The organism is Vibrio kyushuensis, from assembly GCF_050337325.1.
GTDB classification, from domain to species: Bacteria; Pseudomonadota; Gammaproteobacteria; order Enterobacterales; family Vibrionaceae; genus Vibrio; species Vibrio kyushuensis.
The window spans coordinates 115,343-230,685 of the sequence record NZ_JAKJSV010000005.1 but is presented as its reverse complement, the minus strand read 5'-3'; the positions used below and the strand labels follow the sequence as shown (position 1 = coordinate 230,685).

The following is a 115,343-nucleotide window of genomic DNA, read 5'->3' as shown; positions in this document are numbered from 1 at the left end:
TTGCGACTATTTTCATCAGCATTTGGGCAACAAACAAACAAAAACTTACAGGGCAACAGACACCTATGGGCCGAATTATTCTGCTCCTTTGTGTTGTAATACCTGTCATCGTCTATTTCCTTATGGGTTCACCGATTAGTGCTCAATACCCTGAACTCAAAGGATTTAACTTTAAAGGTGGTATCAGTATTATCCCTGAGTTAGCCGCTCTTCTATTAGCCCTTTCCATCTATACCGCAGCATTTATTGCGGAGATAGTAAGATCAGGTATTAATGCGGTAAGTCACGGTCAATCAGAAGCGGCAATGAGCTTAGGGTTACCTCGCTCACGAACGCTTAAACTCGTTGTAATTCCACAAGCACTTAGAATTATCATCCCACCACTAACAAGCCAATATCTAAACTTAACCAAAAACTCATCTTTGGCTATGGCGATTGGTTACCCCGACCTTGTTTCAGTCTTTGCAGGTACTACCCTCAACCAGACAGGGCAAGCGATTGAAATCATTGCAATGACTATGGGTGTTTATCTAACGTTGAGTCTATTAACGTCCGCATTGATGAACGTGTATAACCGTAAAGTGGCGCTGGTGGAGAGATAATATGAGCATACATCAATTTCAACCTGATCTTCCGCCACCTGGTAACACCGTTGGCGTTGTAGGCTGGTTTAGAAAAAATCTATTTAATAGCCCAGTAAATTCAGTTGTAACCGTCATACTTGCCTACTTAGTCGGATCTATGCTTTTAGGTGTACTAGATTGGGCATTTATCAATGCTGATTGGATTGGTACGACACGTGATGACTGTAGCCGTGAAGGTGCATGTTGGGTCTTCATTAGTGTACGCTGGGATCAGTTCATGTTCGGGTTCTACCCGGAAGCTGAACTGTGGCGACCAAAGTTCTTTTACGCAACATTAGCAATTTTCACTGTTCTATTGGCCTATGAGAAAACGCCAAAGCGCATGTGGATATGGTTATTCTTTGTAAACATCTATCCATTTATTATTGCTGGGTTACTTTACGGTGGTGTTTTTGGGCTAGAGGTTGTGTCTACTCACCGTTGGGGCGGATTATTAGTTACTCTAATCATCGCTCTTGTCGGAATCGTAGTTTCTCTCCCTATAGGCGTTGCACTGGCGTTAGGTCGTCGTTCAGATATGCCGATTATACGCAGTATGTGTACTGTATATATTGAGATATGGCGTGGTGTCCCACTTATCACGGTTCTATTCATGGCGTCTGTAATGCTACCGCTGTTTTTATCTGAAGGGTCTGAAACAGACAAATTGATAAGAGCACTGATTGGTGTCGTTATGTTTAGTGCAGCCTATATGGCGGAAGTGGTCCGAGGCGGTTTACAAGCAATCCCTAAAGGCCAATATGAAGCAGCAGATGCGCTAGGTCTAAGTTATTGGAAAAAGACCGGGCTTATCATATTGCCTCAAGCGCTTAAAATTACAATTCCATCAATCGTAAATACCTTCATTGGTTTATTTAAAGATACCAGTCTAGTTCTAATAATTGGTATGTTTGATGTACTAGGGATAGGACAAGCTGCAAACACCGACCCAGAGTGGTTAGGTTTTTCATCGGAAAGTTATGTATTTGTCGCGTTAGTGTTCTGGGTGTTCTGTTTCAGCATGTCGAGATATTCGATTTGGCTCGAAAACAGATTAAACACTGGTCACAAACGATAATTTAAAGCTCAAGGACGTATTATGACGCAACAACAAGACACTACCCAACCAATGATTCAGATTAACGATATGAACAAGTGGTATGGCGAATTTCACGTATTAAAGAACATTAACCTTACTGTAAACAAAGGCGAAAAAATCGTTGTCTGTGGCCCTTCCGGCTCTGGTAAGTCAACAATGATTCGCTGCATTAACCGCTTAGAAGAGCACCAGAAAGGCGACATTTTTGTATCTGGTAACGAATTGACTGAAGATCTTAAAAACATAGAGGCTGTTCGAAAAGAAGTCGGGATGTGTTTCCAACACTTCAATTTGTTCCCTCACTTAACTGTTTTAGAAAACTGCACGCTAGCTCCTATTTGGGTTAAGAAAATGCCTAAGGAAGAAGCTGAAGCCATTGCAATGAAATACCTAGAACGCGTTAAGATTCCAGATCAAGCGGATAAGTTTCCAGGTCAACTATCTGGTGGTCAACAGCAACGTGTTGCGATCGCTCGCTCTCTATGTATGAATCCTCAAGTCATGCTGTTTGATGAACCAACATCTGCACTCGACCCTGAGATGGTTCGTGAGGTACTGGATGTAATGGTTGAGCTTGCTGAAGAAGGCATGACCATGATTTGTGTGACCCACGAAATGGGCTTTGCAAAAGAAGTGGCAGATCGAGTCATCTTCATGGATGCCGGTGAGATCATCGAAGAAAACAACCCTGTTGATTTCTTTGAAAATCCTCAATCGGATCGAACTCAAAACTTCCTATCTCAGATATTGCACCACTAAAGAAGGCATGTGTGAGTTTCTTCATCCAAATTTGCACTCCTTCGATAATTTGCAAATGTAAGTAAAAAGAGGCGATAATAGTCGCCTCTTTTTTTGTTTATATTGTGTTACATCTTTTGAAACACATAACACACTATTTCCATTATTATTTTAGTTAGCGTTTGTTACGTCATGGGTTGATTTTTTCTAACAATAGCCCCATAAATATACTTATAAGCTAAATTCTTCACGAGGAAGATTATGAACAGTCCTATGTTTACTCGCACTTCAACACAAGAAAGTGCTCTACAAACCAACAAAGTATTGCGTAACACATACGCCCTACTTTCAATGACTTTACTATGGTCTGCTGTTGTAGCAGGCGTATCAATGGCGATGAACCTACCTCGCCCTGGCCTAATCATTATGCTAGTAGGCTTCTACGGTCTTTTATTCTTAACGGAGAAAAACCGCGATAACAGCATGGGTCTTGTTTTTACATTCCTATTTACGGGTTTCTTAGGCTACACAACCGGCCCAATCCTTAACATGTACATCGGCGCGGGCATGGGCGATGTGATTGTTACGGCACTAGGCGGTACAGCATTAGCGTTCATGGGCGCATCTGCATACGCTCTAACAACTAAACGCGACCTATCATTCCTAAACGGTATGTTAATGGCTGGCTTTGTTGTTCTATTGGTCGGCATGGTAGCAAACATCTTCCTGCAAATGCCTATGCTTCAGCTAGCGATGAGCTCTATGTTTATCCTATTCTCTACTGGCGTTATTTTGTTAACTACACAAAACATCGTTCGTGGCGGTGAGACAAACTACATCTCAGCAACGATTAGCTTATACGTATCTATTTACAACATCTTTATCAGCTTGCTAAGCATTCTTGGCATCATGAATAGCGATGACTAATTAGCTTTGATATTCACACTAATGTGAATTTAAAGTGACTTAGATTGAAACCCAAGAACCTTGTTCTTGGGTTTTTTTATCCCCTTAGCTTTATTACCAAGAGTCTTTTTTCTCTGAGACGTACAAGTAACTTGAGTTCAACAGCTAAGCTAATGTACCCTAGCATCGCTTTAACCTTCACTATTAATAACTCACTGCTAAATAAGAACGCCCAATGTTTAAATACAACGACAAAGAAATTCAGACTGACGCTCAAGGCTACCTACTTAACCATGCTGACTGGGAAGAAGGGATGATTGAAGCTCTCGCTCAAGACGAAGGTATCGAACTTACTGATGCTCACATTGAAGTCGTCCACTTTGTTCGTGATTTTTACGTAGAGTTTAATACGTCTCCTGCAGTTCGTATGTTAGTCAAAGCGATGGAAAAAGCACACGGCGCTGAAAAAGGTAACAGTAAGTACCTTTTCAAACTGTTCAAGAAAGGTCCGGCTAAACAAGCAACTAAGCTTGCTGGGCTACCAAAGCCAGCCAAGTGCCTATAAATTTCTAATAGTGGCGTAGCCCTAGGTAATTTGAAAATCAGTACGGGAAGTGGCCATCGCCTCTTCCTTTAAAATTCGGTCCACCTTTGCCAATCTTGGTCCTTGTTCTAACCAACCTTCCAGCTCTTCCATTTCACTCGTTGCACCGCTGGCTAAAACTTCAACGTCTCCGTTGTTCAAATTTCTCACATATCCGTGCAAATTCAGTTCATTTGCTTTCATCGCTGTGAAGTACCTAAAACCGACTCCCTGTACAGTACCCGATACTGTGAACTTGCAGCATTTTTGAAACATTATCTGTAACCCCACGTTTTTATTAGTGATATATTTACCATCGTCTATTTGTGCCAATTATCAATAGTGGCAATTTGGTTTGTTTTATTTGGATACTAATTATTATGAAAGAAACAGCTTTTCGATGGATCGATAAATATCTCATCCACTTAAAAATTCAAGAAAAATTCTATTTACTTCTACTTCTTCCCCTTCTTGCGCTCGGCATGTTAACGGTCGTTTTGGATAACGCCTCAGACACAATGTTGGATCATCTTTATCAAGATGAGCTTCTTCTGATGAAGAACCTCATTGAGGCTGGTGACTTATCAAGACAACAAGTAAGTAGCATTCTCGCTAACTCCGAAAGTATTTCACTAGGCTCAGGTGAAGGATCCGTGTCGGTGTTGAACGGCACGTATTCAATCGTAGCTTCTCATGACATTGATATTTGGCACTCTCTAAGCACCACACAAATAGCTCTAATCTCCACAACACTCTTAGTCATTACACTTGGCGTTTATTACATAATGACCTTCATTGGCGGCGCTATGTTCACCATGAATAAAGCATTAGCAACGCTTGCCGACGGTGACCTCACTCAACGAATGAATTTCTTCCCCGTTAGAGATGAGTTTAGCACCATTGCCATCACCATCGATAAAGTTGCCGATCGCGAACAAAAAATGGTCGTTTCTATTCAAGAGTCCATCGCCCTTATGCAGCAAATCAGCTCTGATCTAAACCAATCGACCCAACAAAGCTCCAACATCTCTAACACTCAACAAGAGCATCTAAATTCACTAGCAAGTGCAACGGAAGAGATGGCCTCTACGATTCGTGAAGTAGCGAGTTTGGCTCATGATTCTAGTAACCAAACAGAAGATGCGAAAAGCGTCGCACAGCAAGGACAAGGTAAAGTTTCAAATACACTTAGCTCTATCTCAAACCTTTCAAACGAAGTACGTTCGGCGTCTGAAGCTGTTGAAGAGCTTGATTCAAATGCCGCGCAGATTGATGACGTTGTAACGACTATCAATGGCATATCTGAGCAAACTAATTTACTTGCTCTGAACGCTGCGATTGAAGCTGCACGCGCCGGAGAACAAGGTCGTGGATTTGCGGTAGTGGCTGATGAAGTTAGAGCTCTAGCAGGTCGAACACAACAAGCGACAGTAGAAATTCAATCGATGATTGAAGCATTGCAGCGTAACAGCCAATCTCTCACTAAGTTGATGGATGTAACGGTAAACAACGCCGATGAAGGACAAAGCCTAATGTCGGAAGTGAACCAAGAGATTGGTGAGCTGGCCGATAAGAACCAGTCTATCTCGGATGCAAGTATTCAGATTGCTACCGCCGCAGAGCAGCAAGGCGTCGTCGCAGACAGTATTGCATCAAGTGTCGAAGAAGTTCGCATTCAAGCGGATAGCGTATGCCAGTTAATCAGCGCAACGAATGGAAACATAGAACAGCTTAGGCAACAAAGTAACAATATGGAATCGTTGTTGACCGGTATCAAAGCGTAGCGCTTACCTGAAACTTAAGGCTAACTAGACTATAAAGGCGAACCCCGAGCTTTCATTGAAACTCACATTGGTTCGCCTTTCGTTTTTCTAATTCCTATATACATAAACCACTGGGTAATGTGCGAATGTACTTTATTCCATATCAAAAGTAACATTTGTAAATATTATTAAATAGGCTATTCATCAAGTCACGCAATTGTTAAGCTGAATGCAAATGAGAATACTTATCGAGATCAATCAATGAATAAACCTAACCCAACTGAATTGACCGTTATCCACTCAGAAAAAATTTCACCTAATATGAGACGCATAACTCTCCACGACAATGCTTTAGCGCACTTACCTGACGACTGCGAAGGAAGCTACATCAAATTATTATTCAATTCAGAGGGTCATACGGATTTAAGTAGTATATCTGATGGTGAGCGCCCTATTATGCGAACCTATACCATTCGACGCTACTCCCCTGCTCTGCGTACGATTGAAGTCGACTTTGTCACTCATATTACACAAGACCTTCAGTGCGGCTTTGCTGCACGCTGGGCAATGAACGCCACGGTTGGGCAAACAATCAATGTCGTTGGTCCCGGTAATATTCAAGATATGAATATCGATGTAGATTGGTTCTTCATGGTCGCCGATATGACCGCATTGCCTGCTCTCTCAGCGAAAATTAAAAAACTCCCACGTGATTCAAAGGGCTACGCGGTGATTAAAATAACCGAGAAAGGTGATATTCAACCTTTGAATGCCCCTGACAATTTTCAAGTCGTTTGGATAACTGGAGAGGAATCACTGGCATCTAATGTTAAGGCACTTCCTTGGTTAGAAGGTACTGCGTCTGTTTGGACAGCTTGTGAGTTTGACTCGATGCGCGAATTACGTCAGTACTTCCGTAATGAGAAAGAAGTGGAACGCGAAAATATTTATATCAGTAGTTATTGGAAGCAAGGTATTTCAGAAGATGGTCACAAAGCTATCAAGCGTAAAGATGCCGATGAACAACCAAATTAAAGAACAAACAATTATAGATTAACCTTTACTTTCTTTCTGTTAAGACCTGATGGCAAGGTAACTTTCACTTAAGTACTCTTGCCAATTTTGTTTTGACAGCTGATAGTCAACTAGAGCTTTGAACCAGTGTATCTTAGACAACGTTCAGGTCATAGGTCAAAAAACGACTGTGTGGATCAAGTTCATAATCTGAAAATGGTTCGCAGTACCGAAAGCCAAATTTTTCATACAGGCTACGTGCTGGCAAGAAGTAATCATCAGAACCCGTCTCTAAACTCATCTGTTTATAACCATGTTCAACAGACGACTTAATTGCATGACGCAACAATTGAGTCGCAACGCCCGAGTTTCTTGCATGAGCAGGGGTACGCATTGATTTTAACTCAACATGTTCATTGTCTAACGCCTTTATCGCAACACATCCCTTTAGCATTCCATCCTTCCAAGCACTAAAGAATGTGATATCTGATGATTTTAATGCTTCCACATCAAGGGCATGAACACTCTCTGGCGGCGATGTCGCATACATATCAGCGAGATGTTCCTCAAGAAGACGAATAACGCTTCCGTCTTCCAAATTATCGATTTTAATATCCATACTCAGCTTAATTCCTTAGTTTTTTTAATTTTTTGTACATTCAAATGAGTTTATACAGCATGAAAATAACTTCATCTAAACTGTCTAAAACTAACTTTGGGGGAGTACTTTTCCAATACAAATACGTCATTCCTGACCGTATGAGCCTTTTCTAGTAGCTAAGGGGGTAACAGCTAACCAAACTGAACAAAAAATGCGTGATTTAAAGAGATTTTACGTACGCAGATATTTTGTCGCTCTCCTCTTTGGGCATATTAGGAAAACTCGGCATCTTTGCTCCTGACACACTAAGCGATGTGATTTTATGCGATATTTGATCTTCTGTTAAAGCGGTTGCCCTATTGGCAGGAATCCCTTTTAGAAAGCGACCTTGTCCAGTTTTTTGATGACAGCTAGAACAATGATGTTCAAATAGCTGTTGACCCGTTGTTAACTCTGGATGGTCATGAAGGTCCCTATCACAGCCAGTTATCAGTACGATAAAAGAAATCGAAGTCATCAGCCGCAATGCGTATCTCCTTATTCGTTAACCAAGATGCCTACACAAAGCATCAGTTTCAATTGACGTGATGGACGTTCAGCTTATTAAACAGTTTCTTAATTTATTAAATGACCAAGCTAACAAACGTATTGGCAACACAACCTGTATTTCGATCAGTCATGCCTTAACTCAATCAACATCAGCCTGTTAACATATGATTAATTTAATATATCTCATTGCACCCTAGAAAAGTAACACATATTTCACATATCACACTAGTTACGTAATTTTCACTAGGCAATAATGTAATAGTTAGTCGGCTACCTAACAGTAAAAGTTAAGTGCGTTGAGGGCTCGGAACGAATATGATGAGTATTGTTAATGCTTATCCTCTACTTTAACCAATAAAGAAACGCTCGTTCCATATAGGTCAAGGAGATTACATGTCGATATCCAATCAGCTGCTACTTTTTTTGGATGTAGTCCAACAAGGTTCATTCACTAAAGCTGCAAGCCTGCATGGCATGGACAACTCTTCACTTTCAAAACAGATAAAGAAACTAGAGCAAAGCTTAGACGTACAGTTACTCAACCGCTCTACTCGCTCGTTTTCTTTAACCTCGGCTGGAGAAGAGATCTTAGAGCAAAGCCAAATGCTGCGAGATACACTCGGTCACATCCAGCTGATCGCGGATTCTTATCAAGCTAAGCCAAAGGGTGTTCTAAGAATCACTTCCCCTATTTACTTTGGTCAAGAGTACCTGCAACCCGTCATCACACAATTTATGACCACCTACCCTGATGTTAAGGTTCTTCATTCATTAGACGATAAAAAAGCCGACATCATTGCTGACCAATTTGATATAGCCTTCCGTCTTGGTAAGCTCACTGAATCAAACTTGATTGCGAAAAAGGTAGCGAATACCCATTTTGTACTGGTTGCTTCCAACAGTTTTATCGAAAAGCATGGTGAGCCTTCTACACCCAGTGACCTCATTCACCTTCCTGCCATTATTTACGGGAACTATGATCTTACTATTGAAGAATTAAGCATAAATGATGCACCAGAGAGTAAGGTCTACACTAATTTAAAAATGAAGGGTAACTACCAAGTAAGCGACGTTCGAACTATGGTCAATGCAGTTAGAGACGGTCTAGGCTATGCGCTCATTGATTTATCTAACCTTAATAAGCCTATTGAAGAACTCGGCTTGAAGGTATTACTGTCCGAACACCATATATCAACTAGAAACACCGCCATCTATGCGGTTTACCCTCATAGAAAGCACACAAAACTTGCCCAGGAATTTATCAAAGCGGTCGTAGAGTATATCGGGACCCCACCTCTCTGGCACAGTTACCTCAATAAGTAAGCGATATAGCTACTTTCATTTCGGTAATTGGAACTCGGGTTATTTTTATTTCCCTCTCAACAAAAAAGCCTAAATGGTAAACATTCAGGCTTGGTATAAAGTCTTGTATTTCTAGTTAGGCATTAAAGCACAGTAATTACATCGTCCATCGTTAAACGGGCTTTTGGTAAGCCGTGATTATAGTCTTCACCACCTTTGTGGTAGCCCATCGCTAAAGCAAAGTCACACGTATACCCTTCTAACTCATCTTTAAATATCTCACCAATGAGTTCCGAATCAACACCTTCCATAGGCGTAGAAGCAATCCCTAAACGAGCTAGAACATGGAGTGTATTGCCTAGTGCTATGTAGGTTTGAGCCTTAGTCCAGTTGCCATTAAATCCAGCATCGTCGGTATTTAACTCTGCAAATGAAAAGCCACCATTTAGTTGTGCCTCAAACATGTCCGCAGGCAAATGGCCAGACGTCACTTCTACATCAATGACTTTCTTGTATTGCTCTTTAGTAAAACGAGGGTTATTAGCAAACAAGATGGTATGTGATGCTTCTTTTGCATGCGGTTGGTTAAATTGATGAACGTTAGCAAACGTATCATGGAAACGCTGTTTTGCTGCATCGCTCTCGATTACGATGAATTTCCAAGGCTGAGAGTTAATCGAAGAAGCGGATAAGCGGATTGCTTCTTTAATCACTTCCATATCTTCTGATGAGATTTTTTTAGTCGCGTCATATTTTTTTGCAGTATAACGATTGTTGAGATCTTTAATGATTTGGTGTGACATGATGCTTTCCTATTGCGCTTTCTAATTAAGCTTTTCTGTTGGCGCTATATTAGACACATGACCAGAGATGAAAAAGAGCAATAATATCCAATCATTATGGAATTAAAAATCCACAATAGTTCTTCTAATGCTTCCTAAGTAACCAAAGTGAGACCTTTCATCTATTATTAGTTTACTAGGCTGAAAATAGCCCAATACATACGCTGCTGAATACAAGGAGTAACTATGCTAGGTGAAAGCCATTCGCTTCTAAAGGACTTCCCAGAATTAAAAGACACCATTTTAACCCGTTCAAAAAATGATGACGCTTTTAAAGCTGAAATGAATAAATACGATGACTTAGATAAAGAAATCAGAAAACTAGAGCTTAAAGACTCTCCCATCGGTGATGAGGAGATGCATCAACTAAAACATAACCGTGCGGAATTAAAAGACGACTTGTACCAACAGCTTATTTCAACCAGTTAAACTGCCCCTGACAATTTCACCCTAAAACAGACTCCCTATAAAAGCTCGTCTTTACGAGCTTTCTTCGTTTTATGCGCTCTGCACCTTTCAAAATCAGCCTTACTCTTTTCATCTTTCTATTCCCGTTAAAAATAAATAAAGAAAAAGCTTTACCTAAACTTAACTTGAGGTTTTAAGGTAACTCTATCGGTACGGATAAATACGATTTCAAATAAGCAATAATTTAAAGGACTAAAACTATGAAAAGTTATGTAGAACACGCGAATATCTCAGTCGTTGAACCTAAAAAAACCATCGCATTCCTAACCGCTGCAATTCCTAGCTGGGAGATTAGAGGTGGAGGTAAATATGAAGACGCAACTGGCAAGCAGATAGAATGGTGCCACGTTGGGGACGATCAATCCTATATAGCTTTAGGTTCGAATGGCAAAGGCGATGCTGAAGATTGGACTGCCCAATTCACTGGGGTTAAGCATATCGGTATTGTAGTACCAAACATCGCCGAACTTGAAGCAAGGCTTACAGAAGCTGGCTACGAATTAGATCATAGAGGAGCGCCTCACCCTCACCGCATCAATGCTTACTATATGGAAGACCACAATATCCAGTTTGAGTTTATTGAGTATCTGTCAGAGCTACCTGCAGAGAAGAATGATTACACGGCTTAGACTCCATAAGGGATTTTTCGACGCTCTCCTTAATCTAATAAGATAAATCGTCGACTATATAAGTAAGGTGAAAAACAGGCAGTCTGCAATTCTGCTCTCTAGATACTACGCCACTGTTGGAAAGCAGTGGTGTTTTTCTGTTTGGCCTATTCGTTTGTTCGTGAAAATTGCAAAACACTAACCCAATCAATAACGAATTGGTGATGAACATTCAGTCGAATCTCTTTAGACTGATCATTAAAACTTGAAGGCTTCAGCTCTGAAAACTGTGGCTTTTGCACAAAAAAAGCATCTCAAACTAGACAGGCACATTATGGACAATAGTATCATTGAGACAAACCACAGAAAGCCAGCGTCTAACGGCATAGTTGATCATCACTCATCAACGATAAGTAAATGGATAAAAAGTGTCATCGTAATATTGCTTTGTACCATTGGTACTTTTAAGTTTCTAGATGACTATACTCACGAGAAAGTTAACCAATCCATCATTCACGGCACTGTCGCTTATGCATCGGTTAAGACATTAAGTACCGGAATTTCCGCTGCAAAAGGCGTCGAGTTTTCCGTTGGCTTAGTCACGACAAGATTGGGAGAGCTATTAGAGCCTGTCAATGAAACTCTCGTTTATACCAGTCATATAATAATGACGGCCCTAGCCTCACTTGGCTTACAAAAAATGCTTCTTGTCATATTCTCTTCGTCGCTGGGTAATAGCATATTAATAACGTTCGGCTGCCTTTACCTGATCTCTTTTTGGTTCAGCCGTTTCTCTCGCTATGAATCCAGAGCAAAGTCACTGTTTATATTTACCGTTTTTGTCAGGTTTTCCTTAGCCTTGTCATTGGGCGCTAATGCACTTATTGATCAAGCGTTTATAGACCCGCAAATTAATGAATCAGTTCAAAGATCGAATGAGTTAACCAGTAGTATTGAAACTATCTCTTTGGAAGATGCCGCTAGCAATGGGGATATAGACTCTACAGAGAAAGAAGGGTTTTGGAGTAAAACAAAAGGGGCATTCGAAGGGTTGTCTCAGTCTCTCGTTAATAAACAAGACCAGATTTTAAACTTACCCGAACTATTCAATAATTACATCATGGATTTCATGAACTTAATCGCGCTTTTTTTATTAAAATCAATCATCTTACCGATTTCATTTCTATTGATTTTAAAGTCTGCATTCCACAAGGTCATTCTTTCATTCACCTAGGTAAGTGGCTAGTGCAAATATATTAAGTGCCTCAAACTCAATGGTAGAGGCACTCACACTAATAGTTTACCGCTCATATAGCCCGAGAAGTTTCTAACTATTTACTAGCTCATGATGCTTAGTTAATTGCACATATAGCGTGTCTTTGAGTTCCATACGCTGAAGTTTGAGATCATGCATACTTTCATCATTAATCGGACTGCCTGATATCTCGAGTTGTCGGATATCGTAGTCGAGCTCATGATACTTCTGAAGCTTCGCTTTGAATGTTGGATCGTCGTGGTTTAACTGGACAATGTCTAATTTAAGTTCAGGAAAATCTAGAATAAAAGCATGGTTTTCATTTAGCATCGGCATTTCCTTTTTTAGTGGATTGCCCTCAGTATAGGAGCAATCCACTATAAGAAATGCGCTTTAAAACACAAAGCGGTAAAGTCGGTAAACTACTTTGGTAAGTTGTCTAGCGCATCTGCCATTGTCATTAAGCGATCGAGTATTTTCTCACCATCAACACCAATTCCGTTATGCTCATATTCATTGGTAATCCATACCTTAGACATCGGAATATTCGCTAGCGTTTCTCGTGTATAGTCGAGCTCTACATACATATCATCCGCATAAGCAGCACATGCCAATGGCACACTGTTTTGACTTAACACTTCAGCATTGTATACATCTACCCAGTCTTCTTTCTCAGCTAAAATATTTGCCGCTTCACGCAACGATTTTAATGTTTCAAGTTGATCAAACATCCATGGGTAAACCATCTCGCCAGTAAACCAAAATTCACTTCCCGCTTGGTAATTAAATTGAGGATATTGCTCGCGCACTCGATGTGCTGACCAGTTTGATGCAAAGCCTTGGCAGTAAATAGGCTCGTGTAAAATGGCGTAAATAGGATTAGTTAGGTAACCCTGCTCTTGCTGCATTTGATTCAAGAAGCTGTAGCTTAATTGCTTGCGTCCACCAACCTCGATAAATGCACTTTCTAGCATGTAATACAGTGGTATGTTTGCCCCGCCACGCCCTAAGTTTATACCGATTAATTGAAACTGTTCGACAGTAAACAACTGTCCATTAGGCAAAGTTACGTTGTTATCTAATAGGTACTGGGCAATGTCGCTGCACATATCTTGAGCTTGAGGGAATTGTGCAAAGAAGGCGTTGTTCTTATCGATAACACGTTTATAAGTGGCTTGGTATACATCATCAGCATGGCGAGAAATCGAAGGGATTCCGCCTGTAACGTAGCAACGCAGTAGGCTTTGAGGAAATAACGATAAGTAAGACAATGTACAAAACCCACCAAAGCTCTGGCCCAATGTTGCCCACTTTTCAATACCGAACTGCTCACGAATCGCTTCTGCGTCACGTACAATATTATCCCCTCGAAAATGAGCTAGATATTCGGCTTGCTGTTTTGGCGTCAGGTGTGCCAACGACTCTTGGTTGATCACAGAGCTATTACCCGTTCCACGCTGATCTAACAAAAGAACTCGGTAATCTTGAAGTGCTCGCTTTAGCCAACCAGAGTCCCCACTTGCTCTCGGAGACGGAAACCCAGGCCCCCCCTGGAAATACACTAACCAAGGCAGTTCCAAATTGTCTTTCGCTAGGTCAACAACCTCACGGGCGAAAACTTGAATTTGTTCACCATCATCATCTTGGTAATTAAGTGGCAGTTGGAAGTTGTGCTGACGATACAACGTAGATCCATCAATAAAGCTCTTTTGCACGTGTTTATCCTTATTTTTATATTATTCGAACTAGTACATTATTAAACTATTACGTTAATAAACAGAATGCGTGAAGGACGAGTGCCTTCTCAGTCCAAGAAATACTACCATTGTTTTTCACTACAAACTGCATGATTGTCCTACCGTTCATTGGTTAAAACCTACATCTTTAATTTCACCAATCATTGAGTCGTTATCCATAACTACACGTTGTAGTTTTGTTGTTCGTAATTTCACGCAAAACAGTGCTTATCGTTAACTTACACAATATAATCAATAAACTACTCATCTATCACTATAGCGACGTATTCTTTTATGCCCTATCGCATTACATCAGTCTTAATCCGTATTATTCTGTTTCTCTCTCTCATTACCACAGCCCATGTTTTTGCTTCGCCGAATAACTTTAATCAAGCAAAAGTCATGGCTAAAAATGATGTCTATTTTGATAGAACACAGTTTGGCACTTTTTACTGTGGCTGCTCATTTACCTTCAAAGGCAGAAGTGGCGGAGTTGTTGATCTCGACTCTTGCGGTTACGAAGTTAGAAAGAATGAAACGCGAGCTCAGCGTATTGAATGGGAGCATATTGTCCCTGCTTCAAACTTTGGGCGGGCTCGTCAATGCTGGCAGGAAGGTGGACGTAAAAACTGCACTAAAAACGACCCTGTATTTTCACAAATGGAAGCGGATCTATTTAACCTAACGCCTTCCGTTGGAGAGGTAAATGGCGACCGTTCCAATTACAACTTTGGCATGGTCCAGGGGAAGAAACAGCACGGTCAATGCGATATTAAAGTCGACTTCAAAAATAGAACGGTAGAACCTAGAGATGAAGTAAAAGGCTTCATTGCTCGAACCTATTTCTACATGCACGACCGTTATCAATTTCCAATTTCAAAGCAACAAGAAAGATTACTAATGAGTTGGGATAGCCAATTCCCCGTCTCAACTTGGGAATTAGAACGCAATAACCGAATTGCTAAAGTAATGGGGCACGACAACCCGTTTGTGACGCGAGATAAATACTGGAGAGAAGGCTTTAGAGCCAATAGTGCTAATTTACCCAGTTTGAACGATTCCAGTAGCACTTCAGAGACAAGCTCGGGGGTAATACATGGAAATAAGCGCAGTAAGGTTTACCACCTTCCTAACGGTTGCCCGAGTTACAATAGCATGAGCGATAAAAACAAAGTCCTCTTTTCTACAGAGCAAGAAGCTCAGAACAAAGGCTTTCGAAAAGCAGGAAACTGCCGTTAGACGCGCTGAACGTCATTAAGTTTGAAACCGAAAATACGTCTTCAAAATTCAATCAAAGCCCGTGAACTACGGGCTTTACTTTTTTGTATAAACAACTGCGTTACTTACATTCCAAATCAAGTACGTTAAATAGTTAACTAATAGCATTACTATCATCTATATATAAAATCCCTTTTATTTCAATGCAATACCACCAATCACCTAGATTGATCGAACATCAATACAAATCAATATTTGCTTTAACTGGGTTTGGTGCATATTGTTTCACATAGAGAGAACTCAACTTGAGGTACTCTAACTAAGTGGGCGACACCGTTATGAATGCTTCGATATTCAAACGTACTACTCCAAAAGGCTTATTATTCGATCCTAGAGTAATCGAATTACTCGAAACAGCTTCCGTTTGTAATAAAATACACACCTTCGCCTCAATAGATCTCGCCTATTCCTGACGAATCATTTCATTTTTTGACGCCTATCAAGAGGCGTCATGTTTATCGATCGGGCGATAATTCGTGGTTCTACAGTCATCGTCAATCTCATTATTTACGTAACAAACATTATGGACAACAGATCACATGGATTTTGACAAAGTAGCAGTAAGTAAAAAACAAATAAGCGGTGAGATACCGATGGTAGCAACAGAGATTATTGATGGTTGCCTCTATTCTGGGCTTTTTGGCTCTCTCGATTCAGCAAGAATGGCGGCCATTATTGATAGATTAATGTCTACCTGTGAGACTCGTGGCGTTCAATCAGTCATCATCGACTTGGGCAATGTTGATGCGATTGATTCGGCCATCGCAGGTCAACTCATTCATCTATCACGAATATTAAAACTCGTTGGTGTTGATACCATCTTTTGCGGTATCAATACGATGCTGGCAAAAACTATGGTCACCACTGGTGTTTCCATTGGCGATGTTAATGTCGTTCGAGACCTAAAATCTGCCCTTGCTCTGTATTTTGAGAAAACAGGGTTAGAACTGGTTAAAGCATGCAAGTAATGTCGCCTCCCATTAAAGAAAATCAGGCGGTATATCATGGTGATATTCTGGGTGAAGATGATGTTTATCATATCGCTTCTATCAGTAAATTAATCTCAAATCAGATAGGATTCTCTTCTTTTGACAGCGGGCTAATGTCGATCGCTGTGTCAGAAGTTGCCATGAATGTCATTCGCCATGCAAAGTGCGGTGTTGTGAGTATCAGATTAACGGGCAACAAAAAAGGCGTTGAAGTAACAATAGAAGACAAAGGCCCTGGTATTGAAAATATAAAAGAAGCGATGAGCGACGGCTTCAGCAGCTATGGAAGTATGGGAATGGGTCTTGGAGCATCGCAGCGCTCCGTTGATGAACTAAAATTCAATAAACATGACTCAACAGGCACCTCGATCACACTCAAAAAGTATTTACCTGTTCCTGAGGATTATATCGATATTTCCGTAATATCCTCTCTCTCTTCGCCCTATACGGCTAATGGTGATAAGTACCACGTGTTCAAGTACAACGGCGACAAAGTGCTCCTAGCATTTTTTGAATATCGATTTAGTGATCTAGGCGAAGACCCGATACAAGTTCGTGAACGAAACAGCCTGATTAAATCTAACCTTCACCTTCCACTCGATAGGCTCATGGACTTAACGATAGAGTTCTTTTCGAATGCAACGAACTTACATGACTTAAAAATATCTCTGTTTAGACTCACACCCGATACGATTGAATATTCCACTCTCGGATTAATCGATATTTTTGGTTACCCTAATCAAGAGTCCAATACTTTAGAATCTTCTCACTTTAGCGAAGACACTGTATTCAAAAACAGAAATACTACGACGCTTAAGCGACCAAACTCCTTTTGCTTCGCTATACAATCGCAAAAAATCACCCATAAAGGTCTGTCTTCGCTAATTCAGCAGGCTTATTCATCCCAAACTATCGCAATGACACTGTTTGATGATTACCCATGTAATCAACAACCGTTAAGTGTGATAGTAATCCAAGGATAGAAGCATGACCGAATCCGTTCAGCAGACAATAGCACTTAGGCAATGCCTTACCGGAATTATTGGTAATGCACCATTTGGCGTTTTAACAATCTCTAACGAGATGGAGGTGAGCATCATCAATGCTGATGCGATTCGACTGTTGGGTTTACCACCATCAAAAATCACAGAAATGGTCGATATCCCCTACTCTGAAGCGTTTATTAACATTCCGGAATTAAAAGAGTGCTTTGAAGAATCAATCATCAAGAAAAAGCGTAGAACCCTTGATATATCAAAAGTTAAAGCGAACGCATTCACCCTCAATATCAAATGCAGAGCCATGCTGCACGGCACGCTAGTTATCATATCAAACGTAACGGAACAAACACTTCTTGAGGAACAGCTTATTCACCAAGCAACTCACGACGGCCTAACCAAACTAGTCAATCGACAACAGTTTGAGGAAAGACTCGACCGCTTTATCGAGAAGTCTAAAAAACATAATTTATCTGGCGTTGTTATTTTTGTTGATGTCGACCGCTTTAAACCCATTAACGACTCTGCTGGCCACGCCGCTGGTGATGAATTACTCAAACGCATCACCTCTATCATGAAAGAACACATTCGTGAGAGAGATACACTAGCGCGATTGGGGGGCGATGAATTTGCCATCCTTTTAGAAATTTGTTCGCTTGATAAAGCCGTTCAAATTGCTGAAAACTTAAGAAAAGAGATCGAATCCTACGTTTTCATGTATGGCGAAAAGTCATTCAAGATTGGTATTTCCGCGGGCGTCTCTTTAGTCAACCTACAGTGTGATACCGTTAGTTCGGTGATCAATGCTGCTGATAACGCCTGCCAAATTGCAAAAAACAGTGGCAGAAATAGAGTCCATGTTGTTGATTTTAATAAAGCCGAACTCGATGAGCATATCCGCGAGGTTGAATGGCTAGCGAAACTAAATGATGCCCTAGCCTCCAACAGTTTCGTTCTTTACGCTCAGAAAATACGTCCATTAAATGATAAAATTGAGCAAGACCATGTTGAGATTTTAATTAGGCTTCGTACGGATCAAGGTGAGATTATCTCACCCGGTGTGTTTATCCCTCCTGCAGAGCGATATGACCTGATGCCTAGCATTGATCGATGGGTTCTTAAAGAAGCCTTCAGTCAAATGCTTCCGCATCGAAACTATTCAATCAACCTTTCAGGGCAAACCCTTTCAGATAGTAGTCTCATCTACTATATCGACACGTTATTAACCCATTACCCAGTAGACCCTGAGCAAGTTTGTTTTGAGATTACTGAAACAGCAGCAATTCAAGATATAAATAGGTCTGTTAAGCTCATCAATGAACTAAAAACAAAGGGGTTTCGATTTTCTCTAGATGACTTTGGTTCTGGCCTTTCTTCGTTCCTTTACCTTAAAAAACTGCCTGTTAATTACTTAAAAATAGACGGTGATTTTGTAAAGGATATCGCTACCGATCCTGTTTCGTATGCCATGGTGAAATCAATCAATGAAGTGGGACACACCATGGGATTAAAAACAATCGCTGAATTTGTTGAAAATGAAGAGATATTGACGAAGTTAGCCCAGATTGGCATCGATTATGTTCAAGGTTACCATATCCATAAACCACAACCACTCGAAGAGATCTACAGCCCTGCGTATCTAGCTGTGATCTAAGAAAAGACGTCCATTATGTAGAGGTGAAGCGTTACTCTACAGCGAATCAACTTCAAATCAGTGTTATGACTGACGTATCGTTATCTTTTCTATGTTGAACTGCTCGCATTGATTAAATTTCGAAAATGCATTTAGCTCTTCTTCCAGCGCAGATAGAAACATCTCTTGATTTCTCACTGATGGCTCAACGGCCAAGTGAATGACATTGAGTGTTGACGTTTTTTTATCAACCTTGCAATCCGCCCTTGCAACTAATTCACCTCCCCAAAGAATAGGTAGGCAAAAATAGCCAAATATCCGCTTCTGCTCTGGGACATAACATTCAATGAGATAATCAAAGTCAAAAATCGAGCTAGCGCGTTTACGTTGAATCAGTAAGTTATCAAACGGTGATAGTATCTTAGCCTTCGTCTTACTTAAGCGTTTATTCAGAAGAGAAAATACATCACAACAAGCAAAGTACTCATTCCCGCTTATCACGACCTTCTCAATCTCCCCGCTTTCACACAATTCATTAATCGTTTGACTGACCTGAGTCTTGAGTCCTTTCAGTAAGTAGGTGATCTCGGACAGTTTGCCAAAACCATGCGCCCTTAAATAGCGAAGAACCAAAAACTTACCGTGTTCCTGCTCTGATGGAAGAGAAACGTCCAACCCATTGGGTAGCACTCTTTCGGTCAGGTCATACACTTTGTGGAAGTTTTTACGCTCAGGAATCATCAGCTCACCCTGCATATACAGCGTTTCTAATGCTCGCTTAGTTGGCTTACTACCCCAACCATTGGTTTTCGTGATCTTTGAATCAAAATCCTTTGCCATTAATGGCCCATCATCTTTGATTCGCTTAAGAACCTCCTTCATCAGTTTGTGATCTTTGGTATACCAATGACTCTGTTCATTCGAACGAATGGCTTCTTTGCGTGGCAAACTGAATCGATAATCACTCATTGGTAGATAAGCGGCGGCGTGTGACCAATACTCAAACACCTTCTTCTCCGCCACCAACCGATCAAGGTGTTCCGGTTGATAGCTAGGGTTGCGGTTCCAAAGTGTATGGTGATGCGCCCGTTGAACAACGGAAATCGTATCAATCTGCACGTAACCTAATCGTTCAAATACCCCAAGACTCTTAGAGTATCCTTTGCCTGATAAAGATTTAGCCGGCAAGCCTTGCGAAAGAAGCGCTAGTTTTCTTGCTTGAGTAATCGAAAGTGAGGTCATGATCATCCATCTAGATAAGAAGCTCGAAATGCCAATTCGGTGGCGTCACACGACATTATCACAACCTATATATTGTTCATAATATCATCATCAAGCACAAAACGATGAACCGCTAAAGGCAGTTGACTTATATACATTTTTTTACTTTATCCACTGGAGCCCCTATGCTCATGACAGGTCATAAGAAACGGAAGGTATGAAATGAATTTTCCACCCGCTCTCAAACATGGTCTCATTGAGCCCGTAATCGATAATGTTTATTGGGTTCGAGGTAGTGTTCATCTAAAGGCCCCACACCCTAGATTTGGCCCTATGACACTGAAATTTAGTCGAAATATGGTCATCATCAAGCAAGATAATGAGCTGACCTTAATCAATTCAGTACGATTAAATGACCAAGCACTCTCTGAATTAGATCGATTAGGCAAAGTAAAGCATGTGGTAAGACTTGCCGCCTTTCACGGCATGGATGACCCATTTTATAAAAACCGATACAACGCAACAATGTGGTCTGTAAACGCGCCTTATTTTCATGGTGTTGACCCTAGCAAAACAGACGCTCACTATTTTACGGCCGACAAAATCCTTTCACCAAAGAGTCTTCCTCCTATTCCTGATTTGAAATACTTCGAGATCAGTTCAGGGTTGCTCAATGAAGGACTTTTACACCTAAATCGTGAAGACGGAGTTGCCATCTCTGGCGACAGTCTACAAAACTGGCATCAAGCTGATAAGAACTTTAACCTGACCGCTAAATTTATGATGAAGAAGATGGGATTCATAAAAAGAGCGGCAATCGGCCCGGGGTGGCTACAAGCAAATAAACCCGATCTTTCAGATTTATATGAGTTTTTAGATTGGCAATTTGAACGCATAGTCCCTGCACATGGTGAACCCATTCACTCCGGTGCGAGCAACGCCTATAGAGAGACAGTAGAAAAACTATTGGCTAAGCATAGATTGGATAATTCTTAATCCTTTATGAAGGCCGAGTCTGGCTCGGCCTTCATAGCAATATATACACCTAGGAATTCACAATTAAGACATCACAGCTTGGATATTAGCCTAACTATCAATGCGCCAGGTTCACGCATAGAGTCAATGTTGTGGCTCAGCACGGTTCCGTTATTTGGCGCAACGTAACGCTCTGTTTCTTCACCAAAAGCATTGTAACTAATAGCAAGTAACTCACCTTCCACAACCGATTGCAGCAATTCAACTTGCGGTAATACAAAGCCGCCTTCGTTTGCTCGAATGGAAACAATATTATTACCTTCAAAAGCCGATCTATATTCGGGCTTCACTTCGCCTTCAATAACCGACTGATGACGTAAGATCTCTTCAATGCCTTCTACCGTACGATCAATCAAAGGTTGTTGAATAATTTTCGCAGTCCCTACTTCAATAGTAATGCTAGGAATATTGGCTTGATTCCAAACAGTCTCAAGTACACCTGTATCCCCAGGGTCATTTAGAATCACATCAGGTTGAGCTTGGCGCGCCATGTTTAAAGACGCTTCAATTCTAAAATCGGCGAAGATGTATAGAGGATACGTTGCACCCGAGGTTTGAGTATGAAGATCAATGGCCAAATCTGCATTTGATTTCAATAAGTTCTGCCACAATGAATCTACATAACGATTCGCTGCATCACCTTGTGGGTTACCCGGAAAAAAGCGATTGAGGTTACACGGTGATGCGTCAGGGTCAGAAGAGGAATAGTCACGGCTATGATTTAGCATTCCTGGTAAATTGATTGTCGGAACAATAGTGACTGTACCTGAAACAACCTTTCCCTTTAATTGACGTCCAAGTTTTTGAGCCGCTAACACGCCATTAAGTTCATCACCATGCACACCAGCGGTTACCATTACTCGTGGCCCTTCCTGCTCACCTTTCAACACGATAACAGGAAGATATTGATACTGGCCAATCGCCGTACTTGCTACTTGAAACCAAAATTGATGCTCACCAGCGGTCAAGCTAGCCACATCTAGTGAAGAAATAATTGAACGACCTTGTATAACATCGCCCTGAAAACTTGAATTAGACAAAACCAAACTCCCAATGAAAAAGGCGAGTCACCTCGCCTTAGATTTAAAGTTTATTGGTAATACTTATGAAAACGACAGTATTACGAAAAGCCCATTACATGAGCACCGACAACCACGAAACTTGAAAGCACAAATAGCATCAAAATGAAGCGCCAACAGAATCGAGCCCAGTCTCCCCAATCAATGCGACAAACACCAAGCGTCGCCATTAACGAAGCTGATGTTGGAACAATAATATTGGTAAAGCCATCACCTAATTGGAACGCCAAAACAGCTACCTGCCTTGTAACGCCAACAATATCAGCAAGTGGTGCCAGTAATGGCATCGTTAACGCAGCTTGACCTGAACCTGAAGTAACAAAGAAATTAAACACAGACTGGAATACATACATCAACCACGCAGCGACAACATCAGGCAATCCACTGATCGCCATGCCTGCACCGTTTAAAATTGAGTTTAGAACACTCGATTCATCAGTAGAACCGCCGCCTAAAATCAATAAAACACCTTTAGCACAACCTACTAATAATGCGGGTGCTAACATGATGCTTGCACCTTCTTTAAACGAAGCGGCTATATCGTTTACGGTCATGCCGTTAAGACGGAAAACAACACCGATAATGCCGGCGATAAAGCCCATAGTGAAAAATTGAGATGCGATTTCAGGAATGTACCAAGCGTGAGCGACAACGCCCCATACAACCCATACAGTCGTTGCGATAACCGTCGAAATAACAAGCGTATCACCCAAATTCCAACGTGAGTTTTGATCTCCAGCGTCTTGATTGCGGAAATATTCATCACTCACTCGGCTATAAGACAACTTAGGGTCAGCCTTAATTCTTGATGCGTACATCATGGTAAAAGCAATGCCGATCAGCGTGAATACCGCCCACATCGTCATCCTCATCTGCATACCCGATAATACAGGAACACCTGCTATACCCTGTGCGATCGCCACTGAAAATGGGTTCATCCATGAGGTAGCAAAACCGATTTGCGTTGCAACGTAAGTCACCATAACCGTTGTAATACCGTCATAGCCAAGACGAACCATTAAGGGCGCTATGATAATGGCAAACGCTACGGCTTCTTCACCCATGCCAAAAACGGCACCGCCGAGTGAAAATAGCAAAAATAGAACAGGAATAAATAGCGCTTCACTGCCTTTCGTTTTATCGATAAGGCGTAAAATACCGTTATCAATGGTGCCTGTGCGCATCACGACACCAAACGCACCACCAATGACAAGCATGAACATAATAACGCCAATAGCGCTTCCCCATTTAGAACCAGACACTAGTCCTTCAAACGGGAAATTCATTAGGCCGATACCACCGCCCGAGGCGAAGAAGCCTATTTTGTTATAAACCAGTTCACCTTCACCATCAGTCGTATACGTGAATGAATGAGGATCTATCACAGTACGAGATTTCTCGATACCTTCCGCAATGTACGTCACTTCTTGGCTATCAAAGTGGCCTGCAGGAATTAGGTAGGTCAGAATACTGGCTAATATTCCGACAATAAAGATGAGAACCAGTGTATCGGGCATTTGCCAAGTTTTTGCTTGCTGCACTTGTGGCTGCACGTCCATTTCAGCTTGAGACATATAATATATTTTATTTAGTAGAACAGGGCGTAAAATATCATTTATTTAGCATAAAAAATCAATATAAATACCAATTAATGAAAGAAGAAACTACACATTCATTGATATTGAAGCATTAATCACTGAAAAGGTTGAATTATTAAGCTGAAATGGATTGAGACGTAGATCTTGATTGGATAATAACGTTATAGAATTAGAAGCGGAATAACGAACTAGGTATTAGCCTAGCTCGTTAACAAGGATATTGATTAGAAATGACAACTAGCGACGTCGGCTTGGCAACATGTCGGTCATTGATCCCTCAACTAATTCCGCGGCAAAAGCGAAGGTCTCAGCCAACGTTGGGTGTGCATGAACAGTGTGAGCGATGTCTTTTGCTCTACCACCTAATTCAAGAACCGCAGCAGCTTCATGGATAAGCTCACCGGCATTTTCACCACATATACCCGCCCCTAACAGAGCACCCGACTTTTTATCAAACAATGCTTTCGTTACACCGTTGGTTGCCCCAACACTTTGCGCACGTCCGCTTACAAGCCAAGGCACTTTACCTATATCGTAATCAAGCCCTTCTTGCTTCGCTTCCTGCTCGGTTAAACCAACCCAAGCAAGCTCAGGGCTAGTATAAGCAACAGATGGAATTGCAGTTGGATGGAAAGTTGAATCTAAACCTGAGATAACTTCAGCGGCGACTTTACCCTCATGGCTCGCCTTATGAGCTAACATTGGACCTTTAACGATGTCTCCAATGGCGTAGATATGAGGTAAAGAAGTCTGCATACTTTCATTCACCTCGACCAGCCCTTGCTCATTCACCAAAACACCGACATTTTTTAAACCTATGCCCGATGTGTTAGGTCTTCGACCTACCGCAACCAACACAGCATCGAACGTTGCGTTTTCTGGCGCCTTTTTACCTTCAAAGGAAACGACAACACCCTCAGGTGTGGCTTCCATAGCGGTCACTTTGGTTTTAGTTAGCATTTGGTATGTTTTTTTGATTGCTTTGACAAGAGGTTGAACTACGTCTTTATCTGCGGCTGGAATAATTTGAGCTTGCGCTTCAACTATCGTTATCTCGGAGCCCAGTGCCGAATAGACCTGAGCCATCTCCAGTCCAATGATGCCTCCGCCGACAATCAGCAACTTTTCAGGGATATTTTGTAAAGACAACGCGTCAGTTGAGTCCCAAATGCGCGGATCGTTTGGTCCAATTGGTAATTTAACCGAGTGAGATCCCGTCGCAATAATGGCATGTTGAAATTCGATTAGTTGTTCTTCATCAGCCAGAACCGACAGTGTATTTTCACCAATAAATTGGCCTTCACCTTGTAGTCGCATTACTTTTCTCGCTGTAGCCAGATTCGCAATGCCTTTTGTAAGCTCTGAAATCGTTTCTTCTTTATGGCCTCGTAACGCATCGATATCAATTTCTGGATCCGAAAATGAAATACCCATTTTAGAGCCGTGCTTACTATGCTCAATCAACGAAGCGGCATGAAGTAATGTTTTTGATGGAATGCAACCTACGTTGACGCACACACCACCTAAAGTATCTCGTTTTTCAACAATGCATACTGTCATTCCAAGATCTGCAGCTCTAAAAGCCGCTGTATAGCCTCCCGGCCCACCACCAAGTACAACTACATCAACACTGATCGATCCCATCCTCAAAGCCCCTTCTTAAGCTATTAAACTCTCAACATACGAACAAAGGCAGCACAATGCGCCAGATGGTTACAGATTTACCCTATAAAAAGGCCAAGATAAACCCACGAATTGAAATATCTGATGTTGGCTCACCTTAAATTCAAAGAGATCAAACAATATGCACCTCAGATCAATAAATCACCCAAACCTTTATCCAACATTGCTTTGAAGTTCCCCGAGTAATGTTTTTATCCGATTTAATAACTACACTTAGCTTTATGCCGTGTTAGGAGGTGGTATGAAGTCTATTTATCTATTGCTACTGTTCTTTATTAGCGCTTTTGCTTACTCACAAGAGATGGTGTTTGTTCATAGTTATCACTTCGAATATCCGTGGGTTAAAGAGTATAGGCAAGGGTTTGAGTCAGAGATCGACGGATTTAATATTCATCATTTTCAGATGGATACAAAACGGAGACCTGCTGAAGAATTTGAAGAGATAGCGGATAAAGCATGGACATTTATTGAACAAAACAAGCCCGATGTCGTTGTCATCTCTGACGATAATGCTCTGAAATATTTGGGTCCACGCTTAACAAAGAACCGAATTCCTACCTTTTTCCTTGGTATCAATGCGAACCCTCGTTTGTATGTAAGTATCACCGACACAATTACAGGTGTATTAGAGCGACACTTGCTCGAAAATACCGTTCACATGATCAAAAAATTGCAACCTAGCGTGAAAAGAATCAAGATCATCATGGACAGTGGGGCGACATCACATGCCATTTTAGAAACTTCATTTTCAAATAAGACTAAGCTATTGATCCATGGCATAGAGGTCAACACCTACTTTATTGGTTCGAAAGAGAGCTGGTTCGAGAATACTAAAAGTGCCAAATCAGAGGGTTATGATGCATTGATAATGACGAGTTTTGCATCGCTAAAAGACAAGTCGGGGCAACACTTTCTAATGGATGACGTGATCAGTTGGACAAGCTCTCATACCCCTATCCCACTTTATTCTTTTTGGAATTATGAAATAGGGACAGGCAAAGCAATCGCCGGTGTCACCGTCAGCGCACTACAACAAGGTATAACCGCAGCCCAACAAGTTAAGCAATATATAGACTCAGGCATTATGCCGATGATCACGACACCCAAAAAAGGTAACATTGTATTTAGCCAAACTGAGTTGAAACGTTGGAATATACAGGCCCCACCCGAGCTATTAAAGCGAGCTAAATTACGCGATTGAGTGTATTTTATCGTAATAACATAAATACTTAGGTTCATATGTCTGTAGTTAAAGAAAGCCCTCCAATACTCTATTCATTGCAACATTGCCCTTATGCAATGCGTGCTCGAGTTGCTCTATATAAAGCGAAACAGCAAGTTCTCATACGAGCCATCAAGCTCAACAATAAACCTGAAGAAATGCTTATCTCCTCTCCAAAAGGAAGCGTGCCAGTTTTATGTATTAATGAGAATTGTACGATTGATGAGAGCCTAGAAATCATGCTTTGGGCTCTGGCTAAAAATGACCCGTATGAACTGCTACTAAGCGATCAGCCAAGCGCTGTAGCAGATATGGTGAGTTTGATTGCTGATTTTGAAAGTACATTCATACCCAATATGGAAGCTTACAGCTGTGCTAAACGCTATCATGACGATGATATACTCACTCATCGCCAATCTTGTGAAATGCAACTTCTGAAACTAGAAGAAATGCTAAGTAAGCATCGATTTTTATTCTCTGAAAACGAGAGTTTACTAGATATTGCTCTATTCCCTTTTATTCGAAAGTTCGCCCGCATTGAGCGGCATTGGTATTTACAAAGCCCCTATCCAAAGTTACGTCAGTGGTTAGATGGCTACTTGCAAAGCCCAATGTTTAGTAAGGTAATGGCTAAGCATGAGTTATGGTTAGATCATCGTCAGGATATTTACTTTGGTTGACCATTAATGGCTGGCGGGGGCTGATAATTGGAAACTCACCTAAGCAAAAAATTAGCCAACCTTGGTAGCCAGATCGAAAGTGGAAAATAAAGAGTTAACTAATCAATCACTTAAACTTACGAGGTAAATAGCTACGCTTAGCATGCGGTTTTCGTTCTCTACTGATCGCAATGGCTCTATTTTTCCCTAAGCCCACTTTAATTTGGTACCAAGTTTCAAGGAAAAGGGCCTTACCGGCACTTGACCACCACGTCTGGTTATACAGTTTTTTATTTGCCGCCAATACATCGGGTGAGCGCTCGATACACGCCAATGCCAACTCGTAAGCTGCACTAAAGGGCTCATCTACAACTTTCGTTACCAAGCCTATTTTATGTGCCTCGTCACTATTAATTACTTTGGCGGTCATGGCTAGCTCAAGTGTATGGTCTTGCCGCATCACTTCTCTAAATGCAATAGCGCCACCCATATCAGGGATCAGACCCCATTTTGCTTCCATGATTGAAAAGTTCGCATCATGAGACGCTATACGAAAATCCCCTCCACTCACTAACTGTAAGCCTCCCCCCCAACAACGGCCATGGATAGAAAAAATGACCGGACAAGGGATGTCACGCCAAGCCAGTGAAAAACGTTGAGCATCATTTGGTCGTGTCGGCCACCATTTAAACAGCAATTTTACTGCATCAATTTTACTCGTCAGCAATGACTTCACATCTAAGCCTGAGCAAAAATCACTACCGGCACCTTGTACAATCACGGCCCTAACCAATCTATCTCGCTTAAGTTTTTTAGTAAGTGCGTTCACTTGGCGAAACATCTCCATATCAATAGCATTAAGCTTATCGGGACGATTTAAGGTAACAATGGCGATTTTGTTTTTATCGATTTCACACTTAATGCGAGGCTGTGTTGGCATATTGGCTTCCGAATAGTGGTCACACCACTACCGTAAACAAAAAATTAACAAGTTTAAAGACAGAGTTGTTTAGAATGAGAGAGCAGAGCAAATTTCAGACGTAAAAAAGCCCACACTAGGTGGGCTTTTTTACTTGTTCATAAAGAACGAATTTGGTGCCCGCTACTGGACTCGAACCAGTGACACCTTGCATGTCATGCAAGTACTCTAACCAACTGAGCTAAGCGGGCAATGTTTTAAAGGCTTCAATCTAAATCGTTAACAATCAACGTGTTACTTAGAAGTTGCTTTGCCTTGAGAACGAGATAGATATTAACTATTCATTACGCGGTCGTCAACTGCGATATTGCATTTTTTTGTGCTATTGAGTGCGTTTGCTCACTAACTCGACAAGTTGATTAACAAGCCGTCACTCTACTGCCATTTAAGTGTGTACCTTTATAGAATCAGATCGTCTCTAACAAAATATAAATTCACTCTATTGCTTTTGTTGCAAAAGAAACTGACGAAAAAATAAGGGTAGCGTGTGCAGGATACCTAGCCTCACTACATGGTTAATCATAACGAATGCAGGCTCTAGACCAAGCATAAGTGCGACTGCTGTCATTGCTTCCACATTTCCGGGAACCCATGACAAGAGCAATACAAGCCACTCTACCCCGGTTATTAAACTCATAACGAAAGAGAATAATATCGTAACAGACAAACTAATGGCGGTAACTAATACCCCAGCACGAACATAACTCACCACATGGTCAACCGAAACTTCTGATAATCGTAAACCAATAAAGGCGCCCAATGCCATCGTCGATAACCACAACAAAGCAGCAGGGATAACGAGCGTAACCTCATGGATCGATTCTTTTACAACCACCGAACAAATTAACGCCATCACCATATACGGTGCGGGTACACCAATTTTTGAAGCAAACCACCCAGAGATTAGGCTGATAGCAGCAACCATCAGTAACGTCGGGCTAATCCCAACAAACCATTGTGGGCTACTTAACGTTGTTTCCACATTGGAAGGAGTAAAGTAAGAAATCGTCGCGGCAGTTGAAACCAATATAATCAAACGAACGGAATGAGCAAAAATCACCTTAGGGGAAGCGCTCGCATACTTATCTCCCATCGAAAGAATTGCAGCCAGCGCACCGGGAATTGCACCTAAAAAGCTATCAACATCGCTCCACCCTTCGCGTTTCTTAAGCCATAAGAAAGCACTCATTGTTTGTATCGCCAAGCAACAAATCAAAGCCATGAGCAGTATTGGACTAAACTGCTCAGTTATAATGCCAAAAGAAACAACCGTTCCAACACTCATGCCGAGTACTGTTTGAATAAAGATGATGGTGTGTTTTGGTAACGACAATGAAAACTTGCTATACCTACTCGCAAGTAAGATTGCAATAACTGCACCAAATAGTTCCCCCATAGGAATACTTAAACAGTACCCTACCACCGACCCTATTAACGCAATACTCAACGCTGCAAACATTCCATATCCTTAACTGCTTTTTGTAGACCGTATTGTATAGGATTTTTCTCGTTTACTTTTATCACATACAAAAGAAATGACATTAAGTCATTAAAATAACTCGCTTCTTTTGTTCTCATGAAACACATTCACCTGCTATGCACGTCTTTATCTATCAATCACGATTCTACAATTTAGTTCATAAATAGTTCACGAATTAGGCAGCTATACATTGTTGTTAAATCGTACATTTTCCATGCTACTAGGAACTCATATAAGGAATGTAACGAGGAGATATTTAATGAAACCATATCTATACACGCTGCCTATTTTAATCGGTGTAAGCGGGCATAGCTTTGCCAATCAAGAAATGCTAACTAATGGGAACTTTGAAAAAGAGCTAGCACATTGGTGGGTCGCTGGAACATCTGTAAGTGTCGAAAATGCAGAAGCCTGCGCGACGATTTCTAGCCCCGGCAGTAACCCTTGGGATGTTATATTAGGGCACGCTAACATCGGGCTTGCTGAAGGCAATGACTATAAGATTACATTTGATGCAAAAGCGAATGTCGAAACTAAAGTAAAAACACTCATCCAACATGAAGGGCCCCCATATACACACTACTTTGTTACTCATACTGAATTAACACCGTCTTGGGATTCTTACTTTTATCAATTTAATCAAGAGCTACCAAGCGATGCTGGTGCAGAGTTTCAGTTTCAAATGGGCGCACAAAAAGAGGCGATTGTTTGCGTTCGAAATATCTCTATTAATGGTGTACCTTACGTAGAGGATAAAAGCGTTTCTCCCCTTCGAGTCAATCAGACAGGCTTTCTTCCGATGGCTGACAAGAAGGCTTTTTTTGTTTCAGATTCAACCGACCCACTTCGTTGGAAGCTATTTGACTCGAAAGGCATCAATATAGATATAGGACGCACAGTTCCCTTTGGCCTTAATAAAGCATCAGGTGAAATGGTTCACCAAATTGACCTCAGCTACATAACGACCGAACAACAGGGCCTTAAACTCAAGGTTGACGATATTGAGTCTTTCTCATTTGATATCAGCTCTTCGATTTACTCTGAGATGAAGCATGATGCGCTTTCTTACTTCTACCAAAACCGTAGCGGAATCGAAATAGATAGCAAATATGTTCAAAGAGATAACCTAGCGAGACCCGCTGGGCATGTAAACGATATCGTTTCATGCTTCGATAAAGTCGATGCATGGGGAAATCAATGGCCAGGTTGTGATTTCAAGGTTGATGTAACTGGTGGTTGGTACGATGCGGGTGATCACGGGAAATACACTGTTAATAGCGGTATCACTACATGGACGCTGCTTAATCTCTATGAGCGCGGTGTTTGGCTTGATCACGTCGAAATCCCCTTTCCTGATGGAACAGTACAAATTCCTGAAAATACTAATGGCGTAAACGACTTGCTTGACGAGGCTCGTTGGAATATCGAGTTTATGCTTTCAATGCAAATTCCTGCGGGTCACCGTGTTGTAGCCCCTATTGGAAATCAATCAGATGGTAAAAAACTAACGTTATCAGAGATTGATGGCTCAAGCCTTGTCTTCCATAAAATAGCTGATGAGTCGTGGACTGGCATTCCATTAGCTCCGCATCAAGACAAAGAAAAGCGTCATGTCGGCCAACCTAGCACCGCTGCTACTCTGAATGTTGCAGCCATTGGTGCTCAATGTGCTCGTATTTGGAAATCAATCGACGAGAAATTTTCTCAGAAGTGTTTGAATGCTGCAGAAAATGCGTGGAAGGCGGCAAAAGCTAACCCTGAGATTTATGCCTATGACAATTTCATCGGTTCAGGGCCTTACGATGATTTAGAACTTTCTGATGAGTTCTATTGGGCTGCTTCTGAGCTCTTTATTACAACGGGTAAGGAAAACTACCGAGATGAAGTCACAGCCTCACCACTGTTTTTGGATACACCTAAAGGTGATATCGAAACCACAGGTGATATTTTCTGGCAATACACATCTCCATTAGCAACACTTAGCCTTGCTTTAGTGCCTAATGAATTAGAGAAAAATCATATTGAGAAAGCCCGCGCAAATATCATTACCACGGCAAAAGCCTATCAGACACAAATAGCCGAAGAAGGTTATGCCATACCATACTCAGTTACACAATACCCTTGGGGTTCAAATTCGAACCTAGCTAATCGGGGGATTTTCTTAGTGTATGGTTATGACTACAGCAAAGACGTATCTCTGGTAAAAGCAGCAGCGAGCGGAATGGATTACATACTTGGTGGAAACCCAATGAATATTTCATACGTTACTGGTTACGGTCAGTACGCCGTAGAACAACCACATCATAGATTTTGGGCCAATGTAGCCAGTGATAGCTTCCCTAAACCTGCGCCAGGCGCGTTGATTGGCGGTCCAAATTCAACGAGTTTTAGTGATCCTATCGCGTCCGGTATGCAAGGATCCTGTACTGGGCAAACCTGTTTTGTTGACAAGATTGGCGCTTGGACAATGAACGAAATTACCATTAACTGGAATGCCCCGTTAGTTTGGTTAACCACCGCACTAGATGAAGGCCGTCTAGATATATAGGATAAATATTAGTACCAAATCTTTACTCTAAATTACAAAGATAGAGACCACTAACCCCAAGTCCACCTTGGGGTTTATCTTTAGTAAGCACAAAAGTAGTGGACTTTGCCTACCAAAGGAATATCAATAGACCCTCTTATTACACCCGATACATTACACTCAACCATAGCGCCAGGGATAATCAACTAGCCTCTTATCAAGATCACAATTATGTGATACTCATTCCACTATTCGATTGCATCTATAGCAAAAATGCCTATCATTCACGCTTGTTTACAGGTTAATTTGATATAAGTCAGGAAATCTCCATGGACGTGGATGTTCTAAGTAACTCACATAAGCTTCGTGCCAACGTTCTTACCTGGCTCTGTCTAGTGCTGGCGACTGTCTCTGTCGTATTTTCCGCTTATAACATGTTAGTGCTGAATGAGTTTTTATTGGCGTTTTGCCACGCCGTCTTCTCTGCCTACTCTTTTTACCTGTCTTATTTATCCAAACAGCTTCGTCACTCATATCGCTCGATTATAGTCTTCACGTCCATGTTGGCATTGATCGTTTGTTTGGCTACTTACCTTTTACCTATTGAAAATGGTACTTTTATTTGGGGAATATTCTTTCCTATTTTCTACTACCTGTTACTTGGGCAAAAGCATGGGTTTATCCATACCTGTCTATTTTTCATCGTTCAAATTAGTATTATCGTTATAAAGCTCAACTTTTATCCTAGTCAATTAAACAACATGCTCATTTTGAATATGACGACTTGCTATCTTTTTGTTTGGTTGACCGCGCATATATTTGAGTCAAATAGGAAGAAATCAGAGTTAGGCTTATCGGTTCTTGCGTCAAAAGATGTCCTAACTAACACCTATAATCGGTTAGCCTTAACTCATCAGTTTCCTATTTTTCAGCGATTTGAAAACGCACCATTTAGCTTGCTGATTCTAGATATTGATTTCTTTAAACAAGTAAATGATCAGTTTGGGCACTCAATTGGGGACAAGGTTCTGGTTGAAACGGCGAAACTGCTAAAAAAAGCGATAGGGGAATCACAGGTGTTTAGAATTGGTGGGGAAGAGTTTTGTTTAACTCTCCCTCATACTGATGTGATACAGGCAGAGAAGTTGGCCGAGGTGATTCGAGAGCTCATTGCCTCACACAATTTCAACCTTGCAGCAGAGCCTATTAGGCTAACCGTAAGCATTGGAGTGTGTGAATGTGGTCCTATCATCAAACTTGAAGATGTTCTTATTAAAGCGGATGCTGAGCTTTATCGTGCGAAAAAGAATGGTCGTAACCAAGTTATGGTTTGTTCGGAGCAAAAACAACACGCTCTGTCATCTACTCCGAAATCTAACGTAACATCCATTTAGAACGGTAGGACTGAATCTAACTAGCTTTCACCATCTTCAAAAACTACGTTATAGTTTTCAGTATAAGTACATTGAGGTTGGCGACTACAAGTGAAGAAACGCCTCCCCTTAAAATCTCCTTGATTAGCGACTTTAATCACCATTGGACTACCACACTTCTTACAAAATCTTACTTCCTTATCAGGTTCAATAAGATCGATATGTGTCGCTAATAGACGTCTTAAGCGCCCCACTTGATAACTATGTTTTATTGAAGTACCTATAAGTGGAATATTCGCAGACTTACAAACATGCATCAGCAATTTCTGACGATCAATCTTACCTTTATCAAGTTCACGACCATTATCAAGCTCAATAGCCACGCGTACTTCTAACGAACGTGGATCGCAAATTACAAAATCAAAATAACTCTTCGAGATACGGTTGTTCGCAACAAACCAGCCTTTTTTGTCCGTTGCCACCGGAGACAAAACATTCGACAAATTTACTTTTGCCATCACTACACCATGCTCGCCAACAGCGGAAGTAAGTGCATTATAAACCGCAGTTTCCTGAGAGTTAAGTAATGGCCCTTTACGCTTGTAAGCGCTGTCCTTAATGCTCTCGTCTTTAACCAAGCGCTTTTGTACAAAAACAAAAAACAAGACAAGTAATACAACAATTATGAAGATATTTTCCATTGCTAATCAAACTCTCAAGAACAGTTAACCTATTAATTAATAAACGAAGTTATCTTCAAGTGCCATTTGAGTTGCTTAGAATGAGAGATAAACATCACTTATCGTTTTTTTACAAATATTACAAAGTTTATATTTATTGATTTAGATCATTTTCACTCACATTGTAATCAACTATTGTCGTAAGTGTTGCACAAGTGTAAAGGAGAAATACATATGGAATTGAAGCAAGATCCTCGTTGTTATACTGATGTCTGTGTCGATGGGTACTGGTACCACTATGACCACTGCAGTACTCGAGCTTATGTTTTAAAAGGTGGTAGTTCTCCAGAACTGACCTTATCGAAAGAGCCTAAGACTGAAACTGAGTTAATTGAATTGCTAAGAGACATTTCAAAGTAAAGTCATTTAACCGAGTAAAAAGAGCAAAGCCCTATGCCAAAGTAATAGTATAGGGCTTTGTTTTATATACAGATAGAGGTACTCATCAAACGTTACAGTTAAACGAACATCTTCAAACTCTAAATACTTATACGAAAATATACTTATCCATCATCGCAACCATCTTACCGATTTCTGGCTTAGTGATGGTGTCATTCGCGCCAAGAGCCAGAGCTTTGGAACGGTTGTCTTCACTCATCAATGACGAGAACATAACGATAGGTGTATTTTGATAAACGGGTGTATCTCTTAACCTTTTTAGCAAGTGCATGCCATCCATTCTTGGCATCTCAACATCGGTCACGACAGCGTTAATCAACTCGTCTACTGACATATTCTCGGTTGAAGCGACTTGCTCAATCTCCATGAGTTTTTCATGAGCTTCACCACCATCTTTACACGCAATAATGTTGTAGCCTGCAGAGCTAAGAGTGTCTTGAATCAAGCTCCGAATAAAGGCTGAGTCGTCAACCACCATGATGGTTTTTCCGTTTCGCTTGGTGACACTTTGTTGGTCAAGATCAACGGAACGATCAACTTTTACGTCGTATTTTTCCATGCTTAACTCAGGATTAATATCCGCTATGATTTTTTCAAAATCTAAAATCATAATCAAATTTTTATCTTTTCGCACAACAGCAACAACGCAATCTTGTTCACCCGCTTCCAAGAATTGGCTTGGAGATTCAACATCATTCCAAGAAATACGATGGATACGGCTTATGCTGTCTATTAAAAAGCCGTTGGTCATTCGATTAAAGTCGGTAACGATAACAAACTTTTTATCTAAATCAGCCTTGGTTGGAACACCTAACCAACCCGCTAGGTCAACTAATGGAGTCAAAATATCACGGGATGAAAATACACCAACCATGTGCGGCTGTGCATTCGGATAATCAGTGGTATCAGGAACTTGAATTACTTCACGGACTTTAGCAACGTTGATCCCGTAGTAACATGTTTTTGTACTACCATCAGGCAACTGTTTTTCTAAGTGAAATTCAATAATCTCAAGCTCGTTCGTGCCGCTTTCGGTTAAAATTGTACTACTGCTTTGGCTCATGTCGTCACATCTGTATTTAAATTATAATTATCGATACTTTTTAATTATGGCATTATATTGCGTTATACCATCGTCATTTATGTTAGTTTTAACCTTATCAATGGCTTGTTGCAACTTATCTATGAGAATATTGTCGACATCTTTGTTAAAAGCGTAATATAGCTCGCCTTCTTGCAGTACAAATAACGTTTCGAACTCATTTGCGTCATAGCCTGCTTGAGCAATCCACCAGTTTGCAACATTTTCTTCGTATGCCCACAAGTCAATACGGCCTTTATGCAACTGCTCAGCAATTGTCTTAGCGTAAGAACTCTCTTGCATAGAGTCTCGAGGTACACCTAACTCAACCAGTAACTGCTCCCCTACATCATCTCGAATAACGCCGATTCGATATTCAATTAAATCAGTCGCTTCCTCTATTTCAATATGACTGTCTTTTCTTCCCAAAACGACGATTCGCGTCTTACTCACCGGGCCAACCCACTGGAATAGATGCTCTCTTAGTTGAGTTCTTGTCGTGGAAAACAAAACAGTATCATCAGTAATTAAAGTCGAGCGATAAGCTCTAGCCCATGGCTGTACGTTAATTTGACTAATTTGGATTTGGCTATCAACAATAGTGGAAGCCTCTATAAGCAAATCAACGGCAATACCTTTAACTTCATCACCATTGGTATAGTTATATGGAGGGTACTCTTCCGTCAAAAATGACAATTTATTTAACTCGGCTGCACCAGCAACTGAACAAACAAATATCGATATCAAACACAAAATACGCTGGAAAGCACACATGGTTATCCCTTTATGTTATTTATATATCTATCATTAAAGGTAGGTAGGGATAAACATAACGTCTAGTGCTTATTTTTCATTTAATCTGTTTGAAAATATCGTCGCTGATACTTAATTGCAGGCAAACTCAACTCATAGCAACAATCTACAGAAAGAATCAAGTTAACCCATTGCTATCGTTCTAGTTTTTTATAACACCGTTCTGGTCTGCCTACTGTTCCATAGTTTAGATCGGCCTCTAGTTCACCAGAGCTAATCAAATACTCTAAATAACGTCTTGCAGTGGTTCGGCTTGCACCAATACTCTCTCCAGCTTCATCAGCCGTTAAGCTCGCGGGCTCCAGAAACAGATTACGTATCTTATCTAAAGTAACGCTATCTATCCCTTTTGGCAGTCGTTGGGTTGTCGCTTCACTAGAGGTTTTAGATTGCAGCATTTTATCGACTAAGTTTTGATTCAAATCATCGGCATTATCGAGCTGGTTTTTTTGATCATGGTATTTTTTCAACGAGGCCTCCAATCTAGGAAACATCACTGGCTTTAATAAATAATCGACAACACCACCGCGCATGGCTTGTTGCAGCGTGTCTACATCTCGTGCTGCAGTAATTAAAATAACGTCACAGCCCTGATTGCTACCTCGCACCTTTTGTAAGATATCCAGACCCGTCCCATCGGGTAGATAAACATCGAGTAGAACTAGATCAGGTTTTAAAATATCTAACTGCATTTCAGCTTCTGCTTGAGATGTCGCGATACCAATCACTTCAAACCCGCCCATTTGGCTTAGATAGCGATGATGAAGTTCAGCAATTGCCATGTCATCTTCAATGATCATCACTCGTGTTTGCTCAATCATCTCTGCTCTTCCTTAGGTAGATAGACTGTCATTCTTGTTCCAAAATCCTTGTTTTCACTCATTTCTAATTGGCCAAAATATTTCAATGTCAGTTGATTCACTAAGTGAAGTCCAACACCTCTATTTTGACTCGCCTTGGTAGATATTCCTTTCTTGATTAATTCATCACAAGAAACATTACTTGGTAAGCCAATACCTTGGTCCGTCACTTCTAATATGATTTCACTTCCATAATCACTGACTGATACTTCAATTACACGACGCTCTTGAGTGATCAGTTCCGATTCAGCAATAGCAGACATTGTGGCATCAAAGGCGTTATCGATTAAATTCCCCAAAATAGTGACAACGTCACTAGGGTTAACTCGCTCCGGTAGCATTTCAAGTCTAGAGCCCTCTTCTACTATAAGCTCTAAACCAAGTTCGCGTGCACGCTCTGTTTTACCTAGCAACATACCAGCAATAAGCGGGTCTCGAATTGTCTCTCTTAAAAATTCAATCAAGGTTTGGTAGTGCGCTGTTTCTTGGCCAATCAATTTTTGCACCGAATCCAGTTCGCCCATTTGAACCATTCCGCTTATCGTGTTGAGTTTATTACGGTGCTCATGAGTCTGCGAACGGAGCATTTCTGCGTACGCTTTTGTTTGCGACAACTGTTCGCTAAGCTCGTTAATCTCATCACGCAAACGGAAACTAGATACTGCACCGACAACCACACCATCAACAATAATCGGGCTTCTATTCGCAATCAGCCGCTGATTATTTAGGAATATATCAATATCATGGTCACTCGCCCCTGTTTCCAGAACGGCTGACAAGTCACTGTGCGGTAGCACATCTGATAACGGCTTATTGAGTGATTTTTCTTTTTCGACGCCAAGTATGTCACAGGCACTTTTATTAATAGATCTTAGGTTTCCTTTCGCATCAATACCCAGAATCCCCTCTTTAAGCGTACTCATAGTGACGTCTAACTCGACATACAATCGACCAATTTCTTCTGGTTCAAATCCTAAGATGGCTCGTTGGAAACGGCGAGATACATAGTTTGAGATAATGGCATTAGCGACGACCACTAAAAGGGCCATGAACAATAAGAACGCAAGGAAAGGTTCCACTCGATCTTCAAGTCGGTCAACCAAATACCCAACAGAGACGACGCCGATGATATTACCTTGCTCGTCAAAAACAGCGGTCTTACCGCGAACCGAGTAGCCCAATGATCCTTGTGCAAAAGAAATGTAGGCTTCGCCATGCGTTAAAGCTCGAATATTGTCGCCACCTTTCATCGGTAAACCGACACGTTCGTCAATCGGGTGAATTAAACGAATACCGTTTTTATCCCCAATCACGATAAAGGCTGCGCCAATCATAGTCGTTAAATCACGGAACCGGTCTTGGTGTTGAGTATCGTTATGAGAAATCACTCGCTGAACATAAGGAGACTTTGCTAGAAATGACGCCACACCAAGGGCCTTTTGACCCATTTCTTCTTCTTGAGCGTGTTTAACATAGACAAATCCCGCTGCAACTAAAATCAGAAGCTCCAGTAACCCTGATAGTGTCATGATAATTAGCATTCGTTTTCGAAAACTAATTTGGCTCCATTTCATAGTGTGACTCCTTTCGTCGCTGATAAAACTAACACTTAATTAACAAAAAGAAGATATAAGCCCTTCATATCTGTGAGGAAGAGTCGTAGAAATATGACAGTTTTATGAATTGAAAAATCAAAGAGTCTCAGCAGGTTATTCTTTATGCTTCTTTTTTACAAATATGTAAAAATATATAAAACTAAATGCATTCAAATGTTTGAATAAAATCACACCGATTTTAGGTTGTTTTTTATGCAATTTACCACTATATGAGTATACTTACCTGAGGTCTGATATTAACTATTGGTAATACTAATATCAGATCTAGGCTCTCAGCATGGGCCTATACATCAGAAGCTCACAATAATTCTTACTCTGCTTTTGATACTACACAACGCTATCCGGCTAGGATAAGTTCAGAGGAAAGAACGATGAAAAAGGACGTTTTTGGGATTTGCCTGTCCAAATCCATGCTGTCAAATAACTTAAATACTACCTTTACCCATGTTAGGGCATACCAATCACTTGAACGAAATAGTGACGTGAAGGTTATGCAAGCTTACCCTCAACTTTCAGGTAAAGAACTACTCAGCACCATGAGAGAGTCAAACGAACTCTTATGGCGGGCTGAATTTAGCTGCCATGTAATGAAGTAGTAAAAAGATAACTCAGTCAATACATTTGATTTGTTGCTACTCAACCTTCATCGATAGCTCACCCTCAACACCTTTGTTGGGGGTGCTTCTCATTTTACCCCTTGGTACTCTGAAATTCGACGAACGTTTTTCATATTAGGTTCTATTCACCACTGTGGTCCACTGCCCATCATGATTACCTTTAATTTCAGCAGCCTCATTGAAATGATTACCCAATAATGAGATCGATCCTACAATTCAATATAATTATCAATATTAGTTCGCACTTACATTAACAATAACTATTACTCTTAACTACAAGCAGAGTGTCATTAGGCTCAAACAATTAAATGCATATAAAATTATGAAGTTAAAAGGATTTAACACGCATGCAAAGCGAAAGTGTTCAAAAACCCGTCATTCTTGTTGTCGACGATATTCCCGATAATATTCACACCTTGTCAGGTATTCTTTCTGATGAATTTAAGATCAAAGCTGCGACTAGTGGTAAAAAGGCGATTCAAATAGCCAATACCAGTCCAAAACCACACCTGATTTTGCTGGACATTATGATGCCAGAAATGGATGGGTACGAGGTTTGTCGTAAACTAAAATCAAACCCAATCACGGCCGATATCCCTATTATTTTTGTCACAGCAAAAGCTGAGATTGTCGACGAACAGAAAGGGTTTGAAATGGGTGCAGTTGATTATATCACTAAACCAATTAGCCCTCCTATCGTCAAAGCAAGGGTACAAACGCATATTGCTCTGCATAACCAAAACTTAGAGTTGGCAGTGAAAGTCAAACAACGTACAGAACAACTAGAACAAACAAGGCTGGAGATTATCCAACGTCTAGGTCGCGCAGCAGAATATAAAGACAACGAAACCGGCATGCACGTTATCCGTATGAGCCATTACTCACGAATCATTGCAGAACAACTTGATGTAAACCAACGCTGGAAAGAACTTGTCTTCCAAGCCTCACCAATGCATGACATAGGAAAAATTGGTATCCCCGATTACGTTTTAGGTAAACCAGGAAAGCTAGACGCAGACGAGTGGGACATCATGCAGAAACACGTCGAGATTGGTGGTGCCATTATTGGAGATAGTGATTCGTTACTACTGCAAATGGCAAGAGAGATCGCGCTCTATCACCATGAGAAATGGGATGGTAGTGGTTACCCCCACGGCGCAAAGGGGGAAGATATACCTTTAAGTGCTCGTATTGTCGCTATTGCCGACGTATTTGATGCACTAACCAGTGAACGTCCTTATAAAAAGGCATGGTCAATTGAAAAAACAACAGCCCTAATTCAGGAAGAAGCAGGACGTCACTTTGACCCCAATTTGGTGACCGTTTTTCTTGGGCAGCTCGATCAAGTCCTAGAAATTAAAGATTCATTTTCGGATAATGAAACGAATGATGATGAGAATGAGTAGCCAAATGGTGCGCTTTCAATAGTACTCATACACCGCCGTTATGTAGCCAATGGATTGATACATCATCTGTTTTTAAACACAGTGAAGGGAAGCAAAATTAATGCTATCAGTTAGTAATTTCACACTGGATTCACGTCGTATTCTTTTTGGGTTTATTTTAGCTTCTTGCTTATTGGTCATTGCAGGAACCCTCGGGTGGTATAGCCTCACAACCCGATTTGATACCGTTGACCAATACGCGAACTCTGCACAGATCAATGCTTCATTCGATCATATTAAAGTGCTTGAACAAAATTATATACACAGCCCAGAAAAACAAACTGCAGAAAGCTTATTCAAAGAACTAAACAGTGCTCAGCTTCTCATCGAACGAACTGACGATACCGTATTACAAACACAGCTTTTACAATTATTGCCTAATTACCTAAGCCAATTTGAGCAATATATTGAAGCTACCGAGGAAGTATCTAACCTTCGTCAAATCATGAATAATGAGGCTCAGCACGCATCGCTACTCATCAGTCAAACTCTTGATCAATATGACAGTCAATTACAAAACTCACTTAACCTGTTAGACCAACAGCGAGCCGATGCGGAAGAGATTTCAGAGATCGCCCTTCTCACCCATCGAACATTGAGCCTGATAGCGTCTGCGCAAAGTGCCGAAAAACGTTACCTAATCAGTCAACATCCTCATGATTTTGCCAATTTTCAAAATCAAATCCAATTATTAGAGCAAACCTTAGTTGCTCTATCTCGACAAGGGCCCCAATCACTCTTTCAAAATGACGAGCTACTTTTAAAAGTAGAAAAAGACAAGAACCAATACGTGACCTATTTTTTTCAACTTCGCGGAGTCTCTGACAACCAGAGCGTGCTTAAAAAAAGTATCATCACTCAACTCGATCGTTCAGCACTGGCACTTATTCAATCTGCGAACACAGCAAGAACTGACATAGAGAAACAACTGTCGTTAAGCCATTCCGACGTCAACAAAACTCAGGAGACCATCAGTAAAAACCTCGCTGTTGGCACCAATATTCTGTATCTACAAGCCATACTGAATAGAGCGCAACAACACGACCGTGATTTTTCAATGGCTAAATCAGTTCAAGCCAAGGACACACTTTCAAACCAAGTCATTGATGAGTTGAAATCTACGATATCACTTTTAACAACAATCGGTTCACAATCGAATGAATCGCTCCATTACGCAAGTGCAGAACAAATTCTCTCGCACACGCAAGAGTATCTCGCACTCTTTCGTCAGCTTGTCGATAAAAAAGAGTCAGCGGTCGGGCTAGTCTCAACGCTCAATGGTTTGCACACTCAGTTTGAAACGTATTTATCACCTTCTTTTGAACAGCAATTCATAATTGTCTCCAAATCAGGGAACATCACGACCTACCTTGCAATTGGCGGCGTCGTATTTTTAGTCACGCTATTGTTACTAGGTCTGTTAGCCAATAAATCTCACTCAGCCATTGAACGTTCTGCGGCAAGTCTTGCGATTGCACGTGATGAGGCAGATTCAGCCAACCAAGCCAAATCTGATTTCCTAGCCAATATGAGCCACGAGATTAGGACACCAATGAATGCGATCATTGGAATGAGTTACTTAGCACTCAAAACAGATCTAACGAAAGCACAGCGTAACTACATTCAAAAGGTCAAGCTATCTTCTGATTCTCTTCTTGGTCTGATCAACGACATCTTAGATTTCTCTAAAATTGAAGCTGGAAAACTCGATATCGAAAACGTAGATTTCCACCTTGAAAATGTACTCGACAATATTTCCAACCTTGTTGGCTTACGAGCCTCAGAGCGTGGATTAGAGCTACTGATTCACATCGATCGAGATGTACCGACCACGCTCATTGGCGATCCATTAAGACTGAGTCAAATCCTGATTAATTTGGCGAATAATGCGGTGAAATTCACTGAAAAAGGCGAAGTGAAAATCGCCATTAAAGTTATTGAACAGAACACTGGTGATAACACTATTCGACTTCAATTCGACGTTTCTGACAGTGGTATTGGCATGACACCAGAGCAAGCTAACAAACTGTTTAACAAGTTCACACAAGCAGACAGCTCAACCACTCGTAAATATGGGGGCACGGGGCTTGGCCTAGCCATCAGTAAAGAACTAACTCAATTGATGGGGGGCACAATTTCCGTAGAGACTGAAGTAAACAAAGGTTCAACCTTTACTTTTTCTACCAAAATGTCCGTAAGCCAAAGCCTGACACAAGACACCATTACTATTCCACCGGTACTGGACAACCTTAATGTGTTAGTCGTAGATGATAATGCCAGTGCCAGAATTATCGTTAGTGACATCCTTGATTCTCTTCAATTTGAGTCTTTTTCGGTATCAAGTGTGGACGAAGCGATTGAACAGATAAAAACAGCCTCTACTCCATATGACCTGATTATTTCAGATTGGCAAATGCCAAGAAAAGATGGTGTTGATCTCGTTGATGCCATCACCAATACACTAACACTTGAGAAAGAACCGAAGATTCTGATGCTCACATCGTACGGGAGAGAAGAACTTGCTGACGCTCTTAAAAAACGCAGCCTCCCCGCTCTTAATATATTGGATAAACCCATTACCTCATCACACCTGTACGATGCAGTCATTGGTCTATATGGTATTGACTCTAATCGAGTCAGCCGAAGTGACGTTCAAGAGCAAACACAACTGGCCAATGTTCAACACCTTGCGGGCGCTAAGTTATTGCTTGTTGAAGATAACGAAATTAACCAAGAGCTCGCGGTAGAGCTCCTTGAAGGGCAACAGATTTCTGTGACTGTTGCTGAAAATGGCAAAGAAGCCATAGATATGCATCAGCAATTTCAATTCGATGGCATTTTAATGGATTGCCAAATGCCAATCATGGATGGATATGAAGCGACAGCTTGGATTAGAGACGAGCTCAACGACAATGAAATCCCAATTATTGCAATGACGGCAAATGTCATGGAGAGAGATAAAGAAAAAGCCAAAGCATGTGGCATGAACGATATTATTGCTAAGCCAATCGACGTAGGCGCAATGTTCAGTACCTTGGCGGAATGGGTAACACCTAAAACCCCTCTTACTTTAACGATGGACGACACTTCCGGAGATCAAAAGGTCACTGAAAAACCTAGCACTGACTCAATCCCTACTATTGACGGAATTGATACGCAAGCAGGACTAGTCAGAGCCAATAATGATCCTAAACTGTACAAAAAACTGCTCAAACGTTTTATCGAGCATTATCAAGATAGAGATATCGTAAAAGCAGCCCTAACCTCTACCGATGAGGAAGAGGTTAGACGCTATATTCATAGCCTAAAAGGCGTTGCTGGTAATATTGGTGCTCAATCGCTACACACAACGAGTGCTTCGTTAGAAAATGAAGTCACCAGCGAAGCTAAAACTGAGCAGATGCTTGATCAACTCAACATCTCTATAAGTAACATTTTGGATAGTCAGATATTTGTAAACGGTGAAGACGAAAGTGACAGTTCTTTAGCGAACGAAGCGGCAGAAGGTCTATTTGACCAATCCGTTTTTACCGCCTTAAAGCAAGCTATTGACGATAATGATACTGATGCGTTGAGTTTGGCGGATGATATAGATAATGGCGAAACCGTTGGGATCTCAAACAGTCAGCTACTGCAAATACGCCGAGCATTAGAAGAGTTTGATTTTGATACGGCTCAAGAGACATTAAATAGCAGTAAAGTCGCCTAAAAGGGATGGCCCTAGGACAGCTAGGGCCGTTCAAATACACTTCATGTTAATCACCTCCGATAGCTTCACCCCATTATTATTACTAATACCTTAGTGCTTTATTCTTACCGCCCTACTAACTCTCATTCAATTTACGCTACGCTTAACTTCACAATGATGTTTATCAAAACGGGCCGAGAGGACGCCATTATGGCTAATTCCGAAATCCAAGCACTAGAACAACAGATCTTTGAGTTAAACATGAAACTCGTGGAACTTAGAAAAACTAACCGTTTCAATTTAGAAGTCCCCAACTACACTTTTCAAACCCTTAATGGCGACACGTCGTTACTTGAGCTCTTTGCTGAAAACGACAAACTTCTAGTAATACACAATATGGGACAAGGTTGCCGATACTGCACGCTATGGGCCGACGGTTTCAACGGTTTTGTGCCACATTTAGAGTCCGCAATGTCACTCGTTTTAGTCTCCAAAGATGCTCCCGAAGTACAACGTCGATTTGCAAACTCACGAGGCTGGTTGTTCGGTTTAGCCTCTCACTCAGGTGGGCAATATATTCAGGAACAGTCAGTCCTAGAAGGACAAAGTAACGTACCAGGGGCAGTAGTGTACGAAAGGAAAGGAGACAAGATATTTAGGCAAAGCGCTTGTATATTCGGCCCCGGCGATCTCTATTGTTCAATGTGGAGCCTGCTCGGGCTAGCTGGGCTAAGTGCTTCAGATTGGACACCGCAATATTCCTACTGGAAGCGTCCACAACAGTTAGACGACGGTGGAGAAAACCTCAAAGATTAATCGTTCTTCTATTGTACGCTTTCTATTTGGGCTCATATAAACCAGAAAATAACGAGCCATCGACGGTTATCGATAGCTCGTTAGTATTCACCTGCTTTCAGCGGCTAAATTCGAGTTACTTTTCATCAAGCGTCCCCAAACTGCAATCACGATAATCGCAAATAAAGCTCTCCCCCAGAGTATTCCCCAAAGGTCTGCACCAAGAAGTAAAATGAGAAACGTATCTTCAATAATACTGTGGCAAAGACTAAGAAATCCAACGACTAAGATAGTGTCACGTTTATTGATGTGTCCCTTTTTCACTTCATCGATGAGCAGACCGGCGCCAAAGGTTAACCCCAACGTCATACCTACAATGGTGATATTTGCGGCCTCTTTTCCAATTGTCAGAGTTCTAAGCAAAGGGCTGAGTAGTCGATGCATCAACGCTTCAACACCAATCCATCTCAACAAACGAAGTAAAATAATCAGCGCAGAGATGATGCCTAATATAGATAGAAACAGAGTGACCTGAAGTATCCCCCACTCTAACAAGCTCGGTGACGCACTTATTTCCGGTTGCCAAACTAGGTTTATCGCTTCACTGCCGGCACCTGTCAGTGTATAAATTTGATGAAGTACGAAGCCATAAAATATTGCGCCACCCACCCTCACCAGTAACGTCAAACGCCAACCAAAACCGATGGCTTTTGCTACGGCTCCTTCCACAGGGATCCCATGAGCAATAAGAATCATTGATCCCAAAATTGTCGCTTGTGCCACTGTTACTGTGTCGGTTAAGGCCAAATTATAAAATACGACCATTGCTGTGTAGATATTGGTAAGAATGGCAACAGCCCATACAAGCCCCATTCCGTCACTGAGGCCGACAATACCCATTACAGGACTAATAGCGCTGGCAAGCCAAGTCGTCGCGCCAATCTCTTCTAGAAACTTCACGACAATAGTGGCGGGAACAAGAATGCGCAATAATGCCCAATACACCCTACCTATCTCATTAACTACAGACAAAACCTGAGGCTTTATGTTATTCCACATTAAAATCTAATCCCTTAACTGCTTGTTTATTTGGTTACTCGTTTTTCTGTTTGTTAATATACCTCGACTTAATGTTAATAATTCCATAAATTGAGCCTTATACTTTTCATATATTCCAAATTAAAACAGGTTTCGTTAATTATGCTTCTCGATCGAACTGACAAAGCCATTTTGAGAGAACTTCAGCAAGATTGTTCTCTTACTAATGTTCAATTAGCTGAAAAAGTGGCTCTTTCTCCACCTGCGTGTCACAAGCGAGTACAACGACTGCTTAAAGAAGAAGTCATCGACCGACGTGTCGCTATTATCAACAACGCTAAATTCGAGCCTTGCTTACACTTAGTCGTTGAGGTCATGATGGAGCGTGATAGAAAGGATCTTAATGCGGAGTTTATTCGTAACGTTCAAAAGGCACCACAGGTTAAAGAGTGCTATCAAGTGACTGGAGAAGTCGATTTTGTGCTGATCATTACCGTACCCGATATGCCCACCTACGAGGAGCTTTGTAACGAACTGCTCTACAGTAATGACAACTTACGTTCATTCAAAACGTTGATCTCCATGAACCGAGCGAAATACGATACCCAAGTTGATATTCGCTAGCTTTCTAAACTTGGTTCTGTCACAGATTGGCTTTCCACTTGCTTGATGAAGAGAGCAAGTATCATTAGCACAATCGCAGTTAATTCTAATTGGTCTAAATGCTCACCTAACAAAATAGCACCTGACAGCAGCGCAACCACCAACTCCAGAGAACCCGTTAGTGCGTTCTTATCAGCGCACGACCTTGGTGCTCCTACCATAAACAGGAATTGTGGCAGAGCCGCCGCCAGTAACGCTATGCCAAATACAGACATAATGCCGGTAAGTGACGTTGGTAACACCTGATCAGGCGCTACCCACAAAACTAACGGCAGAAGAACTAAAATGTGCCCAAAAGTAATCCATGCCATTCGATTACACGTTGGAATACACTGTCGTGGGTTCGTCAAATACTGCACCTGAGTCGCGACCACCAACGGTGCCAAAAAGCAGGCGGCAACCGGAAGCAACGCATTATTTGGAAGCGATTCTGGCCTTACTGTTAATGACGCAGCAATCGCCACCAACACTGCCGATATAAACGCATTCTGTGTTGGAACCCTTCGAAATATAGCCCAACCGATCAAGACACTAAAACATGGGTACGTATAATAAATCAAAATGGCGGTCGCCGCCGGAAGTGTTTCTAGTGCATGGAAATAGCCAAAGATCGAAACCCCACTGACAATACCGAGAAATAAGCTTCGACATGCTTCAGCCCAATGCTCTTGTGGCGTTCGTAGAAAAAATGCAAATCCGATAGCGGGTAGAATAAATCGATACAAGCTAACCATTTCCGCGCCCAAACCCTCCTTAAATAGAAGCTGCGCAAACAAAGGGTTTAACCCATAAAAGAAGGCAGAAAGTAGCACTAAATACTGCCCGTTAATCGTTGATTTCGAGTTCACAATAACTTCACTTGATTGAATATAGCGTTAACCATAGCTCTCCACTCATGAATTAAATAATGAAAATTTCCTCATATAGATTAATATCATACATGTATAAACAATTGACTGACGACATCGACTTAGGGAAAAGTAATGAGGCTTGATATAAAACATTGGGAAATGCTCAAAGCCATCAACGACTCAGGGACTTTAAGTCAGGCCGCGTATGTATTAGGCATAACGCAATCTGCGCTGAGCCACCGCCTTGCAGAAGCTGAGCGGCGTTTGGGTGGATTGTTATTTCAACGAGAAGGTCGAAGCCTGAGACAAACCCCTGCTGGCCGCGCCATGATACAAACCGCCAATCAAATCATTCCAGCCTTACAACGAGCGGAATACGACTTTCAGCAAATGGCGGAAAACAAAACAACAGTGGTTCGTTTTGGTGTCGCTGCGTACAGTTGCTACCACTGGTTACCCTCATTTCTACAGGTCATGGCAAAAAAAGAGCCAGACATTCAATTAGAGTTGGTCGCCTCTGCAACGCAAAACCCCCTTCAAAATCTTCAAGAAGGAACTGTCGATGTTGTGTTAGCTCCAGGGCACTTAGCCATTCCAGGCATCGATTCAATTTCTGTATTTCAAGATGAACTGGTTTTGATAACCCACTCGAAACATACATTAGCAACAAGATCCTATATTGAAGCGACAGACCTAGAAGGTGAAGATTACTTAACCTACAGCAAATCAGCGCAGCCCGGTTTTGAGTATGAACGGTTTATCCGCCCGTCTGGTGTAGTTCCATATCTAGTTACCGTAGTAGAAGTCACCGATGCGATTATCGAATTAATTGCGGCAGGATTCGGAGTAAGCATACTTTCAAAATGGGCCGTACAGTCGGCTATAAACAATGGAAGTGTCACCGCCGTACCATTGGGAGAAACCAAACTCGATCTTGGCTGGTCGGCACTACTTCGTGAATCGGAATCACCAAACGCTGCAGCCAGAGTAGTATCGGCCCGACTGGTAGAGTGGTTTAAGAGCTAGCGTTTGTGTCTTTGTAATAGCCAGTCCGACATAAAGCTTAAGTTCATGAATTCATCTTAGTTAACCACTACAATCAGACAAAGCCAGATGATAGACTTCTCCTCTATTTTATTTAGTCGTTAGAAAGGTAAAGTGATGAACCCTATTATTGCAATGTTAAAAGAGAATGATATTAGTGACCAACAGATCAGCGAGATTTTCCAAACGTTGACACAAAACCCTCTTGCAGCAATGGCAACGATCAGCCAACTGGGTTTGCCTCAAGAGAAGCTTCAGGCTTTAATGGGACAAGTAATGCAAAACCCTGCATTGATTAAAGAAGCGGTAGACGAGTTAGGGTTAGATTTCTCAAAAGTTGAAGCGGCTAAAGAGCAACTTCAAAAGTAATTCTATCTACAAAGAAACCTTAAAGGGTCGTTTGAAGTAAGGCATTGTCTGAACTTAACGGCCCTTTTTTGATCGCGTCGACAAAACGGAGCAGCGTTAGCGTCACTAATGTTTGTTTTCCATCGCTAAAGTGAGATAGCATTTAGTGAAATAATAAAAGAGAACACCACAATGCTCGATTACATTGAACCTGTATTTCGCCCGCCCTCAGAGTGGAAATCGTTGATACTGCAAGTGACTAACGGCTGTAGCCATAATCGTTGCACATTTTGCGATATGTACACTCAGCCTCAGAAGAAATTCCGCCCCAAAAAAGTAGAGGAGATTGAGCAAGTGCTTGAAATTATCGCGAGTTCTGGTGCGAAAGTTCATCGAGTATTTCTCGCAGACGGAGATGCAATGACACTACCCTTTCGCCGTTTGAAAGAGATCTGCGAATTGATTAATAAATACCTGCCACGAGTTCAGCGAATATCAAGTTACTGCCTACCGCGAAACCTCACTAACAAAACGGCCGAACAGCTAGCCGAACTAAGAGAGCTGGGGCTTAGCCTGATGTACATAGGCTGTGAAAGCGGTGATGATGAAGTGCTGAATAAAGTAGAGAAAGGCGAAACCTTTGACTCGTCATTGCTAGCACTGAACAAAATCAAAGCTGCTGGAATGAAAAGCTCTGTGATGATTTTAAATGGTCTTGGTGGGCCTAAACTCAGCCATCAACATGCAATTAATTCTGCAAAGCTAATGAATGCAACTCAGCCCGATTACCTTTCAACCCTTGTAGTCTCATTCCCTTTGGGTGAAGAGCGTTTTGCTGCAGGTTTCAACGGTGAGTTTCGGCAGCTAACTCAACCCGAGCTGTTTCAGGAAGTTCGCTGGTTACTGGAAAACTTAGAACTAGAAAAAACCATCTTCCGATCGGACCACGCATCTAACTATCTCGTTTTAAAAGGGGTCCTTGGTAAAGACAAACAGAAACTCTTGGATACCGTCGACCTCGCGATTAATAAGCCGAATACGATTACTCTACGACAAGAGTGGCAGCGAGGCTTATAACGTCACTTCAACGATAAAACCCATTCGGCAGACGTGAGATAATTCATTTCTGCCTCAAACTTTCTGAGGGATCATTTGGCGGAAAAATTACGATTGAAACTCCACTGCATTTTCTATCTCTCAGCATGCCCATATTCTGCATTAAAACCTTCAATACCCATCACAAGTAATAACTTTATGAAATGTTACCCATACCCCACGTTCAGCCACCAATATAGATAAGCGACTCACTACACAGTATCGGAAACTGATTTTTCAGAAGCTAACTGCAAAATCTTACAAGTAAGAGTAAAAAGTCTTCTATCTTTAAAGGAAGAACGGACGTTATCTGAGCAAATAAAACAAAGGGATGTTATCCACTTTCTGTCCCATGTGATTAACCAGTTGAGCTATTTTTGTGTTAGATAACCGCTAGGATAAACATGGACCCGCAGCTACTTTCAATACACTACAGCGACCCAATTTGGATATCCATCGCCTTTCTTTGTGGCTTGATAATTAAATCCATTGGGCTCCCCCCACTAATCGGTTTTCTTATTGCCGGTTTTATACTTAATGCGCTCGGAGCTGAAGGAGGTGGGTTCCTCGCTGTCCTGGCAGATCTGGGGATCACTCTTTTATTGTTTTCCATCGGGTTAAAACTTAAATTTAAGTCCCTAATACGGCCTGAAGTCTGGGGCAGCGCAACCTTGCATATGGCAATCATCACCGTACTTTTCGCACTATTGGTGATACTTCTCTCCTATACAGCCATCCCACTCATTTCTGGTTTAGAAATTGAAAGTGCACTAGTTATAGGGTTCATTTTGTCTTTTTCCAGTACCGTCTTCGCTGTTAAAGTGCTTGACGACCGTGGGGTGATCAATGCGTTGCACGGAAAAATCGCCATTGGAGTGCTTATTGTACAAGATGTGGCAGCGGTCATTTTCATAGCGGTATCTATGGGGAAATTACCCTCTATCTGGGCACTTGCACTCATCGTGCTCATTCCGTTTAGGTTAATATTGTATAAGTTACTCGACAGTGTTGGGCATAATGAACTTCTCATTCTTTTTGGCATTACCATGGCGCTGGTGGGTGCCGATTTGTTTGAATTGGTGGGAATTAAAGAGGATGTGGGCGCACTGGTTTTTGGAATGCTCCTTGCCAATCACCCCAAATCTAATGAGCTAGCTAAACAGCTGCTTGGATTTAAGGAGCTATTTTTAATCGGGTTCTTTTTAAGTGTTGGTATGACAGCCACACCTGGCGAAACAGACGTTTTGCTCGCTTTGTTGCTTATTCTATTTCTTCCCATCAAAGTTGCGGCTTACTTTGGTTTGTTCAGCCTGTTTAATTTAAGGTGTAATTCCGCATGGCGTGCTTCAATAAACCTTTCTAACTACAGCGAATTTGGACTCATTGTCGGGGCAATTGCCGTCTCTTCGGGTTGGTTATCGAAAGAGTGGTTAGTTGTGCTTTCAGTCGTCTTGTCTCTCTCGTTTGTAATATCATCACTAATGATAAATGCGGGAGACCGTCTCTATGACAAATGGAGACCAACACTCGTCAGATTGGAGAGAAAAAAACGTCTGTCGGGCGAAGAGGATCTCGACTTAGCACACATCAAAGCCGTAGTGTTTGGCATGGGTACCATGGGCGTCGCGGCATACAATGCTCTAGAAAGAAATTATTCGGGCAGCATTGCGGGGGTGGAAGTCGATATGGAAGAAGTCTCAAGGCTTACAGGTTTGGGGCGAAATGTCGTTGCTGGAGATGTCACTAACCCCGATTTTTGGCTAAGAGCGCCAGACCTACACCAAGATCTAGAGTGGGTATTACTGACCTTACCGACTCATAAAGCCAACATAAACTCCGTATTGCGAATGAAAAATATGGGTTACCGTGGACGTATCGCTGCTACAGCCAAATACCATGATGAAGAGGAAGAGCTAAAGGCAATAGGCGTCGATCTCACACTCAACATTGCCACCATAGCGGGTCTTGGATTCGCGAGTCAGTTACAAAAATTCGTTGGGAAATAACTGGAAAGATTCTATTATTTCTCACAACGGCTAAGGAAAGCTCAAACCTTAAGTCCAATAACACTAACGCAAGAAACAATACGATCGAACGCTAGCGCCATACCTACGCGCCCTGCTCTTTTCCTGCTACCTTAAAACCAACCACACCTAAAGCCATCATAACGACTGGTGTCAATCCAACGGTTATTTCCGCAAGCGGTAAATCAACAAACATTTTTGCCCCTAACAGGTGAGCGATTACATTCATCAAGACCAGAACGGTAGCTATTGCACATAGATACAGCTCACTCTTTACTCTATTCATTACAGGACTCCAGATAAGTGTTTAAGTCATGCAATTATACGCTTTAGCGCTTTACCTATAATAGATACAGATTTATGATTGTTATATATAACAGATGATCAACCCCATACCCTATTGTCTGAACAAATATAACGATGAGCGATTTCCATTGGCTAAGTATGTAGAGCTTGCAGAACAAATTAAAAACCAAATTAAAAGCAACGTTTGGGAAACAGGCTGTAAGCTTCCCTCTTTAAGAAAGCAAACAGAATTGTCTGGCTTTAGTTTGATGACCGTAATGAATGCTTATCAACTATTGGAAAGCCAGGGCTGGGTCGTATCGCACTCTCGTTCGGGCTATGTGGTTGCCCCCAAAATTCAGGACATCCCTGTCTCTACTCACCAAAACACACTGCAGATTTCTGAATCTATCGATATTAATGATTTTGTATTTGATATCTTGCAGGCGAGTCGTAAGAAAAACGTCACTAACTTTGGCTTTGCTTACCCTGATGCCACTCTTTACCCGCAAAACAGGGTAAACAAATCGTTAATGAAAACAGCGAGAGAGATGCCCACCTCTCATGCGTTAGATAACCTACCGCCGGGTAATGAAACCCTAAGAAAGATCATTGCCAAGCGATATGCCTCTCAAGGTATTATCGTTAATCCAGATGAAATTGTAATCACTGCTGGTGCACTTGAAGCATTGAACCTGAGTTTACAATCGGTGACTAAACCAGGGGACTGGGTTGTAGTTGAGTCCCCTGCCTTTTATGGTGCGCTGCAAGCGTTAGAGCGTCTCAACTTACGGGCTCTTTTTGTTAATACGCACCCAAAAGATGGCATCGACCTCGACGCATTAGAGCTGGCACTTCAAACACACCCAGTTAAAGCGTGTTGGTTGATGACGAACTTCCAGAATCCATTAGGTTTTACACTTTCAGACGAAAAGAAACAACGCCTTGTCAGGCTTCTTACCGACCACAGCGTTCACTTAATTGAAGACGATGTGTATAACGAGCTGTACTACGGAAATACCAAACCATTACCAGCCAAGGCGTTTGATACCAAGGGTATGACACTACACTGCTCTTCTTTTTCAAAATCACTCGTTGCTGGTTTTCGTATCGGTTGGGTGGCCGCCGGAAACCGAGCGTTACAAATCCAAAAGCTTCAATTGATGAGCACGTTATCGACCAGTGCCCCAGTTCAACTTACGCTCGCTAATTATCTATCCACTCGACACTATGAAAACCACCTTAAGCAGCTTAGGCGAACACTAGAACAGAGAAAATTTAAGACGTGGCAATTGCTACGCAATAATCTTCCGAGTGAGGTCAACGCCTACTATACGACTGGCGGGTATTTTATATGGGTTGTTCTTCCAGAACATATGGATGCGACCGATCTTTATCGATTGGCTCTTGATGAGAGCATTAGCATTGCACCGGGAGAGATGTTTGCAACCAAGCAGCAGTTTAATCACTGTTTTAGGCTCAATGCATCGCTTGAAATTACGGACAAAGTGGAAAGTGCAATAAAACGATTAGGGAAGTTAATAAGAAAGTTGCTGTAAGACTTTATAGACAATAAGGCAGCGACTAAAGCTGCCTTTATTTACTCAGAGCTAAGTTAGATTATCGTTAACGGTTTTCGTACCGCATTGCTCACAAATGCTATGACGAGAAAAGTCATCCATCGAGGCTTCAAACGCTCCAACTGCCGCGCTCTTAAACAGCCCAGTTAAAAAGTCAGTTAGCTTATTTTCTTTAGGCTCATCCCTTACTAAAACAACGACATGAGACGTCATATCCTCACACTGCTTACAATAACTGTTCTCTTTCTGACTTATCATTCAATCCACACCGTACACATCATTATATGAAGAATGAATCATAACCATTCACAATAAATATGAAAACAGCCATTGGCATTATTAATGACTGTAATTGTATTTTTAATTCAGTTTATTTAGGAAATGGATCCTTCGCTTTGAAGTGATGGATATACTTCCACACAATAATCGTTTGCTATAAGTCAATTTGATCCATATATGAATTTCTGAAAACCCTATTTATGAAATTGAGAAAACTTATTATGTCTCTGCAATTCAAATGTATTGCCTTGTCGATTCAACAATAAACCTCTAATTAGGGTCTCCTATGAAAAATACACTATTAGCTGCTGCCTCCATTGTATTGGTTTCAAACCACGCTATTGCATCAGGGTCTAAACAAATCGAAGTTACGGTTGATAATATGGCTGTAGCGCATACCAATATGGAGATGGTTCGCCTTCAAGAGGAATATGGAATCAATCAAATGATGTTTATTCCTCGTATGGCTCAGCTAGATTTCCAACCGATCATTCGTATGAATCAAGATACTATCTACTCAGGGATGGTGATGAATGTTAGCGAGGGTGCAACGATTACTCTTCCAGAAATGGATGGGCGTTATGCTTCTATCCAAGTCCACGACCAAAACCACTGGGTTCCTCTTTTTACTTACGAGTCAGGGACACATGAAATCGTTTCTGATACTGACTACGTTGTAGTGGTAGTACGTATCCAAGCGGATGAATCTGACCCTTCTGATATCGCTAAGGCGGCAGAATGGCAATCTAAAATCACATGGACTGCAGGTTCAAATGAGCCATTGAAGCTTAAAAACTGGGATATGGATTCTTATCAAGCGACTGTTGCTGACCTTCGTACAACTCAGTTTGATTATACTCCCTTAGAGTTTATGGGAGATGGAACTCCTGGTTCATCTGAAGTTCGTGCGCACGCTACTGCTGCTTACGGTGGCTTCCTTACTGCTCCTGCTCACCACGCTTTCTATGGCATTGCTGAAGGTAACGATGTTCAGTCATGTACTCCCGTAACTTTTGATGTACCTGATATTAATCCAGATAGAGGCTTTTACTCTGTAACTCTATACAACGGTGACGGCTACTTCGCACACAATAAAGCCTCTCTGAACAGTGATAACCTAGTACTTAATAAAGGTGGCGATACGTACACCATTCACTTCGGTAACGAGTGTGGCAACGTCGAAAACAACATACCAACAACGGAAAACTGGAACCTAATAAAACGTGTATACCGTGCTACGCCGGAACAACTAGAAAACAGTTACGTGATGCCTGAGATTCTATAACATGAATAAAACCATTTTGGCTTCGGCGTTATTAGTATCAGGGTTCGCTATCGCTGATGATACAACAGTTCAAGATATGTCAGATCCAATGGCAGTCTACAACTCCGGGGGGGGGTTGGCATATCGAATAACGGATTTCATCTAAAGTCAGGCCGTACATTCGACACTGGTTCAGATGACACGTTAGGTTTACGTCTCATTGAAATTCAGAACTTTGGGGGTGAACTACTTGGTTTAGAAGACGATGCTAACGACAGTATCAGTCACATTCGTTTCCGTCAGTTCACCGTCGAATTGGAATCTGGTCGTGGAATGCAATTTGATCTGAATTGGGACTTTGATAAGCAAATTGGTAGTACTAACATTGGGCTGGTTCAAGCCTTACCCACTATTGGCCCAATTACCTTGTTCCCTATCGCATCACTGGGTTTAATGACCGTAAGAGATGAATATGCAGGTTACGTCATGCCCGCGGTGACGACGACGGTAGGTATCTATTCCCGCATTTCTGTCACCGACAACATCTGGTTCAACTACAATCCAATGTACACGCACGGGTTAGGCGGTAAAGACAATACAACAATACCTGAATTAGGCTTATTCTCGTATAAAGATATAAGCACCCTTACTCACGAAGTTGCCGCTTCTTATCAATTTAATCCTCGTCAGAATATTCGATTGTTCGCTAACTGGGATCAAGAGAACAGCTCAGACATCGATGTACGTTTAGAGTTTAACCACCAATTCTAAGCATCAATGAACCCACTAGATCGTGCAATATCTCTTCCGATTGCACGATCTAGTGGGTTCAATATTTTATAACTCTAATATCGGTTCATCGTTCGTGATAATTTGAAAAAACTGTGCAGAACATACGCTTTCTTTTTGTACCTACAACCTAAAGAGAACCTAAATATGATTGATCCGATTTAACCTCATTTAATATAGCGCTTAACAGTATCAAGCAGTGTAATTAGTCGTCGTTACTCTCTAACTGCTTATTCAAATACGTAATCCAACGCTCACTTTCTGACGTTTCTTCTACCTTGTTCGCTTGCTTGGCATATTGTAGCGCCAAGTTAAGCTGTTGGGTTCTATAGGCCGATTGAACTTTGGCGAACAGCATCGAAGAAGTGAGTTTACTCTCTGGGATCTTATTAACTTCCTGTAGAGCATGTTGATAGTCGCGCTGGCTTAAATACAGCTGCGAGGCTTGCCAATGATACTTACGGTCTTTCTTTGCGGCTAATTGCCAATACTCAATCGCGGTATCCCACTGCTTTGATTGTTGCCATAACTGAGCCTGACGAACAATCATATTAAGATCGGTTTTAGCGTCATCGAGCAATGAAAGTGTTTGTGCTGATTTCGATGGAATGCCTTGGTTCGCGTAAAGCTGAGCCAGCATTCGTATTTCTTGTTGGCTCAGCGGAATCCCTTGCAGCTTTGCTAGAGTCAACACGTTCAACGCTTGGTTAGAGCGTTCTCTACGAATTTCAATACTCACTAATTGTTGCCACCAACGTGCGTTATCAGGCTCAAACTCGATTAATTGACCTAACGTTTTTGCAGCATCCGGCCACTTCTTTAATTGGAATTCACCGCCCAATCGCAGTGAAAGCATGGCAATATCAAGCGTTGGTTCAAACGTTTGATATTGTTTTACTGACTCAAGTACATCGGGCCAACGTGCAAGTTGGTAATTGGTTTGAGTAACACGAAGCCAAACCAGTGCATTTCCATGCCCCTCTTCAACTAATCGAAGATAATAGCTAAGTGCCTCTTTGTATTGAACGTTCGATAAGTAGAGATCTGCAAGCATACGAATCGTATCGACAGACTGTTCATCGGCCAATAAGCCACTATCAACGGCATATTTTAATTGATCGATGGCCGCTTCGATTTGTTCATTTTGCCAATAAAAGACACCTAACATACGTGCGACAAACGCTTTATCGTAAGCTCGACTGGTGGACACGCTCTCCAAAAGCTCGATGGCTTTTGCCAGTTCTCCATCTAATGATTGAGTGTGTGCTCTTTGTACACGCTGTGCCGTTGATTGGCTCAGTTCATTCGCCAACGCGGATTGAATCGGAATCAAACTAGCCAATGCAATGATTGAGCTAACGAGCAGTTTCTTCGAAATATTCATCATTTTTGCAACTTGAACTCTAGTTTCACGGATTGTCCTTGCTGTACCACGGCTTTGTCATTCACCACTTTAGGCTGATATTTCCAACGTTTGAGCGCGCGTATCGCTTCACGTTCAAACTGCCTCGGTGGGTTTGCTTCAACCACTTCAATATCGGTAGGGCGACCCAGTTCATCAATAGAGAATGTCATAATCACGTATCCTTCAACCCCACGACGCAATGCCCTTGCAGGATAAGTTGGCTCAACTCTATGAAGCGGCATGGCATTTTGATCCATGCTGACATCTCCGATCGACGGCAGTGAAATCTGCAACCCTTGCACCGACGTGGCCATTTCCAGCGTGGGCATTTCAAGTGCCATATGAGACATATCTTGAGACTGAACTTGCTGTCTAGAGGTTGGCGCTTGAGGTGGTGGCTCAAGAGGCTCTGGTGGCTCAGGAACCGCTCGCCTTCTTCTTTCAGTCAGCGACTCTTCTTCTACCATCACCATGTCGAAACGCAATGGTTCAGTCTGTTCAGCTTTCTCTGCGTACTTGGGTTGCACCATCCACGCCATAAAACTAAACAGACCCAGTGCCACAATTAAGGCAATGGGTATAGCAATAATGACACGAGGCATTAAGACTTCTCCGCTGCCAAGGCTATATTCACTACACCTGCCCCTTTCGCGGCATCCATCACTTTCACAACTGTACCATTGTATGCACGTTCATCAGCTTGTATTACGAGAGAAGCATCAGGTTTATCAAGCAGCATATGCTCTAGTGTTGCTTGTACTCGTTCTGCATCTACTAAACGTTTGTCGATAAAGATATCGTTAGCCGAGGTGATCGCGACGAAAATGCCTGCGTCTTTTTGGCTAACCACATTTGATGCTTGAGGACGATTGACTTCCACACCCGATTCGCGAACAAATGAGCTGGTGACAATGAAGAAGATCAGCATAATGAAGACGATGTCCAACATCGATGTCATATCGATTTGTGCGTCTTCTTGTTTAGATTGACGTCTGCCTAACCTCATCGTTGGCTCCTTAAAGATTGTTCTAATTTTAATTGGGTTCGCTGGCACGCTTTGGTCAAGCGCGAATGAGCAAATACGCCAGCCAACGCTGCAACCATTCCAGCCATTGTTGGTAGCGTTGCTAGAGAGATACCTGAAGCCATTAACTTAGGGTCGCTACTGCCTTGGTTTGCCATCACATCAAACACGGAAATCATGCCTGTCACTGTGCCAAGTAGCCCAAGCATTGGGCAGATGGCAACAAGCACTTTGATGAAGTTGAGATGCTGATAAAGCGCTTGCTTGGCTTCTGATACCCAACCATCTCGTATGGCTAAAGCATGCCATGAGGCATGATCTCGACGTTGCTGCCAAGCCTCTATCCACTGCTTTTTTTCTTTTGGGAAAGACCAAGCCAGATAGATCACTCGCTCAACAACAAAAAGCCAAGTTACCGCTACAACCGCCGCTAGCCACCATAAAATCTGCCCACCTTGATTCATAAAATCAAGCACAGCATTTAATTGAATACTTGCTAGCATATTTGTCATTACGCAGGGCTCTCAGTCAGTACATTGTCTTGAGTAACAGATTGCTTCGAGAAAACGTCAATTGTATCGTCACGCTCGGCTTGCTGTGCGACGAGACCAATACCCTGCTTCTCTAAAATGTTTCGAATATTCTCTGCTTGCGTACTCAACAAGTTGTGAGCAAGCAGAAGAGGCATCGCCGCGACCAAACCAAGCACGGTTGTCATCAATGCCATAGATATACCGCCCGCCATGACTTTAGGATCGCCATTACCAAAGTGGGTAATGACTTGGAAGGTTTCGATCATGCCCGTCACCGTACCTAGCAGACCAAGCATCGGTGCAAGTGCAGCAAACAATTTAAGCATCGACAAACCTTTTTCAAGGTGCGTTTGCTCATCGACGACCGCTTCAAGCAAGCGAAGCTCTAACGCTTCAACCGTACGAGTGTTCTCTTTGTTGTAAACAGAAAGAATACGCCCCAGTGGGTTATTGCCTATTTGTTGAGGGTTCTTCAACTGCTTGCGAATGTTCACCTGTGCCACAGAAAGCGTTATACCGCGGTACAAGGCAATGATTAAACCAATCGCTAACAGCCCTAGAATCACTTTACCTACTACGCCCGCCGCTTCTAGGCGATCTTTCAGTGTTGGGTCTAGCTCTCTTTGGCTTAAGATAACGCCACGAGAAGGATCAACCTGCCATGACTTTGCATTATCAGTAGGTTGTTGTTCAGAGGCGTCAGAATAGAGTTTCAAGCTTGATATATCAGGGACTTGATTAGGCTGGTTCGCATAGTACACCGCTTGATCACGAGCGCTGTTCCACTTTAAATAACCTTGGTCACCCACAAGCGCAAATGAGCCGATACGAAATGCGCTTTGCGATGTCGCTTTACCATCTGAATTCACGATAGAGACATCTACTGGGGATAACTGCGCACTGGCTTTAATCTGTTCGTTCAAGCTACGCCACAAACCAGTCAGCTCATCCATTGATGGCAATGTACGCGCTTCAATGATCGAGTCTACATAAGCAGAGTGTGCGTTGGCATCAATCGCTGTTACTGACTGTTCAACCTGAGGTTCTAGCTCTTTGGCAACCTGCCTTACAACGCCAAATAACTCACCCAAGCTACCTGTTTCAAGGCGAAGATTTTCTTCCAAACGCGCAAGTTTATCTTCATTGCTGCTAAAGGTTTTCGCTAACTCGTCAGTTTGGTTCTGGACGAAGTTTCGCTTAGCTTTTAGCTCCGCTTTTCTCTTTTTAAGCTTCTCTTCCGTCTCAATAAAGGTTAACTGCCTTTGAGCGTTCTCTTTTTTCTGCTTGGCATTGTCCGCTTGTGCGTTTTTGGTCAGGCTATTTTGAATAGGTTCTTGAGCCGCATGCGTAGGCTCGCTGTAGACTGAACCTAATACGCCAGCCAGCATCAATGTAGTGAGTGCTAAAGCTTTCATTTATTGCCCCTCCGTTACATTGGTGGTATTCAAAGAGTAATCAGATGATGGGGTTTCAAACGATAGAGGGACGGTTAGCAAGCTTGGGGCTGCCTGATTATTCGCAATACGGAAAGCACTGTCGAGTTGACTAAAGCTCGTAGAGTTGACTGATTCCCATTCATTACTCGCTCGATTCCACGACCAATATTGAGAGCCAGAGCGATTTCGTGCAATCAGAGAGATTCGACCTAAATAGAATATCTCAGCTTCAAAAGTCTCACCACCAGCCAATGCTATTTGAGCTTCATAAACACCAAGCTTAGTACCGTAATCAACTTCAATCTGATACGCCTCTAAGATGCGACGGTACTTCTCTGCGTCACTCACATCAGATTGACTCATCATTGCTTGTAGCCTTTCAACACGTTCTAATCTTGCTTGCTGACGAATAGGGCTATCGTGTTTAACAATCTGCGTTAATCCATCCAGCATTTGATACATCAACGGCACAACACCCTGCCTCGTATCCTGAATTTGATCGATTTGTGACTCAATACTTAACGCTTCTTGGTTCTGGTTATTCACCATCGATTCAAGGTGATCGCGATACACTTCAAGATTCGCCAACTCTTGTTCTAGTTGCTCAATTTCCGCTCTTAATTGTTGCGAGGAATCGAAACTCTTATCGATCACCTTCTGGCTGTTAGCTGCACTCTTATGGGTATCTTTTTGTATCGCTGTCGCATCAGACAATGACGATGCCACACTCGAAAAAGACATCGTCACTACTGCAGCTAAACTGCACGCTTTAAATAATTTCATCACTGGCATTCACTTTAAAAATCATTACGTTCTAAATAAGTAAGTGGTTCGAAATAGGTCTATATTGCTTAGTAAAGTAAGCTGAAGACTACGATTTTCGACCTTTTAATAACAGCAGTAGAAAATAGCTACCACCAATAACAGAAACAATCGTTCCAGCCGCAATTTCAGCAGGATAACGAAGGTTCTGTCCTAACCAATTCGCGGCTAAAAGCAATACAGCGCCAAGCAGCATTGAAACAATTAACTGCTCTTTCGCTTTCTTTGCACCAAGCATAATTGCCATATGAGGTGCTAATAGCCCTAAAAATCCTACAGGCCCCATCACTGCCGTCGTGACTGCACAAATAAGGGCAACTAACACAAACAGACAGGTAAACGCGACAGGAACGTTCACTCCTCTCGCTTTCGCAAACAGTCGCCCAGCTGACAGCAGGGTTAACCATCGGTTCGTCAATAACGCGATACTTGAAAGAAGAACCATCGCGATCAGTAGACCAACAGCCATCACTGGTGTCACTCTGTAGGTTGAACCTGCTAACCAAGCTAATATGGCAAAGCTGTCTTCATTGCCCTTTGCAAGGGTAAATTGTACCAAGGCATCAATTAATGCGGTTAACGAAATACCCGTAAGTATCAGCATTGAAGGCGCATAATGATTCTTCCGCCCTAAGATTAGCAGTAGAATCAAGACCGATATACTGCCTATAAATGCAAGCAAAGGAGCTGATTCAAAAATATTAATGCCAACAAAAATACTGGCAGCCACTAAGGCAAATGTCGCCCCCGCTGACAAGCCAAGAATATCAGGACTTGCCAATGGATTGTATATAAGTCGTTGTAGTAACACACCTGCTATCGCAAGCCCTGCGCCTACGCAGATTGCCGTTAATATGCGCGGCCAAAGTAAACTCAATGCAAAATCATCAGGCCAACGAACAATCCACTCCAGCGCACCATCTACATTATTTCTTGTGACAAAAAACGCCACCAAGATGATAATGATAAACAATACCATTAACTTAACGTATTGAAAACGAGTCAATAGTGCTTTTGTCTTAGGAAGGGTTATCGAGAGTTGGTCTTGAGCCTTCAGTTTACGCCTTGTAAAAAAGATCAAAGCAGGCGCGCCAATCAACGCCGCAGCCGTGCCACTTGGAACAATATCCAAGGTGTAACTGCCAATGAACATGGCGATCCAATCCGTGGTAATAAGCAGCATTGCACCTAAAATGGAACTTGTCACCAATTCACTTTTAGGGGTTCTTGCGCCTAATGCCCGTGCAATATTAGGCGATAACAGACCAATAAAACTGATCACACCAACCGTACTGATAGACGCTGAAACTAACCAAAGGCTTAACAATAAGATGGCAAAAAATGCAGGAACGATACTCAAACCTCGTGCTTGAGCACCACTTTGTCCTATACGTAGTAACGCAAACACACGAGGAGCAAACAGTACAAGAAAGATAGCAGGGAGCAGTTTAGGCATTAACCATAGAACATTATCCCAACCATTTTGAGCCAGATCCCCCGCTCCCCAAATAAACAGGTTTTTAGCGTATTGGTCATGAAGCAAAACAACCGCCGTCGCAATAGCGCCCAATAAAATATTGGTCGCCATCCCAGCAAGAACAACAGGTAAGCCTGATAGATTATTCAACCCGACTATCGTGATCACCAAACCGAATGTGGCCATAGCCCCAAATAGAGCGACAAATAACGAATAGTCCGCCATGACTAAAGGGAACCAAACACTGCCTATTACCATTGCAAGCCATGCACCAGAAGAGGTGCCCAGCGTTAACGGGCTAACAAGCGTGTTTTGCGTGAGCTGCTGTAGTACGCTGCCAACCAACCCTAATACAGCGCCAACCATCAACCCCATGACATAACGAGGTAGCGATGATTGGGTGAACAGAATCGCATCAAAATCTTCGTAATCGTCAAAATTGAACGACAGCGAACCGATAAGTTGAATTTGGTTAGCGAAAGAAAGGTCGGTACTCCAGCCTAATTGCCCAATGCTTAAGGCAAGTAAACTAAGGAGTAACAGCAAACCTAATGTCTGTGATTTCAGCACGTGATTAGAGCCCTATCGCTTCACTTGGTTGGCAGCAATGTCGAGTAAGCTGTCGGTAATCGCTTCAGCGGTATAGAGCAGCGACATAGCCCCTCCATAGTTCCAAACAGGCTCAATGCTGTTCAATCGGTTTGCTCGAACAAACGGCATCGCTTGCCAAAGTACTGAACGGTTGAGCTGCTGCTCTTGGTCAAACGGTTTGAAGTAGAGCGCCACTCCGTCATTTACGTACTTTAAATCATTAACACGAACTTGGGTCACTCCCCACTGAGTGGAAGGCTTCTCAATGGCGGGTTCAAAGCCCAATCGTTGTAAGACGTACTGTGTCGTCGAGTTCTCTCCGTAGAGATAAACCGCAGTGGTACTTGCAAAGCGAAATGCACTGACTTTAGGTTTTCCTTCAGGAAAAGCGTCACTCAACTGGTTTGTCATTTGTGTAAAACGATCATCCATTTCTAACAGTTTTTCCTCGGCTACCTGCTGCTTACCAAGCGCCTTAGAAAGTAGCCGATAATTATCAATACTCGCTTGAGCGTTATCGTGGTCAGCACTGTAAGTTTGGTAATAAAGAACCGGAGCAATGCGTTCCAGGCGCTCAAGTAAATCAAGCTGAGGAGAGGCAGTAATAATAACGTCAGGCTTTAGTTGTGCCAGTCTCTCAAAGTTCGGCTCAACTCGCGTACCAATATCTTCGACCGATGCATCAACAGCAGGCTTTACTACCCACTCTTGGTACCCAGCAATATCTGGCATCGCTATCGGTGTGACACCCAGTTCAATAATTTGCTCGGCTATATCCCAATTAAGCGCTGCTACACGTGTTGGTGTTGCTTTTAACGTGTGTTCACCTCGGTTGTCTGTCACGGTTACAACAGCGTTGCTCAATCCAGAAACTAACATTGCCGATAATACGAGAACGGACTTCAATACTGCTCGTGCCGGCCATTTCATCGATTGTATTTGGCGTTTCATTTTCCTATTACTTCCTACTCTATCAGCGCTTTTTAACATATCACCGCGACCTTATGATTCTGTGTTGGGTGAGGCATCAATTTAACGGGTGTTGCGTATAAATCGGACAACAACGCTTCATCATGGAGAAGATCTGTTTCTCCTTGAAAAGCCACCTTTCCACCTTTTAATGCAACGACGCGGCTGGAGTATTTAAGTGCTAAGTTAAGGTCATGAATAATCACAATAATCCCTTTCCCTGTTTGCTCATTGAGTTCCTTTAAAAGCCCCATCAACTGATACTGGTGCTGAATATCTAACGCGGAAGTTGGTTCATCTAAAATCAGAATGTCTGACTGCTGAGCAAGTAACATCGCTACCCAAGCACGCTGCCTTTCACCACCCGACAACTGCTCTGCAATGGTATTGGCATACTGTGAAACGCCCGTCATTTGCATTGATTTTTCGATTATTTGAGCATCTTGATCATTCCAACGCCCGAATAGGCCACGCCAAGGAAAACGCCCTAAACGCACAAGTTCAGTCACATTTAGCCCTGCGACTTCGGGTAATTTTTGGGGCAAATAAGCAACACTTTTTGCAAGCTGCTTTGGATTGTATTCACTCACCCGTTTTTCATTGAGTAACACTTGTCCTTGTTCTGGTGAGAACTGATTCGAGAGCAAGTTCACCAGCGTCGATTTACCCGAGCCGTTATGTCCAAGTACAACGGTAAACTGGTTATCTTCAATGGTTAGATCGGGAATTGACAAGATAGTTCGTTGGTCTCGAACCACCTCGACATCGGTCAATTTATACATGACGTCTCTTTTTGTTCTTTGGGCAATCATCGCAAAGTCTGCCCTCTTTTGTTTGAGTCACAAGACAACAGCTTTTCCTTGTATAAGTCAGCAATTCCCCTGACGAAAACCCCGTTAATGAACGGTGAGGAAGTTGAAATGCATCGAGCCATAGCTTTGCATCAGAGTGAACATCATCCTGAGTAAACGCCTCAAAATGATCGTGCACTTTCATCAATGACATCAGTAAGAAATCAGCAAGCAGTTGACGGCTAAAACCAGGGCGGCAACGATAAAGTTCATCCAGCTCGGCTTGCCAACGAGACACCATCCCACCAAGCTGCTGGCCAACATTGATAATTAATGCTTCTTTGTTTTCGCTCACGCACTGTTCCGAATCGAAATGAAATCCCGAAATCAGCCCATTACGATAGTGCTGACTCATGGTTGAAAAATCTGGCGCCACTTTTAAACCATAAACACCAATAAACGCTAGGTAGATCGGCTGCCAACTCAGTAGGCTAAAGGTTCGCGTTAACCAGTAACTGTGCTTCGCTTCTGGGTGCAATGATTGAATCTCTTGATACATGATGGTTAACAACTGACGATTATCACCGTCACCCATTAGCATTCCGTTTTCAGCAGGAGCAACTTTTCCGTCTAAATAAGGCGTCACTTGCCTTGCTGCATGCATCAATTGTTCTATTTCAGTCAACGTCGCTCTCTTCTTATTCACTGCTATTTTTGCTAATCGTCAAACACAATAAGTGTCGTGCGAAAATGCACTAAAGCAGCCTACTCTTCAGCAGGCTGCTCTGTTTTACAACACGGTATAGAAACTAGAATTTATAATTAACATTCAGTTCTACTGTGCGCTCTTCACCATACCAACAGTTGGTTTGGTCATAACAAGTGAAGTACTCTTCGTTAAATAAGTTAGTCGCCAGTAAATTCACAGTCGCCCCCGACAAAGACTCTTTAACTGAACCTAAGTCGTAACCAAGTGATAAATCTACCAAGGTGTAGGACGGTACTTTACCTTGTGTATTGGTCGCTTCCATTTGCATTTCACCCACATAACGAGCACCTGCACTTGCGCGTGTACCACTTAGCACTCCGTCGAAGATGAAGTAATTCGCCCATAAGTTGGCGGCATGCTCAGGTACGTAGATTGGCGTGGTACCTTGCAGACCATTGTCGCTATCTTTTGTAATTTCCATGTCGGTGTAGGTGTAGTTCGCTGCGATGTCTAAACCAGAGGTCACCTGTATACTGGTTTCAAGCTCAAGACCTTGAGAGCGAATCTGACCAACTTGCAACTGGTCTTGATAATCGGCTGATGATGGGTCCGTTACTAACACATCATTTTTCTCAATTCTAAATAACGATGCGGTCGCACTCTTACTGTAATCAGAAGATTGGTATTTCAAACCAACTTCAATCTGCTGACCGGTTTCAGGCTTGTAGGCTTCACCAAAACTGCTAACACCCGTAACAGGCTCAAAGCTTGTTGCGTAGTTAGCAAACGGCGATATGCCATTATCTAATTCGTAGAGCGCACCAATACGGTATGAGAATGCACTGTCATCCGCTTCTGTATAGCTGCCAGCGTAATCACTGGTTGTTTTATAATTGTCATAACGACCACCAGCAATTACCACTAGACGGTCCAATCGCATCTGGTCTTGAACGTACAGACCTGTTTGTCTTAGCGTGATGTCATCTTTTACTTCCCACGCTTTGGTTAGCTCATCACGATTGATTAAATCGTTATTCGGGTTAAAGATATTAAAGTCGCCAAATTGACTCGTACTACCGTATTCCGCGTAATTCGATGAGCCTTTTAATTGTTGGTAATCAAGACCAAATAACAGGTTATGTTCAACATTCCCCGTAACAACAAAACCAGAAAGCTGGTTATCAATCGTGTAACCCTTAGATTCTTCATCCGTGCTGTAGATATTTCTATCTAAATTGCCAGTAGATGGATCCCAATGGTTATAGTAATCACTGTGATATGTGTTTTCTTGATACAGAGACGCATCGGTATAACGGAAGTTCTGTAAGAACCCCCACTCATTAGTAAATTGATGATCAACTTTATAGCCCAACATCAACACTTCACGCTCAAACGTACTCCAGTTCTTATCACCCACGAATGTGTTTGGCGTTGTACTTCCATTCGGGTTATCCGTTAATGAACCTGATGCTGGCATTGCCGAGTTCATACCCATTGCCGGATCGTTTTGATAGTACATATTGAAATTGATGAGCGTTTTATCCGACACTTCCCAGTTTAGTGACGGAGCAAACACATAACGTTCTTCTCCGGTATGATTGACTTGCCCATCACGAGTACGCGCTAAACCAATAATGCGATATGAGAAATCGCTATCACCGATTTGACCGGTAGTATCAATTGAAGCCTCGACCAGATTACGAGAACCCGTCGCTAGCCCAAGTTCTGTGCTCGACTCCTTTTGTGGCGTCTTAGCAATCATGTTAACCATGCCACCCGGTGGCATTGAGCCGTACAGCACCGATGTCGGTCCTTTAAATACTTCCACTTGCTGAATCGCAATCGGATCAATTTGAGGCTGCAAATTCCAACCATTTAAGAACTGAAGGGCCAAACCATCGTAGTAGCTTTGGTTGACAGCAAAACCACGGATCATAAACGTGTCGTACATGGTCACAGAGCCGCCCTTGGTTTCAGTCACAACACCAGGAGCATAACGCAGTGCTTGGTTTAGAGACTTCACGCCTCTTGCTTCAAGATCTTCGCTCTCAATAACACTGATAGCTTGAGGCGTTTCTTCTGGTTCTAACGAGGTCTTAGTCGCGGTATTGCGATAGGTTTGACCTAGAACTGATATTGTCTCGATTTCTGATTGTGTTGTGTCCGCCGCATTCTTGCTTTCGGTATTTGCATTGGCTCCAAATGAGAGCACTAACACGCTAGCAATTGCTACGCTTAAAGGTGATTTTGAAAATAGTGTTGTGGTCATGATTCCCTGCTTTTTCTTTTCAATCTGTGCGATCAACGTAAGCCAATCTAATTGCGAATTATTATCGTTTGCATTTTATTAGCTTAGATAGAAAAAACATTACAATTTGGTGCATCATGTCGATAAGTTACCTATAAACTCGATAAAAATAAGCACCTAGGCGCTTATTAAACTTTTTGAATTGGCAGCCAATACTCAATATTCATCGACTGCGAATCACTTTGTCCGCTGTATATTTCCAACTCAGGCGCTTCCACTGCGGTGTAGCCAGAACTAGGAAGCCAGTGCAGAACAAGCCACTCAACCGCTTGAGCAAACTGTTTTATTTGCCCACTAAATGGCAATACAGCAAAGTCGTTTTCTTCCACAACAACACTTTCAAACTCACCAGCCTTGTGGCTTACGTCACTCAGGTTATCGGTGCCTGCTAAATAGGTAAGCTCACCTTCATCCGCATTATTTTGAGCATCAATTACGCCTACCCAACGTGTTTGGGAACTAAAAGAGCGGCTACATTGATCTTTGAACTCATTCCATGCACACGGAACAGAGACATTGAAATCTGGCTCACTAGACAATAGCCCTCGAACACGTTGCTTAACCCCATAAATACGCTGCTCACTTGCATGTTCTATTCTCACCTGAAAGAACCCTTCCGTTAGAGCCTCGCAATTAGGGAAGTCTAAAATAGGCCTCTCGCATGGCCCTTTAATCCCATCTCGTGTGCCTCTTTGTTGATAGCGCTTAGGGCTAATACCAAAGAAAGCACTGAATGTTCGACTAAACGCCACCTCAGAACCAAAACCATATTGATAAGCGATATCGACCATCTTTTTGTCTCGCCTCAATACTTGCTCTGCGGCTTTGGAGAGCTTCTGTTCACGCACATATTGGGCAACACTCATTCCCGTATAGGTTTGAAATACACGCTGAAGTTGCCAACGAGACCAACAGCTGACTGCCGATAGATCCGACACACTTAAGGTTTCATCTAAGTGAGAATCAATGTGTTCAATAACAGCTTCAATCCGATTAAGGGCATAGCAACAGGCTGAGTTCATAACGAAAAGACCTTGATGACAAACGAGAGTTCAACAAAAATATTGGCATCTATATAACAGATGCATAACATTAAATCTAAATGATAATTACACTCATTTAGAAACACGTTTGCAATTTACTCTTATCTATTTCCGTGGTCAATCTTTGTTATGTCAATTTCTTACCGTCAAATTATCAACCTGCTCGATACGTTATTCTAATAATCTGACTTATTTCTAATCAGCTGGAACATAGATTAACCTACCGTCATCTAACATATAGGTCTGCCCTGCTATCTGCCCTGTTCCTTCCCCTATTTCATCAGAGGTTTCGTAACGAGTCATAGTCTCCGCATCTTTAATCGTAATACGCATATTTTCTTCGCCAGGGTTCTCTATTAGCATCGAGTTTTCCGGCAGTTGGGCTCCGGTGACGTTGAGTATCATTAAAAACGCCATTACAACAGCGAATAGATCCACCATGTTTACAATGGAAAGTACCGGATCATCCAGCTCATCAGACTCCAGAAATCTCATTACAGCTTTCCTTCTGCTAACGTGTTCGTTTCTACCGGGTGTACCGCTTCGGCTATTGAATGTGAATGCGTCATCGTTTTCATACTTTGTTCAATTTTACACATATCTTCCAATAACCAACGACGGCGAACTGTCATAATGCTGAAGGTTAAACTCGCGGCTATTAACGATAATATTGACGCTGAAAACGCAACGATCATCTCTTGTGCGACTTTATCCACTTCACCCTCACCCATCGCTACTAACGCAGGCCCGATTGCGATCATCGTGGTAACAAGACCTAACATAGGCCCCGCACGGCTGATCAACCGTAAAGGCTCTAGCTCTTTCACAATCCAAAGCTCAAGCTGGTCACTGTCACCTGAATCATTTGATTGAGCGTAACGCTGTAATACCGACACATAGTTCTTATCGAAGCGTTGCACGAACTCAACGCTGAATCGGCCTAAGACATACAAAGAGTAAACGACGATAACAACCACGAGCACCATAACGGGCTGCATAAATAAAGTGGCAAACTGGTAAATTAACGTTTCAAGTTGGTTCATGGTTAAGCTTCTCTTGTTATACGGTGTTGTCGAATCGCACCTGTCGCGATACAACCAAAAATAAAGGTGATAAGGAAAAACATTTGATAGTCCGTTAATGTCGGTTGCTCGAACGATTCCATTTCTTGCATCACTTGCCCTGAAATGACAGGGTTACTCGCGGTGGCCCCAATAGACCCCAAGCCAAACCCTGCTGAGGTTTGCTCTATAAATGCTTTGGTCACTTCGTGAGGTTGGTGATATTCCACTAACGGTTCTAGTTCTTCATGACGCTCGATAAGCTGTTTTAAGCGCTCTTCGTCGGCATCCCAGTGACCTTTTCTAACGGCTTCAAGCATTCGTTCAATGATCTGCATTTGCGCTGCAGGTTGATGTTGTTCGAACCATTCGTTAATGCCGAGATCGTGTTTGTCGTCTATGTAGACCTCACTCAGTGCTTCCCATTGATGATCGTTCACGGTTTCCGGTGCTGTCACTTGCCAGCCAAATAGGTTATTGGTGATATCCAACATATTCAGCGCGCCTGCATACCCTTCTTTTTGCATCGAAGTGATCCAAACTGGGTTTAGATAGCGTGCATTCAGCTCTTCCGCCAAAAATGTGCCTGCAGAGACAGTACGACTGTTCGATTCACGCAAGTCATTGATGTACAAGTCGGGATCTTTTCCTGACGCTTTCCGTACTGCAGCCGCCAACCCGCCTAAGTACTCAAATGGGTGATCCGTTGATAACAGCCCATGTAAGCGACTGGTTCTTGTCATGACGGCAGCATCAACAGACGATAAGTGCGATTCAAACAAGTTGGTATCGCCCAATTTCTCCCCCCAAACTTCACTGCCATACGCATACTGAAGGCGAGTCGTAAATTGCTCCCCCAAAGCATCATCGCTTTCCCAATCTTGAGATTGAATGGCGAGATCATTCACTCCACTGCCGTAATCACCCGGTTCATTACTGAAGATCCGCAGCGCAGACAACATCGACGCTCTTTCTGAGTCGTAACCAAGTTCCCTTAGTGATTCGCTTAAACTTTGACTGTTTTCAGCAATGACATTGCCATCTTCCAATGCGGTGATTTCTTCAATTGCTTTGCTCAGCTTTAACATAAAGCCATCGAATTGATCTCGATAGACAGACGTTGCTTGAATCACGACATCGATGCGTGGTCTCGTTAGCTCATCGTTAGGGATAACACGCAGTTCAATCAGATTACCGCCTCTATCCCAAATGGGCTCTACACCAATTGCACGAAGCACTTGAGCTTCTAACATACCGAAGTGTCGTTGTGTTTCTCCCGCCCACAAGGAGAAGGCAACTTTACTTGGCATCTCTCCATTTTTTTCAATATGAGCATCAAGTAGGTTCTGAAGCTCTGTCTCTGCGGCGTTATAAGCAGGAGAACTTGGCACTTTGGCTGGGTCAAAACCATACAAATTGGTCCCACTTGATGTGGAAGGATTACGCAATGGATCGCCACCTGGCCCTGCTGGAATAAATCCTGCTGACAAACCATTAAGTAGGCTTTCAATTTCGCCGTTGTTCAAAAGCCTGTTGAACGACGTTTTAGCGGTTTCTGCTAGTGCTTTCATTTCTAACTTGGCTTCTTCGCCGCCTTGTACTGGCGTACTTTCAGCACTTGCGTTTTCAATCGCATTTGTACCTTCAATGGCACTTCGAATCCACTGGATAGGCTCACTGTCATCTAGTGCTTCAAAGTCTCCTTCAAATTGCTTCCAAAACTCAGAGGGTTCATCGACAAAATGACGCAATAAATCATCACCCATTTGTTGCAGAATCGTGTAATGAATCTCACTATCTGGCTTAGATTGACCGAACGCATGTAAACCAAGCGGTACCGACGAGGCTGCTAAACGATCAATATGCTCTTCAAGTTGTTCTAGAACGGAATCAAGATCCTCTTCAATCGAGTTGGGATCTAACCCCATATCGACTAATACATTGAGCTCTTCTATCTTGGCGATTAATGCAACTTTTAGCTCATCTTTAACCGAGCCTGGTAACGCATTTTCATAATCACCGAGCAAGCCATTGAGCTCTACATAGTCTCCATATAAACCCGCAGGCCCAAATGTTGGGGTTTGGTGGCTAATGATCGTGGCCCTTCCTCGTCTCTTCGCCTGAATTGCTTCTGCGATATTATCTTGAATGTACGGGTAGAAAACGGGCATATCACCAAGCGTTAAATAAGGAAAGTCATCCCGAGACAATCCACGCGCTTTACCCGGTGTCCACTCTTGTGAACCATGTGTTCCAAGGTGAACAAGCGCATCCAATTGCCCTTCATTGTGTTGTTGTTGAAGCCAAAAATAGACCGCTAAATAAAGGTGACTCGGGGGCTCAGTTGTTGAGTGGATGGCATGACCAACATCTCCAGAACGTGGTGGTTGGGGCATTAACCAAAGATTACCCTTCTTTAAGATAGGAAAAACAAACGCAGGCTCACCATTAATCTGTTTAATCCCCTTATACGTCATCGGGTGTCCCCAATTTCGGTTAATGAAGTGCCTTTGCTCGATTGGTAGGGTTCGGTACCAACGTAGATAACTGCGAAGCGGCAATACTGCGGCGTATTCTGCTTCAAGCAAACTCTCGATTTCAGTCGGATTGTAATAACCCGACAATAAAATCTTACCGTCCTCAATCATCTGTAGCTCATCGAGCGGCGGAACATCATAGCCTTCCTTGTTCAACCCTTCTGCGATGCTAACAAGACTTAAAGGTACGTTAAGGTTTGATGCTGAGATATTCTCTGCTCCAGCCGGTGAGTTCCAGAACATAACCGCCACACTTTTCTCAGCGTTAGATTTGGTCTTTAATCGCTGATAGGCATGAACTCGACCAAACAACAGATCCAGCTGCTCGGTGATATAGGTTTTCTCTCCCGCTCGGTCAGCTGATATCACTAATGGATCCGTTAGGCCCCATGTTTCGGTTGTTGAAAGCATGACCGAGGCGTTACGGGGTTCTATCCCAACATCACTTTCTCGCCAGTCATCTAGATCGCCATCACGGAAGTGAATGGTTTGAATAACGGGAACGCCAAGCTTATTCATTTCAGCTTTACGCTGTTCACCTTGCTGTAAGTGAGTCAGGTTCACCAACACGGTCGGTGAACGATAGAATTTGGACGTATCCCAGAGCCAATCTAACCCATTGTCACCTTCCACCCAGAACATGACAGGCTCGATACCCGCTTGTTTAGTTTTTTCAATCAATTCATCAAGCGGTTCAAACTCCTGGTTTAAGATTTGATTGCGACTAATAATGAAGCCTGCAATGGGTGTCCCTTCTTGCCAACCCGTTGCAGCTAGATAACTACCCAGATCAGTCACAACGCCTTTGTCGTGGTAAATACCGTAAGTTGGAACTATTTCCGCTTCAGGTAAGTTGGCTAAAGACTCCCCTAAATGGTTCATGCGTATCGCCGAAAATAAGTGACCGTAGTTATTCTCTGTACCATTGAGGTAATAACTCGTTAACTGATGGGAAAGTTTTCGGCTCATCTGGCTTGATGCGCTCGGCGGACCGCCACCAAACATCACCCAGTTCATATCCGCAGGGAAAGTTTCCATTACCTCTGCGAGTCGCTGGCGATCTGGCATACGAGGCGTATCAATGATCGTAAAATCCGCTTCGCGAATTTTGCTGACGTTATAAGTTCTTGGCGTGAAGCTAATAAGCTCGACTTGTTGTTCGAGTGCGTACTCTTTTAGTCGCTCAATTTTACTTTGTGGGACAAAGTCGGTATGCACTACCGCTACTGTAGTCGTATCCGCTAAAGCCACATTAGCAAAAGGCACAAAAGAAGACGCCACCACGACGAGAAAAACAAAGCACTGAGCAAACAGTGCTTTTATTAGATTTAAGCGCATTATATGGTTCCTATTACTTAAATCTGTATGTGCCGTTTAAGAACACCTGACGAGGTTGAACCGCGTAAGTAAAGTGCTCTGATTTATCCTCTAAATAGGTATCAAACAAGTTTGAAACACCCATAGAGAAATCCATACTGTTTAATTGGTAGTTAGCCGCTACGTTATAAACTTGGTAAGAAGGTAGGTCGTTATCTTCATACGTTTGTGCACCCGTATGGTTTACACTAACCTGCGTCGTTAAGCTCTCTGTTGTTTGCCAGTTTAGAGCGGCGTAGGCTTGCGACTCAGGCTTACTATCAATGGTTTTACCGTTCTCTTTATCGGTAGCATCAAGGAGCGTTAAATTCATATTCACAAAGAAATCTTGTGACAAGGTCACATTACCAAACCACTCTAGTCCTTTAAGTTCAGCTTGTGCAACATTTCGATATTCATACATGGTTTCCCCAGCAACTGGGCGGCCACACGACGTCACACACGTTGTTTCTATCAAGTTTTCGACATCATTATGAAACAGGGTAACGCCACTACGCCAACTTTCTGCACTGTATTCAGCTGAGATTTCATAGGACTGATTCACCTCAGGTTTTAAATCCGCATTACCGCGAATGTCGAACGGGCGACCATTGCCTACATTGACGTACTCGGGTGAGAGTTGCTTAATGGTTGGCGCTTTAAACCCTTCACCGTAACCACCTTTAATCACCCAGTTTTCGCTCGGTGTATAAACAATATACGCTCGGGGAGAAGTGTGACCACCAAACTCTGAATGATCGTCGTAGCGCATACCTAGTAATAAAGACACGTCTTCGCTTAACAAAATGTCATCTTGCAAGAACAAAGCACTTTGAGACGCAGACCCTTTACCTGAACTCAGATCTTGGCTAGCAAGACGCTGCTCACTCCATTGCACCCCCACCGTCACTTGGTGGTTATCACCTGCAAAGAACTGTGCATATCCATCCACAATATCTTCGTCAACATCGTTGCTTGTATTCGGTGTTCCTACGTTTTTACTGTTACTTTGAGATACTCTTGAGCCATAAACACGTAGCTGAGTATCCGCAAAATCCCAGTAACCCGAGTGTGTGAGCCCAAAATCAAGGGTGTCATAGACATTAGTGCTACGAGTATTAAGCCCCTTACCATCGCCACTCGTTGGTACGTAGTCATACCACGTTTCACTTTCACCGATTCGAATTGAAGCCTCTAACTCCTGCTGGTCCGATAGAATGCTAGTGAGTTGAGCGTCAACAAACTTATTACGGTTGCCAGCAATATCCGTCTCATTTTCATGATAACGACTTTCAACTAGCCCCTGATAAGACTGCCCTGCTGTCAGTTTTAAATACAATTTATCGTCAATAATCGCACCTGACGTCGACGCTTCTAAATTGCTGGTATTCCCGTGTTCATCAATCAACGTCGAGCCACCTGCACGAACACTGCCTCGCCAATCATTGCCAACAGGTTTTGTGATTACATTAACCACCCCACCCAACGCATCTGAGCCATAAAGCGCAGACATTGGGCCTTTAATCACTTCGATACGCTCAATGTCGGACACGGGAATATTTTCCAGTTCTACATTGGAATGCCCCATCATATCTGAAGCCCCGGTAGTGCGTCGGCCGTTAATCAAAATTAAGCTTTGAGAAGAATCCATGCCTCGGATCTCGATGCCCTTTTTCCCTTGTCCAAGATCGGCAATATACACACCTGAAGTCGCGACAAGAGCATCGCTCAAATTGTTGTATGGCATTAATGCCAAATCTTCTTGTGTGATTACTGACACACTGGCTGGCACCTCTGAAACAGATTTTTGATAAGAGGTGGCGGTGACAACCATGTGTTCATCGTGAGTCTCAGCAGCGTACGCTTGACTGACCGTTAGAAGAAATGCACCGATTGGTACCGTTGAGAAGTTGTTCTTAGTCTTAATAAGCATATAAACCACGCTAGGCTCTATTGGTTGTGTTATAACGTAACAATTCAATCGGAAGGATGTTATAACATAACAATATTATTTCAACTGAAATTTTATAATTATTATTATTAATACAAAAACGAAGCGCGGTATGTTCTTACCAATTGGATTATCTTTATTAAGATTTTTTGTCGATAGGTATTGATACCAGTCGCATTGGAGTGACGGTCGAACACTGTGAAATAGATTTATCTCACAGAGAGCTCATTAGAAGCGAAAGCTATTTGGAGGAAATTGTTCCATTTACTACGTAGGGTAAGATTAATGTAAACATAGAAACGGCCTCAAACATGCATTTGAGACCGTTAGGGCTGATCATATTGAGCTTTAGATCTTAGCTTTTAGCAATAAGTACTATTTATATAAAGCACGTTCCGAGTTCAAACCTTTTAGCAGGCCAACGCACATTACTAAGATGACTAAGGTAAATGGTAACCCAGTCGTCACAACACCCGCTTGCAAGGCTTGCAGCGATTCAGTACCGCCAAGCCAAAGCATAACAGCAGCAATAACACCTTGAACTACTGCCCAGAAAATTCGCTGTGGCACTGGTGCATCAATCTTACCACCCGCCGTGATACTGTCGACGACGAGAGAAGCTGAGTCCGAACAGGTAATAAAGAAGATCAATACGAGTACAATCGACAGAACAGATAACACATCGCCATACGCCATCGCATCAAATACGTGGAATAAAGATAGAGATATGTCAGTCAAGCCATTCGTACCTAACTCACCGACTTGATTAATAACTTGATCGATAGCAATGCCACCAAACGTCGCCATCCATACCAAAGTCACGAGCGTAGGAATAAAGATCACAGCACATAAAAATTCACGGACCGTACGACCTTTAGAGATACGCGCAATGAACATACCAACGAATGGACCTAACGAGATCCACCAAGCAAAGTAAAATATTGTCCAACCTTGCATCCACGCCACATCGCCACGGTCGTGTGGATTACTCAGAGCAACAAAGTTTTCCGCGTAAGCGACAAAGGTTTCAGGAATCGACACTGAAATTACATCAAAACTAACAATCAGCATGAATGCCAGTAATGAGAAGGCAAGTATCATATTGATATTGCTCAATACTTTTACACCGCCGTTAATTCCTCGAATAACAGAGACAATGGCAATTAATGTCACGAGTACAATAACCATCAGCTGTAAGCCAATGCCACTTTCAATACCAAAGACATGATTGATACCCGCCGCAGCTTGCTGTGCGCCAAGGCCAAGAGAAGTTGCGAGCGAGAATAACGTCGCAAGAACCGCCATGATATCAATGATGTGACCGGGCCAACCCCATGTTCTATTGCCAATTATTGGGTAAAAAACCGACCGCATGGATAACGGCAAGCCTTTATTGTAAGAAAAGAACGCCAGAGCCAGTCCTACAACGCCGTAAACAGCCCAACCATGGAGACCCCAGTTATACACCGTGGCAGCCAGTGCTAATGATTTTGCTTCTTCGGTAAATGGCTCTACATTTAGCGGTGTTCCCCACCAGTTCGTAAAGTAAGCCGTTGGTTCAGCAACTCCCCAAAACAAGAGGCCAATACCCATTCCTGCTGCGAACAACATTGTTACCCACGATAAGGTCGAGTGTTCAGTTTGTGCTTGCTTACCACCAATTCGGATTTTACCAAATGGCGATATAATCAACAGAAAAGTAAAAAGAACAAAGAAGTTTGTTGACCACATAATGAACACGTCAAATTGAGCCATAATGCCGTTACGAACACTGGTTAGTGTTGCGTTTGCAGTGGCGGGTTCAACGAGTAAAAGTGCAGATAAAAGAATGATAATCAGGGTGGCACTAATACCAAATACGGGATTATGTATGTCTACTCCCCACTTTTGGATATTATCCTGACCAACTTTGTAATCGGTGGTTCCGATACTGTATTTATTGGTTGAATAACATGAATCTATGGGATTGGGTTTAATTAGCGTACTACTCATAACTATTGTTTATGATTACTCTGAAATACTTTTTGATCGAAAAGTAAAAACGAAATACCTGTCACAAAATAATTGTAACAGATGTAAATATCGTGCGGAGACTAGCAATAACGGGGTGTAATATCAATTAAAGCTTGCTTTATTTTTCCTCGAACAGGTGTAAATCGCCGTCATTTCCATAATCACACCGAATGCAACAGCCAAAGCATGACACGATTTATAATGAATTATCACACGATAAAACAGCAACAATGTCGGGAATAAGTTCTTCCAGATCAGTGCTGATAAGTAATAGACGAGATCATCCGTATAGTGATGTTTCTAAAATGAACACCTAATAAAGACACACAAAAATGGCCTAGACAAATATCTAGGCCACTGTCGCTATTTTTTGAGAAATTAAAGTGCGAACTGAACGCGCCTTATTTTACTCTCTTGCCAGAACGTTGCTGCTCCTTCAACGCGAGCTTTTGCTGTTTACGTTGTTCAATTAAGTGACCCGCTTCGCCACCAACATGAGTTTCACCACGAGAATTTGAAAGCTGAACTTGTTTTTCACGTTCACGGAATCGTGCTTTTTGTTCATCACTATGCTTATCTACACACTTAGGGCAGCTCACACCTTTTTCAAAATACTCAGATTCTTGATCTTGCGCTGTGATTGGTAAACGACATGCGTTACAAACGTCATAGCCGCTCTTTTCAAGTTGGTGATTGACAGCCACACGACCGTCAAATACATAACAATCGCCTTCCCACATTGTCTCTTCTTCTGGCACTTCTTCTAAGTACTTAAGAATACCACCTTCAAGGTGATACACTTCGTCGAAGCCCTGCTCTTTCATGTAGGCGGTTGATTTTTCACAGCGAATACCGCCAGTACAAAACATAGCGACTTTCTTATGTTTGGCTGGGTCTAAATTGTCTGCAACGTATTGAGGGAATTCGCGGAACGTTTCCGTGTTTGGGTTCACGGCATTTTTGAAGGTGCCGATATCCACTTCGTAATCGTTTCGAGTATCAACTAGTAGCACTTCTGGATCCGAAATTAGATCATTCCAATCGCTTGGCTTCACATACGTTCCGACTACATTGAGAGGATCGATACCTTCGACACCCATGGTCACGATTTCTTTTTTCAATTTCACTTTAGTTCGATTGAAAGGCTGCTCTTCGTTGAACGACTCTTTATAAACAACATCGGCTAGGCGTGTATCTTGTTTGAACCATTTCAGTAATGCATCGATTGATTCACGCTTTCCTGCAACCGTACCGTTAATGCCTTCGCTCGCTAAAAGCAAAGTACCGCGGATATTATTAGCTTCAAGGAGATCAGTTAATGGTTGGCGAATTTCTTGGTAATCATTGAGCGTTACAAATTTATATAGCGCACATACAACATATTGAGACATGGTTTTTCCTTCTGCGAGCTGGAACGTAAATCCAGTGCGTGTCTTGGTAGACAGTTTAAAATCACGCGAAGTATAACGAAGCATAGACTCCACAAAAACCAACCAAAAACAGGGGTATTTAACATTACAACTAACAAGGTCTAGTAATGTTAATCAATATATAACCCAAGATCACTATAGGCGACTTGAAGAATTGATTTGCCTGATCCGACCAGTTAACATTGTGCTTACATTCCAATAACAGCGTTACATTATGCATATTGATAACCTACTCCAAAAAGCACAAGATTGCGCCAAAGGTCATTCGAGCATGACCTTCCCTGATAATTGGACGCAAGGAAGAACCGCGTTCGGTGGCATTTCAGCGGCACTTTTATACACGGCAATGAAAACCAAAGTGGCTGACGATCGCCCTTTACGCTCCCTCACCACAAACTTTGTGGGGCCTCTTATCGTTGATACGCCTTTCTCATTTGAAATTGAAGTACTGCGAGAAGGAAAAAACGCGTCACAGTTAACGGGAAGGATCATTCAAAACAATGAAGTTGCGGTCATCCAGCAAGCAAGCTTTGGTATCGAACGATTTTCTGAGGTTGAAGTCAGCAACACTAGTGAGCATGATTTGCGTGCACCCGACTCGCTTCCGCTTGTTCCAGTGATCCCCTCCGTCACACCAAACTTCATTAGCAATATTGATTTGGCAATTGATGAAGGCGCAATGCCGTACAGTGGTGCGACACTGTCACATTTGAAAGGATGGATGCGGTTTAAGAGCGAACCACTGATAATTGCAGATGCCCATTTAATTTGCTTGATTGATTCATGGCCCCCTGCGGTATTGCAAATGATGCAACAGCCAGCACCGGCCAGCACGATGATGTGGAACTTAGAATTTATTCATCCACATAAGCCCGTAGAACCGACTGATTGGTTCGCGTATAAAGCGGTCACAAGGCAAGCCGAAAATGGCTATGCACACTTAGAAGCAGACATCTGGAACAGTGCCGGAGATTTGATTGCGATTAGCCGCCAAAGTGTTGCGCTTTTCAGCTAGATAAATAAGCAATGCACTATAAGCGTTTGTAATTAGGATAACATGCAAACAAAACCGCCGAGATCGTTAGACGATCTCGGCGGTTTTTATTTCAATAGGCAGCAAAAGTGACGTCGAATGCCTATAGCATCAACAGGCTATGACGTAGCGAGTAACTTCTTCTGGTGTGCAAGATACTCGTTGTACGTACCTTGGAAGTTAACTAATTGCTTATCTTTAACGTCAATAATAGAGGTTGCAAGAGATGATACAAACTCACGGTCATGGCTAACGAAAATTAGCGTACCTTGGTACTCTTTCAACGCATTATTTAGCGCTTCAATGGCTTCCATATCCATGTGGTTGGTTGGCTCATCCATAATAAGGACGTTAACGTCTTGCATCATTAACTTACCAAACAACAGACGGTTCTTTTCTCCACCCGAACAGTTTTTCGCTTTCTTATTCGCATCATCAGCAGTAAACAACAGACGACCCAAAATACCACGAACCATCAAGTCATCATGTTTAGTGGTGCGCCATTGAGAGATCCAATCAAAGATGCTTAAATCGTTGTCAAAGTCAGCAGTACTGTCTTGTGGGCAATAACCAAAAGAGGCATTTTCAGACCATTTAACGACACCTTCATTTTGCTCTAACTCATTAACTAGGCAGCGTAATAGTGTTGTTTTGCCGACACCGTTTTCACCGATAACCGCTAAACGAGTCCCAGCTTCTAATAGTAAGTTGCCTTTTTCAAACAGCATGCCTTCTTCGAAGCCATGGCCTACATCTTTTAACTCTAACGCTAAACGGTGCAGCTTCTTACCTTCACCAAAATCAATGGATGGGCTGATACGGCTAGTCGATTTAACTTCGTCTAGTTTGATTTTATCCATCTTCTTCGCACGAGAACTTGCTTGTTTCGCTTTAGATGCATTCGCACCAAATCGGTTAACAAAGTCTTGCAGTTCGCTAATTTCAGCCGCTTTTTTAGCATTGCTTGAAAGTAGCTGTTCGCGAATAAGACCAGACGCTTCAAGGAAGTACTCATAGTTACCAGGGTAAATACGAAGCTCACCGTAATCGATATCTGCCATATGAGTACATACAGAATTCAAGAAGTGGCGATCGTGCGAGATGATAATCATTGTACATTTACGCTGATTAAGCTCTTCACCAAGCCAGTTAATGGTGTTGATGTCCAAGTTGTTGGTTGGTTCATCAAGTAGCAAGATATCTGGGTTAGCGAAAAGGGCTTGTGCTAGTAACACACGCAGCTTCCAACCGGGAGCAACTTGCTGCATCAAACCGAAATGGAACTCTTCTTCAATACCTGCTTGAATCAGGATATCGCCTGCACGCGCTTCTGCTGTGTAGCCATCCATCTCTGCAAATTCACTTTCAAGATCGGCCACTTTCATGCCGTCCTCTTCGCTCATTTCAGGCAGTGAATAGATGCGGTCACGCTCTTGTTTGATTTCCCAAAGTTTGCGGTCGCCCATAATTACAACATCAATAACGTTGTATTGCTCAAATGCGAACTGATCCTGACTCAATACACCCAGTTTCTCACCAGGAGTAATTGATACGTTACCTGAACTAGCAGCAAGTTCACCACTAAGAATCTTCATGAACGTTGATTTACCACATCCATTCGCGCCAATTAAGCCGTAACGGTTACCGTTACCAAACTTAGCTGAAATGTTTTCAAATAAAGGCTCGGCGCCAAATTGCATGGTGATGTTAGCAGTTGAAATCAATGAAGTATTCCTAGATGTTACGATTGGCTATCTACATTATCGGAGAGGCCAAATCGACTGAAATTAAAGAACGAATTTATAGGCGGCGAATTATACAGATTTATTGAACAAATGATAGATGTGAGAGCTAAGTCACAGACGGTATTTGGTGCTCTATATAACGAAATGTCTCTCTTTTTAACTCAAACTCTACAACAACGTGTAATACGGTGACCAAAACCTCTGACTAAGGTAGTGTTACCTTGAAACGTGAATCTTTGTATTTTCACCATAACGTAACCATTAATTCCCGCTATTGGGCGATAACATCAGAATGGAGTTCAGGATGAACAATAAGAGTAACGACTCAAAGGTATACAAGGGATCTTGCCTGTGTAGCGGCATCCAGTTTTCCGTCAGTGGTTTTGATAATAAAGCCGCTAATTGTCACTGTTCAATGTGCCGAAAATTTCATGGTTCCGCATTTGGGACATTAGTGGGTGTTAGAGGCCTCACTTGGCTTTCAGGCGAACACCTACTTAAAGAGTTCGTCGCGCCCAATGGAACAACCCGCACCTTCTGCATGGAATGCGGCTCTAGCTTAGGTTTTAGAGTGAAAGGTGCACCGATTGAGAAAATTGAGCTTGCCATCTCAACGCTCGACGATGATATCCCCGTCACCATTGATGCGCAGATTTACACGTCCTATAAGGCCGTCTGGAGTGCTCTGGATGAGAATTTAACGACCTTCGAAGAAGGACGAAAATAGCAAAAATAGATTTCTATTATTACTACGTTCGTTGTTAATAATTACTTCACAGATAATATAGATCTAGAGACTTAGAACTAGGTACATGGACAAGGCTTTATTCACTGAACTCGCAGAAAACAGATAGGAGACTCTTTATATGGAACATTCAAAATTTTTAAGCTATCTCGCTGATGAACTTCATCAATACCGCCAAATTGTTGATTCAAAAACAGAAGAAAAAAATGAAAAACGTCACTTCATTAATGGCTTAATGACAAGTGCTCGATTCTTTGGAATAAGCTATGAGTCTTTACAACACGTAATTGACAATCAGTTAAAACAACATATTAATGAACTCACCAACGCAGATACTGGTGAATTACTGGATGTACCCGCATTCATTAGACAGAAAATAACCCTAGATATTTAGATTAACCATTAAAACGAGAGCCTCCTTTGTTAGATATAAAAACCATCGGCCTTTTCTTTATCACTGCCATAGCCGAGATCATCGGCTGCTATCTTCCCTACCTCTGGTTACGAGAGGGAAAAAGTATTTGGCTACTCGTTCCAGCCGCACTCTGTTTGGCACTATTTGCTTGGTTGTTGTCACTGCACCCCACTGCTGCCGGACGTGTCTATGCCGCTTATGGAGGCGTATACATATTCGCCGCGATACTCTGGCTTTGGATGATTGATGGTATCCGCCCTACCGTTTGGGATTTTGTGGGCGCATCTGTCGCGATGCTCGGAATGGCCATCATCATGTTCGCACCAAGAAATGGTTAATTGCATTAATAATCAAGGAATAACCTATGTATGAATTTTTAGTTGGACTTGAAGTCACTGACAATGCTGTCTACACCCAGTATAGAGAAGCCATGAAACCGCTCTTAAGCTTTCATGGCGGTTCTTTTGGCTACGACTTCGTTGTTTCCGAAGTGCTACTGTCTCAAGTTGATGTTCCAATCAATCGTGTCTTTACCATCAACTTCCCAAATCAAGCTACGGCAGATGAATTTTTTTCCAATGATGAATATCTTCAAGTAAAAGAACGCTACTTTAACGAATCGGTACAAAATACGACCATCATTGCTAGTTATGAAAAAACGCCTAGCTAAATCTACACTACTCTGGCGCACTCAATTGAAATGTGTCCAAGCCCCCACAATGATCAAACTCCTTCTATAGTTATAAGTGCAAAGGCTATAGGAGAAAAATAATGAGCTTAATTGGTATCGTACAAAGTGGCTGGGAATCAGTGGGAGCCGGAAACTTCGATGAGTTAGTTGCGGATTATGTTGACGAGATGACTTTTGTCATGCCCGGACAAACAGATATTTTAGAGGGACGAGCAGATTTTCGTTCTGCGCTAAATAGTTTAGGTGAGATACTACCACCCGGCTTTGAAATTACCGGATTGCGTCACCTACAAGGAGGTAATGAAGTCGTCTCAATTGTTGAGTGGAAATCTAACAAGATTACCGCTTCTCAGCTAACGGTACTATTCAAATTCGAAAACGATAAGATATTTGAAGAGCGGTGGTTTATCGACACGAACCAGTGGGCGAACGCTTTTTAATCAAAATATCGTCACCCCAAGCAACAGGAACTAACGTTTTGCTAAACACGCTGACTGAACACTCTATTTCGTGTCCATATTGTAACGAAACGATAGATGTACTGGTTGATTCAAGCGACCTAGACCAAGGTTATATTGAAGATTGCCAAGTCTGTTGCCGCCCGATTACCTTTGTCATTACTGGACGGGAAAGTGAAGCATTTGTTGTCCGCGTATACTGCGAAGACGACGTGTTTTAAATTGGACGACAAATAAATGGAGCCACACTATGCCTATCGCGAACTGTTTCTATGCGCCAAGTCTAGACCTACAGATCAGTCAGTCATCGAGCATCATTGATCAGTGGGCAAACTATTCAGAGCAAGACGTCTCTTTAATGACCGTCAACTTTATTCGAACTGAACGTCAACACGGTAATGCATATTTTGTTATTGCAGAGCTATCTTTACCATCACAGTGGCCCCAAACATCCATATCCAAAATTCAATTAGGCCTAGCAAAGGCGTTAACAGAAACACTTTCGATTGAAGACCACCAAGTATTAGTAATGACTACGCTCATTGAGTCTGGCCTGATTGTCGAGAGTAGTCAGGAAATCAACTGGTAGCGCCTTTTCTATCTGTGCCCTCTTCCATAATTCTCAATTTGAAAACCAAACTGCATCTCACCACGGTTCTGACTTTACTAGGTGCTCAAGACAAGGGAAACCCAATACGCCACAACACACACAAACCAAGTAACCAATTGAAAAATGGAACAATAATATGCCGACCACTGCTACTGTCAAAAGTATCAATATTGGATCGATTTATGCCTATCGTTAATTATGCGTCTCTTTTAATAAGCGAAATAGTCAGGTTATTCAATTGTAGAACTAGGAGTCACTATGGAAGCCGTCGATCCACTCTTAATCGCATTCTTACCCAAAGACATTCGATCAATGTTTTTTCCCTACGCCAGTGTTCAGCTCGCCGCCTTGTTATTGAATTTAATCATCGGCTTTATCATGGCGAGTATTATCGGTTACCACTTTCGAAAATACGCTAGTGCCTTTTGTAATCGCCAAGACTTCTCCCGATTATTTCCTCTACTCATGTTAAGCGTCATATTAATCATAACCGTGGTTAAAGCATCGTTGGCACTGGCTTTAGGGCTGGTTGGGGCACTTTCCATTGTTCGATTTCGTACGCCAATTAAAGAGCCAGAAGAATTGCTCTACCTATTCTTAAACATTGTTATTGCCGTCGCTCTTGGGGCTGGCCAAACCCTCGCGGCTATCTTAGCTTGTACGGTCACGCTTTTGCTCGTGACCTTAGTTAAAAAGCGAGATAAGCATCATCAAACAGAGAATGGCTTGTTTCTTTCGCTCAATCACCACTGCGATGATGGTTATGAAGAGACCCTTCTCATCTCGGCGCTTAAGATTACATTACAGCAGCACGTTGACCGTATTGAATTACGTAGAATCGACATCTCTGACACTCAGTTTGATGCCACCTTTTTCATTTCAATCAGTGATGAGCTACAAATCGATCAGTTTATTAACGCATTGAAACGTGAATATCCGGGTATCAATATCTCATTGTTAGAACAGCATAATATTGCAGGGGTATAACCATGCAGCTGTATAGCAAAAAAAGCTCATCCACTTTGCGCGAGAAACATATTTATGCGCTGTGTCTATTGCTATTGCTGATACTCATTTTCCCAACTGGCAATGCTGTGAAAAGCTACTTAATCGACAAAGGCTTCATGTCACACCACACCGAGACCCAAGATAAAGCCTTACAATTGGCAAAGAGCATTGCTTTGGCTCCAACGCATTGGTATTTATCAAATAAAGATCTGCCGATTATAAAAATCGATATTAAATATCAAGCATGGCTAAAGCTAAAAGATGATCGCCAAACCGCGATGAACCAAGGTTTTATTCCTGACGTTAGAAACGAAGTTTCCGCCGTTATTTACTATGATGCAAACAAAATATCAGCGAAGGTTCGATTGCAGGGCGATATGCTCGATCACATCAACAAAACCAATCGATGGTCCTTGAAAGTGACACTGAGTAAGAAACAAGCCATATTTGAATCAAGACGATTTGCCCTAGTTGCTCCCAGTGTTCGCCTGAACCAAGGTTCGAGTCTGTTTTCTCAAAGCATGAAACTGGCTAATTTCGACATTATCTCGCCCAAACATATTCCCGTTAAGGTGGCATTAAACGGTGAGGACTGGGGAGTCATGTTATTTGAGCAAGGATTCAGTCAAGATTTGTTAGCTGTCAACAACCGCACTGAAGGTTTAATTATACGGCTTGATATGCACGCAGAAACCACCAATGAACGCGGGCAAATTCACCGTGTATTAAAACCACGCGTTCTGCAACGTAAAACCGTTCTAGGTAATCACTCGCTTTCCAATCAAAGACAGTTGTCTCTGGCGCTTCTTAATGAGTTTTTGGATGGACACCGTGCTGCTAGCGACGTGTTTGACGCCAAACGACTGGGGCAATACCTTGCTACTGTCGACTTATGGGGCGCATGGCACGCGCTTACATGGAACAATTGGCGTTGGTACTACAATCCGCATACCGCCAAACTAGAACCAATCCAAAGTGATGTGGCCGTCACCCCTGCATCGCATATCTGGTTGATGCGCCCCCCTAGCCATACGTTTGAGCTCAGTAATACCATGTTAAGTGACCCACAAGTTAGAGCCCATTACGAAGAGGCGAAAGAAACGCTAATGTCTAAATTACATTCGACATTAATTCCTAACCTTAAAACATTTGAAGCCAACTTCAATCAACAGCTCCACTCTGATAGCCCACTGATCACCGCTTTCGATTACTCCATCATGGAGCGTCAAGCAAATTGCTGGCATATGGATTACCAAACATCAGAATGCCAATCCATTTCGCATATGGATCCGAATCTTCACAGACAGATGGATTCATTCACAGCAATAGCAAATTGGGATTTAGTCAGCCGCCTAAGCAGTCATGGCGGTAAGAAAGTTTGGACGGTCACCAATAATGACCAACTGCCCCTTTTAATAAAAGGGATTGAGGGCATCACTCAGTACGATGAAATCAACCCACTGGATGACCTAAATGATGAACTCCCTATAAAAATAATGCCGAATCAACAAACCGCTTTCACCTTGCCTAGCAGCATGGAATCCATCAATGTCTTTGCCGCTTTAGAAGGAAAAAAAGTCGCAAAATTTCAGTTCGTTAATAATCTTAAGCCACTGACTTTCGTCCCTAGGCCAAGCCCATCAACAACCAGTGCATTTCCTTATGATCATTTTATCGTTCGAGCCAAAGGACAATGGCAATTTAAACCTGGTAAGTGGAATATTGATACGTATCTCGTCACACCAGAAAATACCAAAGTTATTATACCCGCCGGTACTGAGCTGAACTTCAGTAAAAAAGCAGGGTTAATGATCTTTGGGTCTTTAGATGTGAATGGGACTAATGAGCATCCTGTGATCATGACCAAAACGGACGGTTCGACTAAATGGTCTGGATTGGCGGTTTTATCCAAAAACAAAGAGACAACACATTCCATATCACACCTGAAAATTAGCTTTGCTAGCAGCCCTAAACCTGGTCTTTGGCAGCCACGTGGGGCTTTCTATTTTGTTAATGGTTTCGTTCAAATGCAATCGGTCGACATTACCGATAATCAATCAGAAGACGGCTTAAATATTGTCAACGCACATGTCCTTATTCGAGGCCTTAATATAAAAAATGCACTTTCTGATGCCTTTGATTGTGATTTCTGCACAGGAGAGTTAATCAACAGCCAGTTTTATAACATTGGTTTTCGATCGGGTGGAGACGGCTTAGACGTAAGTGGTTCAACACTCGCACTCGCTGATGTCACCTTTGAAAAAGTGCGCGACAAAGCCATTTCGGCAGGTGAACGCAGTCAGTTAACCATTAAAAATGCGGTATTTAACGATGTAAATTTTGGCATCGTTGCTAAAGATGCCTCTTCCGTCGACGCAAAACATGTTACGGCCTCAAACGTTCAATACAAAGCGTTAATGAGTTACTCCAAAAAAAGGGTTTTTGGTTCGGCATCACTCAACGTGAGTCACTATCACTGTTCTGACACTGGGTGTGATGAGAAAAATGTGGCGGAGCTGGGAAGCCAACTGGTTGTTAATGGAATTGAAATTCAACAACAGAAACTGGACGTAAAAAAGATGTATAACACCGTAATGAAATCGGACAAACCAAGATGAACACAGAAGAGCAAGAGTACCGCTTTGAAGTTAAAATCCCAATCCCTCTGAACCGATTGCAGAGAGTACAAGCTTGGTTGATAAACAATGCAATATCTTTTCGCAAGCATCACGACGAAAGAGATGTGAATAGCCTCTATCTCGACACGCCATTACTCGCTCGCTATGAAGAGAACCTGAGTGGTATCAGCAATCGTAAAAAAGTAAGAATTCGCTGGTATGGTGACTTAACTGACGCAACTAACGCTAAGTTAGAGTTCAAGCATCGACGAGGCAGTAAGGGGTATAAGATACTTTATGATACTTCTCTTTCTCTTCTAGCGCCCAATTTTAGCTGGGCACAGCAACTTTTGAAAAGCCACCAACGCCTGCCAATGGATGGACAAATCCTCTGGGGCGCCGAACATACTCCCATCATCATTTGCCGTTATACACGTAAATACTACATCTCTCGCTGCAATAAGATACGTGCCACCATCGATTATAATATGACGGCATACGATCAACGTTATCACCACCGTGTCAATTTGGTTCGCCCTGTCTCACTCGGTGATTATGTTTTACTGGAGCTGAAAACCGACGCATGTAATGAACAAGCACTGAGTCAGTTAATCTCAACCTGCCCATTAAGGCCTTCACGTCACTCTAAATACGTAAATAGTATCCGTAACCTAACTTGGTTGTAGTGAAGATAAACACCCTACTTTGCGCTTACCTGTACCTTCCCTTAGCAACGCTTAATGCTCGAAAGTCGATATAAATTCTTCTAACAATAGCGTAACAAATGTGTGTACTATAGCTAGTAGAAAGCGCAACATGATGTCGACGTTTAAGGAATAACGGACGCTATGATCACAATCGAAAAACTGCATGAATCGCATTTTGATACCGTACGAACTATTACGCTTGCCGACGATCAAATCAAGTTTGCTGGTACGGCCGATGATTTCTTAACACAAGAGAGTGATACTACCCACCTCCATATCATCAAAGATCAAGATGCTATTGTTGGCTTTTTTAAATTGGATACTGCCTACTCCTCTACCTACGACTTTTGCCCTGAAAGTGGACTAGGTTTAAGAGCCTTTGTTATTGATAATAAACAACAAGGAAAAGGAATCGGCACCAAAGTGGTGACTGCTCTATTCCCATACTTGAAAAACCACTACGCTTCGTTTGACTCCATTTACTTAACGGTAAATTGTAAAAACCCGAACGCAAAAGCGTGTTACCTAAAAGGTGGTTTCGAAGATACAGAAAAACAATACCTTGGCGGTGCTGCTGGCCCTCAAACCATCATGCGTGGTCGACTTAAACCTTAAGTAGTACAAGGGAGTCTACCAACAAATATTCCAATCAATTTTTCAACTCATACAAGGAAGTAAACATGAATAAATTGCTAACAGGTAGCTGCTGTTGTGGCAGTGTTGAATACACTTTAGAAGACGACTTTAAGCTATTCTTTTTTTGCCATTGTCAGCAGTGTCGAAAGCTCACAGGATCCGCTCACGCTTCTAACCTGTTTACTTCCCCAGACAATATCACTTGGGTCAAAGGCGGCGATAAAACTAAACGATACGAACACTCAGAGCGCTCATTCGCTAAAGTCTTTTGTACGGAGTGCGGCTCTGGTCTTCCGTATATCTCTAAAACAGGAAAATTCCTCATTGTTCCTGCAGGAAGTTTAAATGAAGAACCGTCTAAACAACTGGACGCTCAAATATTTTGTGCCGAGAAAACCGACTGGCATAAGGTTGGGTTACAAGCCGTAACAGTCGATGGCTTTCCAAACCCAAAATAACGGAGACGAGCATGCTAAAAAAAAACAATACCGGACTTATCATCATCGATGTACAAGGCAAGCTTGCTCACTCCGTTGATGAGAGCGATACCTTGATTGCAAACTGCGCCATACTGGTTAAAGGCGCATTGGCTTTGAAGCTTCCTATTATCTGGGCGGAACAAATTCCAGAAAAGCTCGGCACTACTGTTGATGAAATCAGCTCTCTACTGCCCGACCACCAGCCCATCGACAAATTTACATTCAGTGCGTGTGATGAGCCCCGCTTCTTAGACGCGATAAAAAGCGCAGGTGTCGATTCGTTCTTAATTTGTGGTATCGAAGCGCACATTTGCGTTTACCAAACGGCTGCCATGCTAAAAGAGATGGGATTTAATGTTGAAGTGGTGACCGATTGTGTTTCTTCTAGAGCGCCTGAAAACAAATCGTTAGCCATCAATAAATTAAATAACTTAGGCGTGCAATCGACAGGGCTAGAGATGTGCTTTTATGAACTGGTAAAAGACAGCCGATCTAGCGAGTTTAAACCGATACTTAACCTAATCAAATAGAGGTTTCTCATGATCCCACTCAGTACATCCATTGTTTCTGGTGTCGCTATTTCGAACATTGATGGCGTCACTAAGATCCTTTTAATGAAACGTACCAAAGGGGGCTATTGGTGCCATGTTGCGGGATCGATCGAAGGTGAAGAAAATGGATGGGAAGCCATCATTCGAGAGTTCAAAGAAGAGACCAATATCGACGTACAGTGCTTGTACAACGGGCACTTCATCGACCGATTTTACGAACCGCACGTAAACGTGATGCAATTGATTCCAGTCTTCGCGGTTTACTGCTCTGATAACCAAATAGTTGAATTGAACGAAGAGCACACCGAATATAAGTGGTGCTCACTGGAGGAAGCCATTGAGCTTACCCCCTACCCGGGTCAACACGATGTTTATCAGCACGTATGGTCTTACTTTGTAGACAAAGAGCCAAACGAGCGATTAAAAATAGAACTCGGTTGATTGATGTGGCAATTTAAAATTTGTACTTTGCCTTACCAAAGCAACACAGCTTAAATGGGCGTTATTAACAAAAATGGCGTATTAACAAGGAGGTAAGATGTTTCCATTAGAAGTATTTATCGCGTATACGTTGGCTTGTCTTCTGTTGGTTATTTCCCCTGGTCCCGATAACCTGTTAGCAATTGGGCGCGGATTGAGCCAAGGAAAGCTCGCAGCCGTAGCATCCGGTGTCGCATCGGGGACAGGAATCCTGTTTCACGTATTCGCCGCAACGTTTGGGTTAACGCTTTTAATCCAAACCTCAGAATTGGCTTTTTATGTCGTTAAATCAATCGGCGCGCTTTACCTGCTTTGGCTTGGTATTAAGGTGCTACGTTCTAGAAATTTGTTCTCACTAGAGCCTGCTAAAAAACAGTCACTCAAAACCATCTTCTCAACAGGCTTTTTGTCTGCGGCGTTAAATCCAAAACCCGGTATGTTCGTGCTTGCCTTCATTCCTCAGTTTGTTGATCAGAATTTAGGTTCGGTCACCGTACAAATGATTGGTTATGGGGTGTGGTTTGCAATACTCACTGCAATTGGGTTTAGCTTAATGGGTGTTTTCTCATCGAAAATTTCAACATGGCTAACCAACAAGCCAAGACTAGTCTCTGGTATGAATATTGGTGCGGGAGTCACGTTTATATCGTCTGGATTAGCGGTTGCTTTTATGAAGCAACGTTAGCTTTCGTCATTACTGAGAAACTCGCATTACTAAGAAATAGACAACGACCTAAATACAGCGCTTTTTAATTGGAAGTGTTACTACGCCAATTCGGATTACTTACATCGATAACACTCTCACCGGTTTGCTCATCAAGCCGTAAGATTGCGTCCTGCATGACACTTTGAATGGCACTCGATATCCCATTGCAAAGCGCTAAACCTCTTGAGGTGTTTTGACAAACATAGAATACGTCTAACACTGATATCGGGTGATTAACATTATATTTAATCAAGTGTCCTCTAGGGTGTGCCTTAATGGCATTCATAGTGGACGTGTCATCTCCAATAATAACGTCGATGCGTCCCTTCAACAGTTTGTCTACATTAATATCATCGTTATCTGCGTATTCAATTTTTATTGCTTCATTGCCTACTATTTCCTCGCCATAGCTGTATCCTTCTACGGCGCCTACACTCATGTATTCCAAATCGCTGACTGCCATATTCATCGTATCTTCTAGCGAGTATAAAACGATTCTCTTTAACCATATGGGATCAGAGACAATCACATCTTCTCTATTTTTAGGTACGTTCTCCCAAAGCTCAGGAAAGTAAGCCAGCAACACATCGTTTTTAAATAATTTTTGGATTCGTTTGGTTGAATGGATCTTTGTCTCCACCTCTAACTCTGCTCGCAGCACGATCTCTTCATGTAAATCAAGAAATAAACCGCTACCGTCTTCCATCACTAAACCCGGGATATAATAGCTGCCAACGGTATAGGATTCGGCTTGTGAAGTAATGGGAACAAACAAGATAATGAATAAGATTAGATAACGCTTACTCCCATCAAAACTGAACCATTTACTTTCTTTCATCATCGCTCCAAGAAATTTGCACTCATAAAGTATCGTCTGCCAAAGTAAAAACGCAAGAAACGTAAAGCTGGTCTATATTGATTTTCGCCACAATTCAGCTTAGCCGAATAGCCCTGATGTTTTATGCAGTTTATTACCATAACCCATTGGCGACTGGCACACCATATTCACATAACAATATGATGTAGATTGAGTTTTTGACACTTCGAGTGCAACATAGACCGATGGAGAATACGGGTGGACCATCGCCCGTTAGGTTAACGCTATATTCACGGAAAGAATTTCATGATTAGAGAAATCACAAAATTAGATTTTGAGTCATTTTGGTCGACGTTTTCCACAGTGATTCAGGATCAAGAGACCTATGCTTTTGATCCTGATATGACACAGCAAGAAGCATATCTTTTATGGTGTGACATGCCATTAAAAACGTATGTATTCGTTGAAAATGACGTTGTTCTTGGCTCTTATTACATTAAGCCAAATGCAATGGGCCCGAGTGGCCATATTTGTAATTGCGGTTATATGGTATCAAGTGAAGCTAGAGGTAAAGGCATTGCTCGCCTTATGTGTGAGCACTCACAAAAGACAGCCCTTGAACTTGGCTTTGATGCGATGCAATTTAATAGTGTGGTATCGACTAATAAAGTAGCAATTATGCTTTGGAAAAAGCTCGGTTTTTCCATTATTGGAACAATACCGAAGGCATATAATCATCGTCAGTTGGGCCTTGTTGATAGCTACATCATGTACAAATGGCTGCGAACATAACAACGCATTACGTAACAAGGACAGTTATGAGCATCAAAATCAGTTCGCAACGTTTGGACATGGTATCAATCACTGAAGACGATTGGGAACTGTTCCGTTCGCTGCATACCGACCCTGCGGTTATTTCCCTATGCTTTGACGAACCTTCAACAGAAGAACTTTCGGAAAGGTTTCGCTCCCGCTTGCCTCATTGGAGCACTAAGTCTAGTCATTGGTTGTGTTTGACGATTGCGCTTAGAGAAACCGGTGAGCAAGTTGGTATCACTGGTCTCAAATTCAATAACGGAGTAGCCGAAGTCGGTTATCTATTATTGCCTCAGTTTTACGGCTTTGGTTTCGCAACGGAATCTCTAATGGCTGTGCTTAACTGGGCTTCCAATACTCATGGAATCTTTGCCTATAATGCTGTGGTCACTGAAGGCAACTTTAGCTCTGAACGTGTGCTGCTGAAATGTGGTTTTAGGTTAAAAGAGGTTATTCCTGATGCCTATGACATTGGTGGTAAGGTGTATGCGGATAATATCTACAGCATCGAAAATATTGATACATTGCAAGGTAAACAACTAGGCATACAAGGACAGACATGAACAATAAAAAAGTAGTGTTAATCACAGGTGCAGGAAGAGGCATTGGAGCCGCAACAGCTAAGCTCTTTGCAAAGCAAGGTTATGCTGTTTGTATCAACTATAAGTCAAATGCTGAAGCTGCGAATAGGCTCGCTTTTGAAATAACCTCAAATGGTGGAAAATGCATTACTGTTCAAGCGGACGTTTCTCTTGAGCCTGATGTATTACGATTGTTTAGCACGATAGACCAAGAACTAGGTTGCCTGAATGTATTAGTCAATAACGCCGGTGTTCTAAAGCAGCAATCGCGCTTAGAGGATATGACTGCTGAAAGAATCAATGCCATTTTAATAAATAATGTCACAAGTTACTTTCTTTGTTGCCGAGAGTCAGTCAAGCGTATGTCTACCCGTCATGGTGGGGATGGCGGTGTTATTGTTAATGTTTCCTCTGGAGCGGCACGTTCAGGTTCTCCTAATGAATATATTGATTATGCGGCGTCAAAAGGTGCAATAGATACACTGACCAAAGGATTGTCGTTAGAAGTCGCAGCAGAAGGTATTCGCGTTAACTGTGTTCGTCCCGGATTAATTCATACCGAAATGCATGCTGATGGCGGAGAGCCAGATAGAGTATCTAGGCTGGAAAGTATTATTCCCCTTCAAAGAGGTGGCGAGCCATCAGAAGTGGCAGAGGCTATCTACTGGTTGGCTTCCGATAAGTCATCTTTTTCGACTGGAAACTATCTAGATTTGGCCGGTGGTTTGTAACTTAACAGGGCGTTAAGTTAAAGGAGTTCACATTATATGAAAATGGCATTTAACGTCATCACACTGATACTTTCAGTTATCTTAATTTCGGGTTGTGAAGATAAAACGGAAGTCTATGCAAACCCTCCCAGTTATCTGGTCGAACAGATAAACGCATATTTCCCCCTATCTATAAAATATGTGAAAAAAAATGAGGGAATAGCACTGTCTCAGGGTGAACCCTTGCGAGAGCAATATCTTGAAATCGCGAATAAGATTGGTATAAAACACCCTGAAAAAGTGCGAGTGTATTATGCAGATTCACTTCCTTTACCGGAAAACGAATCGCTGCTATTTCAAATGCAACGTTTAGGGCTTGATTCCCCACATTTTACAGGCACAACATTCGGCTACGGCATTTGGATAGCTAATCGAGCAAAAGGTGACAAGCTATTACTTTCTCATGAGTTGATCCATGTAAAGCAAGTAGAAGAGATGGGTCTTGAAGCATTTACAAAAACGTATTTGTTGCAGTTAAGTATCTTTGGCTACGCCGAGTCACCTATTGAACTAGAGGCTTACAAAAAGGCAGGGAACTATTTGTAATCATGTCCCAACTTATTCACCAGCAAGGCGCTATGTCCTAGGAGGGAAACGTGAACAAAATCTTTATTTCACAATTAGTTGATGGCGACCGAAGTTCTGTGTGTGATTTGCTTCAAGATGAGCAAACCATGCGGTTTCTAGGCCCTCGAAGACCTTTAACAGATGAAGAATCTGATGCTTGGTTTGCTAATGAGCAACAAGCAGAAAGTAGGTTTGCCTTTCGGTCTGTTGAAAGCAATGAAATTATTGGTTTTTGCGGAGTTACGCTACTTGATGGCGAGTTAGACTTTGGTTATTTCATACGCAGGAAGTATTGGGGGCAAGGGCTAGCAATCCTTATGTGTAAAGCTGCAATACGTAAGTTAGCTCAAACGAACGATTTAACCCAAGTTAAAGTGTTTATTGCGTCTGATAATGTAGGCAGCCAAAAAGTGGCACACAAACTAGGTTGGCAAAGAAAGTGCGCATCTGAGAATGAATTTGAGTCTGGTCACTTGTATCAAATCTGCACATAACTAACGCTTCAATAGAACAACCTAAGCATGGTTTAGGTCAGGTGCGTATCACCGGCTAGGTAAACATAGTATCAGAACAAATAAATCAGGCTATGAGATGAAGAGAATTAATGTAATAGGCACTAGTGGAAGTGGTAAAAGTACTTTTAGCCGAAGTCTCGCCCGTGAACTGAACTATCCCCATTTGGAGATGGACGCAATGTTCTGGAAACCGAATTGGCAAGAGTCTTCAGATGATGAGTTTTTCACAAAGATCTCTGAAAGCTTGGATGGAGATTATTGGGTTTTAGACGGGAATTATAATCGAACAGCAGAAATAAAATGGTCTAAAGTGGATACTATTATTTGGGTTGATTATTCTTTTTCACGAACAGTCTATCAAGCGGTTAAAAGAGCCCTCATTAGATCTCTCACCAAACAAGAACTCTGGTCGAAAACGGGTAATGTAGAATCGTTTAGAAAATCATTTCTTAGCAAAGACTCGGTTATTCTTTGGACACTGAAAACATATAAGAAAAATCGTTTTCGCTACACCAAATTACTGAAAGACCCCAAGTATCGCCATATAGAGTTTGTGAGAGTAACAAGCCCCAAAGAGGCAAATAGATTCATCACCAAGCTAGATAGATAACAGCCCTATCAACAAAAATGCAGCATCGTCAGACACTGCATTTTGGGGAAACAATCACGCTCTACTGACTTTCTTGAAACCACTTAAGTTTCTCATGAAGCCCAGTCACACTACCAACGACAATCAACGCAGGGCTAACCGCCTGTTTAGACAAATCAGCAAGTTCATCTAGCTTTCCTGTAAAGACTTTTTGCTTTTTACGCGTACCATTTTCAATAATAGCGCAAGGCGTATCAGCTGAAAGTCCGTTATCAATAAGATTTTGAGTGATCGTTGGGCACTGTTTTAAACCCATGTAAAACACTAAGGTGTTGTTACTGCGTGCTAACGTTGGCCAGTGAATTTCTTGTCCGTCTTTTTGAATGTGGCCAGTGATAAACTGAACACTTTGTGCGTGATCTCGGTGTGTAAGTGGAATACCTGCGTAGGCTGTTGCGCCTGCAGCTGCGGTAATACCCGGTACAACTTCAAATTTAACCCCATTTTCGGCGAGCGTTTCTAGCTCTTCCCCACCACGGCCAAAAATAAACGGATCACCGCCTTTCAAGCGGACCACTTGCTTACCCTCTAGCGCTTTATCAACCAATAGTTGGTTAATTTGATCTTGAGGAACAAAGTGAAAATCGACCTTTTTACCCACATAAATCATCTCTGCATCGTCTTTAGCGATCGCGAGAATTTCAGGGGAAACCAAACGGTCATAAACGACCACTTGGGCTTGTGAGATAACTCGATGCCCTTTAACCGTCAATAAATCGGGATCGCCCGGCCCTGAACCGACTAATGAGACAAACCCTGATGGCTGAATAGTATGAGATACATCTGACATGCTGTGCTCCGAGCAATGGTTCTACTATTGTAAACTCTAGTATGAACCTAATTCTTATTATGAGGCTTATTTCCATAAAGCCCCTACAACTTATGAAACTAAGATTATCAGTTGTCGTTAAAAAACATCACCATTAATTGAAACAAAGATGGAAATATTTATAACAAAACAATCTATGTAAGCCTCGAACCTCTATAGAAAAAGCCTCAAGCGATTACACTTGAGGCTTTGTGGTCTATAGCATTCTATATTCTTTTTCGCTGGTTAAACTAAACGTTCTTAAAGGGGCGTTCAATTATTTCGCGTCGAATGAAGGCGTCATGCTTACTTCAGCATCTTCATTTTTTAGAGCTGGTGCTGTTTTAGCGTGCGTTAAATATAGAGGCACACATGTGAACAGTAGACCACCAACAAGGTTACCAAGAATGGTAGGAATTAGGTTGAAGTTCAACCAAGTCGCGATACCAAAATCAGCACCTAGCATCATGCCTAGTGGGAATAGGAACATGTTTACTACAGCGTGCTCAAACACTAGTGCAAAGAAGATGAAGATTGGAAGCCACATTGCCACAATCTTACCTGCGACTGTGCGTGCCGTCATATTGCCGATAACACCTAGACAAACCATTAAGTTACAAAGAATACCGCGTACAAATACTGTAATCCAACCGTTCACACCTGCGTCTTCAAAACCAACGGTACGAGCTGTTGCTGCTTTAATGAAAGTTTGACCTACAGCACCCGGTTCAACGCTGAAGTTCATAGTGAATGATAGTGCGATAAGGAAAGCAACAATCAAAGAACCGATTAAGTTACCAAAGCCAACAAGGCCCCAACAACGTAGAACTCGACCCCACGTAATACCCGGGCGACCTTCAAATTTAGCTAACGGTGCTAAACCAAATACACCTGTTACAAGGTCGTAACCCATTAAACTTAAAATACAAAAACCAACAGGGAAAACAAGCGCACCGACAATGCCAATACCCGTTTGGGTAATGGTTGTAATAGCAACAACAACTGCTAATGAAAGGATAATACCAGCCATGATGCCACGTAAAATCAGGTCACGCGTGCTCGTTTTTACTTTCGCTTCACCCACATCAATCATGGTTTGTACGAATTCAGCAGGTTTTAGATCATTCATATTTGTGTCCTTTCCCATATATAAATAGGATTAAAAGTTAAAAATTAAAATTGGATAGGAAAAGGCTCCTGAACATTACGTTCTCTCGTGAAGCCAGAAGCCCTTGAACTATCGAATCTCTTTTACGATTTGAGCATTAACAAACGGCTTACGCCGATAACTCAACTGAACCGTTATCTACACGGGTCTTGTACGCTTTAACGCTGAAACGTTCATCTTCCATGCACACGCCAGTCGTTAAATTGAAGCGCTGCTTTTTAAGCGGGCTTGCCACCCAAAGCTGATCTTGATGTTGGCAAATCAATCCGCGAGAGAGCACATTTGACTGAGCAAACGGGTCTTGATTACTAATCGCGAAAACGTCTTCAGCATCTGTTGGGCGGAAAACTGCAACTTGCTCACCGTTTAGCAGTGCACAAACACCAGTACCTGGGATGATGTCAGCGATGTCACACACTTTTTGAAAGGTCGCTTTATTGTTAGCCATGCTTATTTCTCCCCTGCTGTATCAGTTAACGTTACGTGTAAGATGTCGCCTTTCGCTTCTGGGTGTTTCTCAGTAAAGGTCGCAGGACGGTGCTGAGCACGCTCTTGAACAAATACAACATTGTCGTCACGTAAATCAGAGTTAACAAAGTGAGCAAAGCGCTTAAGCTGAGCTTCATCATTAATCGTATCTGTCCATTCACAGCTAAAGTTTTCAACGAGAGTTGATATATCGGTTTCAAGTTGGTCATTGATACCAAGCTTGTTATCAACAATCACTTCACGTAGGTAATCAACGCCGCCTTCTAAGTTCTCCATCCAAACCGAGGTACGCTGTAGTGGCGCAGCCGTGCGGATGTAGAACATCATGAATCGGTCGATGTATTTGATTAACGTCTCTTGATCTAAGTCTGAAGCAAGTAGGTCTGCGTGACGTGGCTTCATACCACCATTACCACATACGTACATGTTCCAACCTGCGTCGGTCGCTATGATGCCTAAGTCTTTGCCCTGCGCTTCCGCACATTCACGAGTACAGCCCGACACACCGAACTTCATCTTATGTGGCGTACGAATGCCTTTGTAACGGTTCTCGATCATTACGCCTAGGCCCACTGAGTCTTGAACACCGAAACGACACCAAGTTGAACCAACACACGTTTTTGCCATGCGAAGTGCTTTTGCGTACGCTTGACCTGTTTCATAACCGGCTGCTACAAGCTTTTTCCAGATAGCTGGCAAATCATCTTTTTGCGCACCAAATAGGCCGATACGCTGAGCGCCAGTAATTTTGGTATATAGGTTATATTCAGCGGCTACATCAGCAAGAACACTCAGAGCTTGAGGCGTTACTTCACCGCCAGCCATACGTGGAATTACCGAGTAAGTGCCGTCTTTTTGCATGTTGCCAAGAAAGTTATCATTGGTGTCGTGCAGCTTAACCAACTCTGGTTTCAGGATGTGCTCACCCCAGCAAGACGCTAAGATTGAACCCGCTAATGGTTTACATACTTCACAGCCGTAACCTTTACCGTATTTTTCTAGCAGCTCATCAAAGGTTTTGATCTCTTCGATGCGAATAAGGTGGAAAAGCTCTTGGCGAGAATACGCAAAGTGCTCACACACATCGTTCTTCACTTCAACGCCAGATTTAGCAAGCTCTGCATTAAGAACTGATGTCACTAGTGGGATACAACCACCACAGCCAGTACCTGCGCCAGTGACTGCTTTGATGTCTGCCATAGTATGGTGACCATCAGCAACCGCTTGAGCGATTTTTCCTTTAGTTACGTCAAAACAAGAACAGATAACCGCAGTTTCAGGTAGTGAGTCAGCGCCCAAAGAAGGTTTTTCTGCGCCCGCATGTGCAGGAAGAATCAGAGTATCAGGGTGCTTTGGAAGCTCAATATCATTGAGTTTTAATTGAAGCAGGTCACCGTAGTCAGAGGTGTCTCCCACCATTACTGCGCCTAGCAATTTCTTGCCGTCTTCAGAAACGATAATACGCTTATACACTTCTTGTTCTTCGTTTTGGTAAACGTAGCTCTTACAGCCTGGAGTACGACCGTTTGCATCACCGATAGAGCCTACTTTCACGCCAAGCAGTTTAAGCTTTGCGCTCATGTCTGCGCCTTCAAACGAACTCTCGTTGCCTAGTACGTGGTCAACAGCAACGGTTGCCATTTTGTAGCCTGGTGCAACCAAACCATAAAAGGTACGGTTCCAAGAAGCACATTCGCCAATTGCGTAGATGTTTTCATCGGTTGTACGACAGTGATTATCAATTTCGATACCGCCACGTGGTGCGATACCAAGACCCATTTGGCGAGCCAGTTTGTCTTGTGGGCGAATACCCGCAGAGAAAACGATAAAGTCAGTTTCAAGCTCAGTCCCATCAGCAAAACGCATGACATTACGAGCATCGGTCCCTTCGGCAACGATTTCTAGCGTATTTTTGCTGGTATGAACTTGAACGCCCATACGCTCAATTTTTTGGCGAAGTTGATCACCACCTGCTTGATCAAGCTGCTCAGCCATAAGCTTTGGTGCAAACTCAACAACGTGTGTTGTTACGCCTAAGGCTTTAAGTGCACCTGCTGCTTCAAGACCAAGTAAGCCACCACCAATTACAACACCGCTTTTGCTGTTTTTAGCCGTAGCTTCAATTGATTTTAGATCTTCAATAGTACGGTAAACAAAACAGTCTTTGCTTTCGTTACCTTTAATTGGTGGAACAAATGGGAATGAGCCAGTCGCTAAGACCAACTTGTCGTAATGAATCTCACGACCAGTACTTGAATAAACGTTCTGTTTTTCACGATTGATATTAATCGCACGTTCACCAATTAAGATATTGATGCCGTGCTTTTCGTAGAAACCCTCTTTAACGAGTGAAAGCTCATCGGCAGTGTGGTGTGAAAAATATGAAGAAAGATGAACGCGATCATAAGCAACGCGGGGCTCTTCACAAAAGACCGTAATATCCATATTAGATACATCGGTCTTTTCGACTAAATCTTCAATAAAGCGATGGCCGACCATGCCATTACCAATTACGACTAGTTTCAACTTGCTCATAAGAATTCCTGACGGTTAATTTTCTTAGCAGCTTCTTCCCTGTACAAAGAGCGTTTTAGAAAAATGCTGCTTAACTGGGCTTATTGTTAATTGTGAAAGAAAATTAATACATGATGTAAATCAATTACAGAATTAAACACCTCTTTAGGGTTAGTCCATTAGCCTAATAGGTAATCAAATTGAGGTTACACATAGGCATTTCGTTATTCTTCAAATAAAACCATGCTCATATCGATATGGTCAGTTTACGAATATGTTATTAAATTACCAAACGATGCAATCAATTTAAGTTCCCCGATCTCACCTGCTTAATAAACATACAAAGATGGCGTTATAAATGCATTAGTTTCCATACCCTTCCACTGGGCGGCAAAGGAACTGAATTATGAAACACGCAACTAATTTATTAATCATTTGTTTAATCATCATTTTTTCTACTGGCTGCAGTGGAATATCTCGATTTCTGTTGCCTGTAGAAGAGTTTGATCTTGCCGCATATATGGGAACTTGGTACGAAGTAGCTCGGTTAGATCATAGTTTTGAGCGAGGCTTAACCCACACACGAACTCAATATTCAGTCGATAGCGATGGAAGTATCAAGGTGGTGAATAGTGGCTGGAGCGAAGAGAGCCATCAATGGAAAGAAGCCATCGGCAGAGGCAAGCTTGCCACAGGCGAGAATATTGGCCACCTTCATGTTTCGTTTTCAGGTCCATTCTATGGAAGTTACGTTGTCTTTTATTTAGAGGATGACTACTCCACCGCCATGGTCACAAGTGGCGCAAATCAATTCTGGCTTTTGTCTCGAACCAACGCCCTACCCAAACATAAAATGAATAAATACCTACGAATTGCCGAGCAAGCAGGGTTTAAAACAGAGCAACTTGTCTTTCCATTTGAGCTCGTTAAATAGCTTACAAACCATGATCAATTTCAATAGAGCAAAGTGACATATAGGAATGTCTTATATTCCTTGCTCTTCGCACATAGTTGTATATAGTTCTGCCAAAAATACTATAAATAATTAAATAACATCAACTAGGCTTTCCAAATGAACGAATCGACTTTCAGTCTTCTGAAAAATACTACTCGCGGCAAAATAATTAACATTGATAGGATCCCCCCTTGCAGTAAAGAACTATTACTCGACGCGGTGGAAAATGTTACTAAGGTAGATGAAATTATTGAGATCAACAGAGCAATTCAAAAGCTGATTGCCTTTGAGTATTCATCAAACGCTTAACCTTTTGTTCTATGACTCATTAATTAGTTACCTAGATATAACATGTTCTACATCTAGGTAAATATTTCCACTACGAGAACCATCATCTTTAGACCTTATTTTCAGAAACTAAAATGACAACCTAGCACCAACGCTCCAACTATAATCTGTATTTTCCATCCCATAGTATGTTCCGTTCGGGCTAAATGCTGAAACTTTAACATAGGGAGAAATACGCCAAATTGGTTTCATGGTTCCTAGTGACAATTCATACTCACTGGCTTGACCTTGATTAAAATCAATCATATCCGATTTATCCTGTGCGTAGTGATATTCAAATTTACCTGCGATGTATACATATTGCAGATACTTCGCTCCAGCAATATATGCGGAATACTTATTTGCATCATCAACGGTTAACCAAGTGAACCCATTACGTACCAATTCGCCAGTTACACCAAATTTCGTCGAGTACCCTTTAAAGAATCGGCTTGCAGAAAGCTCTAGTAGATGGGTATTAGTTTTAACACCATCAACACCAAGAGTTTCATCTAAGAGCCACTCATTCTTAATACCATACTCATAGTATGAACTGAGCTTCCACCGTGGGGAAACAAAGGTATGATAACCTAAGCCCATTCCTATCCATTCGTCACTGTCAGCACCAATATATAAATAAGTATTATCGGTTACTGATGCAGTAACACCAATCTCAATGACATCCTTTTCAACAGATAAGTCAAATCCAGCAAACGCTGGAGAGCAGAGCATCATTGCTCCACAAACCATTGAAATAGTCTTCATGTATTAACCAAGGAAAGCGCTCCTAGATAGGACTAGGAGCATTAGAAATTATCGAATTAATTTAAGCGAGAACGGATAGAATCACGAATAGAGTCGCGATTAATAGCCGGTTTTGAAGTTTCCATTAAAGGTCTTAAACCACCTTGAACAGTGTCACCGCCGATGATAATGCTTTCACCATCGACTACGACTCCAAAATCACCTTCATAGTCACCCTGACGGACAACTGAAACATTGTATTCATTACCTTCTTTATCAAGAACCGTCATTCCTTGACCATGCCAATCAACACTGCTGATAAGGTAAGTTTTACCATCGGCACCCGTGATCGTGTTTCCATCTATTGTATAGCTTGCTTCAGGGCCGTTATCTATTGGAGGCATTTCAGGTCCACCCCAAACAGGTGGTAGTCGGTCTGGCGTATTTTCGACATCTGGGATACCAAAATCAGGATCTGCTAGACCCCAATCAGGAGTGTCACCCAAATCTAAACCCCATTGAGGTGAGTCATCCATATCTGGGATTGATGGTTTCTGGGGAGTAACTCCATTAGAGTCACTTGAAGATGAGCAACCTGTTAAAGCTAATGCTACAGAAACAATTGTTACCATAAGAGTTTTTTTCATTGTCAATAATCCAAATAATACTCGAAGAAAACAATTCCTTTTGCGTATTCAATTTCAGACAATCCATACTGAACATTTGTTGGTAGTGACTATAGCCACACACAGAGATAATCTACAATCATTACTCGCTATCTGAGTTATAAGTAATAGTTATCACCTTAGCGTCAGTATGTATCAAACTAAGCGACTCAATCTTAAACAAGTGGGAGTTAATAGATTCTTTTAAAAAACAGTTTCGTATGCTAGCAGTTAGAGCTCCAATTATTTAAACTGTAAATAATGATTCAAATCAAACCAACGTAGAACTACCACTTCGTTAGCATAGCTTTCACTAATTACGCCAGATATCATCTCTAAAATTGAGATACAAAAAATCAATAAGGAACCGATAATGGCGTCAATTCAAGAATTTATGACCGAACATCACAAAACCTGTGACAACCTTCTCGTTGAAGCGGAAGCCGTATTAGCCAATAAAGACTGGAGCGGCTTTGCAGCGCTATGGGGACAGTTTGAAAAAGAGACCCTACACCACTTTAATCTAGAAGAGCAGATCCTTTTTCCTGCCTTTGAAAAGCAAACTGGCCTGACAACAGGACCAACGATGGTGATGCGTCAAGAGCATGCACAGATTAAGTCTATGTTTGAACAGATGGCGTTAGCGATTGAACAACAAGACATCGAGCGCGCAATGGGCAGCAGTGAAAGCATTATGATCTTCATTCAACAGCACAATATGAAAGAAGAACAAATTCTTTACCCCATGACAGATAACCACCTTAGCAATAGCGCAGAGATCGTTGAGCAAATGAGCGCACAATAACGAAACTAAGCAATTGAATTATTGCGCAATAGGTTATTAAGTAATAAGAAGTAGTGAGGACGGGATGGATTTGCGCCAAGTAACGCAATTAGATGTGAGTGAGCTTGAACCACCGCAGCCAATGCACCAGATCACCGCAGCTCTGCAAAAGCTAAATGCTGGTGAAGTACTTGCGGTAACGCATAGGCGTAAACCCGTACCACTATTTGAAATGATTGCAGAACGCTTCGAGTATCTTTGCGATGAAGTTACTCCATCACATTTTCAGCTCTATTTTTGGCGAGTTAAAGATAACGACGCTAAGAGTTTGGCTGAGCAACTATTAGTAAATAAATCTCTCTACAAGAAATACCCACTATGAGAATGTCAGGCCTGAACTTTGATGCCATTCCGGCTATTTCATCCCCTATCCGCTTCTACCTAAGCGCACCTATTTTTGCATTGTTAGCAGCCATATTAATCGCACTGCATGGGGAAACTCTATGGATCAGTCGTTGGATGCCTGTAACCCTCGCAATTACGCACTTAATCGCGTTAGGGGTGATGGCAATGGTGATGATTGGATCTCTATTTCAAGTCATGCCTGTACTTTGTGGTGCTGCTATACCAATAACGGGTATGCGCTTACACATGTTTCACGCCGCTCTAGTGACCGGTGTTTTAACATTAGCCGCAGCATTTCTGGGCTGGCTTAGTTTTCTATTACCATTTGTTTTACTTGGCCTAAGCCTTAGCTACTTCTGCTTCTCGCTTATCTGGCTGCTATTAATGAAAGCAAATGGGGAACAAACGCGTTTACCCATCTTATTTGCTGTCTCAGCACTGGCCGCCTTGCTGCTTATTGGGCTGGTTTTACTCAGTGGTTACCTGTGGGGCTATATGCCGGGCACTGGCAAAGCTCTAACTAATTTACATGCAGGCATTGGTAGTTTTGGTTGGGTCATGCTGCTAATAATGGCAGTGAGCTTTCAAGTCATTCCAATGTTTCACGTAACACCCAGCTTTAGCAAAAAGTGGCGTTACTCTCTCATCACTCTACTCGTTTCAGGGTTTGGTGTAGCAAGTGTTGAAGTGTTTGGCGGCTCTTTTTCGGTGGAATGGCTTTCTAGGGAATGGCTTTCGTTCGGATGGCTACTATGCATTGCAGCAACGCTACTTTACTGCGTGATCACCCTAGAGCGTTTAACCAAGCGCAAGCGTAAATTACCCGACGTTGTGATCAATTATTGGCAGCTTGGCTTAGTTAACTTAGTGCTCGCCTGCTTATTATTACTGTGGTTAATTCTACCAATTGCAAAACCTGAATGGGCCATTATGTGGCAAACCAAGCTAGAGGTATTACTAGGCTTCCTGTTCAGTTTTGGCTTTGTATTAGCCATCATTCAAGGCATGCTACTTAAAATAGTCCCCTTTCTAATTTCACTACACTTACAACGCCTCATGATGCAAAATCCAATGGCAATGATCCCACTGCCTGATCACTATCAGCTGATCAGCAGGGTTCACATGAAGCGACAGTTTTACTCTTACCTAACACTGCTTATAACGCTGTGGGTTGCTTTACTGCTACCAGCGGCAACCCCTTTAATGGCAATTACCTTTGCTATTAACTGGCTAGTTATCGCGTACAACATTTATGGTGCTGTTGTTCAATACCCCGAGTATCGAGACAAGTTGCTTAATGCTCCGAAGATGTCCATATAAATGGGTCATACGGTAAAGTTAACGCCTGTATTATCAATATATTCACATCAGATCAATGACTCAATTTTTAAAGTAACCTGTTCACCAAACCATATCCAATAGCACTGGACGCCACAATAATAGGGATAAATCTCATTAAGTCAGTGCTTTCATCTGATTTCTGATCGAAATTCAGCCAATACAACCAGAAACCAGACTTGGCGGATTTAAATTCTGGAATATACGTGCGTTCTTGGCCTTATGTATTGATAAGTTTTAAAATAACGAGATAATACGCTTGTTGTTAATTTATTGTTAAGTAAAAACACATAAGCCATACAAGGACAGGTCATGGAAATGGAAAATAAATTTCTGATTGAAGCTTTTCAAACACCGAGCAATATTGCACCTCAGCTTTCTTCATATTTCGAAGATTTACCTGCGGATAAATATGTCGACAGCGATCACCGCTATCGAACTTATGCTCGGTTCCAAGCCGAAGACACAGAGCTAACAAGGCTGCCTCACAGTACCTTTACTCAATCGTCAGAATTTAACCGTGTCGTTGGAGATGTAGAGCGAGATTTCGCCGAAATGAACAATCAGATGGTTAAAACTCCAGACTTCCAACACTTACTTAAATCCTTTATGCAACGAACTGGAACAGATAAAGATAATTCAGTGGTCGATGTTCACCAAATTCGTGTTACTTGCAACTCTGACGCTACAAGTGCACCGGCGCCAGAAGGCATACATCAAGACGGCTATCGTTATGTAGGGATATTCTGTGTGCAGCGAAAAAATATCACGGGCGGATTTACCCAGATTTTTTCTTCGCCTGTAGAACAGCACCCGCATTTAAACTGTGTGTTGGAAGAGAACCAATTCGTTATCCTCAATGACTCTCGTTTTTTCCATCATATTTCCGAAACTCTTTCTAGTGAAGCTGGCGAAAAAGGAGTACGTGATGTCTTCGTATTTACCGCTTAATCAAACGAATGTTTCGAGCTTACGTACACAGTTTCCAGCGTTAGAATCACTTAACAATGGGCTATCACCTGTTTATTTCGACGGCCCTGGCGGAACACAGTTACCACAGTCAGTCATTGAAGGCTTTGGTTCTTATCTACATAACGGTAATTCCAACCTCGGTGGGCGGTTCTCAGTGAGTAAGAATACCGTTAGCTTGGTAGATCTTTGTAGAGAGAAAGCAGCCGCTCTATTTGGCGCCTCATCTAAAGATGAAATGGTCTTTGGCGCAAATATGACAACCATGGCATTTCACTTTAGCCGCGCTATCAGCCAAGAGTGGCAAGCTGGTGATGAGATCATTCTCAGTGACGCAGACCACGGAGCAAATCGATCTTCTTGGGCAATGGCCGCACAAGATAAAGGTGTAAAAGTTCACTACGTTCCGGTAATCGATTCAAGCTGTAATTTAGACCTAGAAAAATTTCAGTCTCTGCTCAATGATAGAACACGTCTCGTTGCCATTACTGCCGCAAGTAACCTGTCTGGAACTATCGTAGATATTAACAAGGTGACTAAACTAGCTAAGGCAAACGGTAGTGTCGTATTCATCGATGCCGTTCACCTATTGCCGCACCAGATTCTCAACGTACAGAAATTGGGCGCCGACTTTGTTGCAGGGTCTGCATACAAGTTCTTTGGCCCTCACTTGGGTGTGTTGTTTGGGCGTAAAGAGATGCTGGAAAAATACAAACCTTACAAAGTTGAGCCAGCACCAACCTTCGCGCCTAACTGTTGGGAAACAGGGACACTAAATTTCGAAGCATTATCCGCGTTTTCTATGGCGATTGATTATCTTGCATCATTAGGTGAAGGGCGTGATTTAAGAACCAAGTTAGAATCAGCGTATAGCAATATCCATCAATATGAAGAGTCACTGGCTACTTACTTCTTATTACGTTTGAAAGAGTTCTCGTCGGTCCAGCTGTTTGGCGAGCCAACGGCTAATAATAGAACTGCGACGTTTGCTCTTCGTTTCGGTAACACCGATCCTGCTGAGGTTGCTGCTCATTTAGGCGAGCAAGAGATCTACACTTGGAGTGGTCACTTATATGCTGACCGATTAACAGATGCACTTGGTGTGACCCATAAAGGTGGAATACTTCGAGTTGGATTAATGCACTACAACACTAAGGACGAAATAGATCGATTTTTCACAGCCTTACACAGTGTCATTTAATCGCTCCGTCGACTGTCTAATTTTACTTAATTGAGTCTGAAAAGCTGCCTATGGTGGCTTTTCTTACTCTATATCACCGACGAAATACGTTCATATATACGAGCTTACCTACCAAATTTGATAATTGTCACCCAATACGTCGCTAATTATTACAAATAGCCTATTCCGTGCGTCATAATGAAATATCGAAATAAAACAACGACTCACTAAGAAGCTTATGAAAACTGTTCTATGTTTTGGTGACTCCAATACTTGGGGTTACGCTCCTGACCAACCTCGTCGATTCAATACCGATGAACGCTGGACCATGCGACTGCAAACTCAAATCTCGTCAAACTATCGAATCATAGAAGAAGGACAGAACAGCCGCACCACTGTGTTTGAAGACCCGTTCGAACCGGGAAAATGTGGGTTAAATTATCTTCAACCCTGCTTAGAGAGTCACCATCCTGATCTTGTTATCATCGTACTTGGAACGAACGATTTGCAAACTCGATTTAATGCAACTGCCAGCGATATATCAAAAGGTGCAGCTCGTTTAGTGCAAGTTGCCCAACAATTTCAACACGCATTTATGGAAAAGCCACCAGAGGTGCTATTAGTCGCACCACCACCAGTGTTAGAGACAGGCCCGTTTATAGATAGTTTTGTTGGGGCTGAAGAGAAATCTAAGGATCTGGCTAGGTTCTATGAATTGCGAGCACAAGAGCTAGGCTGTCATTTCTTAAACGCCGCTGACTACATTCATACTTGTAAACGTGAAGGCGTGCATTGGCAGAAAGAGGAGCATGCAAAGTTTGCAGATGCATTGGCAGACATCATTCCTTCGATTTTGCCAAGCTGTTAGCTATTTCCCTTTGAAGGTTTACCCTGTTCACGATGAGAATTGGCGGTAAACGTAAACGCCCAAGATCAATTCTCTTGGGCGTTTCTTCTATCGGAATTAAATATTACGTCGTATATCGCTTATTCAAGGAGCAACTGCTGTTGGAAGCTTTCTTGATCGTCAACAAGTGGCGCCAGAGATGGATTTCTTGGATATTTCTGTCCATCAAAGCTCATAAGAACCAACCCTTTTCCACGAGACCAAACGGTTAAGTCTTTCCACCCAAGAGTTTCTGTGTTGGCGACACTGATTGGTTTTCTAGTTACAGTACTTTTCGAGATTAACTGGAAATCATCCCCTCGATTTTTAAAGATAAACATCGTACAACCGCCAGAGCCGCACCAGTTTATTCCTTTCATTAAGACGACTGCGTCGTCTAGCTGATCGCCATTTAGATCAACGTATGCGACATCATAATCAGGTTCACTTTCCTCAGTGGCACTCGATACATGTGGTGCAATATCAATTTCCGTTGGAGAGTATGCACCATCGTTGCACCCTAAAATAAATAGGGGTAGACAGAACCAAGAATACTTCATAATAATCGCCAGTAGTTTGAATGCACTATAACACTTTGTAAAGTAGCATAAATTCAACTAACTTTGTTTTCTCGCTTTCACCTTCTCAATGATCTCATCATATTCATCTCGGAAATTCGAACGATGAAAGCTAATCTCTTTTGAACCAAAGCCTGAGTTATTTGAGATAAAGACACGTAGTTCGTAGCTGGGGGATTTTAGGTAAAGCGGCGTAAAAATCACAGGAAAGATGACTAAGCCTACTATAGGGTGAAGCATAAATAGCACGGCAGATGCAATTCCACTAATAAGCCCTGAGCGCTTAATTTTGGCTTGTTTGTCATAATATTTCACATACATATACTCGATATGCTTGAGGTCAATAGGATCGACTCCCCTAACAGAATAGAGTTGATTTCCCTCAAAATGAATACTTCCTTGTTTCATTGTACTCTCCAGAAACGCTGCATTGAGTCACTCTTACACATAACGCTCTGGGATATTGCGAGTGATCGTTTTAATTCGAAAGGCTTTCCTTGCTATTTTTGCTTCAAAGAACAAACGGATCGAAACAAGCCCTTCAACTTAATCTTAGTGACACGCCAATGAGTGATTGGGTGTCTCGGCGCTGTATCGATTAAATGACCATACGCCTCGGAATTGAACATAACCTCACCACCGTGCGCCGCCAATACTGAGTCGCACTCAAGATCATAAATCAATTTGACTGACTGACGATACTTATTGGGATGGAAAATAGGAAATGGGGCAATGAGTCTCTTTTTAACACTTACCATTAGATCGCCAATATAGACGACCTTTTGCTTTGAGTGATACACAGATAAATCGCGATCCGTATGACCGGGAGTCTCTAATACTTGCCAATCTTCGAACTGAGGAATAGCTTCTCCATGTGAGAGCTTATAATCTGGTTTAAGCCTTCTTGGATACCAAAGTGCCGCTCTTTTTGCTCCCATGCGTTTTGCCATCCACTTTGCCAGAGCCAAATCTGTTAAGTGCATAACAATACCTTCAAAGCCAGCATACCAATCTTGTTCTTTATTGGCAGAGACTAATTTACAACCCGTTTGCTTTCTCAGCAGGTGCGCTCCACCGGCATGATCAGGATGCATGTGCGTGACCACGACAGTTTTTAAATCATTAAACGTCCGGCATAGGCAGTTCTCTATAAACGCCTTTATACGCGGAATATCTGCCCTGCTCGCTCCATCTAGAAGCATCAGCTTGTCAGGATACTCCACCAAATAGATGGTCTGTATGTAGCCTTGAATGGTATGTACTTTCACAACGAATCCTTGTTGTTTTACTATCGCAATTATTTCCCTACAAGAATGACACAGCCTTGTCAGACCAGTTATAAGTTAACACTCTTTCTATCACTCCACAAAATGAAGAAATAACTCTGTGACACGTTATCAACAGCAGGATAATTTCGACGAACCGCACATATGCAACCAAATGATTTACAAGCGTTATGATTATTTCAATTATTAGCAATCAGTTGGGATATTATGAATACCACCCTTAAATATACAAGGTAAACCCATGAAAACTAGAGCCTTACCAACCTACTTGATAGTGCCATTCAAAAGGTCAATTTGGTCAGCCATCGCTTCCCTATTATTCGTTACTTGCTCATTTTACTCTGTAGCGAGTGAATCAAACTTAGAGAGCATTGATGAATATATTGAGCTTATCGATGCTAACAATAAAGCGATGTTCAGTTTGGCTATCGTTGAGAACGGTGAAGTGCTCTATCAGAATCAAATTGGGCATGCCTTTATTGGACAAAATAACGCTAAACATAACCTAGCCAACAAGCAGACACGTTATACGATTGCCTCCATCACCAAGACATTTACAGCAACAATGATTTTTCAGTTAATTGAACAAGGTGAGTTATCACTAAAGACAGAACTCAGCGAGTTTTATCCAAACTTTGAAAAATCAAAATCAATCACTATCGCTCACCTACTCGCGCATCAAAGTGGGCTATTCAATTATACGGACTCGCCAGAGTTTGCTAGTTACTTCTCTCAACGCCAAACCAACCAACAAATGCTAGACCGGTTTTACTCTTATCGTCAAAAATTCGAGCCAGGAACCAGTAGGCAATACTCAAATACCGGCTATTACCTCCTTGGCTTAATCATTGAAGATGTGACAGGTAACAGCTATGAAGATAATCTAAAAACACACATTACTGATAAGTTAAAGTTACGCAATACGTCTTTGTGTCGTGACTACAGCAGTTGTAACTTTGATACTCAATCATACACTTATTGGGGTAGTGATTGGTTTGAACAATCAGTTTGGGACCCTTCAGTCAGTGCCGGTGCCGGTGGGATTATCTCTACCCCTAGCGATCTTGGTATTTTTATTGATGCCCTATTTAAAGGTAAGTTAGTCTCGCTTAAGACCGTAAATAAGATGAAAGCGATGAACACCGGTGTAGGTAAAGGGCTATGGTATATGCCCTATTACGGCAAAATGGGGTGGGGTCATAACGGGTTAATAGAGGGGTTTCAATCTCAGTTAATCTATTTTGATAAGGAAGACGTTGCTTTTGCCATTACAGCTAATGGTCTCAATGAAAGCCAAAAAAACATTATGAATACTGTAATCGGGCTGTATTTCAATCAAGACGTAACCCTTCCAAACTACAACCGTCCATTCACGTCAATCGCAGCAGAAGAACTCAACAAGTATTTGGGTCACTACAAAACTTTCTCGCTGCCACTTGAAGCAGAATTGTTTTTAGAAAATGATCAACTCATGGGAAAGTGGACAGGACAAGACGCAATCGCCTTTCAACCGCTAAGCAACACTGAGTTTGAAAGTCGTGAGAATGGCATATTATTGAAGTTTGTTACCTCCCCATCTGGCAACATTAATTACCGCCAAGCTACCCTATATCAGAGAGACTGGGAGCTTGAGTTTTATCGGAAATAGCGCCTAAACCTATTCATAAGGGGCGAAATTCGAAAGGGGCGAAAGTGCCCCTTAATATAATCTCTAAGCCCTTAATCCCGTAGCCTTGGCTACCTCGGCTACGTCATTCTTGATATGGTTGGATATACTCCCTAACACCGTAAGTTCTTCTTCAGTAAAAGGGTGAATCAACACCGACTCTCGACCATTTTTACCGACAATGGTCGGTAGGCTCATCACTACATCATTAAGCCCGTATTCACCATCAATCATCGTCGCTATTGGTAACACTGATCGTTCATCAATCTTAATCGCTTGGATTATTCTAAACACACTCGCAGCAATACCATGAGTAGTATTCTGTTTCCGCTTAAAGATCTCATAACCCGCATGCTTCACTGATTCCAGCAAT

The 115,343-nt window shown here is 42.2% G+C and carries 116 protein-coding genes, 1 tRNA gene and 1 pseudogene (2 of these 118 running past the window's edge); 66 read left to right on the top strand and 52 right to left on the bottom strand.

Annotated elements, in window-relative coordinates; translation table 11 throughout:
* The 5 genes from L4D20_RS12675 to L4D20_RS12655 form a co-directional block, all read left to right on the top strand.
* On the top strand, positions 1 to 602 hold the 3' portion of the coding sequence (locus L4D20_RS12675) for an amino acid ABC transporter permease (protein WP_428801958.1). It extends 595 nt beyond the left edge of the window; 602 of the gene's 1,197 nt are visible here — the last part of the coding sequence; its start codon lies off the left edge, out of view; its stop codon occupies positions 600 to 602.
* A 1-nt stretch (position 603) separates the two neighbouring features.
* Positions 604 to 1,701 carry an amino acid ABC transporter permease gene (locus L4D20_RS12670; RefSeq protein WP_428801957.1) on the top strand — a complete coding sequence of 366 codons (1,098 nt, stop codon included), beginning with the start codon at positions 604 to 606 and terminating at the stop codon, positions 1,699 to 1,701.
* A 21-nt stretch (positions 1,702 to 1,722) separates the two neighbouring features.
* Positions 1,723 to 2,481, top strand: a complete 759-nt coding sequence (locus tag L4D20_RS12665) for an amino acid ABC transporter ATP-binding protein (RefSeq protein ID WP_428801956.1) — start codon at positions 1,723 to 1,725, stop codon at positions 2,479 to 2,481.
* 240 nt (positions 2,482 to 2,721) lie between these two features.
* The gene (locus L4D20_RS12660; protein ID WP_428801955.1) at positions 2,722 to 3,387 is read left to right on the top strand and encodes a Bax inhibitor-1/YccA family protein; all 666 of its coding nucleotides are present in this window, start codon (positions 2,722 to 2,724) and stop codon (positions 3,385 to 3,387) included.
* Between the two features lie 214 nt (positions 3,388 to 3,601).
* Positions 3,602 to 3,931 (top strand): TusE/DsrC/DsvC family sulfur relay protein, encoded by a 330-nt coding sequence (locus L4D20_RS12655; protein ID WP_428801954.1) that lies wholly within the window; start codon positions 3,602 to 3,604, stop codon positions 3,929 to 3,931.
* A 21-nt stretch (positions 3,932 to 3,952) separates the two neighbouring features.
* Here the strand turns inward: L4D20_RS12655 and yccX are convergent, their stop codons facing one another.
* Entirely contained in the window at positions 3,953 to 4,225 is a 273-nt protein-coding gene (gene yccX, locus L4D20_RS12650; protein ID WP_428801953.1) for an acylphosphatase, read from the bottom strand.
* Between the two features lie 104 nt (positions 4,226 to 4,329).
* On the opposite strand from yccX, the gene L4D20_RS12645 reads away from it, so the two are divergent.
* Both L4D20_RS12645 and L4D20_RS12640 read left to right on the top strand, forming a co-directional pair.
* The gene (locus L4D20_RS12645; protein WP_428801952.1) at positions 4,330 to 5,733 is read left to right on the top strand and encodes a methyl-accepting chemotaxis protein; all 1,404 of its coding nucleotides are present in this window, start codon (positions 4,330 to 4,332) and stop codon (positions 5,731 to 5,733) included.
* A 240-nt stretch (positions 5,734 to 5,973) separates the two neighbouring features.
* A complete protein-coding gene (locus L4D20_RS12640) occupies positions 5,974 to 6,747 on the top strand; it encodes a siderophore-interacting protein (protein ID WP_428801951.1) in 774 nt (257 codons plus the stop codon).
* A 133-nt stretch (positions 6,748 to 6,880) separates the two neighbouring features.
* Here the strand turns inward: L4D20_RS12640 and L4D20_RS12635 are convergent, their stop codons facing one another.
* On the bottom strand, positions 6,881 to 7,345 hold the full coding sequence (locus L4D20_RS12635; RefSeq protein ID WP_428801950.1) for a GNAT family N-acetyltransferase: 465 nt from the start codon (positions 7,343 to 7,345) through the stop codon (positions 6,881 to 6,883).
* Between the two features lie 202 nt (positions 7,346 to 7,547).
* Positions 7,548 to 7,844, bottom strand: a complete 297-nt coding sequence (locus L4D20_RS12630) for a c-type cytochrome (RefSeq protein WP_428801949.1) — start codon at positions 7,842 to 7,844, stop codon at positions 7,548 to 7,550.
* A gap of 425 nt (positions 7,845 to 8,269) precedes the next feature.
* Between L4D20_RS12630 and L4D20_RS12625 the strand changes: the two genes are divergently transcribed.
* A complete protein-coding gene (locus L4D20_RS12625; RefSeq protein ID WP_428801948.1) occupies positions 8,270 to 9,199 on the top strand; it encodes a LysR family transcriptional regulator in 930 nt (309 codons plus the stop codon).
* A 122-nt stretch (positions 9,200 to 9,321) separates the two neighbouring features.
* Here the strand turns inward: L4D20_RS12625 and L4D20_RS12620 are convergent, their stop codons facing one another.
* Entirely contained in the window at positions 9,322 to 9,981 is a 660-nt protein-coding gene (locus tag L4D20_RS12620; protein WP_428801947.1) for an NAD(P)H-dependent oxidoreductase, read from the bottom strand.
* A gap of 225 nt (positions 9,982 to 10,206) precedes the next feature.
* On the opposite strand from L4D20_RS12620, the gene L4D20_RS12615 reads away from it, so the two are divergent.
* From L4D20_RS12615 to L4D20_RS12605, 3 genes are all read left to right on the top strand, one after another.
* Positions 10,207 to 10,449 (top strand): HP1242/YdcH family protein, encoded by a 243-nt coding sequence (locus L4D20_RS12615; protein ID WP_428801946.1) that lies wholly within the window; start codon positions 10,207 to 10,209, stop codon positions 10,447 to 10,449.
* 239 nt (positions 10,450 to 10,688) lie between these two features.
* Positions 10,689 to 11,117 carry a VOC family protein gene (locus L4D20_RS12610; RefSeq protein ID WP_428801945.1) on the top strand — a complete coding sequence of 143 codons (429 nt, stop codon included), beginning with the start codon at positions 10,689 to 10,691 and terminating at the stop codon, positions 11,115 to 11,117.
* Positions 11,118 to 11,430: 313 nt separating this feature from the next.
* Positions 11,431 to 12,330 (top strand): hypothetical protein, encoded by a 900-nt coding sequence (locus L4D20_RS12605; RefSeq protein WP_428801944.1) that lies wholly within the window; start codon positions 11,431 to 11,433, stop codon positions 12,328 to 12,330.
* A 93-nt stretch (positions 12,331 to 12,423) separates the two neighbouring features.
* On the opposite strand, the gene L4D20_RS12600 is transcribed toward L4D20_RS12605, so the two are convergent.
* Both L4D20_RS12600 and L4D20_RS12595 read right to left on the bottom strand, forming a co-directional pair.
* Entirely contained in the window at positions 12,424 to 12,681 is a 258-nt protein-coding gene (locus tag L4D20_RS12600) for an HP1242/YdcH family protein (protein WP_428801943.1), read from the bottom strand.
* A 92-nt stretch (positions 12,682 to 12,773) separates the two neighbouring features.
* Complete coding sequence (locus tag L4D20_RS12595) at positions 12,774 to 14,066, bottom strand: alpha/beta fold hydrolase (protein WP_428801942.1); 1,293 nt, start codon at positions 14,064 to 14,066, stop codon at positions 12,774 to 12,776.
* A gap of 315 nt (positions 14,067 to 14,381) precedes the next feature.
* On the opposite strand from L4D20_RS12595, the pseudogene L4D20_RS12590 reads away from it, so the two are divergent.
* The 5 genes and pseudogenes from L4D20_RS12590 to L4D20_RS12575 form a co-directional block, all read left to right on the top strand.
* A pseudogene (locus L4D20_RS12590) lies at positions 14,382 to 15,080 on the top strand (endonuclease); the annotation flags it as partial.
* Positions 15,057 to 15,326, top strand: a complete 270-nt coding sequence (locus tag L4D20_RS24290) for a sunset domain-containing protein (RefSeq protein WP_489686421.1) — start codon at positions 15,057 to 15,059, stop codon at positions 15,324 to 15,326. The pseudogene L4D20_RS12590 and the gene L4D20_RS24290, both read left to right, overlap by 24 nt.
* 578 nt (positions 15,327 to 15,904) lie before the next feature.
* On the top strand, positions 15,905 to 16,333 hold the full coding sequence (locus L4D20_RS12585) for an STAS domain-containing protein (protein WP_428801941.1): 429 nt from the start codon (positions 15,905 to 15,907) through the stop codon (positions 16,331 to 16,333).
* The gene (locus L4D20_RS12580) at positions 16,333 to 17,337 is read left to right on the top strand and encodes an ATP-binding protein (RefSeq protein WP_428801940.1); all 1,005 of its coding nucleotides are present in this window, start codon (positions 16,333 to 16,335) and stop codon (positions 17,335 to 17,337) included. The genes L4D20_RS12585 and L4D20_RS12580 overlap by 1 nt, the downstream gene beginning before the upstream one ends.
* Before the next feature lie 4 nt (positions 17,338 to 17,341).
* Entirely contained in the window at positions 17,342 to 19,006 is a 1,665-nt protein-coding gene (locus L4D20_RS12575; RefSeq protein WP_428801939.1) for a putative bifunctional diguanylate cyclase/phosphodiesterase, read from the top strand.
* A gap of 63 nt (positions 19,007 to 19,069) precedes the next feature.
* Here L4D20_RS12575 and L4D20_RS12570 read toward each other — a convergent pair whose 3' ends face one another.
* On the bottom strand, positions 19,070 to 20,227 hold the full coding sequence (locus L4D20_RS12570) for a winged helix-turn-helix domain-containing protein (protein ID WP_428801938.1): 1,158 nt from the start codon (positions 20,225 to 20,227) through the stop codon (positions 19,070 to 19,072).
* A 201-nt stretch (positions 20,228 to 20,428) separates the two neighbouring features.
* On the opposite strand from L4D20_RS12570, the gene L4D20_RS12565 reads away from it, so the two are divergent.
* Positions 20,429 to 21,202: a hypothetical protein gene (locus tag L4D20_RS12565; protein ID WP_428801937.1), complete on the top strand. Its 774-nt coding sequence runs from the start codon at positions 20,429 to 20,431 to the stop codon at positions 21,200 to 21,202.
* Positions 21,203 to 21,273: 71 nt separating this feature from the next.
* Here the strand turns inward: L4D20_RS12565 and L4D20_RS12560 are convergent, their stop codons facing one another.
* The 3 genes from L4D20_RS12560 to lpdA form a co-directional block, all read right to left on the bottom strand.
* Positions 21,274 to 22,281 carry a succinylglutamate desuccinylase/aspartoacylase family protein gene (locus L4D20_RS12560; protein ID WP_428801936.1) on the bottom strand — a complete coding sequence of 336 codons (1,008 nt, stop codon included), beginning with the start codon at positions 22,279 to 22,281 and terminating at the stop codon, positions 21,274 to 21,276.
* Between the two features lie 80 nt (positions 22,282 to 22,361).
* Positions 22,362 to 23,837 (bottom strand): putative basic amino acid antiporter YfcC, encoded by a 1,476-nt coding sequence (yfcC, locus tag L4D20_RS12555; protein WP_428802141.1) that lies wholly within the window; start codon positions 23,835 to 23,837, stop codon positions 22,362 to 22,364.
* A gap of 318 nt (positions 23,838 to 24,155) precedes the next feature.
* Positions 24,156 to 25,562, bottom strand: a complete 1,407-nt coding sequence (lpdA, locus tag L4D20_RS12550; RefSeq protein ID WP_428801935.1) for a dihydrolipoyl dehydrogenase — start codon at positions 25,560 to 25,562, stop codon at positions 24,156 to 24,158.
* A gap of 280 nt (positions 25,563 to 25,842) precedes the next feature.
* Here lpdA and L4D20_RS12545 point away from each other — a divergent pair, with 280 nt between their 5' ends.
* Entirely contained in the window at positions 25,843 to 26,802 is a 960-nt protein-coding gene (locus tag L4D20_RS12545; RefSeq protein ID WP_428801934.1) for an ABC transporter substrate-binding protein, read from the top strand.
* 38 nt (positions 26,803 to 26,840) lie between these two features.
* The gene (locus L4D20_RS12540; protein ID WP_428801933.1) at positions 26,841 to 27,503 is read left to right on the top strand and encodes a glutathione S-transferase; all 663 of its coding nucleotides are present in this window, start codon (positions 26,841 to 26,843) and stop codon (positions 27,501 to 27,503) included.
* 106 nt (positions 27,504 to 27,609) lie between these two features.
* Here L4D20_RS12540 and L4D20_RS12535 read toward each other — a convergent pair whose 3' ends face one another.
* From L4D20_RS12535 to L4D20_RS12525, 3 genes are all read right to left on the bottom strand, one after another.
* Complete coding sequence (locus L4D20_RS12535; protein ID WP_428801932.1) at positions 27,610 to 28,422, bottom strand: crotonase/enoyl-CoA hydratase family protein; 813 nt, start codon at positions 28,420 to 28,422, stop codon at positions 27,610 to 27,612.
* A gap of 153 nt (positions 28,423 to 28,575) precedes the next feature.
* Positions 28,576 to 28,652, bottom strand: a tRNA-Val gene (locus L4D20_RS12530).
* Between the two features lie 248 nt (positions 28,653 to 28,900).
* Positions 28,901 to 29,920, bottom strand: coding sequence for an AbrB family transcriptional regulator (locus tag L4D20_RS12525; RefSeq protein WP_428801931.1), 1,020 nt, complete (start codon positions 29,918 to 29,920; stop codon positions 28,901 to 28,903).
* Positions 29,921 to 30,200: 280 nt separating this feature from the next.
* Between L4D20_RS12525 and L4D20_RS12520 the strand changes: the two genes are divergently transcribed.
* Positions 30,201 to 32,489: a glycoside hydrolase family 9 protein gene (locus L4D20_RS12520; protein WP_428801930.1), complete on the top strand. Its 2,289-nt coding sequence runs from the start codon at positions 30,201 to 30,203 to the stop codon at positions 32,487 to 32,489.
* A gap of 308 nt (positions 32,490 to 32,797) precedes the next feature.
* The gene (locus tag L4D20_RS12515; protein WP_428801929.1) at positions 32,798 to 33,862 is read left to right on the top strand and encodes a GGDEF domain-containing protein; all 1,065 of its coding nucleotides are present in this window, start codon (positions 32,798 to 32,800) and stop codon (positions 33,860 to 33,862) included.
* Positions 33,863 to 33,882: 20 nt separating this feature from the next.
* Here L4D20_RS12515 and L4D20_RS12510 read toward each other — a convergent pair whose 3' ends face one another.
* Positions 33,883 to 34,542: a DUF2726 domain-containing protein gene (locus L4D20_RS12510; protein ID WP_428801928.1), complete on the bottom strand. Its 660-nt coding sequence runs from the start codon at positions 34,540 to 34,542 to the stop codon at positions 33,883 to 33,885.
* Positions 34,543 to 34,755: 213 nt separating this feature from the next.
* On the opposite strand from L4D20_RS12510, the gene L4D20_RS12505 reads away from it, so the two are divergent.
* Complete coding sequence (locus L4D20_RS12505) at positions 34,756 to 34,941, top strand: hypothetical protein (RefSeq protein WP_428801927.1); 186 nt, start codon at positions 34,756 to 34,758, stop codon at positions 34,939 to 34,941.
* Between the two features lie 127 nt (positions 34,942 to 35,068).
* On the opposite strand, the gene L4D20_RS12500 is transcribed toward L4D20_RS12505, so the two are convergent.
* The 4 genes from L4D20_RS12500 to L4D20_RS12485 all read right to left on the bottom strand — a co-directional run bounded on the left by L4D20_RS12500 (position 35,069) and on the right by L4D20_RS12485 (position 39,308).
* Positions 35,069 to 36,043, bottom strand: a complete 975-nt coding sequence (locus tag L4D20_RS12500) for a chemotaxis protein (RefSeq protein ID WP_428801926.1) — start codon at positions 36,041 to 36,043, stop codon at positions 35,069 to 35,071.
* A 27-nt stretch (positions 36,044 to 36,070) separates the two neighbouring features.
* The gene (locus tag L4D20_RS12495) at positions 36,071 to 36,835 is read right to left on the bottom strand and encodes a substrate-binding periplasmic protein (protein WP_428801925.1); all 765 of its coding nucleotides are present in this window, start codon (positions 36,833 to 36,835) and stop codon (positions 36,071 to 36,073) included.
* A 173-nt stretch (positions 36,836 to 37,008) separates the two neighbouring features.
* Positions 37,009 to 37,695 carry a response regulator gene (locus tag L4D20_RS12490; RefSeq protein WP_428801924.1) on the bottom strand — a complete coding sequence of 229 codons (687 nt, stop codon included), beginning with the start codon at positions 37,693 to 37,695 and terminating at the stop codon, positions 37,009 to 37,011.
* Entirely contained in the window at positions 37,692 to 39,308 is a 1,617-nt protein-coding gene (locus L4D20_RS12485) for an ATP-binding protein (RefSeq protein WP_428801923.1), read from the bottom strand. Before L4D20_RS12485 ends, L4D20_RS12490 begins: the two co-directional genes overlap by 4 nt.
* A 413-nt stretch (positions 39,309 to 39,721) precedes the next feature.
* On the opposite strand from L4D20_RS12485, the gene L4D20_RS12480 reads away from it, so the two are divergent.
* The 4 genes from L4D20_RS12480 to L4D20_RS12465 all read left to right on the top strand — a co-directional run bounded on the left by L4D20_RS12480 (position 39,722) and on the right by L4D20_RS12465 (position 45,916).
* On the top strand, positions 39,722 to 39,946 hold the full coding sequence (locus L4D20_RS12480; RefSeq protein ID WP_428801922.1) for a hypothetical protein: 225 nt from the start codon (positions 39,722 to 39,724) through the stop codon (positions 39,944 to 39,946).
* A gap of 368 nt (positions 39,947 to 40,314) precedes the next feature.
* Positions 40,315 to 41,373: an HD domain-containing phosphohydrolase gene (locus L4D20_RS12475; RefSeq protein ID WP_428801921.1), complete on the top strand. Its 1,059-nt coding sequence runs from the start codon at positions 40,315 to 40,317 to the stop codon at positions 41,371 to 41,373.
* Between the two features lie 100 nt (positions 41,374 to 41,473).
* On the top strand, positions 41,474 to 45,121 hold the full coding sequence (locus tag L4D20_RS12470) for a response regulator (RefSeq protein ID WP_428801920.1): 3,648 nt from the start codon (positions 41,474 to 41,476) through the stop codon (positions 45,119 to 45,121).
* A 189-nt stretch (positions 45,122 to 45,310) separates the two neighbouring features.
* Positions 45,311 to 45,916: a DUF899 family protein gene (locus L4D20_RS12465; protein ID WP_428801919.1), complete on the top strand. Its 606-nt coding sequence runs from the start codon at positions 45,311 to 45,313 to the stop codon at positions 45,914 to 45,916.
* Between the two features lie 87 nt (positions 45,917 to 46,003).
* Here the strand turns inward: L4D20_RS12465 and L4D20_RS12460 are convergent, their stop codons facing one another.
* Entirely contained in the window at positions 46,004 to 46,954 is a 951-nt protein-coding gene (locus L4D20_RS12460; protein WP_428801918.1) for a hypothetical protein, read from the bottom strand.
* A gap of 141 nt (positions 46,955 to 47,095) precedes the next feature.
* On the opposite strand from L4D20_RS12460, the gene L4D20_RS12455 reads away from it, so the two are divergent.
* Entirely contained in the window at positions 47,096 to 47,557 is a 462-nt protein-coding gene (locus tag L4D20_RS12455; RefSeq protein WP_428801917.1) for an Lrp/AsnC family transcriptional regulator, read from the top strand.
* Here the strand turns inward: L4D20_RS12455 and L4D20_RS12450 are convergent.
* Complete coding sequence (locus L4D20_RS12450) at positions 47,554 to 48,444, bottom strand: DMT family transporter (RefSeq protein WP_428801916.1); 891 nt, start codon at positions 48,442 to 48,444, stop codon at positions 47,554 to 47,556. The two genes, L4D20_RS12455 and L4D20_RS12450, sit on opposite strands and share 4 nt — an antisense overlap.
* Positions 48,445 to 48,579: 135 nt before the next feature.
* Here L4D20_RS12450 and L4D20_RS12445 point away from each other — a divergent pair, with 135 nt between their 5' ends.
* From L4D20_RS12445 to L4D20_RS12430, 4 genes are all read left to right on the top strand, one after another.
* Positions 48,580 to 49,473 carry a LysR family transcriptional regulator gene (locus L4D20_RS12445; RefSeq protein ID WP_428801915.1) on the top strand — a complete coding sequence of 298 codons (894 nt, stop codon included), beginning with the start codon at positions 48,580 to 48,582 and terminating at the stop codon, positions 49,471 to 49,473.
* Positions 49,474 to 49,608: 135 nt separating this feature from the next.
* Positions 49,609 to 49,860 carry a DUF2999 family protein gene (locus L4D20_RS12440; RefSeq protein WP_428801914.1) on the top strand — a complete coding sequence of 84 codons (252 nt, stop codon included), beginning with the start codon at positions 49,609 to 49,611 and terminating at the stop codon, positions 49,858 to 49,860.
* A gap of 171 nt (positions 49,861 to 50,031) precedes the next feature.
* Complete coding sequence (locus L4D20_RS12435; RefSeq protein ID WP_428801913.1) at positions 50,032 to 50,916, top strand: radical SAM protein; 885 nt, start codon at positions 50,032 to 50,034, stop codon at positions 50,914 to 50,916.
* A gap of 422 nt (positions 50,917 to 51,338) precedes the next feature.
* The gene (locus L4D20_RS12430; protein WP_428801912.1) at positions 51,339 to 52,940 is read left to right on the top strand and encodes a cation:proton antiporter domain-containing protein; all 1,602 of its coding nucleotides are present in this window, start codon (positions 51,339 to 51,341) and stop codon (positions 52,938 to 52,940) included.
* A gap of 103 nt (positions 52,941 to 53,043) precedes the next feature.
* Here the strand turns inward: L4D20_RS12430 and L4D20_RS12425 are convergent, their stop codons facing one another.
* Positions 53,044 to 53,244, bottom strand: coding sequence for a hypothetical protein (locus tag L4D20_RS12425; RefSeq protein ID WP_428801911.1), 201 nt, complete (start codon positions 53,242 to 53,244; stop codon positions 53,044 to 53,046).
* Between the two features lie 148 nt (positions 53,245 to 53,392).
* On the opposite strand from L4D20_RS12425, the gene L4D20_RS12420 reads away from it, so the two are divergent.
* Entirely contained in the window at positions 53,393 to 54,802 is a 1,410-nt protein-coding gene (locus tag L4D20_RS12420; protein ID WP_428801910.1) for an aminotransferase-like domain-containing protein, read from the top strand.
* Between the two features lie 51 nt (positions 54,803 to 54,853).
* On the opposite strand, the gene L4D20_RS12415 is transcribed toward L4D20_RS12420, so the two are convergent.
* The gene (locus L4D20_RS12415) at positions 54,854 to 55,081 is read right to left on the bottom strand and encodes a hypothetical protein (RefSeq protein WP_428801909.1); all 228 of its coding nucleotides are present in this window, start codon (positions 55,079 to 55,081) and stop codon (positions 54,854 to 54,856) included.
* A gap of 307 nt (positions 55,082 to 55,388) precedes the next feature.
* Between L4D20_RS12415 and L4D20_RS12410 the strand changes: the two genes are divergently transcribed.
* From L4D20_RS12410 to L4D20_RS12400, 3 genes are all read left to right on the top strand, one after another.
* The gene (locus L4D20_RS12410; protein WP_428801908.1) at positions 55,389 to 56,387 is read left to right on the top strand and encodes a DUF1254 domain-containing protein; all 999 of its coding nucleotides are present in this window, start codon (positions 55,389 to 55,391) and stop codon (positions 56,385 to 56,387) included.
* Position 56,388: 1 nt separating this feature from the next.
* Complete coding sequence (locus L4D20_RS12405; protein ID WP_428801907.1) at positions 56,389 to 56,532, top strand: hypothetical protein; 144 nt, start codon at positions 56,389 to 56,391, stop codon at positions 56,530 to 56,532.
* A 167-nt stretch (positions 56,533 to 56,699) separates the two neighbouring features.
* Positions 56,700 to 57,137: a hypothetical protein gene (locus L4D20_RS12400; protein ID WP_428801906.1), complete on the top strand. Its 438-nt coding sequence runs from the start codon at positions 56,700 to 56,702 to the stop codon at positions 57,135 to 57,137.
* A 223-nt stretch (positions 57,138 to 57,360) separates the two neighbouring features.
* Here L4D20_RS12400 and L4D20_RS12395 read toward each other — a convergent pair whose 3' ends face one another.
* From L4D20_RS12395 to trhO, 18 genes are all read right to left on the bottom strand, one after another.
* Positions 57,361 to 58,542, bottom strand: a complete 1,182-nt coding sequence (locus L4D20_RS12395; RefSeq protein WP_428801905.1) for a tetratricopeptide repeat protein — start codon at positions 58,540 to 58,542, stop codon at positions 57,361 to 57,363.
* On the bottom strand, positions 58,539 to 59,162 hold the full coding sequence (locus L4D20_RS12390) for an energy transducer TonB (protein ID WP_428801904.1): 624 nt from the start codon (positions 59,160 to 59,162) through the stop codon (positions 58,539 to 58,541). The genes L4D20_RS12395 and L4D20_RS12390 overlap by 4 nt, the downstream gene beginning before the upstream one ends.
* A complete protein-coding gene (locus tag L4D20_RS12385) occupies positions 59,162 to 59,566 on the bottom strand; it encodes an ExbD/TolR family protein (RefSeq protein ID WP_428801903.1) in 405 nt (134 codons plus the stop codon). The genes L4D20_RS12390 and L4D20_RS12385 overlap by 1 nt, the downstream gene beginning before the upstream one ends.
* Entirely contained in the window at positions 59,563 to 60,096 is a 534-nt protein-coding gene (locus tag L4D20_RS12380; RefSeq protein ID WP_428801902.1) for a MotA/TolQ/ExbB proton channel family protein, read from the bottom strand. The genes L4D20_RS12385 and L4D20_RS12380 overlap by 4 nt, the downstream gene beginning before the upstream one ends.
* The gene (locus L4D20_RS12375) at positions 60,096 to 61,532 is read right to left on the bottom strand and encodes a MotA/TolQ/ExbB proton channel family protein (protein ID WP_428801901.1); all 1,437 of its coding nucleotides are present in this window, start codon (positions 61,530 to 61,532) and stop codon (positions 60,096 to 60,098) included. Before L4D20_RS12375 ends, L4D20_RS12380 begins: the two co-directional genes overlap by 1 nt.
* On the bottom strand, positions 61,533 to 62,336 hold the full coding sequence (locus L4D20_RS12370) for a DUF3450 domain-containing protein (RefSeq protein WP_428802140.1): 804 nt from the start codon (positions 62,334 to 62,336) through the stop codon (positions 61,533 to 61,535).
* Between the two features lie 88 nt (positions 62,337 to 62,424).
* Positions 62,425 to 64,422 carry a Fe(3+)-hydroxamate ABC transporter permease FhuB gene (gene fhuB / locus L4D20_RS12365; protein WP_428801900.1) on the bottom strand — a complete coding sequence of 666 codons (1,998 nt, stop codon included), beginning with the start codon at positions 64,420 to 64,422 and terminating at the stop codon, positions 62,425 to 62,427.
* A 12-nt stretch (positions 64,423 to 64,434) separates the two neighbouring features.
* The gene (locus L4D20_RS12360; RefSeq protein WP_428801899.1) at positions 64,435 to 65,394 is read right to left on the bottom strand and encodes an iron-siderophore ABC transporter substrate-binding protein; all 960 of its coding nucleotides are present in this window, start codon (positions 65,392 to 65,394) and stop codon (positions 64,435 to 64,437) included.
* Between the two features lie 32 nt (positions 65,395 to 65,426).
* Positions 65,427 to 66,194 (bottom strand): ABC transporter ATP-binding protein, encoded by a 768-nt coding sequence (locus tag L4D20_RS12355; RefSeq protein WP_428801898.1) that lies wholly within the window; start codon positions 66,192 to 66,194, stop codon positions 65,427 to 65,429.
* Positions 66,187 to 66,909, bottom strand: a complete 723-nt coding sequence (locus L4D20_RS12350) for a siderophore ferric iron reductase (protein ID WP_428801897.1) — start codon at positions 66,907 to 66,909, stop codon at positions 66,187 to 66,189. Before L4D20_RS12350 ends, L4D20_RS12355 begins: the two co-directional genes overlap by 8 nt.
* A gap of 103 nt (positions 66,910 to 67,012) precedes the next feature.
* The gene (locus tag L4D20_RS12345; protein WP_428801896.1) at positions 67,013 to 69,181 is read right to left on the bottom strand and encodes a TonB-dependent siderophore receptor; all 2,169 of its coding nucleotides are present in this window, start codon (positions 69,179 to 69,181) and stop codon (positions 67,013 to 67,015) included.
* Positions 69,182 to 69,348: 167 nt separating this feature from the next.
* Positions 69,349 to 70,242, bottom strand: coding sequence for an AraC family transcriptional regulator (locus L4D20_RS12340; protein WP_428801895.1), 894 nt, complete (start codon positions 70,240 to 70,242; stop codon positions 69,349 to 69,351).
* Positions 70,243 to 70,458: 216 nt separating this feature from the next.
* The gene (locus L4D20_RS12335) at positions 70,459 to 70,758 is read right to left on the bottom strand and encodes a DUF2149 domain-containing protein (RefSeq protein ID WP_428801894.1); all 300 of its coding nucleotides are present in this window, start codon (positions 70,756 to 70,758) and stop codon (positions 70,459 to 70,461) included.
* Positions 70,758 to 71,306 (bottom strand): MotA/TolQ/ExbB proton channel family protein, encoded by a 549-nt coding sequence (locus tag L4D20_RS12330; protein WP_428801893.1) that lies wholly within the window; start codon positions 71,304 to 71,306, stop codon positions 70,758 to 70,760. Before L4D20_RS12330 ends, L4D20_RS12335 begins: the two co-directional genes overlap by 1 nt.
* A gap of 2 nt (positions 71,307 to 71,308) precedes the next feature.
* Positions 71,309 to 75,199, bottom strand: a complete 3,891-nt coding sequence (cobN, locus tag L4D20_RS12325) for a cobaltochelatase subunit CobN (protein WP_428801892.1) — start codon at positions 75,197 to 75,199, stop codon at positions 71,309 to 71,311.
* A gap of 13 nt (positions 75,200 to 75,212) precedes the next feature.
* The gene (locus L4D20_RS12320; RefSeq protein ID WP_428801891.1) at positions 75,213 to 77,150 is read right to left on the bottom strand and encodes a TonB-dependent receptor domain-containing protein; all 1,938 of its coding nucleotides are present in this window, start codon (positions 77,148 to 77,150) and stop codon (positions 75,213 to 75,215) included.
* Between the two features lie 393 nt (positions 77,151 to 77,543).
* Entirely contained in the window at positions 77,544 to 79,160 is a 1,617-nt protein-coding gene (locus L4D20_RS12315) for a BCCT family transporter (protein ID WP_428801890.1), read from the bottom strand.
* Positions 79,161 to 79,582: 422 nt separating this feature from the next.
* Positions 79,583 to 80,572, bottom strand: a complete 990-nt coding sequence (gene trhO, locus L4D20_RS12310) for an oxygen-dependent tRNA uridine(34) hydroxylase TrhO (protein ID WP_428801889.1) — start codon at positions 80,570 to 80,572, stop codon at positions 79,583 to 79,585.
* Between the two features lie 253 nt (positions 80,573 to 80,825).
* On the opposite strand from trhO, the gene L4D20_RS12305 reads away from it, so the two are divergent.
* The gene (locus tag L4D20_RS12305) at positions 80,826 to 81,626 is read left to right on the top strand and encodes an acyl-CoA thioesterase (RefSeq protein ID WP_428801888.1); all 801 of its coding nucleotides are present in this window, start codon (positions 80,826 to 80,828) and stop codon (positions 81,624 to 81,626) included.
* A 137-nt stretch (positions 81,627 to 81,763) separates the two neighbouring features.
* Here L4D20_RS12305 and L4D20_RS12300 read toward each other — a convergent pair whose 3' ends face one another.
* On the bottom strand, positions 81,764 to 83,368 hold the full coding sequence (locus L4D20_RS12300) for an ABC-F family ATPase (RefSeq protein WP_428801887.1): 1,605 nt from the start codon (positions 83,366 to 83,368) through the stop codon (positions 81,764 to 81,766).
* Positions 83,369 to 83,693: 325 nt separating this feature from the next.
* On the opposite strand from L4D20_RS12300, the gene L4D20_RS12295 reads away from it, so the two are divergent.
* From L4D20_RS12295 to L4D20_RS12225, 15 genes are all read left to right on the top strand, one after another.
* Positions 83,694 to 84,116, top strand: a complete 423-nt coding sequence (locus tag L4D20_RS12295; protein WP_428801886.1) for a GFA family protein — start codon at positions 83,694 to 83,696, stop codon at positions 84,114 to 84,116.
* A gap of 139 nt (positions 84,117 to 84,255) precedes the next feature.
* Positions 84,256 to 84,528 carry a hypothetical protein gene (locus L4D20_RS12290; protein WP_428801885.1) on the top strand — a complete coding sequence of 91 codons (273 nt, stop codon included), beginning with the start codon at positions 84,256 to 84,258 and terminating at the stop codon, positions 84,526 to 84,528.
* 26 nt (positions 84,529 to 84,554) lie between these two features.
* The gene (locus L4D20_RS12285; RefSeq protein WP_428801884.1) at positions 84,555 to 84,887 is read left to right on the top strand and encodes a YnfA family protein; all 333 of its coding nucleotides are present in this window, start codon (positions 84,555 to 84,557) and stop codon (positions 84,885 to 84,887) included.
* 26 nt (positions 84,888 to 84,913) lie between these two features.
* Positions 84,914 to 85,219, top strand: a complete 306-nt coding sequence (locus tag L4D20_RS12280; protein WP_428801883.1) for a DUF1330 domain-containing protein — start codon at positions 84,914 to 84,916, stop codon at positions 85,217 to 85,219.
* A gap of 101 nt (positions 85,220 to 85,320) precedes the next feature.
* Positions 85,321 to 85,680: a nuclear transport factor 2 family protein gene (locus tag L4D20_RS12275; protein ID WP_428801882.1), complete on the top strand. Its 360-nt coding sequence runs from the start codon at positions 85,321 to 85,323 to the stop codon at positions 85,678 to 85,680.
* A gap of 38 nt (positions 85,681 to 85,718) precedes the next feature.
* Positions 85,719 to 85,919 (top strand): CPXCG motif-containing cysteine-rich protein, encoded by a 201-nt coding sequence (locus L4D20_RS12270; RefSeq protein ID WP_428801881.1) that lies wholly within the window; start codon positions 85,719 to 85,721, stop codon positions 85,917 to 85,919.
* 29 nt (positions 85,920 to 85,948) lie between these two features.
* Entirely contained in the window at positions 85,949 to 86,287 is a 339-nt protein-coding gene (locus tag L4D20_RS12265) for a hypothetical protein (RefSeq protein ID WP_428801880.1), read from the top strand.
* A gap of 279 nt (positions 86,288 to 86,566) precedes the next feature.
* Entirely contained in the window at positions 86,567 to 87,295 is a 729-nt protein-coding gene (locus tag L4D20_RS12260; RefSeq protein WP_428801879.1) for a DUF4956 domain-containing protein, read from the top strand.
* 2 nt (positions 87,296 to 87,297) lie between these two features.
* Positions 87,298 to 89,934, top strand: coding sequence for a CotH family protein (locus L4D20_RS12255; protein ID WP_428801878.1), 2,637 nt, complete (start codon positions 87,298 to 87,300; stop codon positions 89,932 to 89,934).
* On the top strand, positions 89,931 to 90,620 hold the full coding sequence (locus L4D20_RS12250) for a polyphosphate polymerase domain-containing protein (RefSeq protein ID WP_428801877.1): 690 nt from the start codon (positions 89,931 to 89,933) through the stop codon (positions 90,618 to 90,620). The genes L4D20_RS12255 and L4D20_RS12250 overlap by 4 nt, the downstream gene beginning before the upstream one ends.
* A gap of 162 nt (positions 90,621 to 90,782) precedes the next feature.
* Positions 90,783 to 91,256: a GNAT family N-acetyltransferase gene (locus L4D20_RS12245; protein ID WP_428801876.1), complete on the top strand. Its 474-nt coding sequence runs from the start codon at positions 90,783 to 90,785 to the stop codon at positions 91,254 to 91,256.
* A gap of 65 nt (positions 91,257 to 91,321) precedes the next feature.
* Positions 91,322 to 91,735: a GFA family protein gene (locus L4D20_RS12240; RefSeq protein ID WP_428801875.1), complete on the top strand. Its 414-nt coding sequence runs from the start codon at positions 91,322 to 91,324 to the stop codon at positions 91,733 to 91,735.
* An 11-nt stretch (positions 91,736 to 91,746) separates the two neighbouring features.
* Positions 91,747 to 92,286: a hydrolase gene (locus tag L4D20_RS12235; protein ID WP_428801874.1), complete on the top strand. Its 540-nt coding sequence runs from the start codon at positions 91,747 to 91,749 to the stop codon at positions 92,284 to 92,286.
* A gap of 9 nt (positions 92,287 to 92,295) precedes the next feature.
* The gene (locus L4D20_RS12230; RefSeq protein WP_428801873.1) at positions 92,296 to 92,748 is read left to right on the top strand and encodes an NUDIX hydrolase; all 453 of its coding nucleotides are present in this window, start codon (positions 92,296 to 92,298) and stop codon (positions 92,746 to 92,748) included.
* 97 nt (positions 92,749 to 92,845) lie between these two features.
* Complete coding sequence (locus L4D20_RS12225; RefSeq protein WP_428801872.1) at positions 92,846 to 93,472, top strand: LysE family translocator; 627 nt, start codon at positions 92,846 to 92,848, stop codon at positions 93,470 to 93,472.
* Positions 93,473 to 93,536: 64 nt separating this feature from the next.
* Here the strand turns inward: L4D20_RS12225 and L4D20_RS12220 are convergent, their stop codons facing one another.
* Positions 93,537 to 94,331 carry a substrate-binding periplasmic protein gene (locus tag L4D20_RS12220; RefSeq protein WP_428801871.1) on the bottom strand — a complete coding sequence of 265 codons (795 nt, stop codon included), beginning with the start codon at positions 94,329 to 94,331 and terminating at the stop codon, positions 93,537 to 93,539.
* Between the two features lie 285 nt (positions 94,332 to 94,616).
* Between L4D20_RS12220 and L4D20_RS12215 the strand changes: the two genes are divergently transcribed.
* The 6 genes from L4D20_RS12215 to L4D20_RS12190 all read left to right on the top strand — a co-directional run bounded on the left by L4D20_RS12215 (position 94,617) and on the right by L4D20_RS12190 (position 98,169).
* A complete protein-coding gene (locus tag L4D20_RS12215; protein WP_428801870.1) occupies positions 94,617 to 95,102 on the top strand; it encodes a GNAT family N-acetyltransferase in 486 nt (161 codons plus the stop codon).
* Positions 95,103 to 95,128: 26 nt separating this feature from the next.
* The gene (locus L4D20_RS12210; RefSeq protein WP_428801869.1) at positions 95,129 to 95,689 is read left to right on the top strand and encodes a GNAT family N-acetyltransferase; all 561 of its coding nucleotides are present in this window, start codon (positions 95,129 to 95,131) and stop codon (positions 95,687 to 95,689) included.
* The gene (locus tag L4D20_RS12205; RefSeq protein ID WP_428801868.1) at positions 95,686 to 96,438 is read left to right on the top strand and encodes an SDR family oxidoreductase; all 753 of its coding nucleotides are present in this window, start codon (positions 95,686 to 95,688) and stop codon (positions 96,436 to 96,438) included. Before L4D20_RS12210 ends, L4D20_RS12205 begins: the two co-directional genes overlap by 4 nt.
* 36 nt (positions 96,439 to 96,474) lie before the next feature.
* Positions 96,475 to 97,023, top strand: coding sequence for a hypothetical protein (locus L4D20_RS12200; RefSeq protein ID WP_428801867.1), 549 nt, complete (start codon positions 96,475 to 96,477; stop codon positions 97,021 to 97,023).
* Positions 97,024 to 97,073: 50 nt separating this feature from the next.
* Positions 97,074 to 97,538 carry a GNAT family N-acetyltransferase gene (locus L4D20_RS12195; RefSeq protein WP_428801866.1) on the top strand — a complete coding sequence of 155 codons (465 nt, stop codon included), beginning with the start codon at positions 97,074 to 97,076 and terminating at the stop codon, positions 97,536 to 97,538.
* A 97-nt stretch (positions 97,539 to 97,635) separates the two neighbouring features.
* Positions 97,636 to 98,169, top strand: a complete 534-nt coding sequence (locus tag L4D20_RS12190) for an AAA family ATPase (protein WP_428801865.1) — start codon at positions 97,636 to 97,638, stop codon at positions 98,167 to 98,169.
* A gap of 61 nt (positions 98,170 to 98,230) precedes the next feature.
* Here the strand turns inward: L4D20_RS12190 and cobA are convergent, their stop codons facing one another.
* The 4 genes from cobA to nirB form a co-directional block, all read right to left on the bottom strand.
* Positions 98,231 to 98,998, bottom strand: coding sequence for a uroporphyrinogen-III C-methyltransferase (cobA, locus tag L4D20_RS12185; protein ID WP_428801864.1), 768 nt, complete (start codon positions 98,996 to 98,998; stop codon positions 98,231 to 98,233).
* A gap of 295 nt (positions 98,999 to 99,293) precedes the next feature.
* Positions 99,294 to 100,145: a formate/nitrite transporter family protein gene (locus tag L4D20_RS12180; protein ID WP_428801863.1), complete on the bottom strand. Its 852-nt coding sequence runs from the start codon at positions 100,143 to 100,145 to the stop codon at positions 99,294 to 99,296.
* A gap of 148 nt (positions 100,146 to 100,293) precedes the next feature.
* Complete coding sequence (nirD, locus tag L4D20_RS12175; protein ID WP_428801862.1) at positions 100,294 to 100,632, bottom strand: nitrite reductase small subunit NirD; 339 nt, start codon at positions 100,630 to 100,632, stop codon at positions 100,294 to 100,296.
* Positions 100,633 to 100,634: 2 nt separating this feature from the next.
* Complete coding sequence (gene nirB, locus L4D20_RS12170; RefSeq protein ID WP_428801861.1) at positions 100,635 to 103,208, bottom strand: nitrite reductase large subunit NirB; 2,574 nt, start codon at positions 103,206 to 103,208, stop codon at positions 100,635 to 100,637.
* 385 nt (positions 103,209 to 103,593) lie between these two features.
* Here nirB and L4D20_RS12165 point away from each other — a divergent pair, with 385 nt between their 5' ends.
* Positions 103,594 to 104,121: a lipocalin family protein gene (locus L4D20_RS12165; protein ID WP_428801860.1), complete on the top strand. Its 528-nt coding sequence runs from the start codon at positions 103,594 to 103,596 to the stop codon at positions 104,119 to 104,121.
* A gap of 138 nt (positions 104,122 to 104,259) precedes the next feature.
* The gene (locus L4D20_RS12160) at positions 104,260 to 104,451 is read left to right on the top strand and encodes a hypothetical protein (RefSeq protein ID WP_428801859.1); all 192 of its coding nucleotides are present in this window, start codon (positions 104,260 to 104,262) and stop codon (positions 104,449 to 104,451) included.
* A 108-nt stretch (positions 104,452 to 104,559) separates the two neighbouring features.
* On the opposite strand, the gene L4D20_RS12155 is transcribed toward L4D20_RS12160, so the two are convergent.
* On the bottom strand, positions 104,560 to 105,234 hold the full coding sequence (locus L4D20_RS12155; protein WP_428801858.1) for a hypothetical protein: 675 nt from the start codon (positions 105,232 to 105,234) through the stop codon (positions 104,560 to 104,562).
* A 56-nt stretch (positions 105,235 to 105,290) separates the two neighbouring features.
* On the bottom strand, positions 105,291 to 105,860 hold the full coding sequence (locus tag L4D20_RS12150) for a hypothetical protein (RefSeq protein WP_428801857.1): 570 nt from the start codon (positions 105,858 to 105,860) through the stop codon (positions 105,291 to 105,293).
* 391 nt (positions 105,861 to 106,251) lie between these two features.
* Here L4D20_RS12150 and L4D20_RS12145 point away from each other — a divergent pair, with 391 nt between their 5' ends.
* The 6 genes from L4D20_RS12145 (at position 106,252) to L4D20_RS12120 (ending at position 111,422) form a co-directional block, all read left to right on the top strand.
* On the top strand, positions 106,252 to 106,683 hold the full coding sequence (locus tag L4D20_RS12145) for a hemerythrin domain-containing protein (RefSeq protein WP_428801856.1): 432 nt from the start codon (positions 106,252 to 106,254) through the stop codon (positions 106,681 to 106,683).
* Between the two features lie 64 nt (positions 106,684 to 106,747).
* Entirely contained in the window at positions 106,748 to 107,044 is a 297-nt protein-coding gene (locus tag L4D20_RS12140) for a DUF2249 domain-containing protein (RefSeq protein ID WP_428801855.1), read from the top strand.
* Entirely contained in the window at positions 107,041 to 108,387 is a 1,347-nt protein-coding gene (locus L4D20_RS12135; protein ID WP_428801854.1) for a hypothetical protein, read from the top strand. The genes L4D20_RS12140 and L4D20_RS12135 overlap by 4 nt, the downstream gene beginning before the upstream one ends.
* A 330-nt stretch (positions 108,388 to 108,717) precedes the next feature.
* Positions 108,718 to 109,356: a 2OG-Fe dioxygenase family protein gene (locus tag L4D20_RS12130; RefSeq protein ID WP_428801853.1), complete on the top strand. Its 639-nt coding sequence runs from the start codon at positions 108,718 to 108,720 to the stop codon at positions 109,354 to 109,356.
* Positions 109,334 to 110,575, top strand: a complete 1,242-nt coding sequence (locus L4D20_RS12125; protein ID WP_428801852.1) for a cysteine desulfurase-like protein — start codon at positions 109,334 to 109,336, stop codon at positions 110,573 to 110,575. The genes L4D20_RS12130 and L4D20_RS12125 overlap by 23 nt, the downstream gene beginning before the upstream one ends.
* Positions 110,576 to 110,792: 217 nt before the next feature.
* On the top strand, positions 110,793 to 111,422 hold the full coding sequence (locus L4D20_RS12120) for an SGNH/GDSL hydrolase family protein (RefSeq protein ID WP_428801851.1): 630 nt from the start codon (positions 110,793 to 110,795) through the stop codon (positions 111,420 to 111,422).
* Positions 111,423 to 111,541: 119 nt separating this feature from the next.
* Here L4D20_RS12120 and L4D20_RS12115 read toward each other — a convergent pair whose 3' ends face one another.
* From L4D20_RS12115 to L4D20_RS12105, 3 genes are all read right to left on the bottom strand, one after another.
* Positions 111,542 to 112,000 carry a hypothetical protein gene (locus tag L4D20_RS12115; protein ID WP_428801850.1) on the bottom strand — a complete coding sequence of 153 codons (459 nt, stop codon included), beginning with the start codon at positions 111,998 to 112,000 and terminating at the stop codon, positions 111,542 to 111,544.
* A 57-nt stretch (positions 112,001 to 112,057) separates the two neighbouring features.
* Positions 112,058 to 112,426 carry a hypothetical protein gene (locus L4D20_RS12110; RefSeq protein WP_428801849.1) on the bottom strand — a complete coding sequence of 123 codons (369 nt, stop codon included), beginning with the start codon at positions 112,424 to 112,426 and terminating at the stop codon, positions 112,058 to 112,060.
* A gap of 92 nt (positions 112,427 to 112,518) precedes the next feature.
* Complete coding sequence (locus L4D20_RS12105; RefSeq protein WP_428801848.1) at positions 112,519 to 113,286, bottom strand: MBL fold metallo-hydrolase; 768 nt, start codon at positions 113,284 to 113,286, stop codon at positions 112,519 to 112,521.
* Positions 113,287 to 113,545: 259 nt separating this feature from the next.
* Here L4D20_RS12105 and L4D20_RS12100 point away from each other — a divergent pair, with 259 nt between their 5' ends.
* On the top strand, positions 113,546 to 114,952 hold the full coding sequence (locus tag L4D20_RS12100; RefSeq protein WP_428801847.1) for a serine hydrolase domain-containing protein: 1,407 nt from the start codon (positions 113,546 to 113,548) through the stop codon (positions 114,950 to 114,952).
* Between the two features lie 63 nt (positions 114,953 to 115,015).
* On the opposite strand, the gene L4D20_RS12095 is transcribed toward L4D20_RS12100, so the two are convergent.
* A protein-coding gene (locus L4D20_RS12095; RefSeq protein ID WP_428801846.1) for a lactate/malate family dehydrogenase crosses the window boundary here: on the bottom strand, positions 115,016 to 115,343 show its end. 626 nt of this gene lie beyond the right edge of the window; the window shows 328 of its 954 coding nt (coding positions 627-954); its start codon lies off the right edge, out of view — the gene reads right to left on this strand; it ends in the stop codon at positions 115,016 to 115,018.

Coding starts and splice junctions, on each gene's coding strand:
- L4D20_RS12630 (WP_428801949.1), bottom strand. CDS start 7,844: ATGACTTCGATTTCTTTTATCGTACTGATAACTGGCTGTGATAGGGAC.
- L4D20_RS12215 (WP_428801870.1), top strand. CDS start 94,617: ATGATTAGAGAAATCACAAAATTAGATTTTGAGTCATTTTGGTCGACG.
- L4D20_RS12535 (WP_428801932.1), bottom strand. CDS start 28,422: ATGCCAACACAGCCTCGCATTAAGTGTGAAATCGATAAAAACAAAATC.
- L4D20_RS12655 (WP_428801954.1), top strand. CDS start 3,602: ATGTTTAAATACAACGACAAAGAAATTCAGACTGACGCTCAAGGCTAC.
- L4D20_RS12315 (WP_428801890.1), bottom strand. CDS start 79,160: ATGAGTAGTACGCTAATTAAACCCAATCCCATAGATTCATGTTATTCA.
- L4D20_RS12110 (WP_428801849.1), bottom strand. CDS start 112,426: ATGAAACAAGGAAGTATTCATTTTGAGGGAAATCAACTCTATTCTGTT.
- L4D20_RS12605 (WP_428801944.1), top strand. CDS start 11,431: ATGGACAATAGTATCATTGAGACAAACCACAGAAAGCCAGCGTCTAAC.
- L4D20_RS12505 (WP_428801927.1), top strand. CDS start 34,756: ATGGAATTGAAGCAAGATCCTCGTTGTTATACTGATGTCTGTGTCGAT.
- L4D20_RS12100 (WP_428801847.1), top strand. CDS start 113,546: ATGAAAACTAGAGCCTTACCAACCTACTTGATAGTGCCATTCAAAAGG.
- L4D20_RS12515 (WP_428801929.1), top strand. CDS start 32,798: ATGGACGTGGATGTTCTAAGTAACTCACATAAGCTTCGTGCCAACGTT.
- L4D20_RS12410 (WP_428801908.1), top strand. CDS start 55,389: ATGAAAAATACACTATTAGCTGCTGCCTCCATTGTATTGGTTTCAAAC.
- L4D20_RS12340 (WP_428801895.1), bottom strand. CDS start 70,242: ATGAACTCAGCCTGTTGCTATGCCCTTAATCGGATTGAAGCTGTTATT.
- L4D20_RS12610 (WP_428801945.1), top strand. CDS start 10,689: ATGAAAAGTTATGTAGAACACGCGAATATCTCAGTCGTTGAACCTAAA.
- L4D20_RS12290 (WP_428801885.1), top strand. CDS start 84,256: ATGGAACATTCAAAATTTTTAAGCTATCTCGCTGATGAACTTCATCAA.
- L4D20_RS12405 (WP_428801907.1), top strand. CDS start 56,389: ATGAATAAAACCATTTTGGCTTCGGCGTTATTAGTATCAGGGTTCGCT.
- L4D20_RS12510 (WP_428801928.1), bottom strand. CDS start 34,542: ATGGAAAATATCTTCATAATTGTTGTATTACTTGTCTTGTTTTTTGTT.
- L4D20_RS12545 (WP_428801934.1), top strand. CDS start 25,843: ATGAAGTCTATTTATCTATTGCTACTGTTCTTTATTAGCGCTTTTGCT.
- L4D20_RS12160 (WP_428801859.1), top strand. CDS start 104,260: ATGAACGAATCGACTTTCAGTCTTCTGAAAAATACTACTCGCGGCAAA.
- L4D20_RS12245 (WP_428801876.1), top strand. CDS start 90,783: ATGATCACAATCGAAAAACTGCATGAATCGCATTTTGATACCGTACGA.
- L4D20_RS12145 (WP_428801856.1), top strand. CDS start 106,252: ATGGCGTCAATTCAAGAATTTATGACCGAACATCACAAAACCTGTGAC.
- L4D20_RS12660 (WP_428801955.1), top strand. CDS start 2,722: ATGAACAGTCCTATGTTTACTCGCACTTCAACACAAGAAAGTGCTCTA.
- L4D20_RS12475 (WP_428801921.1), top strand. CDS start 40,315: ATGCAAAGCGAAAGTGTTCAAAAACCCGTCATTCTTGTTGTCGACGAT.
- L4D20_RS12190 (WP_428801865.1), top strand. CDS start 97,636: ATGAAGAGAATTAATGTAATAGGCACTAGTGGAAGTGGTAAAAGTACT.
- L4D20_RS12140 (WP_428801855.1), top strand. CDS start 106,748: ATGGATTTGCGCCAAGTAACGCAATTAGATGTGAGTGAGCTTGAACCA.
- L4D20_RS12180 (WP_428801863.1), bottom strand. CDS start 100,145: ATGAATGATCTAAAACCTGCTGAATTCGTACAAACCATGATTGATGTG.
- L4D20_RS12670 (WP_428801957.1), top strand. CDS start 604: ATGAGCATACATCAATTTCAACCTGATCTTCCGCCACCTGGTAACACC.
- L4D20_RS12130 (WP_428801853.1), top strand. CDS start 108,718: ATGGAAATGGAAAATAAATTTCTGATTGAAGCTTTTCAAACACCGAGC.
- L4D20_RS12485 (WP_428801923.1), bottom strand. CDS start 39,308: ATGAAATGGAGCCAAATTAGTTTTCGAAAACGAATGCTAATTATCATG.
- L4D20_RS12260 (WP_428801879.1), top strand. CDS start 86,567: ATGGAAGCCGTCGATCCACTCTTAATCGCATTCTTACCCAAAGACATT.
- L4D20_RS12165 (WP_428801860.1), top strand. CDS start 103,594: ATGAAACACGCAACTAATTTATTAATCATTTGTTTAATCATCATTTTT.
- L4D20_RS12645 (WP_428801952.1), top strand. CDS start 4,330: ATGAAAGAAACAGCTTTTCGATGGATCGATAAATATCTCATCCACTTA.
- L4D20_RS12585 (WP_428801941.1), top strand. CDS start 15,905: ATGGATTTTGACAAAGTAGCAGTAAGTAAAAAACAAATAAGCGGTGAG.
- L4D20_RS12445 (WP_428801915.1), top strand. CDS start 48,580: ATGAGGCTTGATATAAAACATTGGGAAATGCTCAAAGCCATCAACGAC.
- L4D20_RS12220 (WP_428801871.1), bottom strand. CDS start 94,331: ATGAAAGAAAGTAAATGGTTCAGTTTTGATGGGAGTAAGCGTTATCTA.
- L4D20_RS12435 (WP_428801913.1), top strand. CDS start 50,032: ATGCTCGATTACATTGAACCTGTATTTCGCCCGCCCTCAGAGTGGAAA.
- L4D20_RS12400 (WP_428801906.1), top strand. CDS start 56,700: ATGCAATTTGATCTGAATTGGGACTTTGATAAGCAAATTGGTAGTACT.
- L4D20_RS12330 (WP_428801893.1), bottom strand. CDS start 71,306: ATGAACCAACTTGAAACGTTAATTTACCAGTTTGCCACTTTATTTATG.
- L4D20_RS12155 (WP_428801858.1), bottom strand. CDS start 105,234: ATGAAGACTATTTCAATGGTTTGTGGAGCAATGATGCTCTGCTCTCCA.
- L4D20_RS12345 (WP_428801896.1), bottom strand. CDS start 69,181: ATGACCACAACACTATTTTCAAAATCACCTTTAAGCGTAGCAATTGCT.
- L4D20_RS12200 (WP_428801867.1), top strand. CDS start 96,475: ATGAAAATGGCATTTAACGTCATCACACTGATACTTTCAGTTATCTTA.
- L4D20_RS12125 (WP_428801852.1), top strand. CDS start 109,334: ATGTCTTCGTATTTACCGCTTAATCAAACGAATGTTTCGAGCTTACGT.
- L4D20_RS12615 (WP_428801946.1), top strand. CDS start 10,207: ATGCTAGGTGAAAGCCATTCGCTTCTAAAGGACTTCCCAGAATTAAAA.
- L4D20_RS12460 (WP_428801918.1), bottom strand. CDS start 46,954: ATGTGGAATAACATAAAGCCTCAGGTTTTGTCTGTAGTTAATGAGATA.
- L4D20_RS12355 (WP_428801898.1), bottom strand. CDS start 66,194: ATGTATAAATTGACCGATGTCGAGGTGGTTCGAGACCAACGAACTATC.
- yfcC (WP_428802141.1), bottom strand. CDS start 23,837: ATGCCCGATACACTGGTTCTCATCTTTATTGTCGGAATATTAGCCAGT.
- L4D20_RS12135 (WP_428801854.1), top strand. CDS start 107,041: ATGAGAATGTCAGGCCTGAACTTTGATGCCATTCCGGCTATTTCATCC.
- L4D20_RS12295 (WP_428801886.1), top strand. CDS start 83,694: ATGAACAATAAGAGTAACGACTCAAAGGTATACAAGGGATCTTGCCTG.
- L4D20_RS12620 (WP_428801947.1), bottom strand. CDS start 9,981: ATGTCACACCAAATCATTAAAGATCTCAACAATCGTTATACTGCAAAA.
- L4D20_RS12150 (WP_428801857.1), bottom strand. CDS start 105,860: ATGAAAAAAACTCTTATGGTAACAATTGTTTCTGTAGCATTAGCTTTA.
- L4D20_RS12465 (WP_428801919.1), top strand. CDS start 45,311: ATGGCTAATTCCGAAATCCAAGCACTAGAACAACAGATCTTTGAGTTA.
- L4D20_RS12375 (WP_428801901.1), bottom strand. CDS start 61,532: ATGAAAGCTTTAGCACTCACTACATTGATGCTGGCTGGCGTATTAGGT.
- L4D20_RS12600 (WP_428801943.1), bottom strand. CDS start 12,681: ATGCTAAATGAAAACCATGCTTTTATTCTAGATTTTCCTGAACTTAAA.
- L4D20_RS12525 (WP_428801931.1), bottom strand. CDS start 29,920: ATGTTTGCAGCGTTGAGTATTGCGTTAATAGGGTCGGTGGTAGGGTAC.
- L4D20_RS12275 (WP_428801882.1), top strand. CDS start 85,321: ATGAGCTTAATTGGTATCGTACAAAGTGGCTGGGAATCAGTGGGAGCC.
- cobN (WP_428801892.1), bottom strand. CDS start 75,199: ATGCGCTTAAATCTAATAAAAGCACTGTTTGCTCAGTGCTTTGTTTTT.
- L4D20_RS12390 (WP_428801904.1), bottom strand. CDS start 59,162: ATGCCTCGTGTCATTATTGCTATACCCATTGCCTTAATTGTGGCACTG.
- L4D20_RS12380 (WP_428801902.1), bottom strand. CDS start 60,096: ATGACAAATATGCTAGCAAGTATTCAATTAAATGCTGTGCTTGATTTT.
- L4D20_RS12395 (WP_428801905.1), bottom strand. CDS start 58,542: ATGATGAATATTTCGAAGAAACTGCTCGTTAGCTCAATCATTGCATTG.
- L4D20_RS12430 (WP_428801912.1), top strand. CDS start 51,339: ATGGACCCGCAGCTACTTTCAATACACTACAGCGACCCAATTTGGATA.
- L4D20_RS12225 (WP_428801872.1), top strand. CDS start 92,846: ATGTTTCCATTAGAAGTATTTATCGCGTATACGTTGGCTTGTCTTCTG.
- L4D20_RS12235 (WP_428801874.1), top strand. CDS start 91,747: ATGCTAAAAAAAAACAATACCGGACTTATCATCATCGATGTACAAGGC.
- L4D20_RS12120 (WP_428801851.1), top strand. CDS start 110,793: ATGAAAACTGTTCTATGTTTTGGTGACTCCAATACTTGGGGTTACGCT.
- L4D20_RS12540 (WP_428801933.1), top strand. CDS start 26,841: ATGTCTGTAGTTAAAGAAAGCCCTCCAATACTCTATTCATTGCAACAT.
- L4D20_RS12635 (WP_428801950.1), bottom strand. CDS start 7,345: ATGGATATTAAAATCGATAATTTGGAAGACGGAAGCGTTATTCGTCTT.
- L4D20_RS12575 (WP_428801939.1), top strand. CDS start 17,342: ATGACCGAATCCGTTCAGCAGACAATAGCACTTAGGCAATGCCTTACC.
- L4D20_RS12360 (WP_428801899.1), bottom strand. CDS start 65,394: ATGAAACGCCAAATACAATCGATGAAATGGCCGGCACGAGCAGTATTG.
- L4D20_RS12415 (WP_428801909.1), bottom strand. CDS start 55,081: ATGATAAGTCAGAAAGAGAACAGTTATTGTAAGCAGTGTGAGGATATG.
- L4D20_RS12480 (WP_428801922.1), top strand. CDS start 39,722: ATGAAAAAGGACGTTTTTGGGATTTGCCTGTCCAAATCCATGCTGTCA.
- L4D20_RS12490 (WP_428801924.1), bottom strand. CDS start 37,695: ATGATTGAGCAAACACGAGTGATGATCATTGAAGATGACATGGCAATT.
- L4D20_RS12305 (WP_428801888.1), top strand. CDS start 80,826: ATGCATATTGATAACCTACTCCAAAAAGCACAAGATTGCGCCAAAGGT.
- yccX (WP_428801953.1), bottom strand. CDS start 4,225: ATGTTTCAAAAATGCTGCAAGTTCACAGTATCGGGTACTGTACAGGGA.
- L4D20_RS12580 (WP_428801940.1), top strand. CDS start 16,333: ATGTCGCCTCCCATTAAAGAAAATCAGGCGGTATATCATGGTGATATT.
- L4D20_RS12425 (WP_428801911.1), bottom strand. CDS start 53,244: ATGAATAGAGTAAAGAGTGAGCTGTATCTATGTGCAATAGCTACCGTT.
- L4D20_RS12210 (WP_428801869.1), top strand. CDS start 95,129: ATGAGCATCAAAATCAGTTCGCAACGTTTGGACATGGTATCAATCACT.
- nirB (WP_428801861.1), bottom strand. CDS start 103,208: ATGAGCAAGTTGAAACTAGTCGTAATTGGTAATGGCATGGTCGGCCAT.
- trhO (WP_428801889.1), bottom strand. CDS start 80,572: ATGTCTCAATATGTTGTATGTGCGCTATATAAATTTGTAACGCTCAAT.
- L4D20_RS12455 (WP_428801917.1), top strand. CDS start 47,096: ATGCTTCTCGATCGAACTGACAAAGCCATTTTGAGAGAACTTCAGCAA.
- cobA (WP_428801864.1), bottom strand. CDS start 98,998: ATGTCAGATGTATCTCATACTATTCAGCCATCAGGGTTTGTCTCATTA.
- L4D20_RS12255 (WP_428801878.1), top strand. CDS start 87,298: ATGCAGCTGTATAGCAAAAAAAGCTCATCCACTTTGCGCGAGAAACAT.
- L4D20_RS12335 (WP_428801894.1), bottom strand. CDS start 70,758: ATGAGATTTCTGGAGTCTGATGAGCTGGATGATCCGGTACTTTCCATT.
- L4D20_RS12115 (WP_428801850.1), bottom strand. CDS start 112,000: ATGAAGTATTCTTGGTTCTGTCTACCCCTATTTATTTTAGGGTGCAAC.
- L4D20_RS12385 (WP_428801903.1), bottom strand. CDS start 59,566: ATGAGGTTAGGCAGACGTCAATCTAAACAAGAAGACGCACAAATCGAT.
- L4D20_RS12640 (WP_428801951.1), top strand. CDS start 5,974: ATGAATAAACCTAACCCAACTGAATTGACCGTTATCCACTCAGAAAAA.
- L4D20_RS12265 (WP_428801880.1), top strand. CDS start 85,949: ATGCCTATCGCGAACTGTTTCTATGCGCCAAGTCTAGACCTACAGATC.
- L4D20_RS24290 (WP_489686421.1), top strand. CDS start 15,057: ATGGGGCACGACAACCCGTTTGTGACGCGAGATAAATACTGGAGAGAA.
- L4D20_RS12565 (WP_428801937.1), top strand. CDS start 20,429: ATGAATTTTCCACCCGCTCTCAAACATGGTCTCATTGAGCCCGTAATC.
- L4D20_RS12250 (WP_428801877.1), top strand. CDS start 89,931: ATGAACACAGAAGAGCAAGAGTACCGCTTTGAAGTTAAAATCCCAATC.
- nirD (WP_428801862.1), bottom strand. CDS start 100,632: ATGGCTAACAATAAAGCGACCTTTCAAAAAGTGTGTGACATCGCTGAC.
- lpdA (WP_428801935.1), bottom strand. CDS start 25,562: ATGGGATCGATCAGTGTTGATGTAGTTGTACTTGGTGGTGGGCCGGGA.
- L4D20_RS12570 (WP_428801938.1), bottom strand. CDS start 20,227: ATGACCTCACTTTCGATTACTCAAGCAAGAAAACTAGCGCTTCTTTCG.
- L4D20_RS12625 (WP_428801948.1), top strand. CDS start 8,270: ATGTCGATATCCAATCAGCTGCTACTTTTTTTGGATGTAGTCCAACAA.
- L4D20_RS12230 (WP_428801873.1), top strand. CDS start 92,296: ATGATCCCACTCAGTACATCCATTGTTTCTGGTGTCGCTATTTCGAAC.
- L4D20_RS12240 (WP_428801875.1), top strand. CDS start 91,322: ATGAATAAATTGCTAACAGGTAGCTGCTGTTGTGGCAGTGTTGAATAC.
- L4D20_RS12440 (WP_428801914.1), top strand. CDS start 49,609: ATGAACCCTATTATTGCAATGTTAAAAGAGAATGATATTAGTGACCAA.
- L4D20_RS12205 (WP_428801868.1), top strand. CDS start 95,686: ATGAACAATAAAAAAGTAGTGTTAATCACAGGTGCAGGAAGAGGCATT.
- L4D20_RS12520 (WP_428801930.1), top strand. CDS start 30,201: ATGAAACCATATCTATACACGCTGCCTATTTTAATCGGTGTAAGCGGG.
- L4D20_RS12495 (WP_428801925.1), bottom strand. CDS start 36,835: ATGTGTGCTTTCCAGCGTATTTTGTGTTTGATATCGATATTTGTTTGT.
- L4D20_RS12280 (WP_428801883.1), top strand. CDS start 84,914: ATGTATGAATTTTTAGTTGGACTTGAAGTCACTGACAATGCTGTCTAC.
- L4D20_RS12370 (WP_428802140.1), bottom strand. CDS start 62,336: ATGAAATTATTTAAAGCGTGCAGTTTAGCTGCAGTAGTGACGATGTCT.
- L4D20_RS12500 (WP_428801926.1), bottom strand. CDS start 36,043: ATGAGCCAAAGCAGTAGTACAATTTTAACCGAAAGCGGCACGAACGAG.
- L4D20_RS12320 (WP_428801891.1), bottom strand. CDS start 77,150: ATGCTTATTAAGACTAAGAACAACTTCTCAACGGTACCAATCGGTGCA.
- L4D20_RS12665 (WP_428801956.1), top strand. CDS start 1,723: ATGACGCAACAACAAGACACTACCCAACCAATGATTCAGATTAACGAT.
- L4D20_RS12470 (WP_428801920.1), top strand. CDS start 41,474: ATGCTATCAGTTAGTAATTTCACACTGGATTCACGTCGTATTCTTTTT.